This is a genomic window from Bradyrhizobium macuxiense, from assembly GCF_001542415.1.
GTDB lineage: Bacteria > Pseudomonadota > Alphaproteobacteria > Rhizobiales > Xanthobacteraceae > Bradyrhizobium > Bradyrhizobium macuxiense.
This window is the reverse complement of sequence record NZ_LNCU01000130.1, coordinates 1-81802: the sequence shown is the minus strand read 5'-3', so window position 1 is coordinate 81802 and position 81802 is coordinate 1. Positions and strand designations below refer to the sequence as shown.

Below are 81802 nucleotides of genomic sequence, written 5' to 3'. Positions count from 1 at the left end.
GCGGCAGCGGCGCGCGGCCGACGCTGTCATAGGCAAAGCCGTGCGCGGCCATGTCCTCGGGGCGATAGATGTTGCGCAGGTCGATCACGACCGGCTGCTTCATGTCCGCCTTCAAGCGCTCGAGATCGAGCGTGCGGTACTGCACCCATTCGGTGACCACGACCATGGCGTCGGCACCCTTGGCGCACTCATAGGCATCGTCGCAATACTCGATGTCGGGCAGCTCCTTGCGGGCCTGCTCCATGCCGACCGGGTCATGCGCACGCACCCTGGCGCCCATGTCGAGCAGGCCGGTGACGAGCGGGATCGACGGCGCCTCGCGCATGTCGTCGGTGTCGGGCTTGAAGGTGAGGCCGAGCACCGCGACGGTCTTGCCGCGCAGGCTGCCGCCGGAGAGGTTTGCGACCTTGCGCGCCATCGCGCGCTTGCGGATGTCATTGACGCCGAGCACCGCCTCGACGATGCGCAGCTGCACATCGTGGTCCTGCGCGATCTTGATCAGCGCGCGGGTGTCCTTCGGGAAGCAGGAGCCGCCGAAGCCGGGGCCCGCATGCAGGAACTTGGAGCCGATGCGGTTGTCGAGCCCGATGCCGCGCGCGACTTCCTGCACATCGGCACCGACTTTCTCGGAGAGATCGGCGATCTCGTTGATGAAGGTGATCTTGGTCGCGAGGAATGCGTTGGCGGCGTATTTGATCAGCTCCGCGGTGCGCCGCGCCGTGTACATCACCGGCGCCTGGTTCAGCGACAACGGCCGATAGACATCGCCGAGCACTTTGCGTCCGCGCTCGTCCGACGTGCCGACCACGATGCGATCGGGGAATTTGAAGTCGCGGATCGCGGCGCCCTCGCGCAGGAATTCCGGATTGGAGGCGACCACGACGTCGACCGCGGGATTGGTCTCGCGGATCAACCGCTCGACCTCATCTCCGGTGCCGACCGGCACGGTCGACTTGGTGACGACGACGGTAAAGCCCTTGATGGCCGCAGCGATCTCGCGCGCGGCGCCGTAGACATAAGTGAGGTCGGCGTGGCCGTCGCCGCGCCGCGACGGCGTGCCGACCGCGATGAACACCGCGTCGGCCTCAGCGACGGGTGCCGCCAGATCGGTGGTGAACTCGAGCCGCTTGGCCTTCACATTGGCTGCGACCAGCGCGTCGAGACCGGGCTCGAAGATCGGGATCTCGCCCCGATGGAGCGCTGCGATCTTGCTCGCATCCTTGTCCACGCAGGTCACATGGTGACCGAAATCCGCAAAACAGGCGCCCGATACCAGCCCCACATAACCCGTGCCAATCATGGCGATGCGCATGAGCAACAGTCTCCCATCTAAGCATCCGTCTTCTAGTATGGTTTTACGTATAAGGGAACAGCCTCATCCGTACTAATATGCGTTGCGGTAGCTCGTTGATTGATCTTTGAGCTATGTCGTTCGGGTACAGCATCGCTGGCGCGAGGACTTCTTGTTTTCAGATACTGTCGTGCGGACTCGCACCCATCATGAATCGTACAACTCTGATTGAAGATAGATTACTTCATCGACGCGCTCACAAGCCCACCTCCGTTCAATATGTCCTCCGTTAGCCAATTTGCAACGACAGCAGGCAACGTATGCCTACGATCGTCGCCCTCCAGCATGATCGATAAGTCCGACCAGGCAAAAAAACGCTCATCGCCCAGTAGAAACGGCTGCTGCTTGCGACAGAATCGCCAGCTGAATTGTGTCTATGAAATGGATCGCAAAAGCTCTTACGCGCTCCCCGACACGCGCCTGAAGATCACGGACGACCACGGGTCCCGCCTGCTCCAATACCTCGGACATATGATTGGCCAAAGCTTCGGCATCGTTCGCCGCAAAATATCTCGCAGCTTCCTCAGTCTGCTCGCGATGGACGGGGATGTTGGACAGGATCATAGGCGAGCCGAATGACTTAGCCTCCTCCACAGTCGTACTCCACCCTTCGCATTGAGACGGATTGATGAGTGCCACCGACGTTCGAAGCAAGGCATAGACATGATCCAGCGGGATCATTCCGAGATGACGAAAGTTCGTACCAAGCCCGCGCGCAGCGACGTCTCTCATCGCGTTGTGGAAATATTCAGGCTCGCGCGGATCATGAGTGCTGCCCGAGGCGGCAACGACGGCATCGACTCCACGCTGCTTGAGTAGACCAAGCGCATCGATGACCAACTGATGGTTCTTGTGCCGCCAGAACTGGTTTGGCAGGTAAAGAAAGCGTTGCGGCAGGCCATATCGCGCGACGATGTCAAACGCATCTGTTGTAAGGCTGTCCGATGGAGGTTCGGTCGCGAAGCGCACGACGGAAACACCGTTCGTTACGCCGGGATAGAACCGTGTGAGGTCGCCGAGCGCGCTTACACTGCTCAGCATGATGTGGCGCCCCGAGGCAATCTGGGCCCGGAATCCGAGATCGCGTCGCCAATAGGCCTGCCTGGAAAAAAGATTCGGTAGCAGGCGATGCTGGAAATCGGGAAACCACGCAATCGCTGGAAATGGCAGACGCCACCCAAAGAAGCGGGCCGATTCAAACACGATGTCGATCTGGTGGGCACGGAACTCCGCGACGGCAGGACGATCTATTCCGAACGCGAGTGCACTAACGAGGCCATGACCAGCGCGATCAAACGCTCGCGACTGAAAGATCTCAACGCCTGGAATTTGGCCGAGTGCCGCTATTTCAGCGGCGTCATCGTTCTTCCCGGCAAAAAGCACGGGCCGGACCTCGCCGGGGCGGTACCGGTGCAACGCCTCGAAAAGATTACGTTGATAGTTGTATCCTCCCGCCCACGCGCGTCGGGGAATATGAGTGAATGCGACCCGCAGTGGCTCTCGCTTAGCCACGCGCCTGCCCCTTGAACCATGCCACATAATCGGCAAGGCCGCGATCGAGCGGAATTCGCCAATCGAAACCAGAATGGCGCAGCCGGTTGTCGTCCGCCAACAGGCTCGCGGGATCGCCAGGCCGACCAACCCCGGAGTAGTGCACGACCGTGTTACTGCCCCAGTGCCGGACGAGACCGTCTGCGATATCGGCGACGCTCGTCCCGCGACCGGAGCCACCGTTCACGATGCGGAACGCATGCTCTGGCGAGGTCGCTGTGAAGCCGGTCATCAGCCTAGCGACATCACGAACGTCCGTCCAGTCACGGATTTCGCCGCCCGTTCCGCCAAGATGCAACGCCTCCGACTGCGCCTTCAGCCGCGAGCAGATGTCCCACAACAGTTGCTTGCGCAGATTGGGCCCATAGACCGAGAACAGCCGCACGATGGTGCAGGAAAGACCGAACGTCCGTGCGTAGCTCTGGCACAATTGCTCCATCATCAGCTTGTGCTGGCCATAGGGCGACATCGGAGTCGGGACGGCGATTTCGGGGATCGGACCGACATGGTCGGCCCCATAGACAGCCGCGCTCGACGCCGCGATCAGCGCGCAGTCCGGCGCGGACCCGCGCAGCCATTCGAGCAATCGCGCCGTGCTGGTAACGGTTCGGGAGAAATCCTCGAAGGGGTGTTCGATCGACACGCCAACCGATGATCCGCCGGCTAGATGAAAGATCTGCGTCGGCCGCCCGTGCGCGGCAAGCGCGTTCAGATTGGCGGCATCGATCTCGCCGTTGATCCAGGTCAGCAGGCCGAGGCGGCCGGCTTCGGCTGCGTCGAGCGCCCCATGGCCGACGCCATGGACCGCATGGCCCGCCCCCGCCAGCTCGCGGACGAGATGGCGGCCGATGAACCCGTTTGCACCAGTGACCCAGATGATCATGCGGTTGGTCCAGCCAGACTATGCATCAAGGATCGACCTTACCAGCCGCGCGGGGTTCCCGGCGACCACCGTGTCGTCAGCGACATCCCTGATGACGACCGAGCCGGCAGCCACGATCGCGCGAGCTCCGATCTGAACGCCGCGCATCAGGAAAGCGCCGGCGCCGATCCAGGCATCGTCGTTGATCATGACAGGACGCTCATCAAGGTCCAATTGGCGCGGATGGCCCTTGGTAAACATCTCCTGAATTTGCTTGTGGCGCACCACATGGTCCACGGGATGGGTCAGATTGTCGAAGACGTTGACATCGTGGGCGATCAGAACCCTGTCTCCGATGTGGATCGATCCAGCGGACCAGATCCGCGAATTCTCCCCGACATAACACCACGATCCGATCTCGATCCGTCCGCCATGGGCGAACGTCAAAAGCTCGCCCCGGACAATGCTGTTCGCGCCGATGACGATGCAGTCGCTGTCGCCGCGAATGTTGCGGATGCGTGCCGTCGGCATCAACCTTGCGCGCTCCCCCAGACGGCAGGTCGCACGCCCCAGCATCCGCTGCAGCCAGTAGTCGAGGTTCATCTGATCAACTCGATGCAGGCAATGGCGCGCGCGCAGCCGGCCCTGTCGTCAAGCCGTCCGCGTCCGCTATGCGGGTCAAACGCAGTCGCATCGGCGACGTCGGCTTGCGATGCCCGACGCCAGCCGTTCTTGTCGTAGGCAAAGAACTCCAGTTCGAAGGATGACGGCGCAAACGCATCGATCAAGGTCTGGATCATCTTGCGGTCAAAGAGCTGAAACCAGTTGAAATTGTCGTAGCGCCCATATGGTACGGTGATCAGGCAACGTCCGCCGGGAGCGATGATCCGTCGAAACTCGCGCATCGCATCGACGAAGCCATGCTTGTTGGTTTCCGATTTCGCCGGATCGTTGGTGTAGAGCATCGTATTGTCCAGCCCGACATGCTCCAGGGTCGATATGCTGATGATGGTATCGAACGCACCGTCTTCGAACTTCGTCTTGCGAAAATCTCCGAAGACATAGGAGTAGCCTTGATACCAATAGCACCGCTTTTCCGGCGCCAACGTCATAATCGTCAAATCCGCCTTGCTGAGAGGATGACGGCCAAGAATGTATTCGTGATTGAGCGTCGAGCCGGCATCGAGCATTCGACCGAGCTGCACGCCGTCGCGCCGCAACCGGTCGAACAACCACGGATATTCGACGACCCGCTCATCGACTCCGATGCCGAACGCGTCAGGCAACGGGCGCCCCGGTTGGACGGCGGCGGTATCGATCGCAGTCTGAATGCTCGACTTCTTGCGCGTGTAGTAGCCGAACGACCAGGGCTGACGCCCTCTCAGGACGTAGACAGGCAGCGCAACCGCGTCAGCGATCTCCTTGATTCTGAAAACCAGACCGTCAACGTGCATGCCTGCTCCTAGAGGCGCTCCAAAAGCCGTTCAAATAGGGCCCACTGGCGCTCTTTGCCATACAAATCTCTCACCGCTTGCCGTCCTCTCTCGGCTCTCGCCTTCATTTCGTCCCAGTCGCGCAAGCACTTTTCGACCTGGACGAGGCAGTCGTTGCCGGTCTCGTAGATCGCGATCGTCCGTTCGGGGTCCATCCCCTCAGGGTATCGGCCGGCGTCCGACAGGAGCAGCGCCCCGCACCCCATCGCCTCGAAGCAGCGCATGTTGCCGCGATCGCTGCCGGCCATGTCGATCGCGCCGTTGAGCACGATTTTCGCCGATCCGAACAGCGCATACAAATCCCGGCCGAACACCGGCGGCCGCGCGATGTGGGCGATGGCGTCGGGGCGCCTGTGCTTGCCCAACGGCAACAATCGGCCGATCGCGCTTTCGGCAAGCCGTGTCAGCCGTGAGGCGTCGAGGCAGAACACGATCTCATGACCGGAAGCAAGGCCCGCCACCTGTTCGAGGGTCCGCCCTCGCGCGCTGTGGTGCCGCGAATAGCCGCCTACGAACGCCACGTCGATCGGCCGCTCGCCATGGTCGTATTCCTCCATCACAGGATCGATCGCCGGGAAGAACAGTTCCGCCCGGCATCCCTTGCTGCGCCAGGACTCGAGGATCGAGGGGAAGTTCCCAAGCACCGCGCCATAGGCCGTCAGATCGGCGTTACCCGACGGCGCCGCGCGCCAACAGAGCGTGGTCTTCACGCAGCCGGGAAGCTTGGCCACGAACGCGCTTGGGTAGCGCACCGGATCGAGGTTATAAAACACCTCGGTCCCGTGGTGCTCGATCTGCGCGAGCAGGATGGCCTCCAGCGTCGGTGTCCCCGGCATGCCCTGCGCACGCGCCCACTGGCGCTGCAGCACCTCGTCGTCGCCATTGGTGAAGAAGGCGTCAAGCGAGCCATCCAGCACCGGCTTCAGGATGTGCGGGGCGCCGAAGCGATCCTGCAGGAATACGTCGCGCCGCGCTTCGAAGCGAGACGCGTTCTGCGCGAGCTCGTTGAGACGCGGCAGATAGGATGGATAGAGGCCGCTATTTTGAAACAGGCGCATCGCTTATGCGTACCTAGCCAACATCCATTTCATGTTCAGATACGGCCAGACCCGGCCGACCGTCTCCCAATCCCAACTCTGCGACGCGGTCAAGCGACCGACTATCTGGCGAAGCGGCGCCTCGTCGACGATTGCGGCAAAGACCGGAACTTTCCGATCGAGCAGATCCGCAGTCCAATCGGACAATGGTCCGTTGAGCCATTCCGGCATCGGCGAGTTGAATCCGACCTTGCGGCGCCCGGTGCGGATGCTTTCGGGCATCAGGCCCGCCATCGCCCGGCGCGCCACCATTTTGGTGGAGCCATCCGCCGATTTGCTCGTTTCCGGCAGCGCCATCGTGTAGGTCACCAGCCGCCAGTCTGTGAACGGCATCCGGACCTCGATCCCGTGCGCCATCGAGAGCCGGTCGAAATTGCGCAGGATGGTGGGCAGCGTGGTCGAATGGAACATGCGATAGAGCCGCCGGTTCAACGCACCCCACTCGCGCGGCAACTCATCATCTTCAGCCACCAGCCGAAGTGGTGCGGGAATGTTCGACAGACCGCCGCGCAGGAAATAGTGCCCCTTGCGCCTGATCATCTGCGCCCGCAGGAGATCGACCCCGCGTTGCGCCATCGGCAATCGCGAAGTGAGCGAGGCCGCTGCGTTCCTGATCCGGAACGCCGCTGATTGCCCTTCCTGCAGATAGGCGCCCATCAATTCATCCGCCCCGTGGCCGTCGAGCGAGACCGTGACGTTCTGGCGCCGCACTTCGCGATAGATCAGCCACGCCGCGCTCGGCAGGCTGATATAGACGTCGTCATTGTCGTCGAGGATCCGGTCGATGTCGGTGAGAGCATCGCATCGCCCGATCTCAAGGAAGGTCGGCTGAACCTCGGCCCAGGTGGCCGCCTCCTCGGCCATCGGCCGCTCGTCGTTGATCGCGCCCGGAAATGTCGCAACGAAAGCGTGGCGCCACGCGGTGCTGTCACGCGGCCCCATCCCGGCCTTCTCGTGTTCCGCCATCGCGCAGATCACCGCGGACGAATCGAAACCGCCGGACAGGCATGTGCCGATCGGAACGTCGCTGCGCATGCGCAAGGCCACGGAATCCTGAAACAACTCGCGAAAGCGCGCCACACGTTCGGCTTCCGTGCTCGGGACATCAGGCAGATGATCCACGGTTCGCCACCAGCGGCGCACCTCGATGCGCCCCTGCCGCAACCACATGCAGTGGCCGCCCTGCAGGCGGCGCAACTCGCGGAACAAGGTCCGCTCGCTGCCTTCGATCCCGAACGGATCGAGCAGCAGACGCCGCGCCACATCGGTATCGATCGACGCGTCAACGAGCCCGCTCCGCGCCAGAGCCCGCTGTTCCGAGGCGAACACGAAGCGCTCGGACGACAGCGCATAGAGCAGCGGCTTGATACCGAAGCGGTCGCGCGCAAGGAACAATTCGTCCGTGGTCGTATCGTAGATCGCGAGCGCCCACTCGCCGTTGAAGTGCGGCAGCATGTCCTCGCCCCATGCCTGCCAGGCGGCAAGAATCACTTCGGTGTCGGACTGGCTGCGGAACACCGCGCCTTTCGCCTCGAGCTCGCGCCGCAACTCGAGGAAGTTGTAGATCTCGCCGTTGTAGACGATCACATGGCGACCATCGCCCGACACCATCGGCTGATAACCGCCCTCACCCGGATCGATGATCGCGAGCCGACGGTGGCCGAAAGCCAGGTTGCGCTTCGCATTGAACCAGGCACCGTGGCCCAACGGACCGCGATGCGCGATCAGATTGGTGAGCCGCGAAATCTCGTCCAGCTCCACAGGGGCGCCGTGCAGATTTACGATGCCTGCGATACCGCACATGTCTAGATGGCCTTGAAGGGCAGGAAGCGAGTCACGATGGCACGGAGATCCCGCCAGCAGACGGCACGATAGGGGCCAAGTTGCGATACGGCGACCGCGACAACAAAGATGGCCGCCGCCGACACCGCGTAGAGCGACACCACATACCACCATGACGGCGCGCGGTCGAATGATGCGTGTCCGAACTGGGCACGCAGGACCAGTGAGGTCACAATCCCGCAGCCGAGCGGTATCAGGACGAAATGGACGACGCGCGACCAGATATCGGCAAGCCTGAAAGTCCTGCGCAACAGGAAGACCGTGGTCGCCATCTGCGCGATCATGCCGACACAGGTGCTCCAACCGGCGGCCTGCCAGCCGAAATACGGCAACGCGATTGCACTGGTCGCCAGCGTAAAGATGCCCGTCAGCAACGAGATCAACGCGTTGGAACCGGACCGCCCCTGCGACAGCAGGTAGAAGGCAAACACATTGGCGCTCGATCCCAGTATTCCGCTGATCGAGAGCACCACCAGCACCAGTTGGGCTTCAGCGGCCACCTCGGATCCGGTCCAGCGATAGAGCAGCGCTCCGGCGACGGGGATGAGGCCGCCGAGCGCGCTTGCGGCGAGCACGTTGAGAATCCAGGACGACCGCAACAGCAGGTCGACCTTGCGATCCTCCGCCTCCTTCTGCAGCGTGCTGAAGAACGGGAACAGGATCTCGCCAATCTTCAGCACGCCGATATAGACCGCCTCCTCCAGCCGCTGCGCGACACTGTAGAATCCGACGAATTGCGGCTGCAGCAGCGCGCCGAGCAGGTAGCGATCCGCCTGGCCTGCAAACAGCGCGCCGCTTTGCGCCGCCAGTTGCCAGCCTCCGAGCCTCACCAGCGCGTGGAGCGCATTACGATCGAGCGCAGGCCGCGCCAACCAGCCGCCGATCGCGCGCCGCGACCATCCGGCCGCCATCAGAAAATTCGTCGCAAAGCCCAACGCCTGGCAACCGAGGAAGGTCGAGGCGCGCGGCGCCAGCGGGATCAGCAGCAGCATCGACATCGTCGTCACGAAGGTGCCCGTGATGCTGATCGACGCGATCCGCCGATAATCCTGCCGCGCCGTGAACAGGGAGAGGAAAACCGCGAACAGGCATTGGAATAGCCAGCCGGCGCCGGCCAGCGCGAAAGCAAGCCCAAGGTCGGCGGCGGCCGGTCCGTCCAGATGAAATCCCAGTCGCGCAAGCGGCGCTCCGGCAAGAGCAAGCAGTGCCGCGATCAGGCAGCCCGCGACGAGGGCAAGCGCCAGCGCGGTCGCAAAGTAACGCCGCGCTTCGTCGCGATCCGACGGCGCCAATCTTTGCGCAAGTTCGCGCGCCGTCGACAGGCCGAGCGCATTGCTGAACATCAATGCCGGCGCAACGCAGGCCGTGACCAGACCCGCAACGCCGAACGCAACGAGGCCGAGACGGTAGATCACGAAGGGCAGGATGGCGAGGTTGAGCAGCACCGCGACCGCGAAGGCGATCGCATTCCATGCCGAGTTTCCGAGCAGATCCGACGGACCTTTTTTCAACGCCATGCCAGCTTTCGGGCCATCGCTTCGATGCGCCTCAAGTGCCTCGTCCATCAAGGCAAAACCCCTTCAGCATCGGGACCGGGCTAGCAGCCGGCGCCGTGATTGTCGAGGGCGGGTGGACGGCGCCCCGGCCCGGCCGCCGCTGGCGCGAATTGGCCGTTGATTCCGCGCGCCGAAACCGCCTATCTGGCATCGTCCGCACGCAATTCGACTGACATCGCAAGGCTGAAAGCAGCACCGTGGCCACTGACCCCATTCCGTTCAACCGGCCCTACATGACCGGAAAGGAGCTCGACAATATGGCCGAGGTGCAGCGCGCCCGGCACCTGTCCGGCGACGGCAGCTTCACCAAGCGTTGCCACCACTGGATCGAGCAGCAGACCGGCTGCGCCAAGGCTCTCCTGACCCATTCATGTTCGTCCGCGCTCGACATGACGGCGCTGCTGCTCGATATCGCCGACGGCGATGAGATCATCATGCCGTCCTTCACCTTCGTGTCGACCGCGAATGCGTTCGTGCTGCGCGGCGGCGTGCCTGTTTTCGTCGACATCCGCGAGGATACGCTCAATCTCGATGAGCGCCTGATCGAGGCCGCGGTCACGCCGCGCACCCGCGTGATCGCGCCGGTTCACTATGCCGGGGTCGGCTGCGAGATGGACGCGATCATGACGATCGCAAGACGGCACGGGCTCGCCGTCGTCGAGGACGCGGCACAAGGTCTCGCGGCTTCCTACAAGGGCCGTGCGCTGGGAGCGATCGGCGATCTCGGCACGTTCAGCTTCCATGAGACCAAGAACGTGATTTCCGGCGAAGGCGGAGCGCTGCTGGTCAACGACCCAGCGCTGGTGCAGCGCGCCGAGATCATGCGCGAGAAAGGCACCGATCGCGCCCGCTTTTACCGGGGCGAGATCGACAAATACACTTGGCAGGACGTCGGCTCGTCCTACTTGCCGAGCGAAATCAACGCCGCATTCCTGTCGGCACAACTCGAAGAGGTCGAACGCATCACACGCGAGCGGCTCACGCTGTGGCAGCGCTATCATGCAGGGCTGGAAGAGCTGGAGCGGCGGGGGNNNTCCGCCGGCCGATCGTGCCGGCAGACTGCCGGCACAATGGTCATCTGTACTACGTGCTTCTGGCGCATGGCGTGGACCGCCAGATGGTTCTGCGGAAGCTCAAGGACAACGGCGTCAGCTCCGTTTTCCACTATGTGCCACTGCATTCGTCGCCGGCCGGGCAACGGTTCGGCCGTGCCCACGGCGATCTGTCGTTGACGACCTCCCTATCGGAACGGCTGATCAGGCTGCCGATGTGGGTCGGGCTGACCGAAGGCCAGCAGCAGCGCGTTTGCGACCTGCTCGGCACCATCCTCGAGGCGTGACCGACGTCCCCGGACAGGCTTCAAAGCCCGTCCGGCTCGCCGTTCTTCGGCGTCGACCGTGGCGTAAACGGCGCGTAGGACCCGTCGAGCGCGCCGGCGACCGGTTGCGGCGCCGGCATTGTCGGGCTGCGCGCGGGCGCCGCAGCCGTCCCATCCTGCCGTTGCAACGTGAGAACCTCGCTGCGGCCGGCCTTCTTGAAGGTGACTTCCCGGCCCTGCACGGCGCTGAGCTGCCAGCCCGCTTGCGTGTCGCCCTGACGCAGGCGAACGATCTTTTGGGTCGTCTGGTCAAGGAAAACGGCAATGGCATCATCGTCACCGACGACCGCCCCGATCAGCGCCAGTGCGGGACGGTCCGGTACGGCCGGGGCCGGCAGCGGCTTGATCGCAGACTCCGTCGGCGGCGCGACGACCGCAGGCTGCGGCGGCCGCCGCGAGGCCGAGAAGATCGGCCGGGCAACGGTTGCCGTCAGCATCGACAACGGCACCGACCACAGCGAATTGCCGCTCTGCATCGCTTTGGCCGGCTCGCGATTCGGCCGCGCGAGCGGTTTCAGACCGCCCACATCGACGGAGTCGGAGCCGTCCACGATCCGGTCGACCGGAAGGACATCAAGGGACGACGAGGTCGCGGCCCTGGGCTGCGGGAACACGCAAACCGACAGGGTCGCGCCCGACAGCAGCGCGACAAACCAAATTTTGGACCGCTTAACCATTCTGAACCCGCCGCGCGCAATGCGTTTGCGCCGCAACCAATTGATGGAGTGTACTCGCCGGAGCCCATTCCATCAACCAAGCAGGATGATTCGTCGCCAACCCCAGCCCGGGTGCCAAAGGCACCTCCTGCCCACGGGCGGGAGCTAGACCGGCTACCCCAGGTAGTAAATGTTGCCAAACAGTCACGCCGTCCAAAATACGCGAGCTAGCGAGCCCGAAACGCAGGCATTGGCCGCCCCCGCGCGTTGCCTGTGGTCGTAACGCCGTGAGAAAATGACGAAAATCGGCGCAGTTCGCGTCGCCGATTTGCAGATTATTCGATGCATTGCCCCTAAGAATTTTTGAAACAGCGCTATGGCCGATTTGAAATCGCACGAACGGGACGCGAAGAACGGATTGCGGCCCGCGATGCGCCACTCCATTGCGGTTCTCCTCGCCAGCACCGCGCTCGGCGTCGTTTCCGCGCATGCCGCCGACGGTACGTGGACCGGCGCCACGAGCAGCGAATGGACGGACCCGACCAACTGGACATCCAACCCCAGCGTGCCGGACGGCACTGCGACTTTCACCAACACTGGTCCAGTCAACGTCAACACCAGCGGTCTGGTCAATATCGGCAGCGTGGTGTTCGCGGGCGCGCCCAATGCTCAGGCCTATACCGTCAACACCAACGATATCTTCGTAGTAGGCGGTGCCGGCATATCCAACAATTCGGCTAATGCGCAGACCTTCAACGTCGGCGCGTCGATGGTCTTTTCCAATGCAAGCAGCGCCAGCGCGGGCACCGGAGCCGTAACGTACAATGTCAGTAGCGGCGGTGCGGTGAGCTTCAACGGGACCAGCACCACGGGCGCGGCAACCATCAACAACACGCTTGGGGACGTCGAGTTCAACGCCAATAGCATCGCCGGTACGGCGATCATCGTCAATAACCTGATGATGAACTTCAACGATTCCGCGTCTGCACTCAACGCGAACATCACCAACACCGACGCGCTGAGCTTCAACGTTTCATCCACTGCGGGCTCGGCCACCATCACAAACCAGGGTATACTGCAGTTCAACAACTCGGCATCGGCCGGCAGTGCAACCATTACCAATGCAGCGCTTGCAGCGCTGACCTTTAGCGGAACCTCCACTGCCGGCACCGCCTCCATCACCAACGACAATACGTTGACGTTCAGCAACTCGGCGACCGCCGGAAGCGCGACGATTACGACCAACAACGCCGCAACGACCAAATTTGTCGGTTCAAGCACCGGCGGCAGCGCGCGATTCATCACCAATGCGGGCGGCACCTTCGACATGTCCGGCCTGACATCCGGCGGCATGACCTCCGGCTCGATCGAAGGCGCGGGCAACTATGCGCTCGGCGCGAACACGCTGACGACCGGCAGCAACAATCTCTCTACGCAGGTGGACGGCGTGATCTCGGGTACCGGCGGCGGCCTGACCAAGGTCGGCATCGGCACGATGACACTGACCGCCGCGGAGTCCTACGGCGGCGCCACCACGATCAATGGCGGCACGCTGGCCTTGTCGGGGAATGGCAACATTTCCGGCTCCAGCGTCGTTACGGTGAACGCGACGCTCGATGTCTCGGCCGTGACCATTCCCTTCCTCTCGCTGACCACGCTCGCGGGAAGTTCGAGCGGCGTGGTGCAGCTGGGCAGCAAGAACCTGTTGCTCACCAACGCCTCGACCGAGTTCGTAGGCTCGATCCAGGGCACCGGCGGGTTTGGAGTTGCTGCCGGAACGGAAACATTGTCCGGTGTCAACACCTACACCAACGCTACCATGATCGGTCCAACCGCGACCCTGGCGCTGAAGGGCAACGGCTCCATCGCGAGTTCGGCCTATGTCGGCTTCTCGCCCGGCGGTCCCGGCCAGATCGGCACCTTCGACATCTCGCAGACCAATACGGGCACGTCGGCCGGCGGCCTGTTCGACATTGCCGGTGTCGGCGTCGTGGCATTGGGCTCGAAGACGCTCACAATCACCAACGGCAGCTTCTTCAACGGCGTCATTCAGGACGGCGGTATCGGCGGCGGCGCGGGCGGCAGTCTCGTCATCGCCAACGGCGCAGTGCAGCAACTCGGCGGCATCAACACCTACACCGGCACGACGACGATCGCCGCCGGCGGCGAGCTCGACCTTATCAATTCCGGCACCGTCAATGGCAGCATTGCGACGTCGAGCGGCGTCATCAGCAATGGCATCTTCGATGTTTCGGGCCTTACCAGCGGCACCTCGATCAAGTCGCTCTCGGGTGCATCAACCGGCTCAGTCAATCTCGGCGCCGACACGCTCACGATCACCAACGCGAATGGCAACTACGCCGGCGTGATTGCGGACGGTGGTCTCGGCGGCAGTCTCGTCCTGACGAATGGCATGCAAGTGCTGTCCGGCACGAACACCTACACCGGAACCACCACGGTCAATGGCGGCACGCTGGTGGTCGACGGCTCGACCGCCACCTCGTCGCTGACCACCGTCAACGCCGGCGCCGCCCTCGCCGGCACCGGCACGGTCGGCACCACGGCGATCGCCGGCGGTACGCTGGCGCCGGGCGGAAGCAGCCTGCTCGGCACGCTCACGGTGGCGGGTAATCTGTCCTTTACCGCAGCCTCGGCCTACATGATCCAGGTGTCGCCGGCCAATGCCGGCCGCACCAACGTCACCGGCACCGCCAACCTTGGCGGCGCGAAGGTGAGCGCGGTGTTCCTGCCCGGCAGCTACGTCAACAAGCAGTACACCATCCTCAACGCCACCGGCGGGCTCGGCGGTACGACCTTCAACCCAACGGTCGGCTCCAACAATTCGAACCTGCAGACGTCGCTGAGCTACGACACCAACAACGCCTATCTCAACATCAAGCTGCTGTTCAACCCGCCCGGCGGGCTGAACGTCAACCAGCAGAACGTCGCCAACGCGATCACGAGTTTCTTCAACGCCGGCGGTTCAGTTCCGACGGCGTTCGCTTCGCTGAATGCAGCCGGGCTGACGGTCGCCTCGGGCCAGCTCGGCACCGGCGTGATCCAATCCTCGATCAATGCCGACAGCCAGTTCCTGAACCTGCTGCTCGATCCCACGATCGCCGGCCGCGGCGCGGGCTTTGCACCGGCCGGCAGCGCCTCGCCCTATGCCGCCGAGGGCGCCAACGCGTCCGCCTACGCCGGCGATATGCGCCCGGCAACGGCCAGCGAGCGCGCCGCCTATGCCATGGCGACCAAGGCTCCGATGTTCACCCCGCAGCCGGTCAACCGCTGGAGCGTCTGGGCCGCAGGCTATGGCGGCTCGGCGAAGACCGACGGAAGTCCGGCGCTCGGCTCGCAGGACACCACCTCGCAGGTCTGGGGCGTCGCCGCGGGCGCCGACTACAAGGTCTCGCCGAACACGCTGATCGGCTTCGCGCTCGGTGGCGGCGGCACCAATTACTCGCTGGCGAACAGTCTCGGCAATGGCTCGGCCGACCTGTTCCAGGCCGGTGTGTTCGGCCGCCATAACTTCGGCGCCGCCGGCTATCTGTCCGCAGCACTGGCCTATGGCTGGCACGATGTCACCACCACGCGTACCGTGACACTGGCCGGCTTCGACCAGCTGCAGGGCCGTTTCCAGGCCGAATCCTTCTCGGCCCGCTTCGAGGGCGGCTACCGCTACGCGACGCCCTGGGTCGGTCTCACGCCTTACCTTGCCGCCCAGGTGGTCACCTTCAATCTCCCCTCCTACGCCGAAACCGCCATCATCGGCAGCCCGCTGTTTGCGCTGAACTATGCGAGCCAGAGCGCGACGGTGGGCCGTACCGAACTCGGCCTGCGCACCGACAAGTCCTACGCGCTGCAGGACGCGATGCTGACCCTGCGCGGCCGCGTCGCCTGGGCGCATGACTACAACAACGACCGCTCGGTGAGCGCGATCTTCCAGTCGCTGCCGGGGGCGAGCTTCGTGGTCAACGGCGCCGCTGCGAAGCCGGACTCGGCGCTGGTCAGCGCCGGCGCCGAGGTGAAGTGGCTGAGCGGCTTCTCGCTTGCCGCCACCTTCGAAGGCGAGTTCTCCAGCAACGTCACGAGCTACGCCGGCAAGGGCGTCGCGAAGTACAGCTGGTAACGGCTGCCGCTAGCACTCGATTTAGATGTGCTGATTAGTAAAAATAGATCAGATTTGCTTCAGGGCTAGAAGCGCGTCCGCGCACGTGCAGCGCTCAGGAGGGAGCCACGGTTTGTCCGGGTCCAGCCCAAAATTGGTGGTCCCAACGAAAAATTAGTATAGGATCGGGCCATTCTATACACGTATGACGGTGCCATTTGATGAGCCGTTGCAATATTAGTACGTGCCACGTCATTTCAATACTGAACATTGTCTTGGCAGCTTGGATGGCCGAAGCACAAGCACGTCCGACCGGGGACCTACCCGAACAGGATCTTGAGCTGCCGCCGGTCAGCTGGAGCAGGGATTCGGTTCAATCGATCGACGCGCGTAGGTCAGATCTCGACAATTCTCAGCCCCGACGAACGGTCACTAAAGGACCAGACGACGCCGCGCCACATGGCAACCCCCTCTGGGCAATTCCTCTTTCGACGTTATCCGTTACGCGCGAGCGTCCTATTTTCACCGCATCACGCCGCCCCCCAACGCATCTTGTCGCGACCCCGCCGCCTCCTGAACCTGTCAGAGCGCCACCACCGCCGCCACCAGAAACTCCACGGCTAACGCTTGTCGGTTCGGTGGCGCACGGCCAGCAGGGAATCGCGATATTCTTGGACCAATCCAGTGGAAAGACATTTCGCCTGAAAGTCGGCGATGACCATTTTGGCTGGATTTTGCGCTTGGTGCGAGGGCGAGAAACGACGCTTGAGAAAAATCACGAAACGATTGTCGTCAGGCTTCCATTGCCTAGCGAGATGTCGATCAAGGCGCCCGCGCAGCCTGCAATCTTAAATGGAGGCACGGGAGTTTTACCCGGATTGGAAGATTTACGATTCCGCGAGCGCAGCCCATCGCGGCCGCCAACGATTTCAGTGGCACCGATTTTCGAATCCGGACAAGTACCCAGCGCGTCCGGAAGAGTGCCTGGCTTGTAGTTAAAGTAGAACCTTCGCGTTCGCTACCTTGACGCCGGTGTTCGAGTGCCGTTATCGTCAATGTGTTTAAAGTCTGTTTTAAATACGGCGCAATTGCGCTGCAAAATTTACTTGGGAAAGGATGTTGAACATGCGCAAGGGGTTATACCTTTTTCTAGGAGTTTTGATTGGATCAACCTATATCGGCGCTGGAGCGGCTTCAGCTCAAAATGCGAAAAGTTACGTCTCCTCTACCGGTAGCGACTCTAATCCGTGCACATTCGCTTTGCCCTGCAGAACATTCCAACACGGCCACGATCAGACGAACACTGGCGGGGAACTCTATGCGCTGGATAATGCTGCGGATTATGGCGCCTTAGTAATCAATCGGGGAATCGCCATCTTCTCGCCTCAAGATTCGGGGGCAACCCGCGCCTCCATCTCTGTCGCATCCGGCAGCGCAATCACGGTCAATGCGCCCGCTAATGCCACTGTGACCCTCGTCAACTTGGAGTTGAGGGGACAGGGCACTGCGGACAACGGCGTTTTATTCAACACGGGGGCATTGCTACAGGTTTATGGCGGTTCCTATTGCTGTTTCGGTGGTGCGGCGCCCAACGGATTCGGCGTTAAGTTTGCGCCGTCAGCCTTCAGCAGATTGCTCGTTTCTGGGGCAAATATTAGCGGCAACGGGACAGCCTCAACGGGAGCGGCTGTCCAAGTCAACCCGCAATCAGGTGGTGCCGCATACGTCAATTTGAGGGAAATTACTGCTTATAACAACGCATTTGGACTAGCGATGGATACGACGGGGAGCACCAACGGTGTTAATTCGGTTATCCACGGCGGCACCATGCAATACAACAGACAGGACGGCATTGTAGCGGTTGGCGGTGCTCCAATTGGGCTGCTAATCGACGACAATGCGCTGCTCCTGGGCAACGCAGGATTTGGGGTTCGTGCAATCGGAACTGGGGTGAATGTACGCCTTAATCAGGCTAACATCGTTGGCAATGGAACTGGCGTTGCCGGTGTAAGCGGCGGATCCATCTTGTCCTACGGTAATAACAGCATTGACGGCAACGGAACCAACGGAACTCCGACGTCCACTATTCCCCTGAAGTAGACTTTTGATCCAAGGCAGATAGCCCGCCTAACAATTTGGCGGGCTATCCCCCTCCGTAGTGGAGCTGCACGTTCATTTGCTTCCGTTCCACTGTGCAGACACGCCAAGCACAACGCGGATCTTGCCGGCAGCGCCTTCGCCGATCGCCGTCATCTGTGGTACCTGCACGTCGAGCTGGTCGACGAATAGGAAGGGCATGCCGACTTCGAGGTCGTACAGCAACTTCTGCAGAGCTGGCTGCTCCATCTCGCAGCTTACGACGAGGCCGACGAAGCCGTCCTTAACCTGGGTGCCGAGCACGTCGACTTGCGAGGACTGGATGGTGCCGCCGACGTTACCGACCGCCATCGCAACGCGTTGCAACAGCGCTGCGCCCGCAACCGTCACTGTCGGCCCTTCCAGAAACGGCGTGCCCGGATGCTCCGCCAATAGCACAGCGGTGCCGGGCGTCTTGCGGTCACGCAACTGGTTCAGCAGGTCTGAGGTCCGCGCCAGCGCGCGCTTGTGGTCAAAGATGTTGGCAAGCGCAACGAGGCTCATGGTTACGAGCCCAGCGAGCACTGCGAGATAGAGCACTGTCGCAAACAGCGGAGACCGCGTGAGCGAGCGCACAGCAACATTACCTACATCGCTCATGGCGCCACCGTGATGCTGTTCTTCGCTACGATACGCGCCTCGATATGGAAGCGCTCGCCAGGGTCGGACGGCGCGCGCGTCGTCGGCGCGTAGAAGGTGGCGCGAGTGAAGTGCTGCGACCGCTCGATCAGCGGGATCAACGAAGACGCATCGGCCGTGACGCCGGAAATCTGCAACTTACTGCCGGCAAGATGCAACTCAGTGACATAGGTATGGTCGGGCAGCACCCGGCTCAGCATCTCGAGCACGATCACACTCGCCGGCGTCTCGAATTTGCGCCGTTCCAGCGCGGCAATTGGCGAGCGATCGCCGCCGCCAGCGCGGATTGCCGCGCGACGTGCGGAAATTTGCCTAGCCAGTTCATCCCCCTGCGCATCCAAATTATTGGCGACATAGGCGGACACGCTGACCGAAAAAGTTGCGACCACGGCCGCAATGCCAAGCGCAAGTTGCAGTGCGCGGCTCATTCGTGCCGCGTCGAGGTGTCCTCGCGCACTTTGCTCGAACACTTTGATGTGGCCCGCATGCCCCTCGACGTTGGTGCAGACCGCGACTGCCGATGGATGGAACCCCGTGACGGCTTGGACATAGCCCGTAGCTACCTTGCGAGTGGTCGCGGCGATCATGGTTGTGATCGTGTCGTTGCTTTCGGCGATCGGCGCGGTACAGCCGAACACCGCCTCGCTTGCGGTCCACGGCGTTAGCCGATCGATTTGTGCGCGCACGATACCTTCGACAAAATCCGTCGCCCGGGCCGGAAGTTCGAGCGGCCGAAAAAGGAAGCGCTTTGGCCGCAGGACGATCTCGACCCGCTTGCCCCTGAATAAAGCGGTAAGATTGGGTGCCGAGAGGGCACCACCCGAATAGCCGATCCGGGAGGGAACGTTTTCAACCTTACCAGTTGTCTCGACCTCAAACCCGTCGTCGTCAGTCTCAACCAGACGAACGACGCGCGGGGAGACGATTCGATTGACGCTAGCGACAATAGCGCCGGCAACGCTTCCGGTCCAGGCTCCGCAGATCGCGCCGATCGTCGACACCCATTTCATCTCAAAGCGGCCCTTTGCGACACAGTGCTGCCGTCCGAATTATTGCGCCACGACAATACACAATAGGGTTCATCACCGGCTTCCAGAAGCAGAATCACGATCTCGCTGCTGCGCCGCCGCCCATCTGGGAGCTCGGTGTCGACCACGACTCGATAGGCCTTGGACGAAGCGATGGTCGCGCCCTCCCCCCCGACCATCCCGATGAGAGCGTGCGGATCCAGCGCCGGATCGCTGCGTTGGGAAACGACCGCCTGAAGCATGATCGGCGTCATACCAGGTAGCGCCGCCAGTACCTGTGGTTCGGCATCGAGGATATTGACCTGCGCCATATTGCTGAACACGGTTACGAACGGCAGCATACGTTCTACCAATGCGGACGGAATTCCATAGACTAACCCTAGTTCTTCAGCGGCCGGGAACGGCGCGTGGCGCGGTGCATATGCAAGACCTGAAGTCTTGTAGAAAGAGGTCTCCGGATCACTGTCGCCGAGTCCGGTCGGGGTACGCCACGCCAGGATCCGATCGGCATATACGGCCGCATCGAACGGACTGGCGCCAAGCCCGGCCATCAGGCCCGACAGCAGTTGCTTCGATGCCGCATTGAGGTCAATCCGCGCCGCCTCGGAACGGAAGCTCACAAACACCCGGCCGGCACCGACGCGAGCATTGAATGTGCCACTGCTTGGGCGGGCAGCCTCGCTATAGCCCGACAGCTGAAGCGCTGCGAGTTCAAGCCCCGCGCTGACCATGGCCTCGGCCTGAATGCGGTCGGTACTGCTAGCAACGACGATGGCCGTATTGATGACGTAAGTCAGATAGATGAGCACGAGCGCTGTCACCGCTGCAAGAATCCACAGCACGGCGATCACGATGAAGCCGCGCTGCGATTCCGCCCCCCGCGCTGTTGCACAAGACGCAGCCATCAGAGCTGCTCCTCTTGCTTCACGACCGGTTTGAGGCGCGCCGCGAGACAGGCGGTAATGCTCTTCGCTCGCGCGCATTCCGCCGGCGCGTTGATGTGCACGACCGCAGCGCTGGAGACTGCCAACACCTGCCCTGTGCTACTGTCACGCACCAAAACGCGGACCATGCTCGGCAATTGCATCTGACCGCGCCAGATCGGCTGCCAAACCTGGTCGGGCCCGGCATAAGCGAAGGTCACGCGAAACGGCGCGCGGATCAGCACCACCTGATCGGTGAAGTGAATCTGGGCGTCGGGAGGCATTGGGCCGAACGGCGCGCGCTCGCGCACCAGTGCTAGCCCCTGACTATCAGCCTTCTCGATCAAACGAATGATCTCGAGGCCGGGACGCGTGCTGGGGCCGACTGCCGTGCGCACGAAAGTGACAGCCAGTTCGCTGCCCTCGAACAGCGGACGCTTGCCATCCCCGCCCACCGGCATCATTTCGGCCACCGAGAGATCGGCGAGCGCTCGTTCAAGCCCGATCGCCAGCCGCTCTTCTCGTTGCATGCGGGCGATGCCGCGGTTCCAGTTGGGCATCCATTGAGCTGTGACCGTCGCAAGCGCAGCAAGGATTACGGTCATCAACAGCGTGGCCAGCAACACTTCGAGCAGCGTGAAGCCCGCCTCATCGCACCATGAACACCGCGCCCTCATTCTGTGGCCTTCGGCACCAGCCGCACTGTTGTAAACAGGATCTGCGCCCCGCTCGGCCCCTGCATCCACATGTTGACCGCAAGCGGCACGAAGCGGCTTGGCCGGGTGTCTCCAGAGGCGCCACTGATCGGTGCGACGTCGATACGCCAGCGATGCCCTGCGAGTTCACCTGTCTGACGTCCCGGCCTGAGTGCATTGCGCCCGGGAAGTGCCGCCAGCAACGTCTCGGCAGCGCCGTCCAGCATCAGCCGTTGGTTGATCGTGCGAGTACCTTGCACCGTGGTACCGATCACCGCGCCGATTGAGGAAAGCACCGTTGCGATGATCGCCAGCGCCACCAACGCCTCTATCAGCGTGAATCCCCGCTCACCGGCAGAGTGCTTAGCGCACGACAATTTCGACCCCCCCAGTCAACCAGTTGACGCGGACCTCGTATCCGTTGCCCGGCCGCGCGAGTGCTATAGTGCCGCCGCAGGACATACCGGACGGAAAGAAATCGATTGAACGGCCGGCGCTACGGTCCGCACATCGCGTTGCCAATGCCGCGTCGACGGCAACATCATCGGGAAAGCGAAGGACGCGGCCGGTAGAGCCGGATCGGATCGTGCGTGCTTCGGCATCCACCAGCGTCGTCACGTGGACTTGACGGCGGAGCGCCGCGCTACGATCGGCGTTCAGCAGCGCCGCGGTCTCGACTGCATAGCTTTCGAGCCGCGCACGCGTGGTGACGTGCGCGATCGACGGCAGGATGATGGCCGCAAGCATCCCGATGATTGCGAGCACGCAGAGGATTTCGATTAGCGCGAAACCCGCCTCGTCCTGCTCCCGATCAGCGCGTGCCACTCGTAATATCAGCTGCCGTACCACTGCCGCCTTCCTGGCCGTCGGAACCGAGCGAGATGATGTCATACGGCGCTCGCTCACCGGGCGAGCGATAGACGTAACTGTGACCCCAGGGGTCGTTGGGCACCACCCCGCCCCGCAGGTAAGGGCCATTCCAGCCGGAAGCGTTGTTGCTTCGGGTCAATGCCGCAAGCCCTTCGTTGCTATTGGGGTAGCGCCCGAGATCTAAATAATAAAGATCGAGGGCGCTGGAGAAGCTCTCGATCTGGATCTTCGCCGCCTTGGCCTTGGATTCGCTGAGATAGTTCAGCACCCTAGGGCCGACCAAAGCCATGATCAGGCCGATGATCGTAATAACGACAAGCATCTCGACCAGGGTGAAGCCGGCCTCGCGCCGGCGTCGCACGGATCTTGCCGGATATGGCCTAAATAATGTCATCTCAAACAACCTCAATTAACAATCTGACTGACCGACATTAGCGCCGTCATGACAGATACAATCAGTCCACCAACTACAATGCTTATCACAATGATCGCCGCAGGGCCGGCTATGCCGACGACGCGGTCAAGCGTCCGTTGAAGCTTCGCCTCGTAAAATTCCGCGACCCGTCCCGCAAGCATCGGAAGCTGCCCAGTTTCGTCGCCCAGCCGCAGCATGCGCACTGCCATCGCGGGTAGCGCCTCAGTCTCGGCCAGCGCATCGGACAGTTTCACGCCATGCCGGATTTGGTCGGCAGCTTCAGCCCAAGTTGTCGATGATCCGATCGACGCCATCATATCGATGAGGATACGCATCGCGGTGGTCAGGTTGACGCCGCTGCCGAGCAAGAGCCCCAGATTCCGGCAGAACAGCGCGGTTCGGTAATATTTCATCACCTCGCGGATCGCAGGCAACCGCGTCAACGCGGACATCAGAGCACGGCGCACGCTCTCCTGCCGAAGCGAGAGCCAGCCGACTGCAATCACAGCGGCAAGAATCGCTAGCACCGCGTCCGAATTGGAGCGCAGAAAGGTCGAGAGATTGAGGAAGCCGAGGATGAACGGGTCGACCTTCGCCCCGAAATCCTGCAGGACGTTGGCGAATTGCGGGAGCACGAATGTCAAGAAGAAGAGCAACACGGATGCGGCGGCGCCGAGCACGAACAGAGGATAGCGTACAGCGTCGCCAAGCCGGCGCTTCAACGCCTCGGTGCGGCTTCGCTCGTCGGCCAGCACCTCGAGCACGTGATCGAGCGAGCCGGACGCTTCGCCGACTCGGATCAGCGCGACATACATCGATGGAAACAATCCTTGATGCCGCGCTAGCGCTTCGGCAAAGCTCTCGCCGGCAACAACACGGGACCGGATATCGGCGACCACCGGCCGCAGACGCCCGAAATCGGGATCGGCCGCGAGCAGCTCTAGCCCATCGTTTATCCGAGCGCCCGCGCGCAACAGCAGCGCAAGGTCACGGGTGAAAATCGTGACGTCCTCAGGCTTGGGCGCTTTGAACAGGCTGAAGGCGCGCCGCGACGATTTGCCCTCGTCCAGCGCGACATTATCGACCAGCACGAGACCAAGTCGCTCGAGCCGGCCGGCGACATCTCCCGGCGCGCGCGCGGCGATAGCCCCGGATACCAGCTCCCCTTCCGAGTTCATTGCGCGGTAGCGGTAATTTGGCATCACATCACCGGATCGTCGTGACGCGGAACACCTCGGGCACAGTGGTCATGCCGGCGCGGCATTTCTCCACCGCATCCACCAGCATCGTGGTCATACCGCCAGCCATAGCTGCTTGGTCGATCTCGTGCGAATCTGTCTCCGGGCCAATAAGCTTGCGCACTTTGTCAGTCATTTCGAGGATTTCGAACACGCCGTTACGACCGCGATAACCTGTGCCGCCGCAGCGCTCGCATCCGCTCGCCTCGTGGACCACCTCACCCGTCGAAAACCCGATCGCGGCAAAGCGCGGATCATTGTCGATGTCCGAGGTCGAGAGCTCGTGCGGCATCTTGCAGCGGTCGCAGAGCACGCGCACCAAGCGTTGCGCTACGACCGCGCGTAGCGTCGATTTGAGCAGGAAGCTCTCGATTCCGAGATCGATGAGCCGTGGCACCGCTGCCGCCGCTGTTTCCGTGTGAAGCGTGGTCAGCACGAGGTGGCCGGTAAGCGCCGCATGAATCGCGATATGAGCGGTCTCAGCGTCACGGACCTCGCCGACCATGATCACATCGGGGTCCTGACGGACGAAGGAGCGCATAGCGGACGCAAAGGTCAGTCCGATTGCTGGCCTGACCTGCGACTGGTTGACACCAGGGATTTCGTACTCCACGGGGTCCTCGATGGTCAGGATCTTCCGCGTCGGCTCATTGAGGATCGAGAGCATGGTGGCAAGCGTGGTGGTCTTGCCGCTGCCGGTCGGGCCGGTCACCACGATCATGCCGTGCGGCAGTGCCAATAACCGCGACATGATCCCCTTGTCACGGGCCGCGAGCCCGAGCTTGCTCATCTCGAGCAGGCCACGGTCGCGTGGCAACAGGCGGATCACGGCGCTTTCGCTCGCCTGCGTCGGCATAGTCGCGACGCGAACGTCAAGCTCGGCGCGGCTGACGCGGACACGCGCGGCGCCGTCCTGCGGCAGGCGCCGCTCGGCAATGTTCAGCCCTGCGAGGATCTTCACGCGCGAGATCAGTGCCTGCGGCGGAATCCCCGATGGCGAAGGAATTGCGCGCAGCAGCCCATCGACTCGCATGCGGACAACGAGACCAGTTCGGAACGGCTCAATGTGGATATCGCTTGCGCGCAGCTCGACGGCGCGCTCGAGCAGATCGTTGAGCGCGCGCACCACCGGCGCGCCGCTGGCAAGATCGCGCAAGCTTTCGATATCGTCGTCGGATTGTTGGCTCGACGCTCTCGCACTTTCATCCGCACCGGCGCCGTCAGCATCGACGCGCTGATCGAGCACGGTGGTGATGTCCTCGAAGGATGCCACGGCGACTTCGACCGGTTCACCGAACACGATCTCAGCAGCACGGATGGCGGCCGTATCGGAGGGATCGGCGACCGCAATGCGATAGCCGCCGTTCGAGACACGGAATGGAAAGATCGTGGACTCACGCAGGAAGCGGCGCGAAAAGCCATCGAGACACGGCGCTACGGCGAGCAATTGCGGGAGACTTAGGCGCACGACGCCGAAATAGTCGGAGACCTCGTCGGCGAATTCGGCGGCGGACAGATCGGTCGCCTCCCACAATTCGCGCAGCGGACGCGTCAGTGTCGAATTCGCCGGACGCTCGACACGGGCACGCCCACGGGGCGGCAAGGAATATTTCTCGAGGAGATGCTGTCGGAAGGTCTCTGCGGACAGGCTGCGCATCGAATTCCCACCGCTAACCTTGTTACCGGAATACAACAGCTAATGCGTGCAACAACAGGACCTTAAAGCTTGACTCTTCTAGTAGCAAAAACATAATCGTTGCGCAAATTTGCAGCCGTCCGAGCCGCGAGGGATCGGATGTATTTTTAATATCGGCTTTAGCGTTGGTAGGCGTCTATTGTTCAAAGTGGTGCATCCGCTTTCGCGCCTGCGTTCAGGGTTGGCTGGGACGCTCGTTCTGTTTTTGTCCGCATTTGCATTGAGCGCTTGTATCGTCACCGCTGACCAATCGATCGAGACCAATCCGAAGGATCCGCGCGTTCAGGACATCGCCGACAAGGTCAACTCGATCGACCTACAGCCCCGTGAAACTACGGATCCTGGCGTCAGCGGCCTGAAGCAACAAACTGCGTCACGACCGACCATTTTCCTTAGTGACGGCGCAACGCCCGCCGGCGGCGCACTCGCCGAACGCGATAGCGCCGGCAACGGTTACGATCTCAACTTCGAAAACGCTCCCGTTGCGAACGTTGCAAAGGTCATCCTTGGTGACGTACTGAATGTCGGTTACACGATCGACCCGCGCGTGCAGGGAACTGTAACGCTGGCCTCGGTCCGTCCAGTGCCGAAGGCTGACGCCATCTATGTACTGGAAAATGCGCTGCGGATGTCGGGTGTCGCTTTGGTGCGTGACCGCGGCGGCAGTTACCGACTGCTACCGGCCGCGGAGGCAGGGCCGGGCAGTATCGATCGTAGCGACGCTGCGGAAGCAGGCCAAGGCATCAGCGTCGTTCCGCTACACTATGTTTCCGCCCAGACAATATTCAAGCTGCTCGACGGCTTCGGCATCAAGGCCACGACACTGCGGCCCGACAACGGACGCAATACACTGATCGTAACCGGCAGCGGCCCTGACCGGGCGTCGGCGATCGACACCATTCTGAGTTTCGACGCCGACTGGATGAGGGGACAATCGGTTGGCATCTTCCCGGTGCACAACTCGTCACCTGAACCGCTCATTTCCGAACTCGAAAAGATCATGGATTCCGGCGAGGGTGGCCTCAGCGCCAACGTCGTTAAGTTCCAGGCGATCAACCGTCTTAACGCCATTCTCGTCGTTAGCCAGAAACCTGAATACCTTAAGCGCGCCGGCACCTGGATCACCCGACTTGATAAATCGGACACGGAAGCTGTGAACATGAAGTCCTACCCGCTACGTTATGGCAGCGCTAAGGCAATCGTGGCACTCCTGCGCGAAATGCTGCTTGGTGGCACAGCAACCACTAGCCTCGATAGTTCATTGACTCAGATATCGCCAAACTCAGGAGTTTCACTCTCTTCATCAGGCAACAGCGCTGTAGCATCCTTGAGCGCAATGCCAACCGCAGCGTCGGGTGCCGCCACGCCTGTGACCGGGATCGGTGGCGGAGCGCCCGCCGGGCGGCCCGCATCATCCGGCGGACAGGATCAGCTACCGGGCTCGACTTCAAATTCGAGTTCGCGATCGGTTGGCGGCAATTCGTTCCTGCCCAATGTCCGTATTACCGCCGACGTGACCAACAATGCGGTCCTAGTTTATGCGGATGCAGAATCGCAGCGCATCGTGGAGCAGACTATTCGCCAGATCGACCGGCCACAGCGCCAGATCGCCATCGAGGCGACGATTGCCGAAGTGACGCTGAACGATCAGCTGAATTACGGCGTACAGTTCTTCTTGGCCAGCCAGAAAGGATCGATCAGTAACACGATCGCGACCGGCACCAGCTCCTCGAGCGGTACTGCCAGTAACGCCGTCAACGCCGCAGCCAGTGCACTAATGAGTCGTGTGCTGCCCGGCTTCAATTTCCTCATCGGCTCGGAGAACTCGCCCCGCGTGATCCTCGATGCGCTGCATGGTGTGACCGACGTCAAGGTGCTGTCAAACCCCTCGCTGGTCGTCCTCGATAACCAGACGGCCACTTTGCAGGTTGGCGACCAAGTGCCTTACTCGACCGGCACGGCGACCGTGCTGACCGCCAACAACACCGTCGTCAACACCATCGATTATAAGAACACCGGCATCATTCTACGAGTGCAACCACGCGCCAACTCCAACGGCAACATCGTTCTCGACATAGAGCAGGAGATCAGCAACGTCGCCTCTGCCGGTCAGACCGGCCTGACACCAACGATCACGCAGCGTCGTGTCAAGAGTTCGATCGCGGTCAACTCAGGCCAGACCGTGCTACTTGCCGGCCTGATCAGCGAGACCGAGAACAAGCAGCGCCAAGGTATTCCGATCCTGGATTCGATTCCTGGCATGGGAGATGCGTTCTCGCATCAGACGACCGCGCGGGCACGGACCGAATTGATCCTGTTCATCAGGCCGACGTTAGTGCGGACTCCGGTCGATGCCCATGTCATTGCCGAAGAGATGCGCAGCAAGATGAACAGCCGCCTGGTCGGGACCAGCAACCCCGTTGTCGTGGTGACCCCGCCCGGGGTTCCGCCGCGCTAGGCTCTACGGCAAGATGCGGACTCGGTCTCGACGAACGACCACGCGCCCGGCTCGCGTGATCCGGTGACAGCGCACGATCCATTGCGGCAACTGAGCCTCAGCATCGTCCTGCTGGCGCTGGTAGCGGCCAGCCTACTTGCCGCCCCGGGCGCCGATGGGGTGCTGGGCGCAATCCTGGGCGCACTGATGCTGGCAATCGCCACGACCGACGCAGAGCGCTACATCATTCCAAACGAACTGACGGGTGCGGCAGCAGCCGTGGGGCTGTTTCGGGCCGCAACCGTGGGACCGGATGCGGGCTGGTATGGCCTGCTATGGGCGGCCGGACGGGCGCTCGCGATCGCGCTGCCGTTTCTTGCGCTGATGGCGGGCTATCGGGCCTGCCGAGGCCGTGACGGCCTCGGGATGGGCGATATCAAGCTCGCCGCCGTTGCCGGAGCCTGGCTCGGGCTGATCACTGTGTTTGCCGTCGTCGAGGCCGCAACCCTGGCTGCGCTCGGCGCGTATGTCGTCAACGGCGCGTTGCGGCGGCGGCCGCTGCGATCGACCGCATTCCTACCGTTCGGCCTGTTCCTCGCGTCAGGGATCTGGCTCGGTTGGCTGGCCGAGGCGCTGTTGAGCTAGGACGACCGCTGCCATGGGCGCAAGCGCATCACCGTCTGCTCAATGCTCCCGAATGGGGACCCATTCCAGCGCCCGCAGCCGTGCCTGTGCGATCTCGCCGCGCGACATCTTGGTGGTAATGGCATCGCGGATGCGCTGCCGCGCCTCGCGCGCCTGGGGAGGTGCGGCCGCCGTCGACAGATTGAGCCATTTGCTGGCCTCGACGATGTCGCGCGGCACGCCCTGCCCGCGGTCGTAGAGCAGCCCGAGCGAATATTGCGCAAGGCTGTCCCCCTGCTCAGCGGCGCGGCGATACCACATCGCCGCTTCCGTATAGTTCTGCGGCACGCCGCGGCCAGTCTCGAACAGGAAACCGAGATAGGATTGCGCGGAAGGGTTGCCCCGCTCGGCCAGCGGAATGAGTATCCGCGAGGCGCGCTGGTAGTCCTGGCGGTGCACGGCGACGACACCCTGACGAAGTGATTGCGCGAATCCGGGCGCGAACATCGACATTACCAACGCGGCGGCAGCAACGGCAAACGGGCCGCGCCATCGGTAACCACACGCTGGAGCGCTCGGAACCCCATCTTCAAATTCGCGATCACCGCCGTCGCTGTTCATCATGCTGCTCTGCCGTTGCCATGCGATGCTACACTATTCTGCCGTCCGCGGAGAATCCATGGCGGCGACAGCGAAGTCATGTACTTAGGACGCCGCAAGGAAGCTTTGAGCCCCCTTTAGCGTTGAGCCGCCTTTATTGCGATCGGCAGCATGTGTGCCACGAGCCTTTGGCTCGCAAAGTGACGAAAAATCGCAGGGGGCCTCGGACACCGCATCGCGAGGTTTGCGCGAATCATGAAGGATAAATTGCTGAGCGATTGTCGCTTCCGCACTACACGGCCCGCGCGACGACAACGCGGCTGCCGCCCGCTGGCCAGCGCCATCCGGCGAGCGTCATCCCGACCTCCGCACGGAGGATTGCGGTGAGTGCGCAATTTACAAGCCGGCTGGGTGTGAATTCGTAGGCCTCTAAGCTTGCCGCCTTGCCTCGTTGGCTCAGGCGACTTATCGCCATCAGCGGCAGCAGCAAAGCTGTATACGAGGACGAGAACAGGACCTCGAAGCCACTGCGGCACAATTTGTCCTCCAGTTCGCCGCGCCGGTAGCGGCGCTGATGGTGGGCGAAATCGTCGGCCGGGCTCCACAGCGAGGGATGCTGGGGGACCGTGACGATAATCCCGCCGCCTGGCCTGGTCGCCGCACGGAGCCCGCGTAGGACCGCCTCATCATCGGGGATGTGCTCGATCACATCGAAGGCGCCGGTGAGATCGAACAGACGGACGGCAGGGATATCCCGCGCATCCATCTGGACGAACTCGACGCCGGCAGGCAGGCGCTTCCGAGCGTAGGCAAGCCCCGACGGATGCAGCTCCGACCCGACAAGGCGCTCCCAGCTGCGCGAGCCAGCCATTGCGCGCAGCACAGTCCCCGTGCCGCAGCCAACCTCAAGGAAATTGCGGGCCTGCGGGAAGTATTTGTCGGAAAGGCCCACGATCAGCTGGCCGCGCGGAACGAACCAGAAATGCCCGACCTCCACCTTGGCGAGCGCGTCAAAGCCCTTCGGATCTACGCCGCTCACGGTGTCGGCAAGGCCCGGTGCGAACATCGGGATGCCGTTACCCTGTGCCACGCGGGCACCGCAGAATGGGCATTGCCATCCGGGCGGCCATAACGGCTCGCCGGCGGCCACCGGTTGAACTGCGCTGCAAGCCAAGCACCGCCGCCCTGGCGTGTCCGCGAAGGTCATGTCAGATGAATACCAAACTCGCCCGCTACGGATCGCTCAGCAATAACTCGTGCTTCAAGCATCTGCCGACTATAATCATTAGTAGGAAAGCTGGCCAGCCATTCGTCCGGCCGGCAATCTTCCGGAGAGCCGCGGTGTCATGCGATACTCCCGTAATAATTCCGGCCAAGGGTCGTCCTGTGCGAATCTGTATTGTCCAGTCCTGCTACATCCCGTGGAAAGGCTTCTTCGACCTGATCGGGCAATGCGACGAATATGTCATTTTCGACAGTGCCCAGTACGTGAAGCGCCACTGGCACAACCGCAACCGCATCAAGACGGCAAATGGAATAGTTTGGCTCACTATCCCCGTGATCGTAAAAGGCCGCTTCGAGCAGCCGATCAATGAGGTCGAGATTGAAAAGCCGTGGGCCGAAAAGCATTGGCGCACGATCGAGTTCGCCTATCGGCGCGCCGCGTTCTTCGGCCATTTCGCACCCGTTGTGAGGAACTGGTACGAACAGGCCGACAGGCTGACGCGGCTGACCGACGTCAATGTGATTTTCCTCCGCGGGATCGCCGACGTCCTTGGGCTCAAGACCAGATTCCGAATGGATACGGCCTATCCCGCAGACGGCACGAAGACGCAGCGACTATTGAGAATCGCCCGCGCGGCCGGCGCAGATCGGTATCTTAGCGGACCCTCGGCTCGCGCCTATTTCGACGAGGACTTGTTCTTATCGGCCGGGATAACGCCGGAGTGGATGAACTACGAAGGATATCCTGAATATGGGCAACTTCACGGCCCCTTCGAGCACACGGTCACTGCGCTCGATCTCCTCTTTAATACCGGTCCCGATGTGGTACACTACCTAAAGCGTTGGACTTGAATGCTGCAATCTGCAGCTTTATCAAAGCTCTGCACTAGGTGGCCCGCGCATCGCGCGAGGTTCAGGACGCCCTCATTGTTCGGAACCTCGCGCGGTTGATATGTTAGTGCAACGCAATGCCAGACATCGTTCCGTTTGTAGTGTTACCGTCGAGTTGATTGGTCGCGTATGAACTCACAGTGCCAGCTACACCAGTCCCGTTGCCCGTAATCGACGACTGTCCGACCCTAACGAAAGCCGAGCCTCCAGCGTTCAAGATGCCGGTGGCATTGTTCGAAACATCACTCTGCAAAACCATAACATTGGCGACGTTGCCGCCACTGGCTGTCGCGACGATTCCAGCCGATCCGCTATTATTAGCCACGGTATTAAGAATGCTGAGGTTGACTGGGCCACTGCTTGCATCGGCAGCAATGCCGAACACATTGCGATCAGCGACCACTCTATCCAAGCTGCCTCTCGCGGTTGCTCCACTGGCGGGTGCAACGCGGATTCCACCACCGGTCGCACCACTGCCGTTGCTGAACACGGTCGTGCGAACAACTTCGAACCAAATAGTAGCAGACGGCTGAATCAAAATGCCTGATCCGGTGAAACGACGGATATTGCAATCCTCAACATGAAGGAAGCCACCCGAATTGACCAAAATGCCATTGATGCCGGTGCCCAAGCCTTCGAAATCAAGACCTTTGAGGACGAGGTAGTCAGTTGCGGCCCCCGCAAACACGATCCCATTCGTCCCAGAAACGAGGACGCCGGCCGTTCCCGTCTCGCAGGAGATCGTAATCGACTTGGTAACCGTCAGAGCGCCGAAGCCGCCTGGGTCAAGGCAGTTGATCTCGCCCGTTGCGGCGGTCTTGGAGATGGCGCCGGCAAACGTCTTGCATGGCGCGGTACGGCTGCATGGGTTGGCATCGTCTCCCACGCCGGAAACCCAGGTGCGGGTAGCTTGGGCGTGGGCTGGTGCCGTCAGGGGTAGAAGCAGTCCAAGTGTCATAGCCACTAAGGCAAAAAGGCGCATAACCTATTTCCTCTAATTCAATGTGAAATCACTCACCAAAACACTTCCCGCGGGCACCCGGTACCAATGGCCCAGGTATCCAAATTGAAAAATTCGGCTGATCCCCCAACAGGACGTCAGCATTTTTCTTTAGCAGGTTCCTTGGCTACGATCCAAGGCCCTGTGTTGGACGTTCAAAAAAGCAACGGGAACAGGCTAGATTGCTCGGCCTCCCGGCAGACCGAACCGCCCACCGGTGGGTCTCCAATGACCTTAGGAAGGTTCATACCCAGTTCGGATATTCTTGATTGACGAACAATGACCTCAGTCGTCACAAGGAATAAATCCCGCTCAAGTTGATCACACGGCACGGCACAATTAATCCTAGTCAAGTCCGAAGTCGCTGAATGCCGCGTGACACGAATGCACTCCCGCTATAAGAGATCGAGAACTGCAGCTCAACAAGCGGATAATCAAGTGCTGGGTTTTGTTTGTCCGACAGATCGTCAGCCTCTGACGTTAACTGGAGACGGAACCGTCCTCGTTAGCGCGACGGGCGCTCGCTATCCGTTGCACCGCGGAATTCCAGATTTCGTGACTGAAGCCGAACATCCTACGTCTCCGATAGGAAACCAGGAATTCTACCGGAATCGAGCCAGTGAATATGATCGCGGCAACGATGTCATGTTCAAGATGTTGCTGTCGGAACAGGCGACGGTCCGTGAAGATCTGATCGATACACTGAAACTGCACAGCGGGGCACGTGTCCTTGAGATCGGCTGCGGAACGTGCCGCGACACGATCCATCTGCTAAATCGAAATATTACTGTGTATGCGGGGGATTTGTCGCACGAAATGCTCGCCATCGGACAGCAGCGGCTGCAGGATGCGGCTGCTGATTTCGATCGTGTCCGGCTATTCCGGGCCGACGTTATGCGACTGCCTTTTGCCGACGGCTTTTTCGACGCAGCCTATCATTTTGGCGGCCTTAACCTCTTTCCGGACATCGCGGCTTCTCTTGCGGAAATGACCCGCGTAGTCCGGCACGGCGGTCGAGTCGTGGCCGGCGATGAAGGCGTTGGACCCTGGCTGTCTTCGACAAACTTTGCAAAGATCCTGAAGAATTCAAACCCACTGTTCGAACATTCAGCGCCGATCCAGCACGTCCCGATTAGTGCTCGCAACGTTGATTGTCGGTGGGTTCTCAATGGCTCTTTCTATCTGATCTCGTTCGACGTCAGCTCTGGAGAGCCCGGGCTAGATTTGGACGTGGAATTTCCTGGCTGGCGTGGAGGATCGCACCGTAAGCGTTATTTCGGCCGGCTCGAGGGCGTTTCACCCCAGCTTCGTGACAACGTGGTCAAGCAGGCAGCAGCAGAAGGCTCCTCAGTCTCGGCTTGGCTCGAGAAGACGCTTCGCGCAGCGATCAGCGAGAAATAGTACAATCAGCGGAAATCACTCTGTAGAGCCAAGCCATAGATGCGCGTCCTTAAGGTGGTTCAAATCGAATGACTTGTTGTCGAGCAACGGTGCGAACGTGCTATTCCAATGCCGCGTTTCACCGCTCCCCCGAAGCCACTCTTGTTCGTATCAATACTCGCTAAGCTGTAGGGGCTGATCGCGATGCAGAAAGTCGTCATCTTCGGCACCGGCGAGATTGCTGAGCTCGCCGATTTCTATTTTACCCATGATAGTGATTGTGAGGTTATCGGCTTCACGATCGACGAGGCTTACATTAAGCAAACTCGCTTTCTCGGCCGACCTGTAGTGCCCTTTGAACGTCTGACAGAGACGTTCCCGCCTCAAAACTGCAGTTTATTCGTGGCGGTTAGCTACTCCGGAGTCAACGATCTACGAGCAAAAAAAGTCGCGGTAGCGCGCACCCACGGCTACCAGCTGGCTTCTTATGTAAGCAGTCGAGCCACCACATTTGCGGGGTTGCAAATCAATGAAAACTGCTTTGTTCTTGAGGACAATACCATCCAGCCATTTGCGAAAATCGGAGCCAACGTGACGCTTTGGAGCGGAAACCATATCGGACACCATTCCGTTATTGAGGATGATGTATTCATCGCCTCTCACGTCGTGGTCTCTGGTGGCGTCAGAATCGGCCAAGGCAGCTTCATCGGCGTCAACGCCACTCTGCGCGATCACGTCAAACTCGGGAAAAGATGTGTCATCGGCGCCGGCGCGCTCGTGCTCGAGGATCAGCCTGATTTTTCCGTGGTCGCGCCGCGTGGCACGGAGCGCTCGCCTGTTCCAAGCACCCGCCTCCGGCGTATCTGAAAGATGACTCTGATGCGGTGGAGGAAGCTTGGGCGGATCTTCGTGGCAGATTCGAATTCAGAATGGATCCATAGTCACGGTATTCTTCCAATTCCGCGCGCGTTGGGTGAATTTCGATATCGTATTTATTTCACACCTCGTGATCGCCAAGCGCGATCCAATATTAGTTGGCTTGACATTGACATACGAGAACCCACCAAGGTTTTGCGCCTATCGAAGTCCCCATTATTGACGCCAGGTGCGTTAGGCTATTTCGACGACTGCGGCGCCATCGGCTGCTGGATCGTCGAACATGATGGCATCGAACATCTGTACTACCAAGGCTGGAACCGCGGAGTGACCGTGAGCTTCTATGTTTCCGTCGGCATCGCCGTTCGTCCAGCAGGCGATCCAGACCGGCCTTTCGAGCGCATCGGCAGTGGGCCGATTCTTGATCGCTGTATGGAAGAGCCGGTTTTTATCTCGGACCCCGCGGTGCTGATCCACAACGGAAAATGGCGAATGTGGTATCAGTCGGGACGACCTTGGATGCGCGTCGGAGATCAGCTCCTACCATCCTACGACATCCGTTACGCCGATTCTTCCAACGGACGACATTGGAATCTGACCGGCATCAAGTCCCTGAGCTTTGAGCATCCAGGTGAAGTCGCCATCGCCCGATTTTGTCCACTCCAAGAACGCGATGGATACTACCAGGCATGGTACTCCTATCGAGGCAACGATTGGGGGTACTGCATCGGCTTCGCCACATCAACCGACGGCGAGCGCTGGACGCGTCGCGACGATCAAGCTGGGATCGAGCTTGACCCAGATAGTTGGGAACGCTCAATGATCTGCTACCCCTACGTTTTCGATACCGAGATGGGACGCATGATGCTGTACAACAGCGGACGATACGGGGAGGCCGGTTTTGGAATTGCCGTTCTGGATCAGGCCTAACGCGCCGGCTTCTAGACGCGACGCACGATCATCGTAAACTCGTATAAGCTATAGTCCTGCAATAGCGCCACGGACCGACCATAGTGCTGTATGCACCACGATAGGGTTTCGCTGGGATCCGCATAGTACAGATCTGCACGACGGCGTTCGGGATCGCTCGACAAGCTTAAGACGTTGAATGCAAAACCTCGTCGCCCGGCGCGCGCAAGGAAATCGATCGTCTCGTGAACATAATGGGCCCAGGTTTCGGTCGGCAGCAGGCCCTTGACGTTAAATATTCCGCTTGCAACTGCGAAGTCTGCAGTTTCATCAGGTATGGCCCCTACGCGCCAACGCCGATCAGCTCCCTCGCCATGCAGCCGTACGGCTTCGGCAATCATATCGGGCACAATATCATAGCCGATGAACGCCCCACGATGGCCGTCAGCACGTAAAAACCGTAGGAAATCGCCAAATCCACAACCCAAGTCAAGAACCGAAGCGTCCCGATCGTCACCTAACAAGCGAAGAAACTGCCGATGGCGCAACTCATGCGAAAATTGCCCGTTCCAATCGACACCTTGTGGGGTGGCTCCATGTAAGGCGAACTTCGAATTATAGTAAGCTGCGATATTTCTGATGATTAACGAGTTGTCATCAAGGTTCACGACGCCAATCCCTCACCACTAACCTGGTGCGCCGACATCGAACTTCGACTCCGACGCACGCATGTCGATTGCGTTCGCTTCCGATGCGACCTCAGCTTTCGATACGAATGATGCTTGCGCGCGGTACACTTGCCGCACAACCGTATAGGGTCGACGCTTTGTCTCGGAGAATATATTGGCCACATAGATGCCGATTATGCCAAGGACGAGAGTTGTCAGCCCGCCGAAAAACCAGATCGAGATGATCAACGAGGTAAAGCCATCAACGCCGATGCCGGAACGAAAGTAACGGAATACATAGAACAAGATAGCGGTCAGCGAAAAGGCAAAGATCGCGATACCCAAATAAAAGGTAGCGTAAAGAAGCTTTGTCGATGTAGTCGTCAAATATTTGACAGCCATCGCTATCCGCATGCCAAGCGAATAAGTCGTTGGTGAAAGCGACAGCTTCTGAACGGGAAGCGCGACCTGTCGAAATCCGGCCAACTGAAACAGGTTAGCGATTAGGAACTCGCGTTCCTGATGCTGAAGCAATGCACGTACATAGTCGCGAGTCATTAGGCGTGCAATCACGACGTTCCGCGGGAAGGACTGGTCGCTTACAGCGTTGACGAGCCAAAAAAAGGCTTCACCTGTAGCACGTTCAAACCAGCGGCCTCGTCGAACCTCCTGCACACCATAGACCACGTCGCATTCCCCTTGTGAGAGGCGATCATGGAAGCGGCGCAGCAGTTCTGGCTCCTCCTCGAGGTCGCTATCTATCAGAAATACAAAATCGCCGGTCGCGTGCCCAAGGCCGGTCATGAGCGCTCGGTGATGTCCAAAATTCCGTGACAAATCAACCACGACGACACGGGGATCTGTTCTATGCAAAGCTAGAGCAAGCGCAAGGCTATCGTCGGAAGAACCGTCGTTCACGAAGATCAGTTCGATGTTCTGGCTAATCGACTCGGCTGCGCGCAACGCACGACAATAGAACTCGTTGATGGTCGGCGCTGACCGATAGAGAGTCGTCACAATGGACAATCTCACCTTGGTATCCCCTCAGATTCGCGAAAACCGCACTGCGTTGACACAACGTCCTGCAGCTGTGCACGGAAAATCGGTATCGTCTCCCAGCGAATTCATCGCGCCAAGCGACGACGCACCTCGCGTTTAGCGACTGCCGGAAGAGTTTAGGCGATCTAACCTTCACGAATCAAGCGTAGCCAGGCGAAATCGCGGTGTGTGGAAGTGGTGTATTTGCGGCAGCAGGCAGCGCACTGCATCAAGACACAAGATGCCAGCCGGTGGCTGCGTTGATCGTGCCGATTTGCTGATTGAGCGCAACCTGCGGCCCATTCATCTCCCAAGCCGTCAAAACATGAGTGGTCGGGTTTTCGAAGAGAATGTCCGACTTATGGTCCCCGTTGACATCCTCCAGGCCGACATAGGTGTCCCCCGCGGCCGCAACCCCGATTTGCGGATTGGCAAGGACCTGCGTGCCATTTAGCTCCCAAACCGCGACACCGTGCGTGGTGCTATTCAAGAACAGAAGGTCCGATTTCCCATCTCCATTGAAGTCGCCGATATCGGCAAACCTCCAGCCGTCGGCAGCGTTGATAGTGCCGATCTGGGAGCTCGCCAGGACCTGGTAGCCATTCATCAGCCAGACTGCCACGTCATGCGTCGTGCTGCTGAGAAATAGGAGATCTGACTTCCCGTCGCCATTGAAATCCCCAACGCCCTGAAACTGCCAACCGGCGGCAGAATTGATCGTACCGACGGTCGCAACCGAACTGACTTGTGTTCCGTTCATCTGCCACATCGACACGTCATGCGTCGTGTCATTGATCATGAGCAAGTCCGTCTTGCCGTCTCCGTTAAAATCCCCCGTCGCGGCGAACTGAAAGCCGGACGCGATGATGCCCACCTGCGGATTAGCAGTGACCGTAGTGCCGTTCATTTGCCATATCGCAACACCAGCCGTATTGCTGTTGAGGAACAACAGATCAGTTTTGCCATCGCCATTAAAGTCGCCAGTACCGGCAAGGCTCCAACCCGCCGCCGCGTTGATCGCGCCGATATTCACATTGGCCACAACCTGCGTGCCGCTCATTTGCCAGACGTTCAGGACGTGAGTGGCATCATTGAGCATCAGCAAGTCGCTCTTGCCGTCACCGTTGAAGTCGCCGGCGTAGGCAAAGTGAAACCCTGACGCCAGCGTCCCGACCTGTGGGCTTGCAAGAACCTGCGTCCCGTTGAGCTCCCATTCAGCTACGCCGGACGTGGAACTATTAACGAACAGCAGATCCGTGTTACCGTCCCCATTGAAATCGGGAGCATGTGTAGCGACGGCATCGCTTTGTGCATGAGCTCCTATCAAATCTGACGCGGTCAATGTTATATTTCCCGTCAAGTCGATCGCGAAATCCGGCGTTCCGTCACCATTGGTGTCGCCTTGCAGCACCGTTACGCCGAGCGCGCTGTTGTAGCTGTAGTCGAGTTCGTCGGCCTTATGGTCGAAGGGCGACAGGCCGATGAAGTCGAACGTGCCGATGCCGCTGAGATCGATGTGATCCAGGCCCGAGACGAAATCCGTGATCAGATCGTGCGTCCCGCTCGCTGGTGTGACATCTCCGGCCGCAAACACGAACGTATCGGCGCTGCCGCCACCGATCATGGTGTCGACGCCGGAGCCCGCGACCAGCCGGTCGGCACCGGCTCCGCCGACCAGGGTATCGTTGCCCGCGCCGCCCACCAGCGTGCAGCCGTAGTCGTTCGCGATCAGCCAGTCGTTGCCGCTGCCGGCGATCGCCGTCTGGATGATCGTGTTGGCCGCGATCCCGATATTGTGAACCAGGCCGCCGATCGAGGAGAAAGCGCCGGGATGCAGGTCGATGTCCTGCGCGACGGAATATCCGGAGCAGTCGAGCGTGTTGCTGCCGCCGCTGTCATAGATCGTGAAGGCGGGCGGCAGGCTGTAGTTGGCGAAATTGAAGATCGCGCCTGCGTTGCTGTTGAAGCCGTAGACGGTGTTGCCTGTCCGCGTCGTGGTCGCCGCGCCGTAGATCGAATCCACGGCGTAGATATCAGCCATCTGCGGCGTGACGACGTAGCGGTAAGAACCTCCATTGTAATTATCCTGCGCGAAGTACGACATGATCGAATACTGCCAGGTGTCGTCAGCGTAGATCGCGTTGGCGGCATAGTTCGCATCGCCGTTATAGGGGCCCTGGTGGCCGAGGCCGAGTGCGTGACCGATCTCGTGGATGTAGGTCTGGTATCCGTAGCTGTCGATCCCGGTCTTGCCGTCGTAGGCGCCGCCGTCGGTCGTGATCCAGTCCGCGCTGATGTCGACCGTCGCCGAGCTCATGATGCCCGAGCCGTTCCAGTTCGCACCGGTCATGGCCGTCATCGAGCCCGTGTCGACGAACGTGACGTTGGCACTGGCACTGGTCTGGACGAAGGTCACGTTGGCAACCTCGTGCCAGGCCTCCAACGCAGACAGCGCGAGCGCCTGCTCGGCAGCACTTAATGCGCTGATGTTGAAGCTGATCGTATTGGAGGCCCAATGATGGGCAATCGTGCTGCTGTAGGCCCAGAACCCGTTGACGAGATAGTCGGCGAGCTGGGCGACGGTCGCCACCGGTTTGGCGGTGCTGTCATTGGTCGTAGCGCCGACAGTACTTGCTGCGAGCGGATATTGATCACCGGGGTCGCCCAGAAGAGCCGGGTTTCCTGTGATGACAGTGGACGTTGGCAATCCGGTTGTGAACGCCGTGCCATCCCAACCATCAAACCAGGGAAGATCATCGGAGAACGAATGGCCTTTTCGCATTATACCAACCGCGCCTGGAAGCTTACTGCCTTGAATGAGTCGCCTGACGACGGGCGCAGGATAACACGGCCCAGCCGCAGGCAGTTTGTCACGATCTTGCGGATGCGCGATTGGCAAATCATTAAGGCGTCCGTGACAAGGCCCGCTAAGGCTTCGATGAATATCCGGGTACGAGCAGCGTCCACGCCTCGGGGGTCGACTGGCCCGTAGATTTGCGGATATCGTACCCGAACCGAGCCGTATTCCGGGGCGGAACCGCTGTTCCGACGGGCATTTGTTTCCGACCTTGTCCCATCGGGGTACCAGTTGGAAAGGCTCGCCGAATTGTCTAAGCCAGACAGGCCAGATTCCGGAACGGCCCGGCAAACAAGAGGTGTTCTCAATGCCCTTTCCCCAAGCGTCCCAAGCCCTGTCCCGTTTCACCGTGCTGGATCTGACCCGCGTCCGTTCGGGGCCGACCTGCGTGCGACAGCTCGCCGACTGGGGCGCCAATGTCATCAAGATCGATGCGTTGCTGGAAGACAGCGGCGGCGAGCAGCCGGGCGGTCCACGCGGCGGATCCGACTTCCAGAACCTGCACCGCAACAAGCGCGCCATGACCCTCAATCTCAAGGACCCGAAGGGCCTCGAGGTGTTCAAGCGGCTGGCCGAGCAGGCCGACGTCATCGTCGAGAACTTCCGCCCCGACGTCAAATTCAAGCTCGGCATCGACTATGAGAGCATGCGGAAGATCAATCCGCGCATCGTCTATGGCAGCATCTCCGGGTTCGGCCAGGACGGCCCCTATCACAAGCGCCCGGGTTTCGATCAGATCGCCCAGGGCATGGGCGGGCTGATGTCGGTGACCGGCGCCCCCGGCGGCGGCCCGATGCGGGTCGGCATCCCGGTGGCAGATCTGACCGGCGGGCTGTTCTGCGCGATCGGCATCCTGACCGCGCTGCTGGAGCGTGACGTGTCCGGCGAAGGCCAGTGGGTGCAGACCTCGCTGCTGCAGGCCCAGATCTTCATGCTGGACTTCCAGGCCGCGCGCTGGCTGATGGAGAAGGAGGTGGCCAAGCAGGCCGGCAACAACCATCCGACCTCGATCCCGACCGGCGTGTTCAAGACCTCCGACGGCTACATCAACATCGCCACCACGGGAGGACGGATCTGGGAGCGCTGCGCTCAGGCGATCGGCGCGCCCGAGCTGGTCACCGATCCGGACTACGCCACCGCGCCCGCGCGCTCGAAGAACCGCGATGCGCTGAACGCCAGGATCAACACGCTGACCGAGAAGAAGTCGACCGAGACCTGGGTTCGCGAACTCAACGAGGCCGGCGTGCCGTGCGGACCGATCTACTCGATCGACCAGATGTTCGAGGATGCCCAGGTCAAGCATCTCGGCATCGCCCAGCACGTGCCGAACGACGAAAACCGGCACATTCAGCTGGTCGGCCAGCCCGTGACGCTGTCGCGGACGCCGAGCCGGATGGCGGCGCGGCCGCCGGAATTCGGCGAACAGACCGACGAAGTGCTGGCCGAGTTCGGCTTCGGCAAGGACGAGATCACCGAGCTCCGCCAGCGCAAGGTGGTCTGAAACTTCACGCTCTCGCCGGCCGCACCAGTCGCGTGAGGCCGGCAAAGGCGCGGTCGATCAGCGGCCAGAACAGCAGCACGATCGCCAGCGTCGTGATCGTGCCGACGAGACCGTTCGACCAGAACACCGTCATGTCGCCGCCCGATCCGATCATCGACAGGCGGAACGCGTCCTCGGCCCGATTGCCGAGCACCAGCGCCAACGTGAACGGCGCGAGCGGGATGCTGATCTTCTTGAAGACATAGCCGACGACACCGAAGCCCAGCATCAGCCAGATGTCGAACATCGCGTTCTGGATCGCGTAGGCGCCGATCGCGCAGGACACCACGATCATCGGCGCCACCGCCGCGAACGGCACCCGCAGGATCGAGGCGAAGATCGGCACGGTGGTCAGCACCAGCACGAGGCCGACGACATTGCCGAGATACATGGACGCGATCAGGCCCCAGACGAAATCCTTGTGCTCGACGAACAGCAGCGGCCCGGGGTTGAGGCCCCACACCATCAGGCCGCCGAGCAGGATCGCCGCGGTGCCCGAGCCGGGAATGCCGAGCGCGAGCATCGGCAGCAACGCCGAGGTGCCCGATGCGTGCGCCGCGGTTTCCGGCGCGAACACGCCCTCGATGCGGCCCTTGCCGAAACTCTCCGGGTCCTTGGAGAAGCGCTTGGCGAGATTGTAGCCCATGAACGAGGCCGCGATCGCCCCACCCGGCGTGATGCCGAGCCAGCAGCCGATGAAGGACGAGCGTAGCAGCGTCATCCAGTATTTCGGCAGGTCCTTCCACACCGACAGCACCACGCGCAGGCTGATGCCGGCGGCATGCCCACGAAGCGCCAGGCGCTCCTCCATCGTGAGCAGGATCTCGCTGATGCCGAACAGGCCGATGACCGCGACGAGGAAGTTGATGCCGCGCAACAGTTCGGCGGAACCGAACGTCATGCGCAACTGCCCCGACACCGTGTCCATGCCGACACCGGCGAGCAGCAGCCCGAGCGACATCGAGATGACCGTCTTGTGCTTGGCCTCGCGGCCGAGCCCGACGAAGGAGCAGAACGTCAGCAGATAGACGGCGAAGAATTCCGGCGGGCCGAACTTCAGCGCAAACGACGAGATCATCGGCGCCAGGAAAGTGATCAGCAGCACGGCGACCAGCGATCCGATGAAGGAGGAGGTGAAAGCCGCGGTGAGCGCTTCCGCCGCCCTGCCCTGCTGCGCCATCGGATAGCCGTCGAACGTGGTCGCGACCGACCAGGCCTCGCCCGGGATGTTGAACAGGATCGAGGTGATGGCGCCGCCGAACAGCGCGCCCCAATAGATGCAGGACAGCATCACGATGGCCGACGTCGGGTCCATCGTGAAGGTGAGCGGCAGCAGGATCGCAACGCCGTTGGGGCCGCCGAGCCCGGGCAGCACGCCGACGAAGATGCCGAGCACCAACCCGACCATCATCAAGAGTAGCGTCTTCCACGTCAGCAGGACGGCGAAACCGTGCAGCAGGAGACCGAAAGCTTCCATGTCTCGAGATCCTGTCGATCAGCTAAGCGCGATGAGATTGGGTTGAACCGTCATCGCGCATTAGCTCCTTGTTTGTTTGAGCATGATCTTTCGGAAAACCGCTTCATACTTTTCCGGATCATGCACTAGTAGCCGAAGGCCGCTTCGAGCGGCCCCTTCGGCATGATGACGTCGAATGCGATGTCGAAGGTCACGAACATCGCGGCGGTGAAGACGAAGGCGGTGAGCAGCGACTTCCACAGCGCGATCTTGCCGACCAGGCGCATGAAGCCCGCGATCAGGAGGAAGCTCGCGACATAGAGCCCGAGATATTGCGTGGCGAGGCAGAACAGGAATGTCGGCACGAACACCGCCATCACCCGGCGCAACTGCGCGCGGGTGACGAAGGTCTCGGCAGCCTCGCGGCGCGAGATCAAGGCGGCCCCGATGCCATAGAGGCTGGCGGCGCCGAGGATCACCGAGAGATAGAATGGAAAATAGCCGGGTTGCGGGCCGGTCGAGTCCCATGACGCGCCGGTGCGCCAATTGTCCCAGCCGAGTATCACGGCAAGCGCGAGCAGCAGCAGCGAGATGATGACGTCAACGGCACCGCTGCCGACGACCGCGGGCGAGCCCGCCTCGGGCGCGGTCGGATCGTCGACGACGATATCAAGTTCGGGATTGGACATGGATGAGACGGTCTGGGTTGCGAGGGCAACGATTGGGATAGCGTGCTGATTCAATCACCGTCAATGCAGCCTTCAGCTAACTGCTGGAGCGTTCGGGGAATGCGCTCGCAAGTGCAGCACGATCCGGTTTGAGCACGCCGCGCTCGGTGATTAACCCCGTCACCAGCCGCGCTGGTGTCACGTCGAAACCGAAATTGGCCGTCGGCGAACCTTCCGGAACCACGCGCACGGTCTCGATCCGTCCGTCCGACGTACGTCCGGTCAGGTGCGTGACTTCCCTCGCGGCGCGCTGCTCGATCGGAATCTGCCTCACACCATCGTCGATACTAAAGTCGATGGTCGGCGACGGCAGCGCAACGAAGAACGGGACGCCATTGTCGTGCGCGGCGAGCGCTTTCAGATAAGTCCCGATCTTGTTGCAGACATCGCCATTGGCGGCGACGCGATCGGTTCCGACGATCGCGAGATCAACCATCTGGCGCTGCATCAGATGACCGCCGGTATTGTCAGGGATGACGGTGTGGGGCACGCCGTGATGGCCGAGTTCCCATGCGGTAAGCGAGGCACCCTGATTGCGCGGGCGCGTCTCGTCGACCCAGACATGCACCGGAACGCCGCGATCATGCGCCTGGTAGATCGGCGAGGTCGCCGTCCCCCAATCCACGGTTGCAAGCCAGCCGGCATTGCAATGCGTGAGAACGTTCACCGGCTCCCCGGCCTTCTTGGTCGCGGCAATCGCCTCGATCAAGCCAAGCCCATGGCGGCCGATATCGCGGTTGATCGCGACGTCCTCGTCGGCGATCGCCCGGGCGCGGGCATAGGCCGCCTCCGCGCGTGCCGAGGCTGGCAGCGGCGCCAGCGCACGCTGCATCTCGTCGATCGCCCATTTCAGATTGATCGCGGTCGGCCGGGTCGCAGCCAGCATCTTGCCCACACGATCAAGCGCGGCATCCGACGCATCGGCGCGCATCGCCAGCGCCACGCCGTAGGCCGCGGTGGCGCCGATCAGCGGCGCGCCGCGGACCAGCATCGAGCGGATCGCCTCGCCTGCCTCCACCGCCGTCGTGATCCTAGCGACGATGAACTCATGCGGCAGCCGCCGCTGGTCGATGGCGCCGACCGACCAGCCGTCGGGCTCGAGCCAGATGCTGCGGAAATGTTGTCCGTCCACCTTCATGCCCTACGCCCTTCGCGTCGCGCGCTTCTTGAAGAACTTCTTCACGACCGCAATACCCGTCCGGCAATGGCATCAAGCTTGGCGAGCAGCGCGGGATCGCGCGCTGCGGGCGCCGTGATCAGCGCGGAGTCCAGCGCGCGGTCCGAGCCGATGGGACACGGCTCGTGCTCCCTCGGGAAATCGCGCGCCAGACGCGCGACCAACGCCTTGGCTTTCTCCGCGTTCGAATTCAGCACGCGGATGATATCCTGCACCGTCACCGCATCATGGCCTGGATGCCAGCAATCAAAATCGGTCACCATCGCAACGCTAGCGTAGCAGATTTCGGCCTCGCGGGCGAGCTTGGCTTCCGGCATATTGGTCATGCCGATCACCGAATAGCCCTGCGCTTTGTAGGTCAGGCTTTCCGCGAGCGAAGAAAACTGCGGCCCCTCCATGCAAAGATAGGTACCGCCGCGCGCAAACGCGATGCCCTCGGCTTCGGCTGCGCCCGCAAGATGCGCCGCGAGAAGCGGCGAGACCGGGTGTGCCATCGACACATGTGCGACGCAGCCCTTGCCGAAGAACGAGCTCTCGCGCTTGTACGTGCGGTCGACAAATTGATCGACCAGAACGAAGGTGCCGGGCGGCAGATCTTCCTTGAACGATCCGCATGCGGACAACGCGACCAGATCAGTGACGCCTGCCCGCTTCAGGACGTCGATATTGGCGCGGTAGTTGATATCGGAGGGCGACAGCACATGGCCCGGTCCGTGCCGCGGCAGGAACACGATCGGTAGTCCCGCCATCTCGCCGCGTCGTAGCGTCGCCGAGGGCTCTCCCCACGGGCTCTCAATTGCCTCCTCACGGACGTTTTCCAGGCCAGGCAGGTCGTAGATGCCGGATCCGCCGATGATCCCGAGAACGGCTTTACTCATGATCGCTCCTCACGGTCCTGCAACGGCGACGGAGGTTTGACCCAGACCCGAGGGCACGCCGGACGTTCGACCTGACTGCGGCGCAGTAATCACCGCGCGTCCGATCCTTGCAAGTCAATTTCGTACGGAAGTTGAAGCGATGGCGCGGTCATTCCGGGGCACGCGAAGCGTGACCCGGAAGGACGAGGTACTGCACCGCAGCTCGCTATTTTGCGACGAACCCCGCCTCGTTCATCAGTGTAGCGTTCTGCTTGTCGTCATCCTCGAGGAATTGGATCATGTCCTTGCCGGTGAGGAAGATCGGCTTCAACGCCTGCCTTTCCATGTAGTCCTTGTATTCGGGCGTCTGCGTCACCTTCTGAAATAGGTCGACATAAAACGCCTGCTCCTCATGCGTGACCTTGCCGGGTAAGAACATCGCGCGCAGCATCAGATATTGCACGTCGAGCCCTTCCTCCTTGCAGGTCGGGATATCGTTCCAGGACTGCGTGTCAGTGACCTTGGTCTTGTAGGAGATGCGTTCCTTGTCGAACACACAGAGCGCACGCACCTGCCCGGCCCGCCAGACCTCGAGGTTCTCGGACGGATTGTTGACATTGGACTCAATGTGCCCACCGACCAGTTGAGTTGCGGCCTCACCGCCGGACTTGTACGGCAGGTAGGAGAACTTTGCGCCGGTCTTCTGCTCCATGAAGACGGTCAGCACGTTGTCTTCGCGCTTGGAACCGGTGCCGCCCATCTTGAACGGCGCGCTCGCCGCCTTCGCAGCAGCGATGAAGTCTTTGACGGTCTTGGGACCGGACGCATTGTCCCACAACACGAACTGGTCGAGCGCAATCACCGATACCGGGGTGAGATCACGCCAGTTGAAGGGAATCTTGGCCGATAGGGGCAACATGTAGATCAGCGAATAGGCGATCAGCACCTTATTCGGGTCGCCCTGGCTGGACTTCATGTACATCAGCGCTTCGGCACCCGACGCGCCGCCCTTCAGCGAGACCACCATCGGCTGCTTCATCAGATTGTTCTTCTGGATCGCCGCCTGCATCATGCGCGCCATCTGGTCGGACGCCCCACCCGCACCGGCCGCAACCACGATCTCGACGGGCTTGGTCGGCTCCCAGGCGAAGGCCGGTGTGCTGAACAGAATGGCGGCGATGGCAGCCGTGATTTTCGCAAACTGTCCCACGTGTTTCTTCCCTATCTATTTGTTTGGCTTGATGAAAACTTGTAACCTGAGATCCGCTGTCATTGTGCCGAGAATGCCGGTGAGTTCAAGCCGCGAACTGCCGCACGATCTATGACTTTGGAATGAGGCTGGTGCATCGCTACGAGCCGCGAGCCCCGCGTAGCAGATACCATTGCCCGTCCGTGCTCGCTTCACGTCCTGCGAGTTGCGTAGTCCATCGTGTCCCAGGTGCGGACCGAAGGATTGCTTCGTTTCACGGGGTCCTGCACCGTCGGGCAAATTCAGTTTAAAAAAGTGATTGCGGTTGTAGTGCGCACGAACGAAACGACAACGCACAACTTCGAATGACACCCCGGCCAGGCCGAGCGCGTGCCGTCACAGCGCCGGAACCGCCGAGGTCGAGCCTGCAGAACAGCCGATCGCTGCCATGACAGCGGAATAGTCTCGGGCGCATTCGGACTAGCCTAGTCACGTTGAACCCAGCTCGGACCATCCACCTTTGATCCGGAGCGGATATTTTTGTTACGCTCCATCGATCTCTCAGACGTCGCTCGATCAGAAGGGCGAAGGATCGCTGGAGCGCAACGTGAATTGCGTGCTTCGTTTGATTGTCCTGCTCGGAACACTGTCGCTCGCGAACTGGAACGCGGCCTCCGGGGAAAGCACCTCGATCGTATCGATCCCGACTCCGCGCGGCGTCCAGCAACCCTTCATTCTGATCAAACCCGACCACGCAATCGCATCTGTTATCCTGCTTGCCGGCGGTAACGGTGTTCTCAAGTTAAATCGAGTGCCGCCTCCGCCGGTGGGAGCCAACGATTTCGTATCCGGGAATTTCCTTGTGCGCAGCCGCGAAAAATTCGCAGGGCATGGCTTCATGGTAGCGGCTATCGATGTCCCGTCCGATCAGCCGAAGGGGATGAGCCCGTCTTTCCGAGTCAGCAACGACCATGCGATCGACATAGGTGCAGTTGCCCATTACCTGAAAAGGCAGGCCGATGTCCCCGTGTGGCTGGTCGGCACCAGCGCAGGCACTTGGTCGGCGGCTCGCGCAGCCATCGGCGCCAGCCGCGACGGCATTGCGAGTGGCTCGATCGATGGCTTGGTGCTGACGTCCACTGTGACGCGCATTGCGCCACGCTCGACTTTCGCAACGGTTTTCCCGGAAATTGCCAGGGATTTCCCAAGCGGCGTGATCAGCATGGCGCTGTCCGAGATCACGATGCCCACGCTCATTGTGTCGCATAGCGAGGATGCCTGCGAGCTTACCCCAGCCGTCGACGCGGAGGCGCTCGCAAGGCGCCTGACGCACGCCGCTAAAGTTGAAATCGCTCTGCTCAACGGTGGCGATCCACCGAAATCCGTCCCGTGCGAGGCCTATGCGGCACACGGCTACTACGGCATCGAAACGGAGGCCGTCGACAGGATTGCCGACTTCGTCACGACTAACAGCAAGCGCACGCCGTGATGCGTCTTGGAGCACATTGCCCGGCAGGCGTCGATCGCGCCGCGCCGGTCAGGGTGCCAAAGCCGCACGCCCCCCCCCGCCCATTGCGTCACCCGGCGAGTCCTTTGAGAAATTGCAACTTCCGGCCAATCCGACCTAATCAGGTCGCTTTCTGCGTCCTGTGAAGAGACAGCAGCGTGACATGGTAACGGCGGCGCGCCGGATTCGGCGCTCTCAAAATAGGGCGAGAGTGTGAAGCTGGTTGGAACCGCGCAACACCGAGAAGCGCCATCAAACGGTTCTCATCAAAATGCCGTCACTAGTCTCAGCTAATGTCGAGCCGCACATTCGGCCAAGTCGGTCCGACGCAGCCTCGGATTGGCGAGAGTGCGCACCGGCGGACAGTTCGAGATCCAACTCGCTGACGGAAGAGCAATGACATTGGGACTTGCCTTGCACAAACCGCAGGACCTTTGGGACGCGTCGGGCGGTTCTTGGAACAGCAGCACCGAATTCCCTTTGGGCCGTTCGGGCGCGCAAGGCCTACACACATCCGCCTTGAACAATGCTCTATCACAGAGCGCGCCGCAGCCCATTCCCGTGGTCCTTCCTGCCGAATCCGCCGAAGCCCAGGCGGCGGTAAGCAATTCCGGCGTCGGCGGCGCAGGTTCCGTGGTCGCGGAGACCTCTGGCGGCCTCACTATCAATCTCATTTTCGATGCCGCTGCGATGGTGGCGCCTGCAAGCTTCCGGGCAGGCATCGAGCAGGCAGCCGCGCTTCTGAGTGCGGCCATCTCCGACAAAATAACTCTCAACTTCAACGTCGATTACAGCGGCACCGGCGGGGGCGCCGCGGCGGGCCCTGACGATGGACAGTGGCTCAGTTATTCCGACGTCAGAGCTGACCTCGTAAACAACGCCACACAGGGCGATTCGACGTTCAACGGCTTACCCGGCGGATCGTCGATCCAGAGTCAGTCCTCTGTCGCAGTATGGAACGCCCAGCTCAAGCTTTGGGGAGTGATCGGCGCCAACGACACCACGACCGATGACGGCAGCCTCACCTTTGCCACAGACATCAATAGCAGCCTGCTGGTCGGTGTCGCCCTGCATGAGCTTACCCACGCGATGGGCCGCGTGCCTTACGGGCCACAGCCAGATATCTTCGACTTCTACCGCTTCACGAGCTCTGGCACGCTGCTCTTCTCCAACAACATTCCTGCGCCAGCAGCCTATTTTTCACTGGACGGCGGCACCACAAAACTCGCGGACTATGGCCAAAACTCCGACACCAGCGATTTCCTCAACAGTGGCGTACAGGGGCCCGACGATCCCTTCAACGAGTACTACACCAGCAGCACACTGCAGCAGCTCACCACTGTCGACCTGCAGCAGATGGACGCGCTCGGCTTCCATCTGACGTCCAACACGCCCATTGTGATCTCGGCGTTTGGCTCGACCAGCCTAGCGCAAATCGGAGCCAATTATTTTCTCGAGCCGGTCGGCGGCGGCCCTGGACCGGAGCTCAAATATGGCGGTGCTGCGGTCTACGAGGGTGAGTTTGGCGGCTTTGCGCCAATCGGTGCACAGATCACCGCTAGCGGATACGAGGTTGCCTGGAAGGTTCCCGGCACCGACCAATACTCTGTATGGAATACCGACAACAACGGCAATTACGTATCCGATGCCGTCGGCGTTGTGTCGGGAAACAGCATCGCTCTGGAATCGCTGGAGCCCAGCTTCCATCAGGATCTGAACGGTGACGGTGTGATCGGCATTCCATCCGCAACGCACCCTTTGACTACATCACCGGCTGTTGCTTCGTTGTCCCAATCGACCCTCGATGCCACAACGCTGACCGTGGAACAGCTCACAAGCTTGAGGGCGCAGATAATCGGCTTCACGGGCAACGGAGATCGAGGCTCGGATCAAACCGACCTGCATGGCCTTGACCTCAACTCTCGCCATTCCAACTTTGTATCGTCGTCCGGAACGCTGTTCTCGAGCGACCATACGACCACGGCAGCGAATCACTTGCTTGGTCAGGATGCGCAGGACGGTTTTCATTTCGCAGACGATGGCAATGATGGAACGCTGATTGCCGCCGCGACATCCTCAAGCCAAACCGGAAACCAGGCTTCCAATCCGACGGCCCACGGCTCCTTCGTGTTCGCGCCGGATCTCGGTCAGGTCACCCCCAGCAATTCCGCACCAGCGACCGACACGCTGCATTACAGCAAGACTGTATCGGCGGACGTCGCCACTGTCCCTGCTGCAACCCATGACGACGCGTCTGGGAACGCCTTCATCGCCAGCGCCGCGCACGACACAATCGCCCTCCAGCACGTCACAACCGCACAATCGCAGGCGGATCTGAATGATTTTCATATCGTCTGATCGCGCGTGGCCTGGGCGAGTTCACCGCGGTCCGTATCGTCTTGCGACGTGCGGGGTCGCGGTTGACCGATCTGATGCTATTTCGGCAGGGGCGCAGCCTCAGTTGCGCAATCCGCGTGCATCGCATCTCGCCCCAAACTCGTGACCATCGCAAACGCCACTCCATCGGGTGAGACGGAGGGAATATCGGATCGGTTTTTATTTCTGAATAGCAGAAACGTTCTGCACGAGCGGACTTGCGACATCGGACAAATCAGTGCCGAACGGCGCCCCTTAATCCGCGCGCGCCATTCCAGCGCGCGCCCAGGGCCAACCGAATCTCGCAGCCGCTACTTGCCCTTGAAGTTGGGCGCGCGCTTGTTGAGGAAGGCGTCCATGCCTTCGCGGAAATCCTTGCTCATATAGGCGCGCAGGATCAGGTCTTCGCCTTCCTCACGCGACAGCGTGCGGCGGATGCGACGCACCGCCTCCTTTGTGACTTCGAGCGTGATCGGCGCGTGGCCGGCGACGAGCTTGGCGGTCTCACTGGCGCGGCGCTGCAGCGTCTCGACATCGGGCACGACCTCATTCAGCAGGCCAAGCGCCAGGGCTTCCGGTGCCTCGACGAGACGCGCCTTGAAGATCAGGTCCTTGGTCCGCGCCGGACCGATCAGCGAGACCAGCCGCGAGATGTTGGACATTGAGAGGCAGTTGCCGAGCGTCCGCGCGATCGGGAAGCCGATCCGCGTCGCCTCAGTACCGATGCGGATGTCGCAGCACGCGGCAATGCCGGCGCCGCCGCCGGTGCACGCACCGGCGATCGCGGCGATCACAGGCACGCGGCACTGCTCAAGCGTCCCCAGCACGCGGTCGATCCGCGCCTCGTAATCCAGCGCGTCCTGGGCGGTCTTGAACGCCCGGAACTGCGAGATGTCGGTACCGGAGGCGAACGCCTTGTCGCCGGCGCCGGTCATGATCAGCGCCTTGATCGAATGATCCTGGTTGATGCTCTCGCAGATCGCCGCCATCTGCTCGTACATCGCAAAGGTCAGCGCGTTACGGGCCTGCGGCCGATTGAACGTGATCCGCGCGATCCCGTCCTCGACGGAGTAGATCAGGTCTTCAGACGGAGTGGCGGGCGCGTTCATGTCTCGCTCTTTCTGTTGTTGCAGTTCAATTTCAGGCAACGGCCTTCGAGGTCGGCGCGGCGTTGCGTCCCTTCAGAACGTCCATCGCCGCCAGCACACCGCCGCCGCGATGCGGCACCTTGGCGAGATCGAGACCCATCTCGACGCCCGACAGCGTGCCCATCAGCATCAGGTCGTTGAAGTGGCCGATATGGCCGATGCGGAACACCTTGCCCTTCACCTTGTTCAGGCCGGTGCCGAGCGACATGTCGAAATTGTCCAGCACGACCTTGCGGAAATGGTCGGCGTCATGGCCGTCAGGCACGCGGACCGCAGTCAGCGCCGGCGAATGCGCGCCCTGCTCCTGGCACTGCGTCTCGAGGCCCCAGACCTTGATGGCGGCGCGGGTCGCTTCGCTATGGCGCTTGTGGCGGGCGAAGACGTTCTCGAGCCCCTCTTCCTCGAGCATCTTCACCGCCTCGCGCAGACCGAACAGCAAATTGGTCGCGGGCGTATAGGGCCAGGTGCCGGCCTTGTTGATGTTGATGACCTCTTGCCAATCCCAATAGGAGCGCATCCCCGGATTGGCCTTGGCCACCGCCAGCGCCTTTTCCGACACGGCATTGAAGCCGAGTCCCGGCGGCAGCATCAGGCCCTTCTGAGAACCTGCGATGGAGACGTCGATGCCCCAGGCGTCGTGCTCATATTCGAGCGAGCCGAGGCCGGAGATGGTGTCGACCATCAACAGCGCCGGATGCTTGACGGCGTCCATGATCTTGCGCACGTCGCGCGGATAGGTGACGCAGGCGGTCGAGGTCTCGTTATGGACCATGCAGACCGCCTTGATCTTGTGCGCCTTGTCGGCGGAGAGCCTGGCCTCGATCTGCTCGAGATCGGCGCCGTGACGCCAGTCGCCCGGGATGAAATCGACGTCGAGCTTGAACTTGTCGGCAATGCCGCGCCACAACACGGCGAATTGACCGGTCTCGCACATCAGGACCTTGTCGCCCGGCTGCAGCGTGTTGACGATCGCAGCTTCCCAGGCGCCGGTCCCGGACGAGGGATAGATGATCACGGGCTGCTTGGTGCGGAACACCCGCTGCATCGCGGAAATCACGGCAAAGCCGATCTCGGCAAACTCGGCACCGCGGTGGTCCATGGTCGGCATGTCCATCGCCCGCAGCACCCGATCCGGCACGTTGGTCGGTCCCGGGATCTGCAGAAAATGCCTTCCAGTGTGCACGGTCATGGCGTCCTTCCCGGTCTTGCCTAGGTCTTGGTGAGCCGCTCGCATATCACTATTCGCCGGGTTTGTCCTCCGCCCGGCGAGGGTCCGTCATGCATATCCGGCGGCGCTCCGGCCGGGCCTCAAACCCTCACTCGGCGGCGACCGCCTTCCCCGGTAAGACCAGTCGGTCGGCCTCCTCGAACGGTCGTTCGGGATGCATCAGAAATGCCGAGAAACCGCCGAGCAGCAGCAGCCCCATCGACATCAGGAATGGCAGATACCAGTTTCCGGTGGCGTCGATGACGAAGCCGGCGACCAGCGCCGAGACGATGGCCGCGAGCGCCCGAGCCGGTATTCATGATCCCCGCGGCGGTGCCGGAATGCTTCGCCGCGATGTCCATCGGGATCGACCACATCGGGCCGATCACCAACTCCGCACAGAAGAAGCCGGCCGACAGGCACAGCGCGACCACGGTGATGTCGTGGACGAACAGGATCGGCATCAGCGAGAGGAACGCGCCGGCGAATCCCACGATCGTCACGCTGAGCCGCGCCAGACGGACATTGCCTGATCGTTCCAGGATGCGATCGGAGATGACGCCGCCGATGCTGTCGCCGACAACGCCGGCAAGGAAGACGCCCGATGCGAACAGCGCCGAGTTCTTGAGATCGAGGCTGTAGTTGTTCTTGAAGAACAGCGGCAGCCAGTTGAGATAGAGCCACAGGCTCCAGCCGTAGCAGAAATAGGTCAACGTCACCGGCCACATGCGCTGCAGCAGCGGCCCCCACGGTACCTTCGGCCGCTCGCCCTGCGGGCGCGCCGGTAGCGTCGCGAACTCGGCTGCGGTGATCGAGCGATGGTCCTTCGGCTCGTTGCGGAAGTACCAGACCCAGACGATGCCCCACAGCAGGCTGACGATGCCGAGCACGACGAAAGCGCCGCGCCAGCTCAGCCAGAGGATCAGCAGCGCGACCGCTGGTGGGGTTATCGCGTTACCGAGCCGCGCGAACGAATGCGTTAGCCCCTGCGCGAAGCCTCGCCGGTTCGCCGGCGTCCAGTACTGCATGGCGCGCGTTGCGGTCGGAAAGGTCGCGCCTTCGCCGAACCCCAGCGCAAAACGCGCGATGAACAGCGCGAAGAGGCTGCCGACGAAGCCGGTCATGATGGTGGCCGCGGCCCAGATCATGCCGCACCAGAACAAGGTCTTGCGCGGACCGAAATGATCGCCGACCCAGCCGCCGATCACCTGGAACAACAGGTACGGATAGGCGAAGGCCGAGAACACCAGCCCGAGCTCGGTGTTGGACAGGCCGAGCTCCTTCTGGATCTCGCCGGCCGCGGTGCCGATGTTCACCCGATCGACATAGGTGATGAAATACATCACGCAGAGCATGGCCAGCACGACATGCGTGGCCTTGAATCGAAACTTCATATCCTCCCCTCCGCGCGGTCTCGACGCCGCCGGAGCGATGCGGGACACCGGCAACCGACAGCCCCATCTCCACGCCGGTGAGTGCGCCGAGTAGCGTCAGTTCGTTGCATTCGCCGAGGTGACCGATACGGAACACCTTGCCCGCGACCTTCGACAGGCCGGACCCGAGCGACATGTTGAAATTGTCGAGCACCACCTTGCGGAACTGATCGGCATCGTGGCCGGGCGGCATCAACACCGCGGTCAGCACCGACGAGAACTCCGACGGCTCCTGGCACAGCACCTCGAGCCCCCACTGATTGACCGCGGCACGCGTGGCGGCGGCCAGCCGCCGATGGCGAGCGAACACATTGTCGAGGCCCTCTTCAAGCAGCATCGCAATCGCCTCGCGCAGCCCATAGAGCAGGTTCGTCGCCGGGGTATACGGGAAGAAGCCCTTCGCGTTTGGCTTCAGCATCTCCTCCCAATCGAAATAGGAGCGCGGCATCCGGTTGGTCCGGGACGCAGCGCGCGCCTTGTCCGAGATTGCGTTGAAGCCGAGACCAGGCGGCAGCATAAAACCCTTCTGCGAGCAGCTGACGCTGACATCGACCTTCCACTCGTCGTGTCTGTAATCGACCGAGCCCAGCGAGGAGATGGTGTCGACCATCAGCAGCGCCGGATGGCCGGTGCGGTCGATGGCGGCGCGGATGTCCGCGATGCGGCTTGTCGTGCCGGTGGAGGTCTCGTTGTGCACGACCATCACCGCCTTGATGGCGTGCGCAGTGTCGTCCGCAAGCTTCGCCTCGATCACGGCCGGATCGGCGCCGCGCCGCCAGTCGCCGGGGACGAAATCGACCTCGATGCCGAAGCGGCCGGCCATCTGGCGCCACAGGGTGGCGAAGTGACCGGTCTCGACCATCAGGACCTTGTCGCCCGGCGACAGCGTGTTGACGATCGCCGCTTCCCAGGCGCCGGTCCCCGACGACGGGAAGATCACCACCGGCCCTGCGGTCTGGAAGATCTTCTGGCTGCCCTCGAGCACGGCGCGGCCGAGTTCACCGAACTCCGCGCTGCGGTGGTCGATAACCGGCATGTCCATCGCGCGGAGAACGCGATTCGGGACCGGGCTCGGCCCTGGAATCTGTAGAAAATGGCGTCCCTGATGCATGAGAACCTCCCAATCGCGGCATTTCGGCCTGCTGGAGAACCATTTTGCATTCATTTTTTGTCTTTTCAATCCAATTTTGGTATTCGATTGAAATCGTCGACGCGACTGAATCGGCAAATTATTGTCCTGCATATGAAATCCACGATTCCCGAAGCCGGGGTTCCAATCACCCCACCCGCCGCCGGCAATGGCGGTGACCGCCAGGAGGCCTCACTGCACGGCGAGATCCTGCTGCGGCTTCGCGACTATGTGGCGGAAGGCAACATCCCCGAGGGCGGGCGCGTTCCCGAACGGCAGCTCTGCGAGATGCTCGGAATTTCCAGGACGCCGCTGCGGGAGGCGCTCAAGGTGCTGGCCGCCGAAGGCCTGATCGAGCTGCTCCCCAATCGCGGTGCGCGGGTGCGCCAGCTCAGCCAGCGCGACCTCGAGGAACTGTTCGACGTGATGGCCGGACTGGAGAGCCTTGCCGGACGGCTGGCCTGCGAGGCCATCACCGACGAGGAAATCAGCGCGATCGAGCGGCTACACTACGAGATGTACGGCCACTACCTGCATCGCGACATGCCGAGCTATTTCCAGATCAATCAGCAGATCCACGAGAGCATCGTCGCGGCAGCCCGCAACGAGACGCTGAAGACGACCTACGCCAACTTCGCAGGCCGGATCCGCCGCGTCCGCTACTCCGCCAATTTCGCCCGCAAGCGGCAGCGCTGGGCCGAGGCGATGCGCGAGCACGAGGCGATCCTCGACGCGCTGCGCCGGCGTGCGGCAAGCGAGCTCAGCGACATCCTGTTCCAGCACCTGCGCAACAAGCGAAGCGCTGCGATCGAACATCTGGCCGAAGGACAGGACACCAGGCCGGAGACGACCTCTCAGGGCGGTTAGCCTTGCTCATTATGAATGCATAATGTAACGCTCTAGTTGCAGGAATGCATAATCGACGGCAGCGTGCCACGCCCTGTCGATCACATTGGATCCGGGATGAAGAACGCCTCATCGCTCGAACAGCGCCTGCGGTCGGACACGACCGGCGACGTCTTTTTCGATGCCTTCAACCGCGGCCGCTATGCGACTGACGCCTCATTCTACCAGATCGTGCCGGCAGGCGTGGTGGTGCCCCGCACCGTCGACGAGGCCCTGCGGACGCTCGCGATCGCACGTGACGACGGACGCATCGTCACCCCCAGAGGCGGCGGCACCTCGCAGTGCGGCCAGACCGTCAATGACGGCATCGTGGTCGACCTGTCGAAGCACCTGAACCGGATCCTCTCGCTCGACGTCGAGAACCGCTCCTGCGTGGTCGAGCCCGGCATCGTGCTCGACGATCTCAATCGCCGGCTCAGGAAGCACGGGCTGTGGTTTCCGGTCGACGTCTCCACGGCGTCGCGCGCCACCATCGGCGGCATGGCCGGCAACAATTCCTGCGGCGGGCGTTCGCTGCGCTACGGCACCATGCGCGACAACACGCTGGCGATGGACGCAGCGCTTGCCGACGGCACGCTGCTGCATTTCGGCGAGGTGCCGAGGGACCTTGCCAATGTGAGCGAGCCCGGCGGCGGATTGAAGCTGTTCCGCGAGATGCTAGATCTCGGCGAGCGCGAGGCGGCGGAGATCGCGGACAAATTCCCCAAGGTGCAGCGCCGCGTCGGCGGCTACAATCTCGATGCGCTGGTGCCGCGCAATGCGCCGAACAACCTGGCGCATCTGCTCGTCGGCTCCGAGGGGACGCTCGCCTTCACGACGCAGGTCGAACTCAAGCTGTGGCCGGTGATCCGCAACAAGGCACTCGGCGTCTGCCATTTCGGCAGTTTCTACGAGGCGATGGACGCGGCCCAGCATCTGGTCAAGCTGCGTCCCATTGCCGTGGAGCTGGTCGACCGCACCATGATCGCGCTCGGCCGCGAGATCGTGATGTTCCAGCCGATCATCTCCGCGGCGGTACGCGGCGATCCGGACGCGATCCTGGTGGTCGAGTTCGCCGAAGAAGACCAGGCCGACAATCTCGCCCGCCTCAAGCAACTCGGCGAGCTGATGGGCGACCTCGGCTTCGGATGGGACAGGCCGCAGCGCAAATGGGGCGGTGTGGTCGAGATCGTCGAGCCTGCGCTGCAGGCCGGCATCGCCGATTTCCGCGCGGCCGGCCTCAACGTCATGATGTCGATGAAGCAGGAGGGCAAGCCGGTCTCCTTCGTCGAGGACTGCGCGGTGCCGCTGCCGCATCTCGCCGACTACACCGAGCGGCTCAACGCCATCTTCGCCAGGCACGGCACGCGCGGCACGATGTATGCGCACGCCTCCGAAGGCTGCCTGCATGTGCGCCCGGTGCTCAATCTCAAGCTCGAGAAGGACGTCAGGGCAATGCGCGCCATTGCCGAGGAAACCTTCGCGATGGTGCGCGAATACAAGGGCTCGCATTCCGGCGAGCATGGCGACGGCCTGGTGCGGTCGGAATTCCACGAGGCGATGTTCGGCGCGCGCATCGTGGCCGACTTCCGCGAGGTCAAGCAGCGCTTCGATCCCGGCAATACGCTCAACCCGGGCAAGATCGTCGATCCGCCGAAGATGGACGACCGCTCGCTGTTTCGCTTCTCGCCGGATTATCACGTCGGCGACTTGAAGACGGTGCTCGACTGGTCGGCCTATCCCGGCGCCGGCGGCGGCTTCCAGGGCGCGGTCGAGATGTGCAACAACAACGGCGCCTGCCGCAAGCTCGAAGGCGGCGTGATGTGCCCGTCCTATCGCGCCACCCGCAACGAGAAGGACGTCACCCGCGGCCGCGCCAACACGCTGCGGCTCGCGATCTCCGGCCAACTCGGTCCCGATGCGCTCGCCTCCGACGAGATGATGGAGACGTTGAAACTCTGCGTGTCCTGCAAGGCCTGCCGCCACGAATGCCCGACCGGCGTCGACATGGCCAAGATGAAGATCGAGGTGCTGGCGGCGCGCGCGAGCAAGCACGGCCTGTCGCTGCGCGACCGGCTGGTCGGCTACCTGCCCCGCTACGCGGATCTTGCATCGCGCTTTGCTCCGCTGGCGAACTTGCGAAACCACAGCGCGCTGCTGCGCTCGCTGTTCGAACGATTTGCCGGCATCAGCGCCAAGCGCAGCCTGCCTGCGTTTCGCCGTGACACGTTCCAGCCTGACGCCGAAGTGTTCGGTCCGGCTGACGGCCGCGAGGTCGTCCTGTTCGCCGACACCTTCAACCGCAGCTATGAGCGCGAAAATCTCGACGCCGCAGTCGAGGTGCTGGTCGCCGGCGGATACCGTGTGCATCTGCCGAAGCCGACGGATCGCGCCCGACCGCTCTGCTGCGGCCGGACCTTCCTCTCTGCAGGCCTGGTCGAGCAGGCTCGCGCGGAGCTGGACCGGTTGGTTGCGACCTACGCACCGTTCGCGGCTCGTGGCGTGCCGATTGTCGGGCTCGAGCCGAGCTGCCTTCTGACGTTGCGCGACGAGCTGCTATCGCTGCGCTCGGACGAGGCCGCGAAGACAATCAGCGCCCACGCCCTGCTGTTCGAGGAATTCCTGGTGCGCGAAGCCGAGGCAGGGCGCCTCGCGCTGCGGCTCGCACCGGTCGCCGAAAAGGCCGTCGTCCACGGTCATTGCCACCAGAAGTCCTTCGGCGCGTTCAAGCCGGTGGAGAAGGTGCTGCGCCTCGTGCCCGGCCTGCACGTCGAAACCATCGAGTCGAGCTGCTGCGGCATGGCCGGCGCGTTCGGCTATGGCGCGGACACCTATCAGGCCTCGATGGAGATTGCCGAACTATCGCTGCTGCCTGCGGTACGGAGGGCTGATCAGGGCACATTGATCGTGGCAGACGGAACCTCGTGCCGGCACCAGATCAAGGACGGCAACGGACGCACTGCGATTCACGTCGCCAGAGTCTTGGCGATGAGCCTCAATTGTGCGAAGTCCACCCCCAACAAATTATCGCCGACAAAGGAACAGGCCCATGGCTGAGCTCACCCTCGACGTCGCCCGCAAGATTCTGGATGCCGCCCTGGCCCAGGGCATCGAGAAGAAACTCAAGCCTCTTGTCGTCACCATCCTCGACGCCCGCGGCGCCGTGAAGGTGACCGCCGCGCAGGATGGCACCAGCCTGATGCGGGCCGAGATCGCTCACGGCAAGGCCTATGGTGCACTGGCGATGGGAATGGGATCGCGGGCGCTGTTTCAGCGCGCGCAGGAGCAGGCGTATTTCATCGATTCCGTGAACACGCTGGCGCAGGGCCGGCTGGTGCCGGTCCCCGGCGGCGTGCTGATCCTTGACGGTAATACCCTGCTCGGCGCCGCCGGCGTCAGCGGCGACACGTCAGACAATGATGAGATCTGCGCGGTCGCGGGTATCGAAGCCGCCGGGCTGAAGGCGAATGCGGGCTAAAGTCAGCCGCGCCCGCGCGTTCCTAAGATTAGTTTTTGGCAGCGGTACTCAGGTTGAAAGCGGCGCTGATTGGAAGCGTTGTAACCATATCGGAGGTTCGAGCCTCTGGTCGGTGACATCCCTAAACTTACTATTTTCTAGAATCTCGGCTTCTGATCGACAGACAGTCTTAACTGCGGACGTGGCGCCTCGATAGTTCGCCCGAGCCTCCGTTCGTGCGCGATCCGTCGCCGACGACGCCTATCGCGGATTAGATTCAAATGCCGAAGGCGCAACACCCGATCCTTGCGGGTCGGGGACGTCGTCCCGGTGGTTGCGGGGGCGGGCACCGCTCGCTCCCTTCCGTTGGTTGAAAGAGCGATTTCTGGACTGGCGGCATAGCGCGACCGTTACCCTCCGAAGGCAAGGTCACACGTTCGAATCGTGTCGGGTGCGCCACTTGCGAACAAGCCTTGGCATTCCGGACGGAGTGCGCCGTGCCCATCACCGACCGTTCGAGAGACCGATTTTCGGCCTACAATCCGGATTTCCGCATCGTCCACATCACCCTGATCGAATGACGGAGCAAATATGCGCGCCGTCACTCTTCCGGCCAAACGGCGGAAGGACGCGATGATTGACCTGCTGTCCCGTATGCCCGAGACGTACCGAATTCGCTCGAGTCGTAAGTAGGCGATCTGGATGGTTCGCCGGCCCTGACGATGACTCTCCGTGATTCGAGAGATGCGGAATACTCGCCGACCTACACTGTGTGTCTATGCGTGGAGTCTTGTGGTCGCTGTCTTAACGTGCGCCAACGAGAAAGCCCCCGGCGGGCATGCCAGGGGCTTTCTCGGAGGTTCATAGTTGTCGCGAGTTGCCTCTTTGCCTCCTGCTTCTAGAAGCTTTGATGCGGATTACCAGTTGCGCTGAGCGCGGAGGAGCATGGTGTAGGTGTTCTGGTCCTTCAGCTCGTAGACGGCAGCCGGCTTGCCGATCGTGGAGCTGCCGGGGAAGGTCACCGTGCCAGCGAAATTCTGGTCCAGGTGGGTGTAGGTGAAGTCCGCCGAGAAGGTCAGGTTCTTCACCGGGGTCCACTGGGTCTGCGTTCCGAGCTGCGCGATGTTGTAGTCGGGGTTGCAGGAGGTCAGGCTGGAACCGGGGCCAAAGAAGTTGCTGAGCGAACCACCGACACCGTTGCCGGCCGGGCCGCAGAGGAAGCCCTTTGCCGTGCTGTTGTAGTTAACCTGAGCCCAGGCACCGTAGATACTGGTGTTCCAGTTCGGGCTCCAGTTGTGGACGTACGCACCGCGGACGCCCCAGGTCTTGATCGTCTGCTGCTGCCCACCAGTGATGAACACGGTGTCCGGCGCAATGCCGAAGCCGATGCTCTGGTAGGCACCCGGAACGTTGGTGCTACCGAAAATGGTGTTTGCTCCGGCTTGAGCCGCCAGCTCCTGGATGTTGTAACGGGTCGCACCATTAGTGTAGACACCCTGCAAGTTGATGGTGTCGCCGGGTCCAGTCGGGATGTTCTTGATCGACAAGGCTAACTGACCGGCCCAGCCCCATTTATCGTCCGGATGACCGGTCAACTCGGTGCCGCCGTAATAGGCTGCGTGGTTGTCATGCGCCGCGAACGACGCCTGGAACAGACCCCAGGCCTGGTCGAGACGCAGCATCACGACGAGGTCCGGAGCAATCGTGCCGGCGTAGTCGCTAATGCCGAACACGTTGGTGTTGCCGGGAACGCCGAAGTTGACGGGAGCGCCGAGGTTGACGACGCCAGCCTGATTGTAAGCAGTCTGATCCTGAGCCGACAGAGACACCGACACGCCATTGCCGAACTGCGCGGTGTAGGTGAACTGGTTCACACCGGTGCTCGTGCCGCCGCCGCCGACGAGACCGTCGAAGTTGTTGCCGGGATAGCCGGTCCAGGGAGCGCTGAACTGCGAAATGGCTTTACCGATGGTGAAGCCAGCGAACTGGATGAAGGCGTAGTACACGCCCAGCGTACCAGCAGCCACCGCACCGCCGCTGGCGTTGTTCGGAGCCGAAGCGGTGCCGATCGGCGAGTAGACGGTCGTGCCGTTGCCCTGCCCGGCGTAGCTGTCCGTCGTCCAGGAGAAAGTTGAATTAAGGTAGGTGCGGACCACGCCGTACTCGGTCGCGGTGCGCGTATCGATGTTCAGGCCCTCACGGGAGCGCCAGGTGTAGCCGTTGGTGAAACGGTTGTTCGCGCCGCCAGCGCCCGCAGTATTTCCGGTAGCATCCGCGTTGGTGTTTGCCAGCACGTCGACGCGCAGGTAGCCGCTCAGCTTGATACACGTGTCCGTGCCCGGGATGTAATAGAATCCTGGACCATACAAGGAGCACACCTTCACGTACTCGACCGCTTTGGCCTTGACGGGGAGATCGGCTGCCTGAGCTCCGCTGGCCGCGAGAAGTGTCGCCGCCGAGCCGAGTATAAGGCTCTTAGTCATCTTCATGTTGAACCTCCAAGTTGCTGAAACGCTGGGAGGGTTCCGGATCCGCCGGGTACGAAGCGCCCTCAGGTTGGTTCCCTTGTCCCTAAACCCGCTTGGTCTTTCGCGCCTTCGGGCACACGCGCCTGAAGCGCGAGGCACATAAGCGAGCCACTTTTACGGGACGACCTCGGGAGCCCCCTCCGCCGCAGAGCAATTGTGGGGAAGACGCAACCCATCTGAAAAGCATATATTTTAGCTGTTTATCATCTAAAATCGGCATGGGCTGCCACAGCGGGAAACTGATCGGCTCAGGTCGGTTTCGCTACTTCGTCAGTATCAGTACAGCGGCCGCTGCCTTTGGCACGTCGCACAGTCAGCGGTTAGCCGCCAGGTGCTCCGTTTGGAGGAGGAGGGGTGTGCTGTTTCAGCGCAGCGTCATCAGTGTAAGGCTGACGGAGGGCGGCTGCTCCCTGAACAGACGCGCTTTCGGTTGACGACGATATGCCGCTTGTAAATGTTAGCGAGCCCCATTGAATCACTCGGAACGGTTATTTGATAGGCTAACATTTGCAGCCGCAGCGGCCGTAGATTGGCAAGGCCGCCGCACAGGGGCATCGACTAATCAAAGGTCTCCTGGTTGGGCAATTCGTCAAGCAGCGCGAATATCGCACTCCTGGCTGTCATTCAAACTGCAATGTTACTGCCCCCTAAGCCGGGGGATCTGCGTTCAAAATCTTACATGCCGAATGACACTATCCGGTTCGGACCCAAAGCGAATCGGCGGGAATAATCGGAACCGAACATCAGCAAAGCGCCATGCATTCAGGAACCGTTCGCCTCGGCCTCGAATGCGACGCACTCAGGCCGGCGAGGTCCCTCCACCAAGCCGACTCATGTTGCGCCGCTGATCGCGCGCGGAGCGTGCCGCTCGGTTGGTCGACACGGACCTCGCTCAGACTTCGCAATGCCGGTAGCCACGAGCGTTGCAGGCATGCGCTGCTTCTGCTCGTAGTCGCGCACCACGCATCACTCGTCGCCGTGCCATAGCCCCGGTAGAGCGCTCCGCCAAGCGGATCAAGGGGCTGCCGCACCGCCGAGCGAGCGCATGCGTCGCTCTAGCACGGCCAGCACCGGCGCCAGCAGCAGCACCAGCAGCATCGGCGCCGCTGCGGCGCACATGGCGACCTTCAGGCCCATCTGATGCGCCAGCAGCGCCGCTCCAATAAGTGGTGCCGCGCTGCTGCCGAGGCGCGAGACGGCGCCCTTCCAGCCGACCGCGGCGCTGCGCAGCGCGGCCGGATAGACGATCGGAGTCAGGATATTGAGCGACTGGTAGGTGCCAAGAGTGAAGAAGCCGGCACAAACGATTGCGCCCACGAAGCCCGCGCTGCCGAAGGGAAAGAACGCAAGCCCGACCAGCGACAGCGTGTCCAGCAGCGCATACATGACTATCACCCGGTAGCGCCCGAAGCGATCCATAATTAAGCCGGTCGACAGACCGGCGACGATGGAAGTCACGCCAGCGACCGCGGCGTAGGCCGCGTAGCTCGCCACCGGGATGCCTTCGAACTCATGGAAGAAGGTCACACTGAGGCCGAACAGGTTCACGCTGATCTGGCCGCAGATGCAGGTGAACCAGAGCACCAGCGTGAAGGCGGCGCGGTGGCTGCCGAAGATCTCGATGATCGAGATACCGGTGCGGAGCCGATGGACCGGTTCGTTGAATCGGGAGTTGGACGCCAGCACGATGCCCAGCTTGCGCAGCGCATCTAGGATGTCAGCCGAAGGGGCGGAGGTGCGGGCCAAGTGCAGCGGTGATTCGGGTATCAGGAGCAGGATCGGCACGATCATCAGGAGCGGTGCCAGTGCGCCGACCACATACATACCTTGCCAACCGATGCGATTGAGCGAAACTGCCACGAGAGCACTGGCGGCCACCGCGCCCACGCCGATGCCGGCGTAGACGACGCCGACCATCGTCGAGCGGTGCTTGATGGACGAAATGTCGGCTATCAAACTGGCGGTCGTCGGCAGCAGGCCGCCGGCCACCGCCCCGGCGATGAACCGGGTCACCGCGAAGCCTGTCACCGAGGTGGCGAACACGCTTTGCAACGTGGCGACCGAGAACAGCGCCAGCAGCACGATCAGCATTCGCTTGCGACCGAAGTGATCGGCCAGCGGCGACAGCAGCAGCCCGCCGATCGCCTGACCGATAGGTTGCGCCGCGAAGGCTCCGGTGAGGCTGGCGGTGGCCACGCCGAGCGCGGAAGCGATCGCGGGCAAAATCTGCCCGGTCACCGCAAGGTCGTAGCCGTCGATCAGCATTACGAGAAACAGCGACGCTACTGTGATGACGTGGCCGCGCCGCACCGGGGATATGTCGAGCAGCGCACCGAGGTCGATCTTGTCGCTGCCCGTGCCCCCGTCCGGATTCGCGGCAGCGGGGGCGGCCACTGCCGGCGTGCCCGCTGCGGAAGGCGCGCACGCATCGGTCACTTGTTCGTTCATCGCGAGCCTCACTCAGCGTCCTCCCTCGTTTTGACCCGTTTATCCACTCGCTGACCCAAAGGCAGAAGTCTTATTGCGGATCTGTTCTTCGTTGTTACCTTCTTCGCCGCACGGGGACTTCCAGCACGGTGACAACTCAAGCATTCTCGGAAGGAATGATGGGAAGGAGGATGAAGGGTTCAGTCCCCTCGTCGAAATGTAGTGTGTTCTCCCCACCAAAAATTTCCGGCGGTCGATCTCGCGGCTCTGCATGGCGGAACGGGCCGACCCCCGTCATCGGGTAAGGTTGATCAGTGAAACCCGCGTCGCCCAGACCGTGATCGTAGTCACAGCCGCGAATGTTCAGTGCCAGCGTATAGCCGGGAGGCACCACGATGCAGGTCGGCAAGATCTCGATGTCCAACACGACGGGCTCACCCGGCACGAGCGGCTGCAGCTCGTCGTGCGTGTGGTACGGACGGTACGGAAGTGACTTGGCCTCGTCCAACTTGCGATGCGAGGCACGCAGCCAGCCCAACGCGATCGGGACGCGCGGATCGTTGGAGCCGATGAACAAGACCTCTTTGCCGTCTGGCGCAAACAGCCTCAACGCCAGAAAGATGTCAGCATCGACAGTACGAGACGACACCACCAGCCTAGCAGCCACGGGGCCAGTGATCTCCATCTCCTCGGCGGCCGGCGGCATGGTGAACGTGATTCCGTCACCCATGGTGCTGTAGGAGATGTTGGCGCCGGTGCTCGACGTGGTGCTGAGGGTACGCGTGGAGGGATTCAGATAGTACTTGGTCCATTGCGTGCGCGCGAGCGGCCATTCCTGCTCGTCGCGGATCGTGAAATGCTCCCCTGGCCGACGAATCTGCAACTGCACCGGCGGCTGCCGATCCCAGCCAGTGTCCTTGCCCTGCAGGAAGTGCCCGAGGAAGCGCTTCTGCAGCGCAACGCCTTCGGCGCGGTAGAAAGGGCTGAAATGACTGTCGCCATGCACTTCGAGCCACTTCTGGCTCGAGCCGGCCGCGAGATAGCCTTCGAAGTTTCCGCGCGGGTGAACACCCATGCCGCCCCAATTCGCGGCTGACAGCAACGGCACCTGGATGCGGCTGACGTCGGGCCTGCGCCTGGCATAGAATTCGTCGTCCAGCGGATGGTCCAGAGCCACGTTCGACATTGGTTCGGCACGATTCGCCGCGAGTTCCTCGTCCGATAGCGTTTCCGGCCCGCTGACCAGTTCGCCGTTATTCGGATTGCGCGTTCCACGCTCGCCGTACCCGTGCTGAATCCGCAGCACCTGGCGACCGAACCAGCCGGCGCCGAACTGCGAATAGATCCCCCCGTGCCGCGCGGCGTCCCGGTAGCGGTCCACGAAACCTTCCCAGACGCAGATGGCTGCCAAGTGCGGAGGCCGCAGGGCGGCGACGTACCATTGATTGGTCGCGTAGTACGAGATGCCGTTCATCCCGATCTTGCCGTTGCTCCAGGGCTGTGCCGCCGCCCATTCAATACATTCATACAAGTCCCGCGTTTCCTGCTCCGAAGTCGGGTCGAGCACGCCAGGCGAGCGGCCTGCACCGCGACTGTCGACGCGGATGCAGACAAAATCGTCCGGCACCCACTTCTCAGGGTCGACGACTTCCCAGTTCATGTATTTGTTCGACGAGCCTTCCGCGATGTCAGGATAGGCCCGAACCATGCGGTCATACGCACTTTTGTAGCCCACTTGCATTGGCACGCCCTTGCCATATGCCCCATAGGAAATCAGGGCAGCATAGCGGCCCGGCGCCTGCGGGAGAAAGACGTCCGCTCGTAGGACGACGCCGTCGCTCATCGGAATCGGCGCGTCCCACAGGATGCGCATGCCATCAGTGTATACGGCCCCCGGAGTGTCGCCAGACAGCGCGGTGTTGGCGGCGACGTGGTTCGACTTCACGCGATTCATTTCCATCGTTCCTTCGAATAGTTAACTTGCCTGGATTGCTAGCGGCGGCACGTCCTACTGGGGTTACGACACTCAGGTCCAATCAGCGGCCACTTCACGCATCAGGGCATGGAGCCGGCTCTGTCCCTCGAAGCCAATGCCGGGCCGCTGGGGAGCGGGCATCCATCCACCGGATACGTTACAATCATCCGCGTAGCCGCCGAATGCGCCGAAAAATCCGGGATAGGCTTCACAACCGCCGAGCCCCAGACCGGCCACGAGGGCGAGAGACATTTGATTGCCGCCGTGCGGAAAGTGCCTGCTGTAGTCCCAGCCGTCCGCTGCAAGCTCTTTGACGAGGTCCGCATAGGTGCCGATGCCATATATCTGCGGCGGATCCATCTGCAGATAGTCGCGGCCCTTGCGCCACCCACCAAATCGCACCTGGTTCCAAACGTCCTGGGAGCTGAAAAGGTTTTCGCCGGTGGCGAGTGCTTCCGAGTAAGCCTCGGCAACCGCGGCCGAAGCTTCGAAGTCGTTCGGATGGCACGGCTCCTCGAACCAACGCAGTTTGAAAGGAGCGAGTGCGCGGGCATAGTCCAACGCCTCTTTGGTGGAGAAACGTCCGTTGGCATCGACAGAGAGTTGCCGTGGATCGCCGAGGAGCTTTAATGCCTCCTCGATACGGCCAACGTCTTCCGCCAAGGATAGGCCGCCGACTTTGATCTTCATGTGCGTGTAGCCGGCGTCCAGATGGCGCTGAAGTTCATCGGTAACGTCACCAGGCTTGCTGTCTGGTCGATACCACCCACCACCGACGTAACAGGGCACCCTTGCTTCCATCGGGCGTTGCCGCCACGATTGCGATACAAGCTCAGCCAGGGGAAGACGCCGAGCCTTAGCCACGGCGTCCCATAAGGCGGTCTCGATCGTACCGACCGGCACCGACCGCGCGGCGTCGCCGCCCGGCTTCTCGCCGACGAGCATGCATTGCACTGCCTTGGCCGGACAGAGAAAGCCGTCTCGATTCAGCAAAGCTTCCGGGGACGATTGCATCAGCCTTGGGATGAACCGGGTCCGCATCGGCTCACCACATGCGTAGCGGCCGATGGAGTTGAAGGCGTACCCGATGACTGGCGCACCCTCGACGGTCCGATCGGTCAGCACAGCGACAACCGAGACTGTCATCTCTGCGAAAGAGAAGACCGAATTTCGTAGGTCACTGCGCATTGGCAGCGCCGCCTCCCGTACGTCCAGGACGCGCATGTCTAGATCATCTCCAATGGTTTTTCACGGCTCTAGGAGGCTTCGAACTCATTCAGCTACCAAGAGTTGGCGATTTGTCTCGGGCTCATCGTTTCGCCAACCAGTACTCCGGCGGCTTCGAATCGCGCGGCCATTGCTTCAGCACCGCTGATCTGGGTGAAGGCCATGTCCAGCCAATGTACGATGAGCGTAAGCGTGCCCGTGGCTACGCAAATCATCCGTTTCCTCCAGTGCGGTGTTGAGCCGCGCATATTCTTGTGTCGATGGCGGCGCGGGGATAAACCCCAGTTCAGTCCGACAAGTCCGCCGCAACCACGTTCCGCAGGACGCCGAGGCGCTCGACCTCGCACTCGACGACATCTCCCGGCTTCAGCCAGACTCCGTCGCCGAGACCGCCGCCTGCAGGCGTTCCGGTCGCAATCACATCGCCGGGCCATAGGGTCATGCCCTTCGACACTTCCGCAATGAGCGCCGGCACTTTGTGGATCATGTCCGACGAGTTCGCATCCTGACGGACCTTGCCGTTGACGCGACACTGTTTGCGCAACGGATACGGCGCCGGCAATTCATCGGTGAGCACCAGCACGGGACCCATTGGGCAGGCGGCATCGAGACCTTTGGCCTGAGTCCAGTTCTTTCCGTACGAAGTATTGAGGTCGGGATATCCGTCATTCATTTGGAAGTCCCGATAGCTGACGTCGTTCAGCACCATGTAGCCCGCCACATGGTCGAACGCGTTTTCGGCGTCAATGCTCCGGCCAACGCGACCGATCATGATGCCGATCTCCACCTCGTGATCGAGCTTGTTCGACGCGCGGTGCGCGACGATCGTGTCGCCCGGATTGGCCACGCTGCTGGACGGCTTCTGGAAGAAAAACGGTTTGGCCGGAACCTTGACCTTCGCTTCCTTGTCGTGACCGTAATAGTTGACGACATGCGCTAAGATCTTGGACCCGGCTTCGAACGGTGCGAGCAGTCGCAACGATGCCATTTCCAGCGCTGGTAACTGGCTTCGGCGAGCGATGGTAGAAGTCACGTCACGGAGTGCGACCCCACCCGCGAGGAAAAGGCGCAAATCCGTAGCCGCAGGAACGAACCAGTCGAGACGCTGTTCTTGTGCCGCAGCTACCAGATCAATCACCTTTCCATCGGCAACGACGAGACCAAGGCGAGGGCCGAGAGGAGAGAGAAACCGGGCGATACGCATGTCTGATATCAAATCTCAGGTTGTGAGAGTGATTGTGAGAACACGCGCTACATCTGAAAAGCATATATTTCAGATGCTATTCATCTAAATCAGGCATGGGGGCATGGACCACTGCAAACTGGTGAACCGTTGGCTGCTCTACTTCGTCTTCGTCGCAGACAGCGGCGTAGCAGCAGGAACGAACCCGTTGAAACGTTGCTCTTGGCCGCAGTTACCAAACGCATCACCTGACCGCCGGCAACTACGAGACCGAGGCGAAGGCCGCAGAGGGAGAGAAAGCGGGCTAGGCACATGTTCTCACCCAGTCCGCGCTAGGCCGTAGATCATCAAGCATGAACGGTCTTCACGCTGGGATGGACGCCGTGGCTCCTCCCTACCAGCCTTTTCGCGAGTTGGTCTTGCGAGGGCAGCTTGCGCCGGGGCACGCGTCTTCCCGCCTCGCGCGATGGCGGGCGAAGCGTCAGGCACGCTCAAGCGCGCACCGGCCACAACACTAATGAAGGCGTGACCGGCAACAAGAACTGATGTCGAGAGCGCTATAGCCGGTAGACGCACTGCGCAGTACCGTAGAACATCGCGTGCTGCTCATCTGCAGCGTAGCGCTTCGCTATCTTCTTCATCGCGTTCCAGTACACCGAGTACGGCAACGACCGGCGATCAACCGGGAAGTTGCTCTCGAACATGCAGCGCGACGGGCCAAAGCACTCGATTGCATGGTGGTAGTAGCGCGCCTGCTCCTTGACGAGTTCATCGGAGCTGGCCGGCACCTCGCGCTTGTCCCAGCCGAACCCGTTGTCCGGCATCGCGAGACCGCCGATCTTGGCGACGACGTTCGGAAGCTTGGCGATCTCGGCGATGTCACGCTTCCACTGTTCGAAGATCGCTTCGCGCTGTGTCGCGTAGGGGCCAACGCCGAGCGGGGTGCCGAAGTGGTCGAGCACCATCGTCGTGCCAGGCACGGCGCGCGCCAGTTCGGCGAAGTCCGGGTTTTGGTGGTGGTAGTGCCAGGTGTCGTAGCTCAGCCCAAGTTCACCGAGTATCGCCACACCCGACCGGAAGGCGTCATCGGCATATAGCCCGGCAGGCGCACGCGGCCGGATGATGAGGAAGTCGGCGTTCGCTTCAAACGCGCCGGCTTGCCGGATGCCGCGGAACAGACCGCCGCCGGCCTCCTCATGCGCTTTCAGCACGGACCTGAGCTCGTTCTTCGGCGCGCGTAGGTCTACGTAACTGACGATTGCCGAGATGACGGCGCCGCCGCCCTCGCGGCTGGCTCGCGCGATGCGAGCCACGAATTCGGTCTCGCCGACCGGCCGCATTGCCTCTGGACCGTTGTCGCGATAGGAGGCTCGGGTTTCGACGAACACCGTCTTCTCGATGTTGTGGCCTGATTGCGTGTCACCCCACAGATCGGCCAGCAGGTAGCGCGGCCGGAGGGCAGTCGACGGCCACAGGTGGTGGTGGGGATCGATGATCGGGCGGTCGGGATCGATCGGCGATTCGTCGGCCAGCGCCAGCCACGCTTTCGATCCCACTTCAGGACGGGTCTCGCTCATGGCGTCGCTTCCTTGTGTTGCTTCAATGTCGTGATCACCGCGTCGCAGATCTCGCCGACCGGCGTTCGCGGAAATTCGTGCCGGCCGCCATCGTCACGTTTGGTGCATCAATGGACCGGCTAGAATCATGCGCCCCACGCTAAGCATCACCCCGCTCCCCGTCGCATCAGGGATCGACCTGTCGATCTCAAGGGCACTTACCGCACTTGAATGACTTCAACGTGCGTCGAAGTCGAGAGCCCGTTGGTGCTCATTGAGCCGCGGGCTTTTCTGGGTCGCCGGTAAGGCTCAGAAGATATCTGGCTCGCCCGCCGGACTACCCTCAGCGGTCAGCAGGAAGTCCAGGTCGCATCCTTGGTCGGCCTGCAGGATGTGCTCGACGAACATGCGCCCATAGCCCCGTTCGAATCGCTGCGGGGGCGAGACCCACCGCGCGCGGCGCCGCGCGAGTTCTTCGTCGCTGACCTCCACGGCGATGCTGCGGCGGGCCACGTCCACCGACACTATGTCGCCCGTGCGCAACAAGGCCAGGTTTCCCCCCACGTGCGATTCCGGGGCCACATGCAGCACGCAGGCGCCGTAACTGGTGCCGCTCATACGCGCATCGCTGATCCGCAGCATGTCACGCACCCCCTGCTTGAGAAGTTTGGTGGGGATGGGAATCATGCCCCACTCGGGCATACCCGGGGCTCCCTTGGGACCGACATTGCGCAGGACGATGACGTGATCCGCCGTCAGCGTTGTTTCCTCGTTGTCCAGCTCCTTCTTAAGGCTGGGATAGTCATCGAACACAACGGCGGGCCCGCGGTATTGCAGGAATTTGGAGTCCATAGCGCTAGGTTTGATAACACACCCATCGGGGGCCAAATTGCCACGCAGCACGGCAAGCGAGCCCTCGGCGTAGACCGGGTTGTCGAGGGCGCGGATCACGTCGTCGTTGTAGACCTCTGCGCCGGCGATATTTTCGGCCAGAGTCTTGCCGGAGACGGTCATCTGGTCCAGGTGCAGGTGGTGCTCCAGGCGCTTCATCAGCGCAGGCAGACCGCCAGCGTAGTAGAGGTCCTCCATCAGGTAGGCACTGGTGCCGTTGGGTCGGATGTTGGCGATGACCGGCACTTCCCGGCTGATGCGGTCGAATTCTTCCAGCCCGATCGCGTGGCCGGCCCGGCGGGCTTGGGCAATGACGTGCACGATAGCGTTGGTCGAACATCCCATGGCCATGGCCACAGTGATGGCGTTGAGAAAGGCCTGCCGGGTTTGGATCGTAGCCGGCCGCACATCGCCGTGCACCATCTCCACGATGCGGCGCCCGGCCTCGGCGGACATGCGCTGGTGACTAGCATCCACTGCCGGTATGGAGGACGCGCCCGGCAGCGCCATTCCCAGCGCCTCGGCGATGGCCGCCATGGTGCTGGCTGTACCCATGGTCATGCAGGTACCAGGGCCGCGCGCGATGCCACTCATGATGCCGCCCCATTGCTCCTCGGTGATAAGGCCGGCGCGCCGGTCGTCCCAGTACTTGAAGCCGTCAGAGCCAGACCCTAGCGTCTTACCGCGGGAGTTGCCGCGCAGCATGGGGCCGGCCGGCAGGAAGATGGCCGGCACGCCAGCGCTGGTGGCACCCAAAAGCATGGCCGGGCCGGTCTTGTCGCAGCCGCCCATGAGCACCACGCCGTCCACCGGGTAGCAGCGGATCATCTCCTCCACCTCCATGGCCAGCATGTTGCGATAGAGCAAGGCCGATGGCTTAACGAGGGAATCATTGAGCGAGATCGTGGGCATCTCTAGCGGGAAGCCGCCGGTCTGCAACACGCCGCGCTTCACGTCGTCGACTCGCTGCCGAAAATGCATGTGGCAGGGGTTGAACTCCGACCAGCTATTGAGGATGGCGATGACCGGCTTGCCTTCCCAGTCCTTGCGGTCGTAGCCCATCTGCATAATCCGGCTGCCGTGCATATGGCTGCGGAAGTCCCGGCGAGCGAGCCAGCGCTGGCTGCGAAGTTTGTCGAGGTCGGCCATGGTGGAATCTTTGTCCCCTTCTTCGAATGGATCGCGGTTAGCTGTGGCAATGCGACCGTTACTCCTGCAAAGCGACACAGCATCCACGGCGTCCGCAGCGGTGGTTGCATGACGCGTGCAACATTTGTCCCGCCAGCAGTGCAAGGGCACTGCCACGCAGGGGTGCACTTCTTCGGTTCAATGCATGGATCAGGGCAGGCTCTTCAGACCTGGCCGGGGATGATGGGCAGTAGGAGGAAGGGTTCCCGACCTTCCTCGAAGTGAAGGGTGTTTTCGCCGTTGAACACCGCTGGCGGCCTGTCCTGCGGATCCCTATGGGTGAAGGGTCCAACGCCGGTCATGCGGTAGGGGGCATCCTTGAGACCCGGATCGCCCAGATCGTGGTCATAGTCACAGCCGCGAATGTTCAGTGCCAGCCTGTAGCCGGGCGGCACCACGATGCAGGTCGGTACGATCTCGATGTCGAGCAGCACCGGTTCGCCCGGGACCAACGGCTGGAGCTCGTCGTGCGTGTGATAGGGGCGGTACGGGAGCGACTTGGCTGGGTCGATCTTGCGGTGCGAGGCGCGAAGCCAGCCCAACCCAATCGGAACGCGGGGGTCATTGGAGCCGACGAACAGGACCTCCTTGCCATCCGGATCGAACAGGCGCAGCGCTAGGAAGATGTCGGCATCCGTCGTGCGAGAGGACACCATTAGTCGGGCCGCGACTGGGCCGGTGATCTCCAGCTCTTCCGAAGCCGGTGGCAGGGTGAACATGATCCCGTCGTCCGTGGCACTGTAGGAGATGCTGGCGCCGGTGCTTGGCGTGGCGCTCAGGGAGCGGTTGGCGGGATCAAGGTAGTACTTAGTCCATCTTGTTCGGGCGAGCGGCCACTCCTGCTCATCACGAATTGTGAAGTGCTCCCCCGGGCGTCGGATGTGCAACTGCACCGGCGGCTGGCGATCCCAACCCGTGTCTTTGCCTTGGAGGAAATGCGCCAAAAACCGCTTTTGCAGTTCGACGCCCGACTTACGGTAGAAAGGGGTGAAATGGGAATCACCGTGGACTTCGAGCCATTTCTGGGCGGAACCTGCGCCGAGATAGCCCTCGAAGTTACCCCGCGTGTGCAGACCCATGCCGCCCCAGTTTGAGGCCGACAGCAGAGGCACCTCTATACGGCTGACGTCGGGAGTCCGTTCCCGGTAATAGTCGTCGATCAAGGGGCGGTCGAGTACCTCATTGGAGGCAAGGGTCAAGCGGTTCTTTGCAAGCTCCTCGTCGCTCAGCGTTTCCGGGCCCGCAACGAGCTCACCTGTGTTCGGGTTGCGGTGGCCGCGCTCGCCATATCCGTGCTGCAGCGGCGCCACTTGCCGGCGATACCAGTCCGCGCTGAACTCCATGTAGATGCCGCCCTGCCGGGTCGAGTCGCGGTAGCGATCCATAGCCCCTTCCCACACGCAGATGGCAGCAAGGTGCGGAGGCCGCAAGGTGGCTACGCGCCATTGGGTAGTCGCATAGTAGGAGATGCCATTGAGCCCGATCTTTCCATTGCTCCAGGGCTGGGCCGCAGCCCACTCGATGCATTCGTAGAAATCCTGTATTTCCCGCGACGATAGCGTGTCGAGCACACCATGAGATCGCCCCGCCCCGCGGCTGTCTACTCTGACGCAGACGAAGCCATCAGGCACCCACTTCTCAGGGTCCACCACCTCCCAGCTTTGGTACTTGCCAGACGAGCCCTCCACGATGTCCGGTGCGGCCGCGACCATGCGTGACCACTGGCTCTTGTAGCCGACCTGGAGCGGCAGCCCCTTGCCGTACGGTCCATAGGACATGATGGCGCCATAGCGGCCGGTCGCCTCGGGCAGGAATATATCGGCGCGCAGCACGACCCCGTCGCTCATGGTAATCGGCGCGTCCCAGAGGATACGCATGCCGTCCGCGTGTACCGCCATAGCTTCTTCGTGAGCGCGGGATTCTGTCGCCATCTTTTTTGATCTCCAGTTGCTATCAATAGTTGGATTTGACGTGGGATGTTCGAGCACCCACGGTTTGCGTCGGCGGATACGGCGGATTGTGGCTTTCGAGGCCGATGCCCGGCTCGTGCGGTACTCCGACATGGCCGTCTGAGACCACCTTGCCGCCGGCAAAGCCGCCGAGCGCCGGGCCGTTCACCTGGGCCAACGACATCTGGTTGCCGTCCCGCGAGGAGTTGCGATGACGGTGGTGGTCATCTTCGCGGAGGAGACCACTGCGTTGCGCATGGTGCTCCGCACCGGGAACGCTCCTTCGTGGAGGGCTGCTACTCATCGGCAATGGCCGCTACGACAAGCCGATTTAAGCGGCAAGTATCGAGCCGTCGCGTTGAAGATGCACCCAAAGCTTCAGACGCAGGCACGCACGGCCACGCGGCTCGCTCTTTAGCGTCAAGGCTCTAGGCACGAGTCGCTGATGGCTCGAGTGCGATGCACGTTGCAGCTCGCCGCTGTACGCGCTTGGCCAGCCAATAGGCTCATTCATTTGTTGTCTCCTTGGGAGAGCAACTGTGAGGAACAGGCTCCACACTTGAAAAGCATATATTTTAGGGGCTCTTCATCGAAAATTGGCATGGACCGCTAGAAACCGTGGAGCTGGCGGATCTACTTGCGCACCTTTCGCTACATCATCAGCGTGGCATACAGCGGCGGTCTTCCAGCACACGCACCACATTGATCATTGATCGGATACCAGGCTCATCGTATCCCCCGGAGACACTTCATCGCAGCCGCTTCGGTGGGCGGCCCGCCCTCACCACGCGGGAGACATAGTCCTGCAACTTGGTGTCTTGTGGGGCGCACCAGCGAGAAGATCAGCGCGAAGTGCTGCCGAGATTCCCCGATCTGACAATTGGCGTCCTCTCGGGAGGACGATCGGAGCAAAGACGGCGAACTCGCGCGCGCAAGCCGTCACCGAGGCCTCCAAGCCCTCAGGTTCGATGCGAGCACGGGGTTTCGCCGCCGTTGGCACAGGCGCGCCATCAGCTCTGGAGCGTCCGCTATCTGTGGTACCCAGCGAGCCAAATCTTGTGGCGCACTCGTCGGCACACCCGCCTTGGCGAAGTGAAGCTGCGCATGACGACTACGTTGAACTCGGGATCTGACTCAGGCTTTGACCGATACAGGCAAGAATATCTTTTCCTCAATGCGTTGGCACACAAGCTGCTCGACGGCGACGCGAAGCGCGCGCGCTGCCAGACTGGCGGGGCGCCCCTTTCCCCAAGCTATCATTCTGGTTGTATTGAGCCCACGCACGGGGACACCTTGCAAGCCACGCCACACGTCGGGCGTACTCAATGCAGACCTGGGAACGACCGCATAACCCACGCCAGAGCGGGTTAGCTCGGCAGCGGGATTGCTGCTATGGATTTGGACGACAGGACGCAGTGCGCCGTAGCGTTCTTCGAAGATGCGCCGTAGGCCTGGCGCGATGATGATTGGCATCTTCGGTAAGTCGCGCGCGACAATGCTCTTTCGCTTGGAGAGCGGATTACCCACAGGAGCCAGAAGGACAGCTTCTTCGCGCAAAATCGGTTTCAACATGACGTCTTCGCGCGGGTCAACTTCCGTGACGAGACCTAGATCCAGCGTACCTGCGGCAAGGCTACGCAGCATTTCGTCTGTTGTACCTTCCGAGAGCTCAAGTTGAACCTGCGGAAACTGGGCGTGGAACCGCTGCACCAAGGGCACATAAAGCACGCGTCCCGCGCTCGCAGGCGCGGCCATGCGAACAGTCCCACGCATTCCGCGGCTGAAGGTCGAAACATCGTTCGTAGCACTCTCGATTTCTCTCAGGATGAAGCGCGCCCGCTCCAACAGCACGTGGCCGCTCTCAGTTAGCTCTACGCCGGTAATGCTACGCTGAAACAGCACACCGCCCACCTCATCCTCCAAACGAAGGATCTGGCGGCTCACCGCTGACTGTGCGACGTGCAGAATGACGGCCGCTGCGCTGATACTGCCGCTGTCCGCGACGCTGACGAAGTAGCGAAGTTGGCGTAAGTCCATCGATCCCCCGGTTCGAGCAGTCCATGGTCCATGCCCATTTTAGATGATTAGCCTCTAAAATCTATGCTTTTCAAGTGTGACGCGTGTTCTCACAACGCCGACGGGTCAAGCAACGTGACCGCAGACAAAAAACAACCTGTCTCAATAGACGAAAATCAACGAGTGCTTGCTCCACATCTAAAAGCTAGTTCGAGAGGAATTACGTGACCACCAATGTCGGCGATGTCATCGCCTGCTTCCTAGAACAAGTCGGGATCAAGACCGGCTTCGGCATCATTTCCGTTCATAACATCCCGATGTTCGACGCAGTCGCACGACGCGATCGCATTCGCATGGTGATGACGCGGGGCGAGGCTGGCGCTTCGCACATGGCCGATGCCTTCGCCAGGGTGACGGGCTCTCTCGGCCTTCTCGTGTCGAGCACCGGACCTGGCGTGGCCAATGCGATAAGCGGCCTGGTGGAAGCGCGGTTTGCCGGCACCGCAGTTCTGCACCTCACCGGACAGGTGCCTAGTAAGCTGATCGATCGCAACACCGGCACCACGCACGACATGCCGGACCAGTTGGGGCTGATGCGCGCAGCCTGCAAATCTGCATATCGTATACGCACGCCCGCCGAAGCATGGGGAGTACTGACGCGCGCCGCGACCGATGCGCTAACCGCGCCCAGAGGCCCTGTCAGCGTCGAAATCCCGATTGACGTGCAGAAAATGGCAGCTCCGTTGCCTCAACAATTCGGGAAAGACTTTCGTTTGCCGATTCCGGCACCTCTGGTGCCGACTGATGCACAGATGGACGCGCTGGTCGAACAGGTGCTGAGCGCCAAGCGGCCCATGCTTTGGGTCGGCAACGGGGCGCGGCACGCCTACGCCGAGATCCAAGGACTGATGAGCCTCGGTTTTGGCATGGTCTCGAGCCATGCAGCCCGGGGCATCGTGCCCGAAGACCACCCGATGAATCTAGGAGGCTTGAACGGAACGGGCGTGCGAAGCGTGCAGGACTTCTATCGAACGGTTGACCTAATGCTAGTCGTCGGTTCCCGACTACGCGGCCAGGAGACAGTCGACAATAGTACTATTTTACCGGACAAACGAATCCAGATCGACGTCGACCCGGCCGCCAACGGCCGCACTTACAGCAGCGCGATGTTCGTGCTGGGCGATTCGCGCCTAGTGATTGGTCGCCTGGTCGAACGTTTGAAAGATCGCTTGCAGCTCGACCCTGCCTTTGCGAAGGATTTCAAAGCCCTCAGGCTTCGTGCGCGCGAGGAGTTCAAGTCTACTCTAGGTCCGTACGCGAGCTTTGCCGAGCAGTTGAGACCGGTGGTGCCGCGCGATGCACTGTGGGTGCGTGACATCACCGTAGCAAACTCGACCTGGGGAAACCGACTGTTCGAGGTCTACGGTGCTCGAGACGCAGTGCACCCGGTCGGCGCGGGCATTGGCCAGGGGTTGCCTCTGGCAGTAGGGGCGGCAATCGCGGCTGGTGGCCGGAAAACGGTGGTGCTGCATGGAGATGCCGGCTTCATGATGAACATCTCAGAGTTGTGGACAGCGGTTCAGGAGCAGCTGGACATACTCTTCATCGTCATGAATGACGCCGGGTATGGGGTAATTCGGCATATGCAAGATGCGTCATTCGGAGGGCGACGCGTTTACGGCGACCTCATGCCGCCGGACTTTGCCAAGCTGGCTGCGGCCGCATCGGCGCGTTATGCGTGCGTGAAGTCGGCGGATGCGTTCGGCCTCACAGTGCGCGAACAGCTTCAGATGCCCGGCATTTGCATATTGGAAGTTGACATGCACGCCGTAGGCGAAGCGCCACCCTACTTTCCCTATGTTCCAACTAAGAAAGCGGATTCTTATCGCCAGTGAGGCCGTCGGACTTGGGCGTGCCGCGCTCAGACGACCGGCGGGCTATGCCAACAAACGGAAGTGTTCGGTCGGGTCCATCGGCAAGAACCAGGGCATTCAGCATCCCCTCGTGAAGTCGTAGATGGAATTGGAGGCAGCGCGGCAGCTGTCCTGAGCCCGGACGAAAACATTGCTCCCAATCAACGATGCCGCTTCACGGCTCGACAATGGTCTCCGCAAATGCATCGCGTCTTTCAACATTTTATTGATCGCCTGTCGGCGGCTGACACTCCCGAGGACTTTTCTGAAACCATGGCGGACACGGCGACCGCCTTGGATTTATTCTGCTTCGCCTACCTCGCGCTTGAAGACGCAAGGGGCGACACGCCACGCTTAATTTCTACGTATCCTTCGCGCTGGACGACGCACTATCTTCGCAACAATTATCAAACAATCGATCCCGTTATCGGACAGGTGCTTCAGGCCCCTGAACCATTTCGATGGGGACTTGATTTGCCAGCAGGATTCTCTTCGATGGCAGAGCGGGAACTTCTCGACGAAGCTGCCCAATTCGGAATTCGATTTGGCTTTACAGTCCCCATCCACGATGGGCACGGTCCCGTCGCCGCGCTGACCTTTGCAACTGACAAGCGACGGCCACGGTTTGAGAGATTCGTCGATTCGCATGAACGCGTTCTTCAGCTAATGGCGATGTATTTTCACGCGCACGTCCGTCGTAAACTCGTAATCGATCTTCGCATCGACGGAATACGCCTGTCTCCCCGTGAGTTCGAATGCCTGGAATGGGCAGCGCAAGGGAAAAGCGCTTGGGAGACCGGATGCATCCTCGGCATCTCGCGCAACACAGTTTCATCCTATCTACACAACGCAAAGAGAAAGCTGGGTGTTCGAACGGTCGTGCAGGCGGTAACGCGACTGGCCGCTGCCAACAAAATCAAGCAGAATTAGGACACGCGCTCCCCACAACTACAGGTAATGACTCAAATTAATAATCTTGCTTCAAAGGATGTGATGGACACCTTTTGGAGGGATTATGATTCAGCTGATCACACCACCATCGTACGGGGAGTTTTCCAGCACTCTCGTTGAAATGTACCGGATGAGGCACCGCGTTTTTAAGCTCCGCATGGCGTGGGACGTTCAAACCAGCGGCGACATGGAGATGGACGATTTCGACGCACTGCATCCCATCTACCTGACACAGGTTTCGGAGAGCGGCCTGGTTCAAGGCTCCGTTCGTCTCCTGCCTTCTCTTGGCCCGATCATGCTTCGCGATACTTTCTCCGTGCTTCTTGACGGCCACGCTGCCCCCTCAACGCCACTTGTTTGGGAAAGCAGCAGATTCGCTATCGACGTTGCATCCGATGCTCCAAAAGGAGATCGCGGCATAACTCGTGCCGCATACGAGCTGTTCGCTGGAATGGTCGAGTTCGGGCTTTCGCGAAAGCTCACTGATATCGTTACCGTTACAGATGTCCGAATGGAGCGAATCCTACGACGGGCCGGTTGGCCGCTACGTCGAATTGGCAATCCGGCACCAATTGGCAACACCGTGGCCGTGGCGGGTTACCTTGCGATTTCGAGTGAGGTTCTCGCCAACCTCCGTAAGGCCGGGGGTCTTTCGACGCCGGCTCTCTGGACGCCAGTAATCTTTGCTGCCGCCTAGAATAGCCCATGCCAGCCAACGAGATGAAGGTCCCCGTCTGGACCGGGGACTTCTTGGCTTGTGGTTCATTACCGAGCTGTCGCGCGCCATGGAAAACTGCCCCCTCGGCGTCATGAGGAATTGCCCCCTCCTCGGATAGCTGAGGAGAGAGCGAATGAACGAGGAACGAATCACTAGAGGCTCGCCGTGGAGTGATCCACGGGGGCAGGTGATGAAGACGCCGGATGACGTGGCGGAGATGTTGCGCCTGAGAGCGTGCGGATGGGGGCTGAAGCGCATTGCGCGCCAGCTGGGCTGCAGCCATCACACGGTGAAGGACTACGTGGCGGCGGGTGGGGTGAAGCCGTTCAAGTCGCCTGAGCGGCCGAAGCGGCTCGACGGCCTTGAAGGTTGGCTGCGCGAGAGGTTCATTCGCCATCGCGGTAATGCTGATGTGGTTCGCCAGGATCTGTTGGCCGAGAAAGGCGTGACAGTCAGCCGGCGAACGCTGCAACGCGCGGTGCAGCCCTATCGTCAGGCGCTGAAGGCGGAGGCGCTGGCGACGACGCGGTTCGAGACGCCCCCTGGCCGGCAGCTGCAGATCGACTTCGGAGAGCGCCTGGTCGAGATCGGCGGCGCGAAGATCAAAGCATTCGTGTTCGTGGCGACGCTCGGGCATTCGCGGCGGGTACATGTGCGTGCGTTCCGGGCCGAGAAGCAGGAGCACTGGTTCGCTGGGCTCGAGAGCACATTCACGACCTTCAGCGGTGTCCCGGAGGAAGTGCTGATGGACAACCCACGCGCACTTGTGGTGCGCCACGACGTCGGCAGCCGGTCGGTTCAGTTCAACGACAAACTCATCGCGTTTGCGAAGCATTGGGGCTTCCGTCCACGCGCCTGCGCGCCATATCGGGCACGCACGAAGGGCAAGACGGAGAATGGCGTCGGTTACGTGAAGAAGAACGCGATCGCGGGGCATTCCTTCGTAAGTTGGGAGGCATTCGAGGCGCATCTCGCCAAGTGGGAGCGTGAGGTGGCGAACGTGCGTATCCACGGCACGACCGGCGAGGCGCCGATGGTTCGCTTCGTACGCGACGAGGCACACCGGTTGAAACCGCTCGGCGGGCAGCCCTCGTTCGGATCATTGCGCGAACTAACCCGGGTCGTCGGCAACGATTGCGCCATCGAGATCGAC

General features: G+C 61.5%; 62 protein-coding genes and 3 pseudogenes. 21 read left to right on the top strand and 44 right to left on the bottom strand.

The features are described from left to right. From AS156_RS39675 to AS156_RS39640, 8 genes are all read right to left on the bottom strand, one after another. Window positions 1-1312: UDP-glucose dehydrogenase family protein (locus AS156_RS39675; protein WP_066515858.1), on the bottom strand; the 1312-nt coding region annotated here is incomplete at its 3' end. Window positions 1313-1669: 357 nt separating this feature from the next. Beyond that, window positions 1670-2734 (bottom strand): glycosyltransferase family 4 protein, encoded by a 1065-nt coding sequence (locus AS156_RS39670; protein WP_245313267.1) that lies wholly within the window; start codon window positions 2732-2734, stop codon window positions 1670-1672. Window positions 2735-2855: 121 nt separating this feature from the next. Beyond that, window positions 2856-3785 (bottom strand): NAD-dependent epimerase/dehydratase family protein, encoded by a 930-nt coding sequence (locus AS156_RS39665; protein WP_066516086.1) that lies wholly within the window; start codon window positions 3783-3785, stop codon window positions 2856-2858. Between the two features lie 18 nt (window positions 3786-3803). After that, a complete protein-coding gene (locus AS156_RS39660) occupies window positions 3804-4367 on the bottom strand; it encodes an acyltransferase (protein ID WP_066516084.1) in 564 nt (187 codons plus the stop codon). Further along, window positions 4364-5218: a methyltransferase domain-containing protein gene (locus tag AS156_RS39655; protein ID WP_066516082.1), complete on the bottom strand. Its 855-nt coding sequence runs from the start codon at window positions 5216-5218 to the stop codon at window positions 4364-4366. The genes AS156_RS39660 and AS156_RS39655 overlap by 4 nt, the downstream gene beginning before the upstream one ends. An 8-nt stretch (window positions 5219-5226) precedes the next feature. Then, window positions 5227-6315 carry a glycosyltransferase family protein gene (locus tag AS156_RS39650; protein ID WP_066516081.1) on the bottom strand — a complete coding sequence of 363 codons (1089 nt, stop codon included), beginning with the start codon at window positions 6313-6315 and terminating at the stop codon, window positions 5227-5229. A gap of 3 nt (window positions 6316-6318) precedes the next feature. After that, window positions 6319-8157 (bottom strand): asparagine synthase (glutamine-hydrolyzing), encoded by a 1839-nt coding sequence (gene asnB / locus AS156_RS39645; protein ID WP_066516079.1) that lies wholly within the window; start codon window positions 8155-8157, stop codon window positions 6319-6321. A gap of 2 nt (window positions 8158-8159) precedes the next feature. Continuing rightward, window positions 8160-9713 (bottom strand): lipopolysaccharide biosynthesis protein, encoded by a 1554-nt coding sequence (locus AS156_RS39640; RefSeq protein ID WP_066516076.1) that lies wholly within the window; start codon window positions 9711-9713, stop codon window positions 8160-8162. Between the two features lie 272 nt (window positions 9714-9985). Between AS156_RS39640 and rffA the strand changes: the two are divergent. Both rffA and AS156_RS45515 read left to right on the top strand, forming a co-directional pair. Further along, window positions 9986-10783: pseudogene (gene rffA / locus AS156_RS39635) on the top strand (dTDP-4-amino-4,6-dideoxygalactose transaminase); the annotation flags it as partial. A gap of 3 nt (window positions 10784-10786) precedes the next feature. Beyond that, the coding region (locus AS156_RS45515) for a DegT/DnrJ/EryC1/StrS family aminotransferase (RefSeq protein ID WP_283807969.1) at window positions 10787-11091 on the top strand (305 nt) is incomplete at its 5' end. Window positions 11092-11111: 20 nt separating this feature from the next. Here the strand turns inward: AS156_RS45515 and AS156_RS39630 are convergent. Next, window positions 11112-11843, bottom strand: a complete 732-nt coding sequence (locus tag AS156_RS39630; protein ID WP_245313266.1) for a hypothetical protein — start codon at window positions 11841-11843, stop codon at window positions 11112-11114. A gap of 319 nt (window positions 11844-12162) precedes the next feature. Here AS156_RS39630 and AS156_RS39625 point away from each other — a divergent pair, with 319 nt between their 5' ends. Continuing rightward, the gene (locus AS156_RS39625) at window positions 12163-15915 is read left to right on the top strand and encodes an autotransporter outer membrane beta-barrel domain-containing protein (protein WP_066516073.1); all 3753 of its coding nucleotides are present in this window, start codon (window positions 12163-12165) and stop codon (window positions 15913-15915) included. Between the two features lie 599 nt (window positions 15916-16514). Here the strand turns inward: AS156_RS39625 and AS156_RS43210 are convergent. After that, entirely contained in the window at window positions 16515-16673 is a 159-nt protein-coding gene (locus tag AS156_RS43210) for a hypothetical protein (RefSeq protein WP_160331206.1), read from the bottom strand. A gap of 340 nt (window positions 16674-17013) precedes the next feature. On the opposite strand from AS156_RS43210, the gene AS156_RS39620 reads away from it, so the two are divergent. After that, window positions 17014-17994, top strand: coding sequence for a hypothetical protein (locus AS156_RS39620; protein ID WP_136626653.1), 981 nt, complete (start codon window positions 17014-17016; stop codon window positions 17992-17994). Window positions 17995-18066: 72 nt separating this feature from the next. On the opposite strand, the gene gspM is transcribed toward AS156_RS39620, so the two are convergent. The 9 genes from gspM to AS156_RS39575 are packed head-to-tail and all read right to left on the bottom strand — an operon-like array spanning window position 18067 to window position 25495. Continuing rightward, complete coding sequence (gspM, locus tag AS156_RS39615; RefSeq protein ID WP_066516069.1) at window positions 18067-18630, bottom strand: type II secretion system protein GspM; 564 nt, start codon at window positions 18628-18630, stop codon at window positions 18067-18069. Continuing rightward, window positions 18627-19679 carry a PilN domain-containing protein gene (locus AS156_RS39610; RefSeq protein ID WP_066516068.1) on the bottom strand — a complete coding sequence of 351 codons (1053 nt, stop codon included), beginning with the start codon at window positions 19677-19679 and terminating at the stop codon, window positions 18627-18629. Before AS156_RS39610 ends, gspM begins: the two co-directional genes overlap by 4 nt. Beyond that, a complete protein-coding gene (locus AS156_RS39605) occupies window positions 19676-20602 on the bottom strand; it encodes a type II secretion system minor pseudopilin (protein ID WP_066516063.1) in 927 nt (308 codons plus the stop codon). The genes AS156_RS39610 and AS156_RS39605 overlap by 4 nt, the downstream gene beginning before the upstream one ends. Further along, complete coding sequence (locus AS156_RS39600) at window positions 20602-21297, bottom strand: prepilin-type N-terminal cleavage/methylation domain-containing protein (protein WP_066516061.1); 696 nt, start codon at window positions 21295-21297, stop codon at window positions 20602-20604. Before AS156_RS39600 ends, AS156_RS39605 begins: the two co-directional genes overlap by 1 nt. After that, window positions 21294-21692, bottom strand: a complete 399-nt coding sequence (locus AS156_RS39595; protein ID WP_136626652.1) for a prepilin-type N-terminal cleavage/methylation domain-containing protein — start codon at window positions 21690-21692, stop codon at window positions 21294-21296. The genes AS156_RS39600 and AS156_RS39595 overlap by 4 nt, the downstream gene beginning before the upstream one ends. After that, the gene (locus AS156_RS39590) at window positions 21679-22206 is read right to left on the bottom strand and encodes a prepilin-type N-terminal cleavage/methylation domain-containing protein (RefSeq protein ID WP_136626655.1); all 528 of its coding nucleotides are present in this window, start codon (window positions 22204-22206) and stop codon (window positions 21679-21681) included. The genes AS156_RS39595 and AS156_RS39590 overlap by 14 nt, the downstream gene beginning before the upstream one ends. Further along, a complete protein-coding gene (gene gspG, locus AS156_RS39585; protein WP_066516112.1) occupies window positions 22127-22579 on the bottom strand; it encodes a type II secretion system major pseudopilin GspG in 453 nt (150 codons plus the stop codon). The genes AS156_RS39590 and gspG overlap by 80 nt, the downstream gene beginning before the upstream one ends. An 11-nt stretch (window positions 22580-22590) precedes the next feature. Continuing rightward, window positions 22591-23802 carry a type II secretion system F family protein gene (locus AS156_RS39580; RefSeq protein ID WP_066516053.1) on the bottom strand — a complete coding sequence of 404 codons (1212 nt, stop codon included), beginning with the start codon at window positions 23800-23802 and terminating at the stop codon, window positions 22591-22593. A gap of 4 nt (window positions 23803-23806) precedes the next feature. Beyond that, the gene (locus AS156_RS39575) at window positions 23807-25495 is read right to left on the bottom strand and encodes a GspE/PulE family protein (RefSeq protein WP_066516046.1); all 1689 of its coding nucleotides are present in this window, start codon (window positions 25493-25495) and stop codon (window positions 23807-23809) included. Window positions 25496-25673: 178 nt separating this feature from the next. Here AS156_RS39575 and gspD point away from each other — a divergent pair, with 178 nt between their 5' ends. Together gspD and AS156_RS39565 are read left to right on the top strand one after the other, a co-directional pair. Further along, window positions 25674-27992, top strand: coding sequence for a type II secretion system secretin GspD (gene gspD, locus AS156_RS39570; protein WP_082747987.1), 2319 nt, complete (start codon window positions 25674-25676; stop codon window positions 27990-27992). 81 nt (window positions 27993-28073) lie between these two features. Continuing rightward, window positions 28074-28616: a prepilin peptidase gene (locus AS156_RS39565; RefSeq protein WP_245313263.1), complete on the top strand. Its 543-nt coding sequence runs from the start codon at window positions 28074-28076 to the stop codon at window positions 28614-28616. A gap of 39 nt (window positions 28617-28655) precedes the next feature. On the opposite strand, the gene AS156_RS39560 is transcribed toward AS156_RS39565, so the two are convergent. Then, window positions 28656-29219 carry a tetratricopeptide repeat protein gene (locus AS156_RS39560; protein WP_082747986.1) on the bottom strand — a complete coding sequence of 188 codons (564 nt, stop codon included), beginning with the start codon at window positions 29217-29219 and terminating at the stop codon, window positions 28656-28658. Between the two features lie 268 nt (window positions 29220-29487). Next, window positions 29488-30261: a class I SAM-dependent methyltransferase gene (locus AS156_RS39555; protein ID WP_245313262.1), complete on the bottom strand. Its 774-nt coding sequence runs from the start codon at window positions 30259-30261 to the stop codon at window positions 29488-29490. A gap of 320 nt (window positions 30262-30581) precedes the next feature. On the opposite strand from AS156_RS39555, the gene AS156_RS39550 reads away from it, so the two are divergent. Further along, window positions 30582-31271 (top strand): WbqC family protein, encoded by a 690-nt coding sequence (locus AS156_RS39550; RefSeq protein WP_066516042.1) that lies wholly within the window; start codon window positions 30582-30584, stop codon window positions 31269-31271. Window positions 31272-31374: 103 nt separating this feature from the next. Here AS156_RS39550 and AS156_RS39545 read toward each other — a convergent pair whose 3' ends face one another. After that, window positions 31375-32292 carry a right-handed parallel beta-helix repeat-containing protein gene (locus tag AS156_RS39545; RefSeq protein WP_136626651.1) on the bottom strand — a complete coding sequence of 306 codons (918 nt, stop codon included), beginning with the start codon at window positions 32290-32292 and terminating at the stop codon, window positions 31375-31377. Between the two features lie 573 nt (window positions 32293-32865). Here AS156_RS39545 and AS156_RS39540 point away from each other — a divergent pair. The 3 genes from AS156_RS39540 (at window position 32866) to AS156_RS42620 (ending at window position 35496) form a co-directional block, all read left to right on the top strand. Further along, a complete protein-coding gene (locus AS156_RS39540) occupies window positions 32866-33711 on the top strand; it encodes a class I SAM-dependent methyltransferase (RefSeq protein WP_160331205.1) in 846 nt (281 codons plus the stop codon). 183 nt (window positions 33712-33894) lie between these two features. Then, window positions 33895-34557, top strand: a complete 663-nt coding sequence (locus AS156_RS39535) for an acetyltransferase (RefSeq protein ID WP_136626650.1) — start codon at window positions 33895-33897, stop codon at window positions 34555-34557. Between the two features lie 42 nt (window positions 34558-34599). Then, complete coding sequence (locus AS156_RS42620) at window positions 34600-35496, top strand: glycoside hydrolase family protein (protein ID WP_136626649.1); 897 nt, start codon at window positions 34600-34602, stop codon at window positions 35494-35496. Window positions 35497-35507: 11 nt separating this feature from the next. Here the strand turns inward: AS156_RS42620 and AS156_RS39525 are convergent, their stop codons facing one another. From AS156_RS39525 to AS156_RS39515, 3 genes are all read right to left on the bottom strand, one after another. Then, window positions 35508-36143, bottom strand: a complete 636-nt coding sequence (locus tag AS156_RS39525) for a class I SAM-dependent methyltransferase (RefSeq protein ID WP_066516035.1) — start codon at window positions 36141-36143, stop codon at window positions 35508-35510. Window positions 36144-36161: 18 nt separating this feature from the next. Beyond that, entirely contained in the window at window positions 36162-37175 is a 1014-nt protein-coding gene (locus AS156_RS39520) for a glycosyltransferase family 2 protein (RefSeq protein WP_082747981.1), read from the bottom strand. 235 nt (window positions 37176-37410) lie between these two features. After that, complete coding sequence (locus AS156_RS39515) at window positions 37411-39963, bottom strand: M10 family metallopeptidase C-terminal domain-containing protein (protein WP_066516033.1); 2553 nt, start codon at window positions 39961-39963, stop codon at window positions 37411-37413. Window positions 39964-40345: 382 nt separating this feature from the next. Here AS156_RS39515 and AS156_RS39505 point away from each other — a divergent pair, with 382 nt between their 5' ends. Continuing rightward, the gene (locus tag AS156_RS39505) at window positions 40346-41539 is read left to right on the top strand and encodes a CaiB/BaiF CoA transferase family protein (RefSeq protein WP_066516023.1); all 1194 of its coding nucleotides are present in this window, start codon (window positions 40346-40348) and stop codon (window positions 41537-41539) included. A gap of 4 nt (window positions 41540-41543) precedes the next feature. On the opposite strand, the gene AS156_RS39500 is transcribed toward AS156_RS39505, so the two are convergent. The 5 genes from AS156_RS39500 to AS156_RS39480 all read right to left on the bottom strand — a co-directional run bounded on the left by AS156_RS39500 (window position 41544) and on the right by AS156_RS39480 (window position 47006). Then, window positions 41544-43055 (bottom strand): tripartite tricarboxylate transporter permease, encoded by a 1512-nt coding sequence (locus AS156_RS39500; protein ID WP_066516018.1) that lies wholly within the window; start codon window positions 43053-43055, stop codon window positions 41544-41546. Between the two features lie 125 nt (window positions 43056-43180). Beyond that, a complete protein-coding gene (locus AS156_RS39495; protein WP_066516014.1) occupies window positions 43181-43723 on the bottom strand; it encodes a tripartite tricarboxylate transporter TctB family protein in 543 nt (180 codons plus the stop codon). Window positions 43724-43799: 76 nt separating this feature from the next. Further along, on the bottom strand, window positions 43800-44900 hold the full coding sequence (gene mtnA / locus AS156_RS39490; RefSeq protein WP_066516011.1) for an S-methyl-5-thioribose-1-phosphate isomerase: 1101 nt from the start codon (window positions 44898-44900) through the stop codon (window positions 43800-43802). A 41-nt stretch (window positions 44901-44941) separates the two neighbouring features. Beyond that, window positions 44942-45817, bottom strand: coding sequence for an S-methyl-5'-thioadenosine phosphorylase (locus AS156_RS39485; protein WP_066516010.1), 876 nt, complete (start codon window positions 45815-45817; stop codon window positions 44942-44944). A 205-nt stretch (window positions 45818-46022) separates the two neighbouring features. After that, window positions 46023-47006: a Bug family tripartite tricarboxylate transporter substrate binding protein gene (locus AS156_RS39480; RefSeq protein ID WP_066516009.1), complete on the bottom strand. Its 984-nt coding sequence runs from the start codon at window positions 47004-47006 to the stop codon at window positions 46023-46025. Window positions 47007-47592: 586 nt separating this feature from the next. Between AS156_RS39480 and AS156_RS39475 the strand changes: the two genes are divergently transcribed. Both AS156_RS39475 and AS156_RS39470 read left to right on the top strand, forming a co-directional pair. Next, on the top strand, window positions 47593-48474 hold the full coding sequence (locus AS156_RS39475) for an alpha/beta hydrolase (protein WP_066516097.1): 882 nt from the start codon (window positions 47593-47595) through the stop codon (window positions 48472-48474). A 414-nt stretch (window positions 48475-48888) separates the two neighbouring features. Then, complete coding sequence (locus AS156_RS39470) at window positions 48889-50850, top strand: NF038122 family metalloprotease (RefSeq protein WP_082747979.1); 1962 nt, start codon at window positions 48889-48891, stop codon at window positions 50848-50850. A 329-nt stretch (window positions 50851-51179) separates the two neighbouring features. Here AS156_RS39470 and AS156_RS39465 read toward each other — a convergent pair whose 3' ends face one another. The 4 genes and pseudogenes from AS156_RS39465 to AS156_RS39450 all read right to left on the bottom strand — a co-directional run. Then, a complete protein-coding gene (locus AS156_RS39465; protein WP_066516005.1) occupies window positions 51180-51977 on the bottom strand; it encodes an enoyl-CoA hydratase/isomerase family protein in 798 nt (265 codons plus the stop codon). A gap of 31 nt (window positions 51978-52008) precedes the next feature. Further along, window positions 52009-53205, bottom strand: a complete 1197-nt coding sequence (locus tag AS156_RS39460; protein WP_066516004.1) for a pyridoxal-phosphate-dependent aminotransferase family protein — start codon at window positions 53203-53205, stop codon at window positions 52009-52011. Window positions 53206-53332: 127 nt separating this feature from the next. Then, a pseudogene (locus tag AS156_RS39455) lies at window positions 53333-54617 on the bottom strand (MFS transporter). Between the two features lie 13 nt (window positions 54618-54630). Next, window positions 54631-55767, bottom strand: a pseudogene (locus AS156_RS39450) (pyridoxal-phosphate-dependent aminotransferase family protein); the annotation flags it as partial. 132 nt (window positions 55768-55899) lie between these two features. Here AS156_RS39450 and AS156_RS39445 point away from each other — a divergent pair. The 3 genes from AS156_RS39445 to AS156_RS39435 all read left to right on the top strand — a co-directional run bounded on the left by AS156_RS39445 (window position 55900) and on the right by AS156_RS39435 (window position 60148). Then, a complete protein-coding gene (locus tag AS156_RS39445; RefSeq protein ID WP_066516002.1) occupies window positions 55900-56652 on the top strand; it encodes a GntR family transcriptional regulator in 753 nt (250 codons plus the stop codon). A gap of 96 nt (window positions 56653-56748) precedes the next feature. Beyond that, the gene (locus tag AS156_RS39440; protein ID WP_066515990.1) at window positions 56749-59727 is read left to right on the top strand and encodes an FAD-binding and (Fe-S)-binding domain-containing protein; all 2979 of its coding nucleotides are present in this window, start codon (window positions 56749-56751) and stop codon (window positions 59725-59727) included. Further along, a complete protein-coding gene (locus tag AS156_RS39435; protein WP_066515987.1) occupies window positions 59720-60148 on the top strand; it encodes a GlcG/HbpS family heme-binding protein in 429 nt (142 codons plus the stop codon). The genes AS156_RS39440 and AS156_RS39435 overlap by 8 nt, the downstream gene beginning before the upstream one ends. A gap of 896 nt (window positions 60149-61044) precedes the next feature. Here AS156_RS39435 and AS156_RS39430 read toward each other — a convergent pair. From AS156_RS39430 to AS156_RS39380, 10 genes are all read right to left on the bottom strand, one after another. Continuing rightward, window positions 61045-62616, bottom strand: a complete 1572-nt coding sequence (locus AS156_RS39430) for a porin (RefSeq protein WP_066515986.1) — start codon at window positions 62614-62616, stop codon at window positions 61045-61047. Window positions 62617-63669: 1053 nt separating this feature from the next. Further along, window positions 63670-65103, bottom strand: coding sequence for an MFS transporter (locus tag AS156_RS39425; RefSeq protein ID WP_066515985.1), 1434 nt, complete (start codon window positions 65101-65103; stop codon window positions 63670-63672). Window positions 65104-65239: 136 nt separating this feature from the next. Next, window positions 65240-67036 (bottom strand): CocE/NonD family hydrolase, encoded by a 1797-nt coding sequence (locus AS156_RS39420; protein ID WP_082747978.1) that lies wholly within the window; start codon window positions 67034-67036, stop codon window positions 65240-65242. A gap of 72 nt (window positions 67037-67108) precedes the next feature. Next, window positions 67109-68281: an enolase C-terminal domain-like protein gene (locus AS156_RS39415; protein WP_066515984.1), complete on the bottom strand. Its 1173-nt coding sequence runs from the start codon at window positions 68279-68281 to the stop codon at window positions 67109-67111. A gap of 289 nt (window positions 68282-68570) precedes the next feature. Then, window positions 68571-69488: a fumarylacetoacetate hydrolase family protein gene (locus AS156_RS39410; RefSeq protein WP_066515982.1), complete on the bottom strand. Its 918-nt coding sequence runs from the start codon at window positions 69486-69488 to the stop codon at window positions 68571-68573. A gap of 536 nt (window positions 69489-70024) precedes the next feature. Beyond that, a complete protein-coding gene (locus tag AS156_RS39405) occupies window positions 70025-71044 on the bottom strand; it encodes an amidohydrolase family protein (RefSeq protein WP_066515979.1) in 1020 nt (339 codons plus the stop codon). Window positions 71045-71332: 288 nt separating this feature from the next. After that, window positions 71333-73063 (bottom strand): L-arabinonate dehydratase, encoded by a 1731-nt coding sequence (gene araD, locus AS156_RS39400; protein WP_066515977.1) that lies wholly within the window; start codon window positions 73061-73063, stop codon window positions 71333-71335. Between the two features lie 203 nt (window positions 73064-73266). Further along, window positions 73267-75033 (bottom strand): CocE/NonD family hydrolase, encoded by a 1767-nt coding sequence (locus tag AS156_RS39395; protein ID WP_066515975.1) that lies wholly within the window; start codon window positions 75031-75033, stop codon window positions 73267-73269. A gap of 22 nt (window positions 75034-75055) precedes the next feature. Beyond that, on the bottom strand, window positions 75056-75235 hold the full coding sequence (locus tag AS156_RS39390; protein WP_066515973.1) for a hypothetical protein: 180 nt from the start codon (window positions 75233-75235) through the stop codon (window positions 75056-75058). Window positions 75236-76185: 950 nt separating this feature from the next. Beyond that, window positions 76186-77088, bottom strand: coding sequence for a LysR family transcriptional regulator (locus tag AS156_RS39380; RefSeq protein ID WP_066515968.1), 903 nt, complete (start codon window positions 77086-77088; stop codon window positions 76186-76188). A 203-nt stretch (window positions 77089-77291) separates the two neighbouring features. Between AS156_RS39380 and AS156_RS39375 the strand changes: the two genes are divergently transcribed. The 5 genes from AS156_RS39375 to istA all read left to right on the top strand — a co-directional run. Beyond that, complete coding sequence (locus AS156_RS39375) at window positions 77292-78962, top strand: thiamine pyrophosphate-binding protein (protein ID WP_066515966.1); 1671 nt, start codon at window positions 77292-77294, stop codon at window positions 78960-78962. Then, window positions 78925-79083: an acyl-CoA dehydrogenase family protein gene (locus AS156_RS45850; RefSeq protein ID WP_136626648.1), complete on the top strand. Its 159-nt coding sequence runs from the start codon at window positions 78925-78927 to the stop codon at window positions 79081-79083. The genes AS156_RS39375 and AS156_RS45850 overlap by 38 nt, the downstream gene beginning before the upstream one ends. Window positions 79084-79181: 98 nt before the next feature. Beyond that, the gene (locus tag AS156_RS39370) at window positions 79182-79910 is read left to right on the top strand and encodes a LuxR family transcriptional regulator (RefSeq protein ID WP_066515964.1); all 729 of its coding nucleotides are present in this window, start codon (window positions 79182-79184) and stop codon (window positions 79908-79910) included. 85 nt (window positions 79911-79995) lie between these two features. Continuing rightward, window positions 79996-80628, top strand: coding sequence for an acyl-homoserine-lactone synthase (locus AS156_RS39365; RefSeq protein ID WP_066515962.1), 633 nt, complete (start codon window positions 79996-79998; stop codon window positions 80626-80628). A 154-nt stretch (window positions 80629-80782) separates the two neighbouring features. Beyond that, window positions 80783-81802 (top strand): IS21 family transposase (gene istA, locus AS156_RS39360; protein ID WP_082747766.1); only part of this gene is annotated, 1020 nt, incomplete at its 3' end.

Coding starts and splice junctions, on each gene's coding strand:
- AS156_RS39505 (WP_066516023.1), top strand. CDS start 40,346: ATGCCCTTTCCCCAAGCGTCCCAAGCCCTGTCCCGTTTCACCGTGCTG.
- AS156_RS45850 (WP_136626648.1), top strand. CDS start 78,925: ATGTTCCAACTAAGAAAGCGGATTCTTATCGCCAGTGAGGCCGTCGGA.
- AS156_RS39515 (WP_066516033.1), bottom strand. CDS start 39,963: ATGCGAAAAGGCCATTCGTTCTCCGATGATCTTCCCTGGTTTGATGGT.
- AS156_RS39425 (WP_066515985.1), bottom strand. CDS start 65,103: ATGAACGAACAAGTGACCGATGCGTGCGCGCCTTCCGCAGCGGGCACG.
- AS156_RS39495 (WP_066516014.1), bottom strand. CDS start 43,723: ATGTCCAATCCCGAACTTGATATCGTCGTCGACGATCCGACCGCGCCC.
- AS156_RS39665 (WP_066516086.1), bottom strand. CDS start 3,785: ATGATCATCTGGGTCACTGGTGCAAACGGGTTCATCGGCCGCCATCTC.
- AS156_RS39380 (WP_066515968.1), bottom strand. CDS start 77,088: ATGGACTTACGCCAACTTCGCTACTTCGTCAGCGTCGCGGACAGCGGC.
- gspG (WP_066516112.1), bottom strand. CDS start 22,579: ATGACATTATTTAGGCCATATCCGGCAAGATCCGTGCGACGCCGGCGC.
- AS156_RS39610 (WP_066516068.1), bottom strand. CDS start 19,679: ATGAAATGGGTGTCGACGATCGGCGCGATCTGCGGAGCCTGGACCGGA.
- asnB (WP_066516079.1), bottom strand. CDS start 8,157: ATGTGCGGTATCGCAGGCATCGTAAATCTGCACGGCGCCCCTGTGGAG.
- AS156_RS39605 (WP_066516063.1), bottom strand. CDS start 20,602: ATGGCTGCGTCTTGTGCAACAGCGCGGGGGGCGGAATCGCAGCGCGGC.
- AS156_RS39660 (WP_066516084.1), bottom strand. CDS start 4,367: ATGAACCTCGACTACTGGCTGCAGCGGATGCTGGGGCGTGCGACCTGC.
- AS156_RS39640 (WP_066516076.1), bottom strand. CDS start 9,713: ATGGCGTTGAAAAAAGGTCCGTCGGATCTGCTCGGAAACTCGGCATGG.
- AS156_RS39580 (WP_066516053.1), bottom strand. CDS start 23,802: ATGCCAAATTACCGCTACCGCGCAATGAACTCGGAAGGGGAGCTGGTA.
- AS156_RS39600 (WP_066516061.1), bottom strand. CDS start 21,297: ATGAGGGCGCGGTGTTCATGGTGCGATGAGGCGGGCTTCACGCTGCTC.
- AS156_RS39440 (WP_066515990.1), top strand. CDS start 56,749: ATGAAGAACGCCTCATCGCTCGAACAGCGCCTGCGGTCGGACACGACC.
- AS156_RS39555 (WP_245313262.1), bottom strand. CDS start 30,261: ATGTTCGCACCGGGCCTTGCCGACACCGTGAGCGGCGTAGATCCGAAG.
- AS156_RS39395 (WP_066515975.1), bottom strand. CDS start 75,033: ATGGCGACAGAATCCCGCGCTCACGAAGAAGCTATGGCGGTACACGCG.
- AS156_RS39445 (WP_066516002.1), top strand. CDS start 55,900: ATGAAATCCACGATTCCCGAAGCCGGGGTTCCAATCACCCCACCCGCC.
- AS156_RS39435 (WP_066515987.1), top strand. CDS start 59,720: ATGGCTGAGCTCACCCTCGACGTCGCCCGCAAGATTCTGGATGCCGCC.
- AS156_RS39560 (WP_082747986.1), bottom strand. CDS start 29,219: ATGATGAACAGCGACGGCGGTGATCGCGAATTTGAAGATGGGGTTCCG.
- AS156_RS39405 (WP_066515979.1), bottom strand. CDS start 71,044: ATGAGCGAGACCCGTCCTGAAGTGGGATCGAAAGCGTGGCTGGCGCTG.
- AS156_RS39415 (WP_066515984.1), bottom strand. CDS start 68,281: ATGCGCGTCCTGGACGTACGGGAGGCGGCGCTGCCAATGCGCAGTGAC.
- araD (WP_066515977.1), bottom strand. CDS start 73,063: ATGGCCGACCTCGACAAACTTCGCAGCCAGCGCTGGCTCGCTCGCCGG.
- AS156_RS39545 (WP_136626651.1), bottom strand. CDS start 32,292: ATGCGCCTTTTTGCCTTAGTGGCTATGACACTTGGACTGCTTCTACCC.
- AS156_RS39390 (WP_066515973.1), bottom strand. CDS start 75,235: ATGTCGTTGGCCCAGGTGAACGGCCCGGCGCTCGGCGGCTTTGCCGGC.
- AS156_RS39430 (WP_066515986.1), bottom strand. CDS start 62,616: ATGAAGATGACTAAGAGCCTTATACTCGGCTCGGCGGCGACACTTCTC.
- AS156_RS39370 (WP_066515964.1), top strand. CDS start 79,182: ATGCATCGCGTCTTTCAACATTTTATTGATCGCCTGTCGGCGGCTGAC.
- AS156_RS39590 (WP_136626655.1), bottom strand. CDS start 22,206: ATGACATCATCTCGCTCGGTTCCGACGGCCAGGAAGGCGGCAGTGGTA.
- AS156_RS39650 (WP_066516081.1), bottom strand. CDS start 6,315: ATGCGCCTGTTTCAAAATAGCGGCCTCTATCCATCCTATCTGCCGCGT.
- AS156_RS39575 (WP_066516046.1), bottom strand. CDS start 25,495: ATGCGCAGCCTGTCCGCAGAGACCTTCCGACAGCATCTCCTCGAGAAA.
- AS156_RS39410 (WP_066515982.1), bottom strand. CDS start 69,488: ATGCGTATCGCCCGGTTTCTCTCTCCTCTCGGCCCTCGCCTTGGTCTC.
- mtnA (WP_066516011.1), bottom strand. CDS start 44,900: ATGAAGGTGGACGGACAACATTTCCGCAGCATCTGGCTCGAGCCCGAC.
- AS156_RS39655 (WP_066516082.1), bottom strand. CDS start 5,218: ATGCACGTTGACGGTCTGGTTTTCAGAATCAAGGAGATCGCTGACGCG.
- AS156_RS39470 (WP_082747979.1), top strand. CDS start 48,889: ATGACATTGGGACTTGCCTTGCACAAACCGCAGGACCTTTGGGACGCG.
- AS156_RS39460 (WP_066516004.1), bottom strand. CDS start 53,205: ATGACCGTGCACACTGGAAGGCATTTTCTGCAGATCCCGGGACCGACC.
- AS156_RS39420 (WP_082747978.1), bottom strand. CDS start 67,036: ATGAATCGCGTGAAGTCGAACCACGTCGCCGCCAACACCGCGCTGTCT.
- AS156_RS39500 (WP_066516018.1), bottom strand. CDS start 43,055: ATGGAAGCTTTCGGTCTCCTGCTGCACGGTTTCGCCGTCCTGCTGACG.
- AS156_RS39365 (WP_066515962.1), top strand. CDS start 79,996: ATGATTCAGCTGATCACACCACCATCGTACGGGGAGTTTTCCAGCACT.
- AS156_RS39485 (WP_066516010.1), bottom strand. CDS start 45,817: ATGAGTAAAGCCGTTCTCGGGATCATCGGCGGATCCGGCATCTACGAC.
- AS156_RS39535 (WP_136626650.1), top strand. CDS start 33,895: ATGCAGAAAGTCGTCATCTTCGGCACCGGCGAGATTGCTGAGCTCGCC.
- AS156_RS39465 (WP_066516005.1), bottom strand. CDS start 51,977: ATGAACGCGCCCGCCACTCCGTCTGAAGACCTGATCTACTCCGTCGAG.
- gspM (WP_066516069.1), bottom strand. CDS start 18,630: ATGAGCGATGTAGGTAATGTTGCTGTGCGCTCGCTCACGCGGTCTCCG.
- AS156_RS39625 (WP_066516073.1), top strand. CDS start 12,163: ATGGCCGATTTGAAATCGCACGAACGGGACGCGAAGAACGGATTGCGG.